At 67.4% G+C, this 113,863-nt stretch carries 99 protein-coding genes and 2 tRNA genes (1 of these 101 cut by a window edge); 68 read left to right on the top strand and 33 right to left on the bottom strand.

The genetic code is table 11. The features are described 5' to 3' along the window. From LIG30_RS15905 to LIG30_RS15825, 17 genes are all read left to right on the top strand, one after another. Nucleotides 1-54: the 3' portion of a hypothetical protein gene (locus tag LIG30_RS15905; protein ID WP_038713559.1), read on the top strand. The gene continues 927 nt to the left of window position 1, outside the view; 54 of the gene's 981 nt are visible here — the last part of the coding sequence; the start codon falls outside the window, past its left edge; the stop codon is at nucleotides 52-54. Nucleotides 55-204: 150 nt separating this feature from the next. Then, nucleotides 205-1,683 (top strand): cryptochrome/photolyase family protein, encoded by a 1,479-nt coding sequence (locus LIG30_RS15900; RefSeq protein WP_038713558.1) that lies wholly within the window; start codon nucleotides 205-207, stop codon nucleotides 1,681-1,683. A gap of 125 nt (nucleotides 1,684-1,808) precedes the next feature. Then, nucleotides 1,809-2,837 (top strand): alpha/beta hydrolase family protein, encoded by a 1,029-nt coding sequence (locus LIG30_RS15895; RefSeq protein ID WP_038713575.1) that lies wholly within the window; start codon nucleotides 1,809-1,811, stop codon nucleotides 2,835-2,837. A 165-nt stretch (nucleotides 2,838-3,002) separates the two neighbouring features. Next, nucleotides 3,003-3,758, top strand: a complete 756-nt coding sequence (locus tag LIG30_RS15890) for a 4'-phosphopantetheinyl transferase family protein (RefSeq protein WP_038713557.1) — start codon at nucleotides 3,003-3,005, stop codon at nucleotides 3,756-3,758. 304 nt (nucleotides 3,759-4,062) lie between these two features. Then, nucleotides 4,063-5,586, top strand: coding sequence for a histidine ammonia-lyase (gene hutH / locus LIG30_RS15885; RefSeq protein WP_038713556.1), 1,524 nt, complete (start codon nucleotides 4,063-4,065; stop codon nucleotides 5,584-5,586). Nucleotides 5,587-5,590: 4 nt separating this feature from the next. Next, nucleotides 5,591-6,286: a histidine utilization repressor gene (gene hutC, locus LIG30_RS15880; protein ID WP_038713555.1), complete on the top strand. Its 696-nt coding sequence runs from the start codon at nucleotides 5,591-5,593 to the stop codon at nucleotides 6,284-6,286. A gap of 39 nt (nucleotides 6,287-6,325) precedes the next feature. Continuing rightward, nucleotides 6,326-8,014 carry a urocanate hydratase gene (gene hutU / locus LIG30_RS15875; RefSeq protein WP_038713554.1) on the top strand — a complete coding sequence of 563 codons (1,689 nt, stop codon included), beginning with the start codon at nucleotides 6,326-6,328 and terminating at the stop codon, nucleotides 8,012-8,014. 3 nt (nucleotides 8,015-8,017) lie between these two features. Beyond that, complete coding sequence (locus LIG30_RS15870; RefSeq protein WP_038713553.1) at nucleotides 8,018-8,656, top strand: HutD/Ves family protein; 639 nt, start codon at nucleotides 8,018-8,020, stop codon at nucleotides 8,654-8,656. Between the two features lie 4 nt (nucleotides 8,657-8,660). After that, the gene (gene hutI, locus LIG30_RS15865; protein ID WP_038713552.1) at nucleotides 8,661-9,884 is read left to right on the top strand and encodes an imidazolonepropionase; all 1,224 of its coding nucleotides are present in this window, start codon (nucleotides 8,661-8,663) and stop codon (nucleotides 9,882-9,884) included. 11 nt (nucleotides 9,885-9,895) lie between these two features. Then, nucleotides 9,896-11,272 (top strand): formimidoylglutamate deiminase, encoded by a 1,377-nt coding sequence (locus tag LIG30_RS15860; RefSeq protein WP_038713551.1) that lies wholly within the window; start codon nucleotides 9,896-9,898, stop codon nucleotides 11,270-11,272. A 62-nt stretch (nucleotides 11,273-11,334) separates the two neighbouring features. Beyond that, the gene (gene hutG, locus LIG30_RS15855; RefSeq protein WP_038713550.1) at nucleotides 11,335-12,132 is read left to right on the top strand and encodes an N-formylglutamate deformylase; all 798 of its coding nucleotides are present in this window, start codon (nucleotides 11,335-11,337) and stop codon (nucleotides 12,130-12,132) included. Between the two features lie 847 nt (nucleotides 12,133-12,979). After that, the gene (locus LIG30_RS15845; RefSeq protein WP_051995049.1) at nucleotides 12,980-13,747 is read left to right on the top strand and encodes a gamma-glutamyl-gamma-aminobutyrate hydrolase family protein; all 768 of its coding nucleotides are present in this window, start codon (nucleotides 12,980-12,982) and stop codon (nucleotides 13,745-13,747) included. A 12-nt stretch (nucleotides 13,748-13,759) separates the two neighbouring features. After that, nucleotides 13,760-15,094 (top strand): glutamine synthetase family protein, encoded by a 1,335-nt coding sequence (locus tag LIG30_RS15840; protein WP_038713548.1) that lies wholly within the window; start codon nucleotides 13,760-13,762, stop codon nucleotides 15,092-15,094. Nucleotides 15,095-15,129: 35 nt separating this feature from the next. Beyond that, entirely contained in the window at nucleotides 15,130-16,641 is a 1,512-nt protein-coding gene (locus tag LIG30_RS15835; protein WP_235510315.1) for an aspartate aminotransferase family protein, read from the top strand. Between the two features lie 171 nt (nucleotides 16,642-16,812). Continuing rightward, on the top strand, nucleotides 16,813-17,295 hold the full coding sequence (tssD, locus tag LIG30_RS15830) for a type VI secretion system tube protein TssD (protein ID WP_038713547.1): 483 nt from the start codon (nucleotides 16,813-16,815) through the stop codon (nucleotides 17,293-17,295). Between the two features lie 10 nt (nucleotides 17,296-17,305). Then, a complete protein-coding gene (locus LIG30_RS25405; RefSeq protein WP_083494058.1) occupies nucleotides 17,306-17,791 on the top strand; it encodes a DUF2778 domain-containing protein in 486 nt (161 codons plus the stop codon). After that, nucleotides 17,788-18,405 carry a hypothetical protein gene (locus tag LIG30_RS15825; RefSeq protein WP_152986111.1) on the top strand — a complete coding sequence of 206 codons (618 nt, stop codon included), beginning with the start codon at nucleotides 17,788-17,790 and terminating at the stop codon, nucleotides 18,403-18,405. Before LIG30_RS25405 ends, LIG30_RS15825 begins: the two co-directional genes overlap by 4 nt. A 153-nt stretch (nucleotides 18,406-18,558) precedes the next feature. Here the strand turns inward: LIG30_RS15825 and LIG30_RS15820 are convergent. Together LIG30_RS15820 and LIG30_RS15815 are read right to left on the bottom strand one after the other, a co-directional pair. After that, nucleotides 18,559-18,633: transfer RNA gene (locus tag LIG30_RS15820), tRNA-Val, on the bottom strand. Nucleotides 18,634-18,823: 190 nt separating this feature from the next. After that, nucleotides 18,824-19,729 carry a LysR family transcriptional regulator gene (locus LIG30_RS15815; protein ID WP_038713545.1) on the bottom strand — a complete coding sequence of 302 codons (906 nt, stop codon included), beginning with the start codon at nucleotides 19,727-19,729 and terminating at the stop codon, nucleotides 18,824-18,826. A 111-nt stretch (nucleotides 19,730-19,840) separates the two neighbouring features. Here LIG30_RS15815 and LIG30_RS15810 point away from each other — a divergent pair, with 111 nt between their 5' ends. The 3 genes from LIG30_RS15810 (at nucleotide 19,841) to LIG30_RS15800 (ending at nucleotide 24,324) form a co-directional block, all read left to right on the top strand. Continuing rightward, the gene (locus LIG30_RS15810) at nucleotides 19,841-21,592 is read left to right on the top strand and encodes an acyl-CoA dehydrogenase family protein (RefSeq protein WP_038713544.1); all 1,752 of its coding nucleotides are present in this window, start codon (nucleotides 19,841-19,843) and stop codon (nucleotides 21,590-21,592) included. Beyond that, a complete protein-coding gene (locus LIG30_RS15805) occupies nucleotides 21,589-22,782 on the top strand; it encodes a CaiB/BaiF CoA transferase family protein (RefSeq protein WP_038713543.1) in 1,194 nt (397 codons plus the stop codon). The genes LIG30_RS15810 and LIG30_RS15805 overlap by 4 nt, the downstream gene beginning before the upstream one ends. A gap of 144 nt (nucleotides 22,783-22,926) precedes the next feature. Beyond that, nucleotides 22,927-24,324 (top strand): MFS transporter, encoded by a 1,398-nt coding sequence (locus tag LIG30_RS15800; protein WP_038713573.1) that lies wholly within the window; start codon nucleotides 22,927-22,929, stop codon nucleotides 24,322-24,324. Between the two features lie 74 nt (nucleotides 24,325-24,398). Here LIG30_RS15800 and LIG30_RS15795 read toward each other — a convergent pair whose 3' ends face one another. Both LIG30_RS15795 and argA read right to left on the bottom strand, forming a co-directional pair. Then, on the bottom strand, nucleotides 24,399-24,674 hold the full coding sequence (locus LIG30_RS15795; RefSeq protein WP_038713542.1) for an oxidative damage protection protein: 276 nt from the start codon (nucleotides 24,672-24,674) through the stop codon (nucleotides 24,399-24,401). Nucleotides 24,675-24,718: 44 nt separating this feature from the next. Beyond that, entirely contained in the window at nucleotides 24,719-26,095 is a 1,377-nt protein-coding gene (gene argA / locus LIG30_RS15790; RefSeq protein ID WP_038713541.1) for an amino-acid N-acetyltransferase, read from the bottom strand. 23 nt (nucleotides 26,096-26,118) lie between these two features. Here argA and hrpA point away from each other — a divergent pair, with 23 nt between their 5' ends. The 5 genes from hrpA (at nucleotide 26,119) to LIG30_RS15765 (ending at nucleotide 34,255) form a co-directional block, all read left to right on the top strand. Beyond that, nucleotides 26,119-30,414: an ATP-dependent RNA helicase HrpA gene (gene hrpA, locus LIG30_RS15785; protein ID WP_038713540.1), complete on the top strand. Its 4,296-nt coding sequence runs from the start codon at nucleotides 26,119-26,121 to the stop codon at nucleotides 30,412-30,414. A gap of 95 nt (nucleotides 30,415-30,509) precedes the next feature. Further along, entirely contained in the window at nucleotides 30,510-31,499 is a 990-nt protein-coding gene (locus LIG30_RS15780; protein WP_038713539.1) for a YVTN family beta-propeller repeat protein, read from the top strand. A gap of 19 nt (nucleotides 31,500-31,518) precedes the next feature. Continuing rightward, a complete protein-coding gene (locus LIG30_RS15775) occupies nucleotides 31,519-32,505 on the top strand; it encodes a sterol desaturase family protein (protein ID WP_038713572.1) in 987 nt (328 codons plus the stop codon). 110 nt (nucleotides 32,506-32,615) lie between these two features. After that, nucleotides 32,616-33,443: an EI24 domain-containing protein gene (locus LIG30_RS15770; protein WP_038713538.1), complete on the top strand. Its 828-nt coding sequence runs from the start codon at nucleotides 32,616-32,618 to the stop codon at nucleotides 33,441-33,443. Further along, on the top strand, nucleotides 33,440-34,255 hold the full coding sequence (locus LIG30_RS15765) for a competence/damage-inducible protein A (protein WP_038713537.1): 816 nt from the start codon (nucleotides 33,440-33,442) through the stop codon (nucleotides 34,253-34,255). Before LIG30_RS15770 ends, LIG30_RS15765 begins: the two co-directional genes overlap by 4 nt. A 103-nt stretch (nucleotides 34,256-34,358) precedes the next feature. On the opposite strand, the gene LIG30_RS15760 is transcribed toward LIG30_RS15765, so the two are convergent. Continuing rightward, entirely contained in the window at nucleotides 34,359-34,823 is a 465-nt protein-coding gene (locus LIG30_RS15760; protein ID WP_038713536.1) for a rhodanese-like domain-containing protein, read from the bottom strand. A gap of 403 nt (nucleotides 34,824-35,226) precedes the next feature. Between LIG30_RS15760 and glnA the strand changes: the two genes are divergently transcribed. From glnA to ntrC, 3 genes are all read left to right on the top strand, one after another. Next, nucleotides 35,227-36,642, top strand: a complete 1,416-nt coding sequence (glnA, locus tag LIG30_RS15755; RefSeq protein ID WP_038713535.1) for a type I glutamate--ammonia ligase — start codon at nucleotides 35,227-35,229, stop codon at nucleotides 36,640-36,642. Nucleotides 36,643-36,807: 165 nt separating this feature from the next. Further along, entirely contained in the window at nucleotides 36,808-37,950 is a 1,143-nt protein-coding gene (glnL, locus tag LIG30_RS15750; protein ID WP_038713534.1) for a nitrogen regulation protein NR(II), read from the top strand. A 39-nt stretch (nucleotides 37,951-37,989) separates the two neighbouring features. Then, nucleotides 37,990-39,525: a nitrogen regulation protein NR(I) gene (gene ntrC, locus LIG30_RS15745; protein WP_038713533.1), complete on the top strand. Its 1,536-nt coding sequence runs from the start codon at nucleotides 37,990-37,992 to the stop codon at nucleotides 39,523-39,525. A 74-nt stretch (nucleotides 39,526-39,599) separates the two neighbouring features. Here the strand turns inward: ntrC and xth are convergent, their stop codons facing one another. The 6 genes from xth to kdgD form a co-directional block, all read right to left on the bottom strand. Next, nucleotides 39,600-40,388 (bottom strand): exodeoxyribonuclease III, encoded by a 789-nt coding sequence (xth, locus tag LIG30_RS15740; protein WP_038713532.1) that lies wholly within the window; start codon nucleotides 40,386-40,388, stop codon nucleotides 39,600-39,602. 409 nt (nucleotides 40,389-40,797) lie between these two features. Then, entirely contained in the window at nucleotides 40,798-42,372 is a 1,575-nt protein-coding gene (gene garD, locus LIG30_RS15735; RefSeq protein WP_038713531.1) for a galactarate dehydratase, read from the bottom strand. A gap of 4 nt (nucleotides 42,373-42,376) precedes the next feature. Continuing rightward, nucleotides 42,377-43,711, bottom strand: a complete 1,335-nt coding sequence (gene gudD / locus LIG30_RS15730) for a glucarate dehydratase (RefSeq protein ID WP_038713530.1) — start codon at nucleotides 43,709-43,711, stop codon at nucleotides 42,377-42,379. A 15-nt stretch (nucleotides 43,712-43,726) separates the two neighbouring features. Continuing rightward, complete coding sequence (locus LIG30_RS15725) at nucleotides 43,727-45,076, bottom strand: MFS transporter (RefSeq protein ID WP_051995041.1); 1,350 nt, start codon at nucleotides 45,074-45,076, stop codon at nucleotides 43,727-43,729. 106 nt (nucleotides 45,077-45,182) lie between these two features. Beyond that, nucleotides 45,183-46,772: an aldehyde dehydrogenase (NADP(+)) gene (locus LIG30_RS15720; RefSeq protein WP_038713529.1), complete on the bottom strand. Its 1,590-nt coding sequence runs from the start codon at nucleotides 46,770-46,772 to the stop codon at nucleotides 45,183-45,185. A 9-nt stretch (nucleotides 46,773-46,781) separates the two neighbouring features. Then, a complete protein-coding gene (gene kdgD / locus LIG30_RS15715) occupies nucleotides 46,782-47,696 on the bottom strand; it encodes a 5-dehydro-4-deoxyglucarate dehydratase (RefSeq protein ID WP_038713528.1) in 915 nt (304 codons plus the stop codon). A gap of 102 nt (nucleotides 47,697-47,798) precedes the next feature. Between kdgD and LIG30_RS15710 the strand changes: the two genes are divergently transcribed. After that, on the top strand, nucleotides 47,799-48,683 hold the full coding sequence (locus LIG30_RS15710) for a LysR substrate-binding domain-containing protein (RefSeq protein WP_038713527.1): 885 nt from the start codon (nucleotides 47,799-47,801) through the stop codon (nucleotides 48,681-48,683). A 157-nt stretch (nucleotides 48,684-48,840) separates the two neighbouring features. Next, nucleotides 48,841-48,917 (top strand) — tRNA-Met (locus LIG30_RS15705). A gap of 94 nt (nucleotides 48,918-49,011) precedes the next feature. Here the strand turns inward: LIG30_RS15705 and LIG30_RS15700 are convergent. From LIG30_RS15700 to LIG30_RS26815, 5 genes are all read right to left on the bottom strand, one after another. Further along, nucleotides 49,012-49,704, bottom strand: coding sequence for an aspartate/glutamate racemase family protein (locus tag LIG30_RS15700; RefSeq protein WP_038713526.1), 693 nt, complete (start codon nucleotides 49,702-49,704; stop codon nucleotides 49,012-49,014). Nucleotides 49,705-49,958: 254 nt separating this feature from the next. Then, nucleotides 49,959-50,213, bottom strand: a complete 255-nt coding sequence (locus LIG30_RS26410; protein ID WP_152986109.1) for a hypothetical protein — start codon at nucleotides 50,211-50,213, stop codon at nucleotides 49,959-49,961. Beyond that, nucleotides 50,210-50,797 (bottom strand): type VI secretion system amidase effector protein Tae4, encoded by a 588-nt coding sequence (locus tag LIG30_RS25400; protein WP_083494057.1) that lies wholly within the window; start codon nucleotides 50,795-50,797, stop codon nucleotides 50,210-50,212. Before LIG30_RS25400 ends, LIG30_RS26410 begins: the two co-directional genes overlap by 4 nt. After that, the gene (locus LIG30_RS27280) at nucleotides 50,773-51,390 is read right to left on the bottom strand and encodes a hypothetical protein (RefSeq protein WP_235510314.1); all 618 of its coding nucleotides are present in this window, start codon (nucleotides 51,388-51,390) and stop codon (nucleotides 50,773-50,775) included. Before LIG30_RS27280 ends, LIG30_RS25400 begins: the two co-directional genes overlap by 25 nt. Next, complete coding sequence (locus tag LIG30_RS26815) at nucleotides 51,387-51,554, bottom strand: hypothetical protein (RefSeq protein ID WP_160326703.1); 168 nt, start codon at nucleotides 51,552-51,554, stop codon at nucleotides 51,387-51,389. Before LIG30_RS26815 ends, LIG30_RS27280 begins: the two co-directional genes overlap by 4 nt. A gap of 350 nt (nucleotides 51,555-51,904) precedes the next feature. On the opposite strand from LIG30_RS26815, the gene dinB reads away from it, so the two are divergent. Then, the gene (gene dinB / locus LIG30_RS15685) at nucleotides 51,905-53,068 is read left to right on the top strand and encodes a DNA polymerase IV (RefSeq protein ID WP_038713524.1); all 1,164 of its coding nucleotides are present in this window, start codon (nucleotides 51,905-51,907) and stop codon (nucleotides 53,066-53,068) included. A gap of 48 nt (nucleotides 53,069-53,116) precedes the next feature. Here the strand turns inward: dinB and LIG30_RS15680 are convergent, their stop codons facing one another. The 4 genes from LIG30_RS15680 to fixL all read right to left on the bottom strand — a co-directional run bounded on the left by LIG30_RS15680 (nucleotide 53,117) and on the right by fixL (nucleotide 59,643). Next, complete coding sequence (locus tag LIG30_RS15680; RefSeq protein WP_038713523.1) at nucleotides 53,117-55,207, bottom strand: M3 family metallopeptidase; 2,091 nt, start codon at nucleotides 55,205-55,207, stop codon at nucleotides 53,117-53,119. 196 nt (nucleotides 55,208-55,403) lie between these two features. Then, the gene (gene folD / locus LIG30_RS15675) at nucleotides 55,404-56,261 is read right to left on the bottom strand and encodes a bifunctional methylenetetrahydrofolate dehydrogenase/methenyltetrahydrofolate cyclohydrolase FolD (protein ID WP_038713522.1); all 858 of its coding nucleotides are present in this window, start codon (nucleotides 56,259-56,261) and stop codon (nucleotides 55,404-55,406) included. 233 nt (nucleotides 56,262-56,494) lie between these two features. Then, on the bottom strand, nucleotides 56,495-57,133 hold the full coding sequence (fixJ, locus tag LIG30_RS15670) for an oxygen response regulator transcription factor FixJ (protein ID WP_006493245.1): 639 nt from the start codon (nucleotides 57,131-57,133) through the stop codon (nucleotides 56,495-56,497). Beyond that, nucleotides 57,130-59,643 carry an oxygen sensor histidine kinase FixL gene (gene fixL, locus LIG30_RS15665; protein WP_038713521.1) on the bottom strand — a complete coding sequence of 838 codons (2,514 nt, stop codon included), beginning with the start codon at nucleotides 59,641-59,643 and terminating at the stop codon, nucleotides 57,130-57,132. Before fixL ends, fixJ begins: the two co-directional genes overlap by 4 nt. A gap of 273 nt (nucleotides 59,644-59,916) precedes the next feature. Between fixL and aceE the strand changes: the two genes are divergently transcribed. The 3 genes from aceE (at nucleotide 59,917) to lpdA (ending at nucleotide 66,357) form a co-directional block, all read left to right on the top strand. After that, entirely contained in the window at nucleotides 59,917-62,613 is a 2,697-nt protein-coding gene (aceE, locus tag LIG30_RS15660; RefSeq protein ID WP_038713520.1) for a pyruvate dehydrogenase (acetyl-transferring), homodimeric type, read from the top strand. Between the two features lie 70 nt (nucleotides 62,614-62,683). Then, nucleotides 62,684-64,321 carry a dihydrolipoyllysine-residue acetyltransferase gene (gene aceF, locus LIG30_RS15655; protein WP_038713519.1) on the top strand — a complete coding sequence of 546 codons (1,638 nt, stop codon included), beginning with the start codon at nucleotides 62,684-62,686 and terminating at the stop codon, nucleotides 64,319-64,321. Nucleotides 64,322-64,596: 275 nt separating this feature from the next. Next, nucleotides 64,597-66,357 carry a dihydrolipoyl dehydrogenase gene (gene lpdA / locus LIG30_RS15650; RefSeq protein WP_038713518.1) on the top strand — a complete coding sequence of 587 codons (1,761 nt, stop codon included), beginning with the start codon at nucleotides 64,597-64,599 and terminating at the stop codon, nucleotides 66,355-66,357. A gap of 180 nt (nucleotides 66,358-66,537) precedes the next feature. Here lpdA and LIG30_RS15645 read toward each other — a convergent pair whose 3' ends face one another. Then, complete coding sequence (locus LIG30_RS15645; RefSeq protein WP_038713517.1) at nucleotides 66,538-67,104, bottom strand: phasin family protein; 567 nt, start codon at nucleotides 67,102-67,104, stop codon at nucleotides 66,538-66,540. A gap of 661 nt (nucleotides 67,105-67,765) precedes the next feature. On the opposite strand from LIG30_RS15645, the gene pbpG reads away from it, so the two are divergent. Beyond that, the gene (gene pbpG, locus LIG30_RS15640) at nucleotides 67,766-68,908 is read left to right on the top strand and encodes a D-alanyl-D-alanine endopeptidase (protein WP_038713516.1); all 1,143 of its coding nucleotides are present in this window, start codon (nucleotides 67,766-67,768) and stop codon (nucleotides 68,906-68,908) included. Nucleotides 68,909-68,981: 73 nt separating this feature from the next. Here the strand turns inward: pbpG and LIG30_RS15635 are convergent, their stop codons facing one another. Continuing rightward, the gene (locus LIG30_RS15635) at nucleotides 68,982-69,794 is read right to left on the bottom strand and encodes an IclR family transcriptional regulator (protein WP_038713515.1); all 813 of its coding nucleotides are present in this window, start codon (nucleotides 69,792-69,794) and stop codon (nucleotides 68,982-68,984) included. Between the two features lie 180 nt (nucleotides 69,795-69,974). On the opposite strand from LIG30_RS15635, the gene LIG30_RS15630 reads away from it, so the two are divergent. From LIG30_RS15630 to iscX, 12 genes are all read left to right on the top strand, one after another. Continuing rightward, on the top strand, nucleotides 69,975-70,697 hold the full coding sequence (locus LIG30_RS15630; RefSeq protein WP_038713514.1) for a (Fe-S)-binding protein: 723 nt from the start codon (nucleotides 69,975-69,977) through the stop codon (nucleotides 70,695-70,697). A 40-nt stretch (nucleotides 70,698-70,737) separates the two neighbouring features. Beyond that, nucleotides 70,738-72,150: a lactate utilization protein B gene (locus LIG30_RS15625; RefSeq protein ID WP_038713513.1), complete on the top strand. Its 1,413-nt coding sequence runs from the start codon at nucleotides 70,738-70,740 to the stop codon at nucleotides 72,148-72,150. Nucleotides 72,151-72,285: 135 nt separating this feature from the next. Continuing rightward, the gene (locus LIG30_RS15620; protein WP_038713569.1) at nucleotides 72,286-72,513 is read left to right on the top strand and encodes a hypothetical protein; all 228 of its coding nucleotides are present in this window, start codon (nucleotides 72,286-72,288) and stop codon (nucleotides 72,511-72,513) included. A gap of 103 nt (nucleotides 72,514-72,616) precedes the next feature. Further along, complete coding sequence (locus LIG30_RS15615; protein ID WP_038713512.1) at nucleotides 72,617-73,099, top strand: low molecular weight protein-tyrosine-phosphatase; 483 nt, start codon at nucleotides 72,617-72,619, stop codon at nucleotides 73,097-73,099. A gap of 108 nt (nucleotides 73,100-73,207) precedes the next feature. Further along, complete coding sequence (gene iscR, locus LIG30_RS15610; protein ID WP_038713511.1) at nucleotides 73,208-73,747, top strand: Fe-S cluster assembly transcriptional regulator IscR; 540 nt, start codon at nucleotides 73,208-73,210, stop codon at nucleotides 73,745-73,747. 63 nt (nucleotides 73,748-73,810) lie between these two features. Next, nucleotides 73,811-75,034: an IscS subfamily cysteine desulfurase gene (locus LIG30_RS15605; RefSeq protein WP_038713510.1), complete on the top strand. Its 1,224-nt coding sequence runs from the start codon at nucleotides 73,811-73,813 to the stop codon at nucleotides 75,032-75,034. A gap of 55 nt (nucleotides 75,035-75,089) precedes the next feature. Continuing rightward, nucleotides 75,090-75,497 carry a Fe-S cluster assembly scaffold IscU gene (gene iscU / locus LIG30_RS15600; protein ID WP_038713509.1) on the top strand — a complete coding sequence of 136 codons (408 nt, stop codon included), beginning with the start codon at nucleotides 75,090-75,092 and terminating at the stop codon, nucleotides 75,495-75,497. A 62-nt stretch (nucleotides 75,498-75,559) separates the two neighbouring features. Then, nucleotides 75,560-75,883, top strand: coding sequence for an iron-sulfur cluster assembly protein IscA (iscA, locus tag LIG30_RS15595; protein WP_038713568.1), 324 nt, complete (start codon nucleotides 75,560-75,562; stop codon nucleotides 75,881-75,883). A gap of 96 nt (nucleotides 75,884-75,979) precedes the next feature. Next, complete coding sequence (hscB, locus tag LIG30_RS15590; RefSeq protein WP_038713508.1) at nucleotides 75,980-76,507, top strand: Fe-S protein assembly co-chaperone HscB; 528 nt, start codon at nucleotides 75,980-75,982, stop codon at nucleotides 76,505-76,507. 55 nt (nucleotides 76,508-76,562) lie between these two features. Next, nucleotides 76,563-78,431 (top strand): Fe-S protein assembly chaperone HscA, encoded by a 1,869-nt coding sequence (gene hscA, locus LIG30_RS15585; protein ID WP_038713507.1) that lies wholly within the window; start codon nucleotides 76,563-76,565, stop codon nucleotides 78,429-78,431. An 88-nt stretch (nucleotides 78,432-78,519) separates the two neighbouring features. Next, nucleotides 78,520-78,861 (top strand): ISC system 2Fe-2S type ferredoxin, encoded by a 342-nt coding sequence (fdx, locus tag LIG30_RS15580; protein WP_038713506.1) that lies wholly within the window; start codon nucleotides 78,520-78,522, stop codon nucleotides 78,859-78,861. A 14-nt stretch (nucleotides 78,862-78,875) separates the two neighbouring features. Then, the gene (gene iscX, locus LIG30_RS15575; protein ID WP_038713505.1) at nucleotides 78,876-79,085 is read left to right on the top strand and encodes a Fe-S cluster assembly protein IscX; all 210 of its coding nucleotides are present in this window, start codon (nucleotides 78,876-78,878) and stop codon (nucleotides 79,083-79,085) included. A gap of 118 nt (nucleotides 79,086-79,203) precedes the next feature. On the opposite strand, the gene LIG30_RS15570 is transcribed toward iscX, so the two are convergent. The 5 genes from LIG30_RS15570 to LIG30_RS15545 form a co-directional block, all read right to left on the bottom strand. Continuing rightward, nucleotides 79,204-79,992 carry a glycine zipper 2TM domain-containing protein gene (locus tag LIG30_RS15570; RefSeq protein ID WP_038713504.1) on the bottom strand — a complete coding sequence of 263 codons (789 nt, stop codon included), beginning with the start codon at nucleotides 79,990-79,992 and terminating at the stop codon, nucleotides 79,204-79,206. A gap of 272 nt (nucleotides 79,993-80,264) precedes the next feature. Beyond that, the gene (lysS, locus tag LIG30_RS15565; protein WP_038713503.1) at nucleotides 80,265-81,791 is read right to left on the bottom strand and encodes a lysine--tRNA ligase; all 1,527 of its coding nucleotides are present in this window, start codon (nucleotides 81,789-81,791) and stop codon (nucleotides 80,265-80,267) included. Nucleotides 81,792-81,864: 73 nt separating this feature from the next. Beyond that, nucleotides 81,865-82,969 (bottom strand): peptide chain release factor 2 gene (gene prfB / locus LIG30_RS26395; RefSeq protein ID WP_152986107.1). Its coding sequence is split into 2 segments (ribosomal slippage): nucleotides 81,865-82,887 and nucleotides 82,889-82,969, totalling 1,104 coding nucleotides; the frame shifts between segments, so codons are not numbered across the junction. 180 nt (nucleotides 82,970-83,149) lie between these two features. Next, nucleotides 83,150-84,847, bottom strand: coding sequence for a single-stranded-DNA-specific exonuclease RecJ (gene recJ / locus LIG30_RS15550; RefSeq protein ID WP_038713501.1), 1,698 nt, complete (start codon nucleotides 84,845-84,847; stop codon nucleotides 83,150-83,152). Between the two features lie 11 nt (nucleotides 84,848-84,858). Then, nucleotides 84,859-85,926: a regulator gene (locus tag LIG30_RS15545; RefSeq protein WP_152986106.1), complete on the bottom strand. Its 1,068-nt coding sequence runs from the start codon at nucleotides 85,924-85,926 to the stop codon at nucleotides 84,859-84,861. 149 nt (nucleotides 85,927-86,075) lie between these two features. On the opposite strand from LIG30_RS15545, the gene LIG30_RS15540 reads away from it, so the two are divergent. The 9 genes from LIG30_RS15540 (at nucleotide 86,076) to ftsB (ending at nucleotide 96,840) form a co-directional block, all read left to right on the top strand. Next, on the top strand, nucleotides 86,076-87,329 hold the full coding sequence (locus LIG30_RS15540; RefSeq protein WP_038713499.1) for a lipoprotein-releasing ABC transporter permease subunit: 1,254 nt from the start codon (nucleotides 86,076-86,078) through the stop codon (nucleotides 87,327-87,329). After that, entirely contained in the window at nucleotides 87,322-88,074 is a 753-nt protein-coding gene (lolD, locus tag LIG30_RS15535; RefSeq protein WP_051995040.1) for a lipoprotein-releasing ABC transporter ATP-binding protein LolD, read from the top strand. Before LIG30_RS15540 ends, lolD begins: the two co-directional genes overlap by 8 nt. A gap of 82 nt (nucleotides 88,075-88,156) precedes the next feature. Beyond that, the gene (locus LIG30_RS15530; RefSeq protein WP_038713497.1) at nucleotides 88,157-88,945 is read left to right on the top strand and encodes a TatD family hydrolase; all 789 of its coding nucleotides are present in this window, start codon (nucleotides 88,157-88,159) and stop codon (nucleotides 88,943-88,945) included. Between the two features lie 57 nt (nucleotides 88,946-89,002). Further along, nucleotides 89,003-91,468: a ComEC/Rec2 family competence protein gene (locus LIG30_RS15525; protein WP_038713496.1), complete on the top strand. Its 2,466-nt coding sequence runs from the start codon at nucleotides 89,003-89,005 to the stop codon at nucleotides 91,466-91,468. Nucleotides 91,469-91,504: 36 nt separating this feature from the next. Continuing rightward, nucleotides 91,505-92,335, top strand: a complete 831-nt coding sequence (locus tag LIG30_RS15520) for an alpha/beta fold hydrolase (RefSeq protein ID WP_038713495.1) — start codon at nucleotides 91,505-91,507, stop codon at nucleotides 92,333-92,335. Nucleotides 92,336-92,435: 100 nt separating this feature from the next. After that, the gene (locus LIG30_RS15515; protein ID WP_038713494.1) at nucleotides 92,436-94,097 is read left to right on the top strand and encodes a CTP synthase; all 1,662 of its coding nucleotides are present in this window, start codon (nucleotides 92,436-92,438) and stop codon (nucleotides 94,095-94,097) included. Next, entirely contained in the window at nucleotides 94,094-94,948 is an 855-nt protein-coding gene (kdsA, locus tag LIG30_RS15510) for a 3-deoxy-8-phosphooctulonate synthase (protein ID WP_038713493.1), read from the top strand. The genes LIG30_RS15515 and kdsA overlap by 4 nt, the downstream gene beginning before the upstream one ends. 100 nt (nucleotides 94,949-95,048) lie before the next feature. Further along, nucleotides 95,049-96,332, top strand: coding sequence for a phosphopyruvate hydratase (eno, locus tag LIG30_RS15505; protein WP_009689673.1), 1,284 nt, complete (start codon nucleotides 95,049-95,051; stop codon nucleotides 96,330-96,332). A 79-nt stretch (nucleotides 96,333-96,411) separates the two neighbouring features. Next, a complete protein-coding gene (ftsB, locus tag LIG30_RS15500; protein WP_038713492.1) occupies nucleotides 96,412-96,840 on the top strand; it encodes a cell division protein FtsB in 429 nt (142 codons plus the stop codon). Nucleotides 96,841-97,006: 166 nt separating this feature from the next. On the opposite strand, the gene LIG30_RS15495 is transcribed toward ftsB, so the two are convergent. The 3 genes from LIG30_RS15495 to LIG30_RS15485 form a co-directional block, all read right to left on the bottom strand. Then, nucleotides 97,007-97,363, bottom strand: coding sequence for a hypothetical protein (locus LIG30_RS15495; protein WP_038713491.1), 357 nt, complete (start codon nucleotides 97,361-97,363; stop codon nucleotides 97,007-97,009). Between the two features lie 83 nt (nucleotides 97,364-97,446). Next, complete coding sequence (gene hslO, locus LIG30_RS15490) at nucleotides 97,447-98,397, bottom strand: Hsp33 family molecular chaperone HslO (protein ID WP_038713490.1); 951 nt, start codon at nucleotides 98,395-98,397, stop codon at nucleotides 97,447-97,449. A gap of 27 nt (nucleotides 98,398-98,424) precedes the next feature. Next, nucleotides 98,425-98,949 carry a gamma carbonic anhydrase family protein gene (locus tag LIG30_RS15485; RefSeq protein WP_038713489.1) on the bottom strand — a complete coding sequence of 175 codons (525 nt, stop codon included), beginning with the start codon at nucleotides 98,947-98,949 and terminating at the stop codon, nucleotides 98,425-98,427. A gap of 138 nt (nucleotides 98,950-99,087) precedes the next feature. On the opposite strand from LIG30_RS15485, the gene LIG30_RS15480 reads away from it, so the two are divergent. The 11 genes from LIG30_RS15480 (at nucleotide 99,088) to LIG30_RS27465 (ending at nucleotide 108,276) form a co-directional block, all read left to right on the top strand. Then, nucleotides 99,088-99,945 (top strand): ferritin-like domain-containing protein, encoded by an 858-nt coding sequence (locus tag LIG30_RS15480; RefSeq protein ID WP_152986105.1) that lies wholly within the window; start codon nucleotides 99,088-99,090, stop codon nucleotides 99,943-99,945. Nucleotides 99,946-100,045: 100 nt separating this feature from the next. After that, nucleotides 100,046-100,936, top strand: coding sequence for an alpha/beta fold hydrolase (locus LIG30_RS15475; protein ID WP_038713565.1), 891 nt, complete (start codon nucleotides 100,046-100,048; stop codon nucleotides 100,934-100,936). Nucleotides 100,937-101,003: 67 nt separating this feature from the next. Further along, nucleotides 101,004-101,834, top strand: coding sequence for a 3',5'-nucleoside bisphosphate phosphatase (locus LIG30_RS15470; RefSeq protein WP_038713564.1), 831 nt, complete (start codon nucleotides 101,004-101,006; stop codon nucleotides 101,832-101,834). A 75-nt stretch (nucleotides 101,835-101,909) separates the two neighbouring features. Next, entirely contained in the window at nucleotides 101,910-102,542 is a 633-nt protein-coding gene (locus LIG30_RS15465; protein WP_038713488.1) for an L-threonylcarbamoyladenylate synthase, read from the top strand. A gap of 52 nt (nucleotides 102,543-102,594) precedes the next feature. Beyond that, the gene (locus LIG30_RS15460; protein WP_038713487.1) at nucleotides 102,595-103,257 is read left to right on the top strand and encodes a site-2 protease family protein; all 663 of its coding nucleotides are present in this window, start codon (nucleotides 102,595-102,597) and stop codon (nucleotides 103,255-103,257) included. 8 nt (nucleotides 103,258-103,265) lie between these two features. Beyond that, a complete protein-coding gene (locus LIG30_RS15455; protein ID WP_038713486.1) occupies nucleotides 103,266-104,468 on the top strand; it encodes a tryptophan--tRNA ligase in 1,203 nt (400 codons plus the stop codon). 5 nt (nucleotides 104,469-104,473) lie between these two features. Further along, nucleotides 104,474-105,076, top strand: a complete 603-nt coding sequence (locus LIG30_RS15450) for a class I SAM-dependent methyltransferase (protein ID WP_038713485.1) — start codon at nucleotides 104,474-104,476, stop codon at nucleotides 105,074-105,076. A gap of 43 nt (nucleotides 105,077-105,119) precedes the next feature. Further along, nucleotides 105,120-106,025: a 4-hydroxy-tetrahydrodipicolinate synthase gene (dapA, locus tag LIG30_RS15445; RefSeq protein WP_038713484.1), complete on the top strand. Its 906-nt coding sequence runs from the start codon at nucleotides 105,120-105,122 to the stop codon at nucleotides 106,023-106,025. Nucleotides 106,026-106,133: 108 nt separating this feature from the next. Next, nucleotides 106,134-107,276, top strand: coding sequence for an outer membrane protein assembly factor BamC (bamC, locus tag LIG30_RS15440; RefSeq protein ID WP_038713483.1), 1,143 nt, complete (start codon nucleotides 106,134-106,136; stop codon nucleotides 107,274-107,276). A 4-nt stretch (nucleotides 107,277-107,280) separates the two neighbouring features. Then, the gene (locus tag LIG30_RS15435; protein ID WP_038713482.1) at nucleotides 107,281-108,057 is read left to right on the top strand and encodes an MBL fold metallo-hydrolase; all 777 of its coding nucleotides are present in this window, start codon (nucleotides 107,281-107,283) and stop codon (nucleotides 108,055-108,057) included. Nucleotides 108,058-108,147: 90 nt separating this feature from the next. After that, a complete protein-coding gene (locus LIG30_RS27465; RefSeq protein ID WP_268760706.1) occupies nucleotides 108,148-108,276 on the top strand; it encodes a hypothetical protein in 129 nt (42 codons plus the stop codon). A 381-nt stretch (nucleotides 108,277-108,657) separates the two neighbouring features. Here LIG30_RS27465 and LIG30_RS15430 read toward each other — a convergent pair whose 3' ends face one another. Beyond that, nucleotides 108,658-109,881 carry a cupin domain-containing protein gene (locus LIG30_RS15430; protein ID WP_038713481.1) on the bottom strand — a complete coding sequence of 408 codons (1,224 nt, stop codon included), beginning with the start codon at nucleotides 109,879-109,881 and terminating at the stop codon, nucleotides 108,658-108,660. A 32-nt stretch (nucleotides 109,882-109,913) separates the two neighbouring features. On the opposite strand from LIG30_RS15430, the gene LIG30_RS15425 reads away from it, so the two are divergent. Next, complete coding sequence (locus LIG30_RS15425; RefSeq protein ID WP_038713480.1) at nucleotides 109,914-110,456, top strand: FKBP-type peptidyl-prolyl cis-trans isomerase; 543 nt, start codon at nucleotides 109,914-109,916, stop codon at nucleotides 110,454-110,456. Here LIG30_RS15425 and LIG30_RS15420 read toward each other — a convergent pair. Together LIG30_RS15420 and mutS are read right to left on the bottom strand one after the other, a co-directional pair. Next, a complete protein-coding gene (locus LIG30_RS15420) occupies nucleotides 110,436-111,734 on the bottom strand; it encodes a hypothetical protein (RefSeq protein WP_083494056.1) in 1,299 nt (432 codons plus the stop codon). The genes LIG30_RS15425 and LIG30_RS15420 overlap by 21 nt on opposite strands. After that, nucleotides 111,715-113,863, bottom strand: a 2,149-nt coding sequence (gene mutS, locus LIG30_RS15415; RefSeq protein WP_038713479.1) for a DNA mismatch repair protein MutS, incomplete at its 5' end; no start/stop codon positions are given. The genes LIG30_RS15420 and mutS, both read right to left, overlap by 20 nt.

Genomic DNA, 113,863 nt, shown 5'->3' with positions numbered 1-113,863 from the left:
CACGCGTTCGACGCGTTCGCCGCGCGTTTCGAAGCGGCGTTCCGGCTACGCTGACGCGGGCGCTCGCGCGGGCCGTCCGGCGACGCCATGCGCCGCCGCCTGCGCGGCCGTGGCACGCCATCGACAGCTCCGGGCCCGCTCGTCACAATACGCGTCGTTTCCCGTTTCCCGTTTCCCGTTTCCCGTCTCGCAGTCGAGGTGTGTGTGGCAGACCTGCCGTCCGTTTCTCCCGCGATCGTCTGGTTTCGCGACGATCTTCGCCTGACCGACCAGCCCGCACTGATGCGCGCGGTGGAGTCGGGACGGCCGCTGATCTGCGCGTACGTCGACGATGCCGGCGACGACGCAGGGCGTCCGCTGGGCGGCGCGGCTCGCTGGTGGCTGCATGCGTCGTTGCGTGAACTGGACGCGTCGCTCGCGCGGCACGGCGGCCGCTTGCTGCTGCTGCGCGGCGCCGCGCAGCGCGAGATCGAGCGTCTCGCCGTCGAGACGGGCGCGGCGGCGGTCTACTGGAATCGCCGCTACGCGCTGCCGCACCGCGATGCCGACCGGGCGCTCAAGGTGACGCTGAAGGCGCAGGGGCGCGTCGTCGAAAGCTGTAACGGCGGCCTGCTGAACGAGCCGTGGGAGGTGCTGACCGAAGCGGGCACGCCATTCAAGGTCTTTACCGCGTACTGGCGCGCGGCGCGCCGGCGCGGCATGGTCGCCGCGCCGCTGCCCGAGCCCGGGCGGATTGCGTTTTTCCCGTGGCCGAACGATGTGCGCGAGCGCGCGGTCGCGCTCGATGCACTGGCGCTCGAGCCGCGCGCGCCCGATTGGGCCGGCGGGCTGCGCGACGCGTGGCCCGAGCCCGGCGAAAGCGGCGCGCTGCGGCAGCTGACCCGTTTCGTCGGGGCTGGGCTGGCCGGCTACGCGGACGCGCGCGATCGGCCGGACCGGCCGGCGACGAGCCGTCTGTCGCCCTACCTGCGCTTCGGCAACCTGTCGCCGCGGCAGGTCTGGCATGCCGCCCAGGCCGAGGCGCGGGCGGACGGCGCGGCGGTCGCCGGCGACGCGGACAAGTTCCTGAGCGAGCTGGGCTGGCGCGAATTCAGCTACGCGATGCTGTATCACTTTCCCGCGCTGGCGACGCGCAACTTCCGCGCACAGTTCGACGCGATGCCGTGGCGCCGGGATCCCGCCGCGCTGCGCGCGTGGCAGCGCGGCCGCACCGGCTACCCGCTCGTCGACGCCGGGATGCGCGAATTGTGGGCGACCGGCTGGATGCACAACCGTGTGCGGATGGTCGTCGCATCGTTCCTCGTCAAGCACTTGCTGATCGACTGGCGCGCCGGCGAGGCGTGGTTCTGGGATACGCTCGTCGACGCCGACCCCGCGAACAACGCGGCGAGCTGGCAGTGGGTCGCCGGATGCGGCGCGGACGCCGCGCCGTATTTCCGCATCTTCAATCCGGTGCTGCAAGGGCGGACGTGCGATCCGCACGGCGCGTACGTCCGGCGCTGGGTGCCGGAGCTGGCCGCGCTCGACGACACGGCGATCCACGCGCCCTGGACCGCGTCGCCGCCGCAGCTGGCCGCCGCCGGCGTGCGGCTTGGCGTCGACTATCCCGAGCCGATCGTCGATCACGGCGCCGCGCGGCGTCGCGCGCTCGACGCGTTGGCGGGGCTGCCGAAGGGGCGCTGAGCGCGCGGCCGGCGGCGGATGCCGGGGCCGATGTCTTCGGCGTGCAAATCGAGTACCTTCTCGCATGCAGCCTTTCGACAACGACGAAGAAGGAGCCGGGCAGCCGGCTCGTGGCGGGAGACACGATGACGCTTTCGAACAACCCTGCAGGCGCGGCGCGCGACGGCCGCGCGGCGGACACACTGCCGCCGGAACCGGTGACGCTGCACGCGGCCGATGGCTACGCATTGCGCGGTTACGTCTGGCGGCACCGCGGCGGCGCGGCCGGACGGCCGCTCACGGTTGTCAACAGCGCGACCGCGGTGCGCTGCGACTACTATTTCCGGTTCGCCGCGTGGCTGTTCGCGCAGGGGCGCGATGTGCTCGTCTACGACTATCGCGGCATCGGCGGCTCGCGCCCCGCGCGGCTCGGGGCGCTGCGCGCGAACTGGCTCGACTGGGGGCGGCTCGATTGCGAGGCGGCATTGCAGTACGCGCGTGACGCGTTCGCCGGCCAGCCGGTCGACGTGGTCGCGCACAGCATCGGCGGCTTCGCGCTCGGGCTCGCGCCGTCGAACGTGCACGTGCGGCGTGTGCTGACGGTGGGCGCGCAGTACGCGTACTGGCGCGACTACCTGCCGGCCGAACGCCGGCGGATGTGGTGGAAGTGGCACGTCGCGATGCCGGCGCTCGCCGCGATGTGCGGCTATGTGCCCGCGAAGCGGTTCGGCTGGATGGAAGATACGCCGCGCGGCGTCGCGCTGTCGTGGGCGCGTTCGCAGCCGCGCTTCGAGGACAGCTACGCGCGGGCGCCGATCGGCGAGAGCGCGGCGAGCCGCGCCGCGTTGCCGGCACGCTTCGCGGCGCTGCGCGCGCCGATGCTCGCAATCGGCCTCGACGACGACGCGTTCGGCACCGTCGCGGCGATGGAGCGGCTGATCGGCTACTACACCGGCGCCGACGTCACGCATCTGCGCATTGCGCCGCGCCACATCGGCGCGGATGCGATCGGGCATTTCGCGTTCTTCCACAGCCGCTTTGCCGACACGCTCTGGACCGTCGCGCTGCACTGGCTGCAGCACGGCGCGCTGCCGGCCGACGCACCGGGCATCGTCCACGCGCGTCATGCTGCGGCCCGGCAGCCGGGCGCAGGCGGTCTCGCGGCCGCCGGCTGATTCGGCTGATTCGGCTGACACGGCTGACACGGCAGACACGGCAGACACGGCAGACACGGCAGACACGGCAGACACGGCAGACACGGCAGACACGGCGTCACGCCATGCGCGACGCCGGCGATCGATTACCATCGGGCGTTCGTCACATCGCGCGCGCATTCACCGATGCCATTCCTGTCCCTTGCCGATTCGTTCAACGACGCGGACCGCGCGTACCGCGCGCACGCGCTCGTCGTGCCCGATGCGGCTCGCGAGGCGGGCGTGCACGTCGTGCGTATCGACTTCGACGCGAACGTGCCGCTCGACGCCCCCGCATTCTCGGCGCTGAGCGACGCCGAGCGCGCGCGGGCGAGCCGCTTCCTGCGGGTTCAGGATGCGCGGCGCAGCGCAACGACGCGCGCCGCATTGCGCGATGCGCTCGGCGCGCAGCTCGGCATCGCGCCGCAGGCGCTGCGCCTTTGTATGGACGAGGCGGGGCGCCCGGCGCTCGCTCCCGCGCATCGCTCGACGCTCGATTTCAACGTGTCGCACGCGGGCGATCATGCGCTGATCGCATGGTCGGCCACATGCCGGGTCGGCGTCGACATCGAGCAGTGCGCCCGCGCGCTCGACTGGTGCGCGTTGAGCCGCGAAGTCTGCGCGGCTGACGAGGCCGCGTATCTCGGCGGGCTGCCCGGCGATCAGGGCGCGCGCGCATTCATGCAGGTCTGGACGGCCAAGGAAGCGCTGCTCAAGGCGCTCGGCACCGGCATCGCCGGTGGACTTGCCGCATTCGCCGTCGTGCCGGCGTGCGATCCCGGCACGCCGGCGGTGCGGGTCGTCGATCCGGCCGCGGCGTCGGCAGGTGTGGCCGCATTCGATGCGGCTTGGCTCGACGCGGTGTCCGGCTACGCCGCGTGTGTCGCGTGGGCGCGCGGCTGACGGAAATCCGCGAGCGCGGCGCGCACGAGGAGCCCTGACCGCACCGGCACGGCCGGGCACGCCTGCGTCAAGGGCGGCACCGCGATCCGCCCGCCGGTTGCTCAAACACGCAACCACGCACTAAACCACGTACGACGCCATGCACGACGCCATGCACGACGCCGGACGGCGTCGCATGTCGCCCGCCGGCCGATTCCGGGCATCAGGGAAACTCCCGAGCCGAAATCAGTGAAAACAAGTTGTCTATACAAGCCGGGGTGACTACACTTCATCCATTCCGAACTTGTATAGACAGGATGCCCACATGATTACGCTTACCCCCGGCCATTTGACCCTTCCGCAACTGCGCCAGATCGCACGCGAGTCCGTGCAGATCGCGCTCGACCCGGCGAGCTTCGCGAAGATCGACGCAGGCGCGAAGGCCGTCGCCGACATCGCCGCGAAGGGCGAGCCGGCCTACGGCATCAACACCGGCTTCGGCCGTCTCGCCAGCACCCACATTCCGCACGACCAGCTCGAGCTGCTGCAGAAGAACCTGGTGCTGTCGCACGCGGTCGGTGTCGGCGAGCCGATGGCGCGCTCGTCGGTGCGCCTGCTGATCGCGCTGAAGCTGTCGAGCCTCGGCCGCGGCCACTCGGGCATCCGCCGCGAAGTGATGGACGCGCTCGTCAAGCTGTTCAACGCCGACGTGCTGCCGCTGATCCCGGTGAAGGGCTCGGTCGGCGCATCGGGCGACCTCGCGCCGCTCGCGCACATGTCGGCCACGCTGCTCGGCGTCGGCGAAGTGTTCATCCGCGGCGAGCGCGCGAGCGCGGTCGACGGCCTGCGCGTCGCGGGCCTCGCGCCGATGACGCTGCAGGCGAAGGAAGGCCTCGCGCTGCTGAACGGCACGCAGGCGTCAACGGCGCTCGCGCTCGACAACATGTTCGCGATCGAGGATCTGTACCGCACCGCGCTCGTCGCGGGCGCGCTGTCGGTGGATGCGGCGGCCGGCTCGGTGAAGCCGTTCGACGCGCGCATCCACGAACTGCGCGGCCACCAGGGCCAGATGGATGCGGCGGAGGCGTACCGCGCGCTGCTCGAAGGCTCGGCGATCAACCTGTCGCACCGTGACTGCGGCAAGGTGCAGGACCCGTACAGCCTGCGCTGCCAGCCGCAGGTGATGGGCGCGTGCCTGGACCAGATGCGCCACGCGGCCGGCGTGCTGCTCGTCGAGGCGAATGCCGTGTCGGACAACCCGCTGATTTTCCCGGACACCGGCGAAGTGCTGTCGGGCGGCAACTTCCACGCGGAGCCGGTCGCGTTCGCGGCCGACAACCTCGCGCTCGCCGCAGCGGAAATCGGCGCACTGGCCGAACGCCGCATCGCACTCCTGATCGACGCGACGCTGTCGGGCCTGCCGCCGTTCCTCGTCAAGGATGGCGGCGTGAACTCGGGCTTCATGATCGCGCACGTGACGGCCGCCGCGCTCGCGTCGGAGAACAAGACGCTCGCGCACCCGGCATCGGTCGATTCGCTGCCGACCTCGGCGAACCAGGAAGACCACGTGTCGATGGCGACCTTCGCCGCGCGCAAGCTCGCCGACATCGCCGACAACACGAAGCACATCCTCGCAATCGAGCTGCTCGCCGCGGCCCAGGGCGTCGACCTGCGCGCGCCGCATCACACGAGCCCGAAGCTCGCGGAAGTGATGCAGACGGTCCGCGACAAGGTCGCGCACTACGCGCTCGACCACTACTTCGCGCCGGACATCGCGGTGATCGCGAAACTGGTCGGCGAGCGTGCGTTCGCGCAGCACAGCCCGTTCTCGTTCGTGTCGGAACAGTAAGCCGATGAGCGCACCGGTCTACCAGGAGATCAAGGATTTCATCCTGGCGCGCATTCATGCCGGCGAGTGGGCGGAGGGCGATCAGGTGCCGTCCGAGAACGAGCTGGCGCGCGAGTTCAAGGTCGCGCGCATGACCGTCAACCGCGCGCTGCGCGAGTTGACGGCCGAGCAGGTGCTCACGCGCGTGCAGGGCGCGGGCACCTTCGTCGCGCGGCCGAAATACGAGTCGACGCTGGTCGCGATCCGCAGCATTTCCGAGGAAGTGTCGGCACGCGGCCACCGGCATCAGGCGCGCGTGCTCGGCCTGTCGACGATCCGCGCCGACGAGGCGCTCGCCGACGAGATGCAGGTGGCTGTGCGCGCCCGGCTGTTCCACTCGCAGGTGCTGCATTTCGAGAACGACGAGCCGGTGCAGCTCGAGGAGCGGTGGGTGAATCCGGCGGTCGCGCCGGATTACGCCGAGCAGGATTTCACGAACACGACGCCGAACCAGTACCTGATGCGCGCGGCCCCGCTGCAGCGCGTCGAGTACCGGATCGAAGCGGCCGCGCCCGCGTCCGGCATGCGCGAGCAGCTGTGGATGGACGACGTCGAGCCGTGTCTGGTTTTACATCGGCGCACCTGGTCGCAGGGCGTCGTCGCCTCGGTGGCGAATCTGTGGCATCCCGGCAGCCGTTATCGCTTCACCGGGCATTTCTGAATCCGTATTGAACTTCACTTTCCTTCGGGAGCCGTCGTCATGAACCATCCGAAACACATCGATCCCCGTCTCGATCCGACGCGCACGATCCACGCGCCGCGCGGCAGCGAGAAGACCTGCAAGACCTGGCTCGCCGAGGCGGCGTACCGGATGATCCAGAACAACCTGGACCCGGAAGTCGCGGAGCATCCGCACGCGCTCGTCGTGTACGGCGGCATCGGCCGCGCGGCGCGCAACTGGGAATGCTACGACCAGATCCTCGCGTCGCTGAAGGACCTGAACGAGGACGAGACGCTGCTGGTGCAGTCGGGCAAGCCGGTCGGCGTGTTCCGCACGCACAAGGATGCGCCGCGCGTGCTGATCGCGAACTCGAACCTGGTGCCGCACTGGGCGACCTGGGACCACTTCCACGAGCTCGACCGCAAGGGCCTGATGATGTACGGCCAGATGACGGCCGGCAGCTGGATCTACATCGGCAGCCAGGGCATCGTGCAGGGCACCTACGAGACCTTCTTCTCGGTCGCGAACCAGCACTTCAACGGCGATCCGTCGGGCCGCTGGATCCTGACGGGCGGTCTCGGCGGCATGGGCGGCGCGCAGCCGCTGGCGGCGACGATGGCCGGCTTCTCGATGATCGCGGTCGAGTGCGACGAGTCGCGCATCGACTTCCGCCTGAAGACCCGCTACGTCGACAAGAAGGCGACGACGCTCGACGAAGCGCTCGCGATGATCGAAGACGCGAAGCGCGCCGGCCAGCCGGTGTCGGTCGGCCTGCTTGGCAACGCGGCCGACGTGTTCGCGGAAATCGTCGCGCGCGGCATCACGCCGGACTGCGTGACCGACCAGACGAGCGCACACGACCCGATCAACGGCTACCTGCCGCAGGGCTGGACCGTCGCGCAATGGCGCGAAGCGCAGAAGGTCGATCCGCAGAGCATCGTGAAGCCCGCGAAGCAGGCGATGGCGGTGCAGGTGCGCGCGATGCTGGCGCTGCAGGAGCGCGGCGCGGCGACGCTCGACTACGGCAACAACATCCGCCAGATGGCGCTCGAGATGGGTGTCGAGAACGCGTTCGACTTCCCGGGCTTCGTGCCGGCGTACATCCGTCCGCTGTTCTGCGAAGGCAAGGGGCCGTTCCGCTGGGTCGCGCTGTCCGGCGATCCGGAGGACATCTACAAGACCGACCAGAAGGTCAAGGAACTGATCCCGGACGATCCGCACCTGCACAACTGGCTCGACATGGCGCGCGAGCGCATCGCGTTCCAGGGCCTGCCGGCGCGCATCTGCTGGGTCGGCGTGAAGGATCGCTATCGCCTGGGCCAGGCGTTCAACGAGATGGTGAAGAACGGCGAGCTGAAGGCGCCGATCGTGATCGGTCGCGATCACCTCGACACCGGCTCGGTCGCGAGCCCGAACCGCGAGACCGAAGCGATGAAGGACGGCTCGGACGCGGTCAGCGACTGGCCGCTGCTCAACGCGCTGCTGAACACCGCGGGCGGCGCGTCGTGGGTGTCGCTGCACCACGGCGGCGGCGTCGGCATGGGCTTCTCGCAGCACTCGGGCGTCGTGATCGTCGCCGACGGCACCGCTGAAGCGCACGAGCGCCTTGGCCGCGTGCTGTTCAACGATCCGGCCACCGGCGTGATGCGTCACGCGGATGCCGGCTACGAACTCGCGCAGCAGACGGCCCGCGAAGCCGGCCTGAAGCTGCCGATGCTCGGTCGCTGAGCGATGGCCGCGCAGCTCACCGGCGGCGTGCGTGCGACGCTGATTCGCGCGGCCGAGCTCGTCGCGTCGCCGTGGAAGAACGGCGGCGGCGTGACGCGCGAGATCGCCGCATGCGTGCCGGCGGCGCACGCCGCGGGGCATCCGCCGGGCGCCGCGCTCGACGCGTTCGCGTGGCGGGTGAGCGTCGCCGACGTCGCGCAGCCCGGCCCGTTCTCGCGCTTCGACGGCATCGACCGCACGCTGGTGCTGCTGTCGGGCGCGGGCATGACGCTGGCCGATGCAGGCGGCGCGCGCCACGAGCTCGACACGCCGCTCGCGCGTGCGGATTTCGCCGGCGAAGCGGCGATCGACGCGACGCTGCATGACGGCCCGACGCGCGACTTCAACCTGATGACGCGCCGCGGCGCCGCGCGCGGCGCGCTGGCCGTGTGGCGCGCCGGCACGCATCGCGTCGCGCGTGCCGACACGGTGCTGCTGTTTTGCGCGGCGGGCGCCGTGCGGGTCTCGCTCGACGGCGAGCCGTTCGCGCTGGAATCCATGGACACGCTGCGGCTCGACGGGCCGCAGCGTGCGTTTGACGTCGCGGTGAGCGGCGACGGCGCGCTGCTCGCCGTGTCGCTCGACGCCGCCGATACGAATTGAGCGCATGAAACCGACTGTTTGGCATCACCTGAGGCTGTGTCCGCACGGCCATCCCGACGAGACGATCGACGATGCGGCGATCGCGGTCGACGAATCCGGCGTCATCGTCTGGCTCGGCGCGTTCAGCGCGCTGCCGAATGGCTATGCGCACTGGGCGCGGGAAGACCTGAACGGCGCGTGGGTGACGCCGGGGCTCGTCGATTGCCATACGCACCTCGTCTACGGCGGCACGCGCGCGGACGAATTCGCGCAGCGCCTCGCCGGCGTCAGCTACGAGGAGATCGCGCGGCAGGGCGGCGGCATCGTGTCGACGGTGCGTGCGACGCGCGACGCCGACGAGGCGACGCTGTTCGCGCAGGCCGCGGCGCGATTGCAGCCGCTGCTGGCCGAAGGCGTGTGCGCGATCGAGATCAAGTCGGGCTACGGCCTGGATCTCGCGAGCGAGCGCAAGATGCTGCGCGTCGCGCGGCAGCTCGGCGAGCGGTTTCCGGTGACGGTCTACACGACCTTCCTCGGCGCCCATGCGCTGCCGCCCGAATACGCGGGCCGCGCCGACGCCTACATCGACGACGTGTGCGAGCGGATGCTGCCCGCGCTGGCCGACGAGGGGCTCGTCGACGCGGTCGACGTGTTCTGCGAGCGGATCGGCTTCTCGCTCGCGCAGAGCGCGCGCGTGTTCGACGCGGCGGCGCGCCGTGGGCTGCCGGTCAAGATGCACGCGGAGCAGCTGTCGAACGCAGGCGGCACGGCGCTGGCCGCGCGCCATCGCGCGCTGTCCGCGGATCACCTCGAATTTCTCGACGAAGCCGGCGTGGAAGCGATGAAGGCGGCCGGCACGGTCGCCGTGCTGCTGCCCGGCGCCTATTACTTCATTCGCGAAACGCAGTTGCCGCCGCTCGACCTGTTGCGCCGGCACCAGGTGCCGGTCGCGCTCGCGACCGATCACAATCCGGGCACGTCGCCGCTGGCGTCGCTGCTGCTGACGATGAATCTCGGCTGCACGCTGTTCCGCATGACGGTGCCGGAAGTGCTGCAGGGCGTGACGCGCCACGCGGCGGCCGCGCTCGGGCGCGGCGACCGGCACGGCGCGCTCGCGGCGGGGCGGCGGGCCGATTTCGCCGTCTGGCCGGTCGCGTCGCTCGCGGAGCTGGCGTACTGGATCGGCCGGCCGCTGTGCGAGCGGGTCGTGCGCGGCGGCGAGACAGTGTTTCGCCGCGTTAACGGATGACAGGACTGACCATGACCGATTCGATGCTGTTCGCGGCGCACGCATATCTGCCTGACGGCTGGCGCCGCAATGTGCTGTTGCGCTGGAATGCGTCCGGCGCGCTCGACGAAGTGACGCCCGACACCGAGCCGCCCCCGGGCGTGGCGCGCGCGGCGGGCCCCGTGCTGCCCGGCATGCCGAACCTGCATTCGCACGCGTTCCAGCGCGCGATGGCGGGGCTCACCGAATACCGTGCGAATCCGTCCGACAGCTTCTGGAGCTGGCGCGACCTGATGTACCGCTTCGCGCTGAAGATCACGCCCGATGCGCTCGCGGCGATCGCGCGCTGGCTGTACGTCGAGATGCTGAAGTGCGGCTACACGTCGGTGTGCGAATTCCATTATGTGCATCACGCGCCGGACGGCTCGCGCTATCCGCAGATCGCCGAGCTCGCGGCGCGCGTGGTCGGCGCGGCGCGCGAGGCCGGCATCGGCATCACGATGCTGCCGGTGTCGTACCAGTTCGCGGGCTTCGGCAACAAGCCGCCGCGCGACGATCAGCGCCGCTTCATCAACACGCCCGACGGCCTGCTCGAACTGCTCGACGCGCTCCGTCGCACCGCGCCCGAGCATGGCGGCCTGCGCTACGGCGTCGCGCCGCATTCGTTGCGCGCGGTGTCGGCGTCCGGCTTGCGTGCGCTGCTCGACGGCGTGCCCGCCGACGCGCCCGTGCATATCCACATCGCCGAACAGACTGCCGAGGTCGACGACTGCGTGCGCGCCTACGGTGCGCGGCCGGTGCAGTGGCTGCTCGACGGCTTCGACGTCGATGCGCGCTGGTGCCTCGTGCATGCGACCCATCTCGACGCTGCCGAGACGGCGGCGCTCGCGAAGCGCGGCGCGGTGGCGGGGCTGTGCCCGACGACGGAAGCGAATCTTGGCGACGGCCTGTTTCCGGCCGTCGACTATCTCGCGCAGGGCGGCATGATCGGCATCGGCTCGGACAGCCATGCGACGGTCGACTGGCGCGCGGAACTGCGCCTGCTCGAATACGGGCAGCGGCTCGCGCATCGCGCACGCAACGTGCTGGCGAGCGGCACGCAGGCGTGCGTTGCGGACCGCCTGTTCGACGCGTCACTCGCGGGCGGCGCCGGCGCGTGCGGACGGCCGGTCGGTGCACTCGCCGCCGGCTGCCGCGCCGACTGGCTCGTGCTCGACCCGGACCATCCGGCGATCGCCGAGCACGACAGCGCGGCGTGGCTGTCGGGCGCGGTGTTCGCCGAGCATGGCGAGACGCCGGTGCTCGACGTCTACACGGGCGGCGAGTGCGTCGTGAGCGGGCGCCGCCATCGCGACGAGGCGGTCGCGTATGCCGGGTATCGCGCGGCGCTCGCCCAGCTGCTGCGCTGACGCGCACGGCAACCCGGCGCGCGCCGACGGGCGCGTGCCGTCTGACCGATACGGTGAACAACATGACTGACCAACCGGCTGTCTTCACGCTGCGGCAGGGCACGCTGCCGCTGCTGATTTCGATTCCCCACGCGGGCACGTTCATTCCCGACGACATCGCGGCGACGATGACGCCCGACGCGCGCTTCGTCGACGATTGCGACTGGCATCTCGAACGCCTGTACGCGTTTGCCGTCGCGCTGGGCGCGTCGGTGCTCGTGCCGTCGCATGCGCGCTACGTCGTCGACCTGAACCGGCCGCCCGACGACGAGAACCTGTATCCGGGGCAGGACACCACCGGCCTCGTGCCGCTCGACACGTTCGACAAGGCGGCGCTCTATCCGGCGGGTGGCGCGCCCGACGCCGCCGAGATCGCGCGGCGGCGCGAGCGCTACTGGCGGCCGTATCACGACGCGTTGCAACACGAGCTCGCGCGCCTGAAGCGCGAGCACGGCCGCGCGCTGCTGTGGGAGGCGCATTCGATCCGCTCGCACGTGCCGCGCTTTTTCGACGGACGGCTACCCGATTTCAACTTCGGCACGTCGAGCGGCGCGTCGGCGGCGCCGGGCCTCGCGGAAGCGCTCGCCGAACGCGTGCGCGCGGACGGGGTCTACACGGCGGTTGCGAACGGGCGCTTCAAGGGCGGCTACATCACGCGCCATTACGGCGTCCCCGACACGGGCGTGCAGGCGGTGCAGCTCGAACTTGCGCAGATCACCTACATGGACGAGACGCGTCCGTATGCGTACGACGACGCGAAGGCCGTACAGGTCGCGCGTCTGCTCGAAACGCTCGTCACGACCGCGCTCTCGCATCGTTGATCGCCAGCAAGCGCGCTGCCGGGCGCCGCGCACCCCCGCGGGAAACACCGGCGCCGGCAGCGGCTCGCGTCGCGCCTGGCGCGGGACGGCTCAGGAAGGCTCAGGTCGGCGGGCGCCGACGCTCATTGTTCCGATGGTTTCCGTTCCCGGCAGGTGCGGGGTAAGCACTGACTTCGATGCACAGGATTTGACGCAATTTTTAGGTGATATAAGCTGAATGTCAGCAAGTCGTCACGTGACGCGTGGCGGCGTTTGATTGCGCGCCTGCCCGGCATCCCACGCCGGACGCGGTCGCGGCGGCTTGCCGACGTGTCGTTTTGCGGCATGAGCCGCATCCTGCTTCACCGCGACACGTTCGATTCGTCAAACCCATCAGTCGAGTACGATCGTGAAAGCCGCAAGCCCTTCGATACGCCGGACGCGAAGTCCGTCGGCGGGCGCGCCGCGTCGTGCCGGTTCCGTCCGGCACGATGGCCGAGATGCGCGGTCCGTCCGCCCAAGCCAGCCTCGTCTCGTCGTCATGTCCCGTCGCGGCCTGCGCCGCTTCAACCTCGTGGCCGCACGCGCGTTCAGCGCGCTCCAGTGCGACGGCAGCGCGTCGTTGTTGCCCTAGCTCCATTCGTTCCGTCGATTCCTGGCCGCACGATCTCCCGCAGCGTGATGCATGCGGCGGGCCGTCGCGCGTTCACGCGATGCGCGCGCGGCGCCGCCGGTCGCATGTGTGGCCGCGCGCCCGCATGTGTGCGGTGACGACGCCACCGGGCACGACGCCCCCGCGCGGCCCCTTTGCCGCCGAGGCACGACCGTGATTCCGCATCCTGTCGTTGCCGTGACCGCCGACTGCGCGATGCACGGCGGGCATCCGGCTCACGTGGCCGGCGAGAAGTATCTCGCCGCGCTCGTCGACGGCGCGGGCGTGCTCGCGTTCGTGTTGCCCGCGCTCGGTGCGCGCCAGCGCGTCGATGCGATTCTGTCCACGGTCGACGGGCTGCTGTTCACCGGCAGCCATTCGAACATCGAGCCGCATCGCTACGGCGGGCCGGCGAGCGTGCCCGGCACGCTGCACGATCCGGCGCGCGACGCGACCGCGCTGCCGCTGATGCGCGCGGCGATCGACGCCGGCGTGCCGGTGCTGGCGATCTGCCGCGGCATGCAGGAGATGAACGTCGTGTACGGCGGCACGCTGCACCAGCGGCTGCATGCGACCGCGGGCTTCGGGGGCCACCGCGAAGCGCCGTCCGATCCGCTCGAGCGGCAATACGGGCCCGCGCACGTCGTGCGTTTCACGCCGGGCGGCCTGCTGCAGCGAATTGCGCGCGGCGCGCGCGAGGCCACCGTCAATTCGCTGCACGACCAGGGGATCGCCCGGCTCGGCGCGGGACTCGCCGTCGAGGCGACTGCGCCCGACGGGCTCATTGAAGCGGTCAGCGTGCCGGGCGCGCGGGCCTTCGCGCTCGCGGTGCAGTGGCATCCCGAATGGCGGTTCGCCGACGCGCCGCTGTCGCGCGACATCTTTGCGGCATTCGGCGCGGCGTGCCGCGCGCGGATGACCGAACGGGCGCATGCGGCGCGCTCGGGCGCAACGGCGCCGCCGGCCGCGCACGACGTCGATTGAACGAGGCACATCATGCAAGCGATAGACGATTTCCTCAGGCAGCATCACATCACCGAAGTCGAGGCGATCATTCCCGACATGGCCGGGATCGCGCGCGGCAAGATCATTCCGCGCAACAAGTTCGAGTCTGGCGAATCGATGCGGCTGCCGCAGGCGGTGATGGTGCAGACCGTGACCGGCGACTATCCGGAGGACGGCACGCTGACCGGCGTGACCGATCCCGACATGGTGTGCGTGCCCGATCCGGAGACGATCTGCCTGATTCCGTGGGCCGTCGATCCGACCGCGCAGGTGATCCACGATTGCGTGCACTTCGACGGCTCGCCGGTCGAGATCTCGCCGCGCTACGTGCTGCGCCGCGTGCTCGACCTGTACAAGGCGAAGGGCTGGAAGCCGGTGGTCGCGCCGGAGCTGGAGTTCTACCTGGTCGACATGAACAAGGACCCCGACCTGCCGCTGCGTCCGCCCGTCGGCCGTACGGGGCGCGCGGAGACTGGCCGCCAGTCGTACTCGATCGAGGCGGTCAACGAGTTCGATTCGCTGTTCGAGGATATCTACGAATACTGCGAAATGCAGGGGCTCGACATCGAGACGCTGATTCACGAAGTCGGCGCCGCGCAGATGGAGATCAATTTCCTGCACGGCGACCCGCTGTCGCTGGCGGATCAGGTGTTCCTGTTCAAGCGCACGGTGCGCGAGGCGGCGCTGCGCCACAACATGTACGCGACCTTCATGGCCAAGCCGATGGAGGGCGAGCCCGGCTCCGCGATGCACATCCACCAGAGCCTCGCGGACCCGGACACCGGGCGCAACCTGTTCATCGACGCGAGCGGCGAGGTGTCGCCGCTGTTTCGCAGCTATCTCGCGGGCCTGCAGAAATACACGCCCGCACTGATGCCGATCTTCGCGCCGTACATCAATTCGTATCGCCGGCTGTCGCGCTTCATGGCCGCGCCGATCAACGTGCAGTGGGGCTACGACAACCGCACGGTGGGCTTTCGCATTCCGCAGTCGAGCCCTGTTGCGCGGCGCATCGAGAACCGGATTCCGGGCGTCGACTGCAATCCGTACCTCGTGCTGGCGGGCACGCTCGCGGCCGGCTATCTCGGCATCACGCAGCGGCTCGAGCCGACCGAGCCGCTCGCGTCGGACGGCTACGACCTGCCATATCAACTGCCGCGCAACCTCGAGGAGGGGCTCACGCTGATGGCGGCCTGCACGCCGCTTGCCGAGATTCTCGGCGACAAGTTCGTGAAGGCGTATCTCGCGCTGAAGGAAACCGAATATGAGGCGTTCTTCCGCGTGATCAGTTCGTGGGAGCGGCGGCATCTGCTGCTGCACGTGTGACGCGCGATGCCGGCCGCGGCCGCGAGGAGGGCAACATGATCGATCGATTGGCAGCGATGCCGGATGCGGGCGCGAGCGGCGCCGGGGCATCGTCGTCCGGTGCTTCGTCATCCGGTGCGGCATCATCCGGCACAGTGTCATCTAGCGTGGCGTCATCCGGCGCGGCGTCGCCGACCGCGCCACGCACGACCGCGCAGTATCGCGCGCTCGATGCCGCACATCACATCCACCCGTTCTCCGACATGGGCGCGCTCAACCGCGCGGGCAGCCGCGTGATCGTCAGGGCGCACGGCGTCTACCTGTGGGACTCGGATGGCAACCGCATCATCGACGGGATGGCGGGGCTCTGGTGCGTGAACGTCGGCTACGGCCGAAAGGAACTCGCCGACGCCGCATACCGGCAGATGCTGGAACTGCCGTACTACAACACATTCTTCAAGACGACCCACCCGCCGGTGATCGAGCTGTCGGCGCTGCTCGCGGAACTGACGCCGGCCGGCTTCAGCCACTTTTTCTATTGCAACAGCGGCTCGGAAGGTAACGACACGGCGCTGCGCGTCGTCCATCAATACTGGCGCACGCAAGGCAAGCCGTCGAAGAAGTATGTGATCTCGCGCACGAACGGCTATCACGGCTCGACGATCGCGGGCGCGACGCTCGGCGGCATGGGCTACATGCACGAGCAGATGCCGTCGAAGGTCGAGCACATCGTGCACATCGACCAGCCGTATTTCTTCGGCGAAGCCGAACCGGGGATGACGCCCGAGGCGTTCGGCCTCGCGCGCGCGCGGCAGCTCGAAGCGAAGATCCTCGAACTTGGCGCGGAGAACGTCGCCGCGTTCTTCGGCGAGCCGTTCCAGGGCGCGGGCGGCGTGATCTTCCCGCCGTCGACCTACTGGCCTGAGATCCAGCGCATCTGCCGCAAGTACGACATCCTGCTCGTGGCCGACGAGGTGATCGGCGGCTTCGGGCGCACCGGCGAATGGTTTGCGCACCAGCAGTTCGGCTTCGAGCCGGATCTGCTGACACTCGCCAAGGGGCTGACCTCCGGCTACGTGCCGATGGGCGCGGTGGCGCTGCACGACCGGATCGCGCACGCGCTGATCGATCACGGCGAATTCAATCACGGGATGACGTATTCGGGGCATCCGGTGGCCGCGGCCGTGGCCATCGCGAACCTGAGGGTGCTGCGCGACGGCGGCGTGGTCGCGCGCGTGAAGCGCGACATCGGGCCGTATTTCCAGCGGCGGCTGCGCGAAGCGCTGGACGGGCATCCGATCGTCGGCGAGATCGGCGGCGTGGGGTTGGTGGCCGGGATTCAGCTGGCGCGCGATCCGGCGCGGCGCGTGCGCTTCGACAACGGCGGCGAGGTCGGGACGATCTGCCGCGACTTCTGCTTCGACGGTCATCTGATCATGCGCGCGACCGGTGACCGGATGCTGCTGTCGCCGCCGCTCGTGATCACCGAGGAGGAGGTCGACGAGTTGGTCGGGAAGGCGAAGCGGGCGATCGATGCGACGGCGGGGCGGGTGTTGGTCGGCATCTGATTGCGTTCGACCGGAGGTCGTGCGATTGCCGCGTTGCAATGTGCGTTCCGGTGAGAGGACACAATTCGAAACAGTTTTTTATTGAGATAAAACCAATGCGGAGAATATGGAGAGAGTGTCTGTTAATGTGCCGGAGATGTGTGAGAGTTTTATTTTTGAGATGGAGGTGCCATGGCGATTCCATTACATCTTTGGTTGAAGGACGACGGCGGCGCGGACATGCGGGGTTCAAGCGAAGTAGCTGGTCGAGAGGGTAGTATCGAGGTGCTGAGTCTTTCGCATGGAATTCATACACAGGCTGACGGTAATACCGGAAAGTTGATGTGCGGACGATCGCATCGACCGTTAACGATTGAGAAGGAGATCGATCGGTCTTCGCCTTTGTTATACATGGCCGTAGCGCGTGGAATGACGTTGAAATCGGCAGAAGTTAAGTGGTATCGAACTACCGAAGCGGGGAAAGAGGAGGAGTATTTCAATATGCTGATGAACAACGTCAAGGTAATTTCCGTGTCACCTCGCGTGCCAAATATCAAAGAACAGTCGAGCCAGCATCGGACGCATTTTGAAGTAGTGGAACTCATGTATGAGCAGATCCAATGGTCGTATCTCGATGGGAACATGATTTTCAGGGATGCCTGGAACATGTCCTGAGAGGCATTGGATGCGTGACATCAAATGCAGTTTCCATTTGGACCATCAGCAAACTTCGTGGCTTCGCTGCGACGGAATCGGGCCGATAGCTGCGTTTTCTGGGCAGAAGCATGGCCGTGGCAATCCAGCAGCCGTGAATCAAAAGGATATCGGTCCAATTCCGAAAGGTACATATTACTTGGTCGATCGCCAGTCGGGCGGACGACTTGGCTTTATTTACGACCTTTGGGGAGAGTATGGATGGGGGGCAACGGATCAAAAAAAATGGTTTGCGCTTTGGAACCCGTCATCTGGTGACACTACGATGATCAACGGCGTAAGGCGAGGCAATTTCCGCTTGCACCCCATGGGACCTGCACGACTGAGCATGGGGTGCATTACGATCGTTCACCCCTCGGACTTCAATCGTCTTGAACGTCACCTCCGTTCGCGCAAACCGGATCTGCCGGTTCCGGGGACAACCCTTAAGGCATACGGGACCGTCGAGGTGCGATGACACAATTGCTTTCCGTAATATTCCGGTTGTCGGCGAGTGCGACCATTGCCATCGTTGGTGGATGGTGTCTTGCACATGCGATTGCCGACTGTTTCTGCAATATGCCGTTCTTTCTCGAAATGTCGTTGCGCGCCGCGTTGCGGTTCACCGGAAACGGGGAGCTCGACAATCCGAACGACCTGGAAACGCTTGCGTTGCTCTGGCTACTGGTCACATGCGTGATGCTGGTCGCTGGGGTGCTTGCATATGGCCATATCGCGTGGCGATACTGGCGGTCTCGTCATGATCGCGTCGAGACGAGCCGCTATGAGGGCGCGCGCTTCAAAACACCGTCGCGCGCCGTAGTGTCACTGCTCATCGGCGTTGCATTAGCCGTCGTATTGGGCTGGTATCTGACATTTCTGCTGGAGCTTGTCGTGGTCGATTTCCTCTCCGTGGACATGCTTTCCCCGCTGGGTAGAGGCGTGCAGTTCGTTCTGCGGCAACAGGGGCGTGCAGACCTCGGAGACCCAGCCTTCACTGAGGGCCTTGCATTGCAATTCTATTGGGGATTGAGTGTGCTGCTGGTAGGCGGAGCACTATCTTGGCGCGCGCTCCGGCGCCGGAGTGTGTGATTTCGAGGCCCCGGCATTAGATGCTGATCCGCCACTTCTCAGTCCGATGGCTCATGCACGGAGGCGTTTCCTGGGACAGCAAGAAAAGAAAAAGGCCCTCGGCTTTCGCCAGAGGGCCTTTATTCTTCGGGCTTCCAACACACCCACGAATTCTGGTGGGCGGTACTGGGATCGAACCAGTGACCCCTGCCGTGTGAAGGCAGTGCTCTACCGCTGAGCTAACCGCCCGAAGAAGATGAAATTATGTCAGAGCTTTTGGGGTTCGTAAAGCACTTTCTGCAAATTTTTTTAGAGAGATGCGCAGCACGTGCCTCCGCGGACATTTTCGCTCGTTGACTGCCTGGCCGAATCGACGCGCGGGCCGCCTCCGACGCCCGTCGCTGCATCCGGCGCAACATGCCTGTTCCGCCGCACGCGCTCAATCCTCTCCACGCGCGGGCAGCGCCTCGATCGCCTTGCGCAGATACTCGGCGAAGCGCAGCGCGACCGGCTCGGCGTCGCCGCTGCGTTTCAGTTCGAGCGTGCGCGATTCGAGCGGCGCGTCCGTGAACGCCCGGAACGCGAGCCGCGTGCTGCGCGCCTGTTGCAGCACGCGCGGCACGAGCGCGACGCCCATCCCGAACTCGACCATCGACAGCACGGTCTGCCAGAGGCGCGCCTCGTGGCGGATCAGCGGGCTGAAGCCGGCGTTCACGCACTGCGCGATGATCAGGTCGTGATAGTGGGGCGCGGCGTCGCGCGGAAACAGGATGAACGGCTCGTCCGCGAGCGCGGCCAGCTCGACCTCACTGCGTCGCGCGAGCGCGTGCGCGGCGGGCAGGCAGCATACGAACGGCTCGGAAAAAATCGGCGTGGAGACGATCTCCGCCGGGAAGTGGCCCCAGTGCGCGTAGCCGAGATCGATCTGGCCGCGCTGGATCGCCTGCACCTGCGCCTGCGTGTTCATTTCGCTCAACACGATCTCGACGCTCGGATAGTCCGCCTCGAAGCGCTGCACCGCGCCGGGCAGCCCGCGATACAGCATCGAATGGACGAAACCGATCCGCAGCCGGCCCGCCAGCCCCGACGCCGAGCGCACCGTCAGGCGCTCGGCCTCCGCCGCCTGCAGCAGCAGCCGGCGGGCCTCGCGCAGCAGCACCTCGCCCGCGTTCGTCAGCGCGACCGACTTGCTGGTGCGCGCGAACAGCTGCACGCCGAGCGCCTCCTCGAACTTGCGGATGTCGAAGCTCAACGCGGGCTGCGAAATGAACAGCCGCTTGGCCGCCCGGCCGAAGTGCAGCTCCTCCGCGACCGCCACGAAATAGCGCAACTGCCTCAGTTCCATCGCGTTTCCCGTCGGGCGTTATCGATAAGCTAAGTCTATCGTGCCGGATGAATCGTGTATTGGACGCTTATCGTCTGCCCGCCTACGCTGAGCGAACCAGGAGGCAGACACATGAACGAGACCGCTTTCGCGCCGCGCGCCGGCGCCGACAACATCCCCGACAGCCGGGGCGTCAATTTCTTTACCGCCGATCCCGATCTGGCCGCGTTGCTGAGGCTGCATCTCGGCGACGCGCGCTACGCGGCGCTCGCGCCGCAACTGCACGCGCTCGGCGCGCGCGTCACCGGCGAGCTGGACGAGTGGGCGGCATGCGCGGACCGGCATCCGCCGGCGCTCGTGCACCGCACCCGCCGCGGCGAGCCGCTGCAGCGCATCGACAAGCATCCGGCCTACGTCGCGCTGGAGCGCGCGGCCTACGCGGAGCTGGGGCTTGCATCGCTGAGCCACCAGCGCGAGCCGGCGCCGCCGCTCGTCAAATATGCGCTGACCTTCCTGTTCGTGCAGGCGGAGTTCGGCCTGTGCTGCCCGGTCAGCATGACCGACTCGCTGACCCGCACGCTGCGCCGCTTCGGCGATCCGGCGCTGGTCGAGCGCTATCTGCCGATGCTCGCGTCGCGCGACTTCGACACGCTGTACCAGGGCGCGATGTTCATGACCGAGCAGGCGGCCGGCTCCGACGTTGGCCGGATCGCCACGCGCGCGGTGCGCGAGACCGACGCGCAAGGCAACGCGGTGTGGCGGCTGTATGGCGACAAGTGGTTCTGCTCGAACGCGGACGCCGATCTCGCGATGGTGCTCGCGCGGCCCGACGGCGCGCCGGACGGCATCAAGGGGCTGGCGCTGTTCCTGCTGCCGAAGACGCTGCCGGACGGCTCGCGCAACCGCTACCGGATCGTGCGCCTGAAGGACAAGCTCGGCAGCCGCTCGATGGCGAGCGGCGAGATCGCGCTGGACGGTGCCGACGCCCACCTGATCGGCGAGATCGGCCGCGGCTTCCATCAGATGGCGGACATGATCAACATGTCGCGGTTGTCGAACGGCGTGCGCGCGGCGGGGCTGATGCGGCGCGCGATGAACGAGGCGCTCCACGTCGCCGCGCATCGCGAGGCGTTCGGCCGCACGCTGATCGACATGCCGCTGATGCAGCGCCAGCTGGTGAAGATGCTGCTGCCGACCGAGGCGGCGCGCACGATGTTCATGCAGATCGCGCTGTTGCTGCCGCAGGCGGACGCGGGCGACGCGGCGGCCGCGCGCTGCGTGCGCATCCTGACGCCGCTGATCAAGTTTCGCGCGTGCCGAGATGCGCGGCGCGTAACGGGCGACGCGATGGAGGTACGCGGCGGCACCGGCTACATCGAGGAGTGGAGCGACGCGCGGCTGGTGCGCGACGCGCATCTCGGCTCGATCTGGGAAGGCACGAGCAACATCGTCGCGCTCGACATCGCGCGCGCCGCGCAGCGCGAAGCGGCGCTCGATGCGCTGCGCGCGTTCCTCGCCGAACAGCTCGGCGAGGCACCGCTGCCGGGCGCGAGCCGCGCGTGGCTGCGGCGCGTGCTCGCGCGCGCGTGCGACGCGCTCGCGCAGGTCGCGGCGAGCGGCGACGACGCGAGCGTGCGCCAGGCCGGCTCGGCGCTGTATTACGCGAGCGCGGCGATCCTGATGGCATGCGAGGGCGTGCGGCTTGCGCCGGACTGCCGCCGCCTCGCGCTCGCGCACCTGATCCTGCGCCACACGCTGCTGCCCGCCGATCCGCTCGCGGTGCCGGCGCAGGCGGGCGACGCGCCCGTCATCGACGCGCTGCTGCGCGGCAAGCCGGTCTCGCTCGACGCGGCGCTCGGCCTGCTGCCGAAGGAGGCGCCATGAACGCATCCCGTGGCGCGCTGGACGGCCTGAAGGTGGTCGACCTGAGCCGCGTGCTCGGCGGCCCGTACTGCACGCAGGCGCTCGCCGATCACGGCGCGCAGGTCGTCAAGATCGAGCCGCCGGCAGGCGACGAGACGCGCGGCTGGGGGCCGCCGTTTCTCGACGACACCGCGTGGTATTTCATGGGCGTGAACCGCAACAAGGAGGGTCTCGCCGTCGACCTGTCGCGCGACGAAGGCCGCGTGATCCTCTGGCGCCTGCTCGAAGACGCCGACGTGCTGGTCGAGAACTTCAAGCCGGGCACGCTGGCGCGCTGGGGGATGGATTACGCGCGCGACCTGAGCCCGCGCTTCCCGCGCCTGATCCATTGCGCGGTGACGGGCTTCGGCGCCGACGGCCCGCTCGGCGGGCTGCCCGGCTACGACGCGGTGATCCAGGCGATGGCGGGGCTGATGAGCGTCAACGGCGAGCGCGACGGCGACGCGATGCGTATCGGCCTGCCGATCGTCGACATGGTGACGGGCCTCAACGCGCTCGCGGGCATCCTGCTTGCGCTCGCCGAGCGCGACAGGAGCGGCCGCGGCCAGTCGATCGACATCGCGCTCTACGACTGCGGCGTGTCGCTGCTGCATCCGCATCTGCCGAATTTCTTCGGTTCGGCGCGCGTGCCCGCGCGCAGCGGCAACGCGCATCCGAACATCGCGCCGTACGACAGCTATCGCACGGCGACGGTGCCGATTTTTCTCGCGGTCGGCAACGACCGGCAATTCGCGAAGCTGTGCGCGCACCTGGGTGAGCCTGCGCTGGCGCGCGATCCGCGCTTCGTCGACAACCGCAGCCGCTGCGCACATCGTCCGGCGCTGAAGGCCGCGCTCGAGGCGCGGCTTGCGGAACACGCGTGCGACACGCTCGCGCAGCAGCTGATGGCGGCCGGCGTGCCGTGCGGGCCGGTGCAGACGGTCGGCGACGTCGCGAACCACCCGCATACGCTGCACCGGAACCTGCTCGTCGAGCTGGGCCGGTATCGCGGCACCGCATCGCCGATCAAGCTGTCGCGCACGCCCGCGACGTACCGCCGCCCGCCGCCGGCGCTCGGCCGCGACACACGCGCGGTGCTCGATCGCCTCGGCGTCGATCCGGCGCTGCAACAGCGGCTGATCGACGCGGGCGTGCTGAAGTCGTCGGCGTGAACCGGGCGTGAGCCGCAGGCCGGCGGCGAAACCGGCCACCACAGGGTCTGCTTGCACATGGAGCGCGTGCACGTTCCATCTGGAAGCAGACCCGGGGCAAGGCGCGCGGCAGTCGCGCCGCCCACAACAAGCATGGAGACATCGATGAACCGTCAGCAAGCCCCTCACGAAGCAGGCCGCCGGCCTGCACGCGCCGCCTGGGCGGCATTCGTCGGCACTACGATCGAGTGGTACGACTTCTACATCTACGGCACCGCCGCCGCGCTGGTGTTCGGCAAGGTGTTCTTTTCCGGCGAGATGAATCCGGGCGTCGCGACGCTGCTCGCGTTCGTCACGTTCTGGGCGGGGTTCGCCGCGCGCCCGCTCGGCGGCATCGTGTTCGGGCATCTGGGCGACCGGGTCGGGCGCAAGAAGGCGCTCGTCGTGACGCTCGTGATGATGGGCCTCGCGACGACCGGCATCGGCCTGTTGCCGGGCTACGCGCAGATCGGCGCGTGGGCGCCCGTCGGGCTCGTCGCGCTGCGGCTCCTGCAAGGCGTCGCGGTCGGCGGCGAATGGGGCGGCGCGGTGCTGATCGCGAGCGAGAGCGCACCGAAGCACAAGAGCATCCTGTACGCGGCGTTCGCGCAGCAGGGCGCGCCGGCGGGGAACCTGCTCGCGACCGGCGCGTTCTTCGCGCTGAGCGCGCTGCCGACGCCCGATTTCCTGCTGTGGGGCTGGCGCATTCCGTTCGTGCTGTCGGCGGTGCTCGTGATCGTCGGCATGGTGATCCGCCTCAAGCTCGAGGAGTCCGACGACATGCGGCGCGTGCTGCAGCGCAAGCGCACGGTGAAGCTGCCGCTCGCCGAGGTGCTGCGCGACCACTGGCCGGTCGTGCTGCTCGCCGCGGGCGCGCTGCCGGTGATCCACGTCACGTACTTCCGCAGCACGTTCGCGCTGTCGTGGGCGACCAAGACGCTCGGCTACGCGCCCGGCACGTTTCTCGGCATGCTCGCGCTGTCGCTCGTCGTGCAGTTCGTCGCGCAGCCGCTCGGCGCGTGGCTCGTGTCGCGGATCGACATGCGCCGCGCGATGTGCGCGATCCTGATTCCGGAGTTCGTGCTGATGCCCGCGATGTTCCATGCGATCGAAACCCGCTCGTACTGGATCGCGGTCGCCGGGATGTGCCTGTCGACGATTCCGTCGGCGATGTTCTACGGCGCGGTCGGCGGCGTGCTCGCGCGCGTGTTTCCGGCCCACGTGCGCTATACCGGGCTGTCGCTTGCCTATCAGCTCTGTTCGCTCGTCGTCGGCGGCGGCACGCCGGTGCTCGCGCAGGCGATCCTGAATGCGACGGGCAGCATCACCGGGGTCGCGATCGCGTCCGCTCTCTACGCGTGCGTGTCGCTCGCCTGCATGCTCGCGCTGCTGCAGCGAACCGGCTATCGCGCAAGCGAGCTGTCGACGGCGGAACGGGCGGATCTGGCGGAATCGGACGACGGTGAAGGCGGGGTGCAGACGAACCCGGAGGCGGGCGCGTCGCGGGGCTGGCGGCCGGTGTGAGCGGCGCGGGGGGATGGAAGGGGCGGCAAGGCGGTTGCCCGGAGGCCGGGCGCCGCCTTGCCGCGGCAGGCGTGTCAGGCCTGTTCCGGCGGCACGTAGCCGACTGCCTGATCCGCGCCTTCGCCGAAGAAATACTTCTCGGTCTGCTTCATCAGGTACTGACGCGCGCGCGGGTCGGCCATGTTCAGGCGGTTCTCGTTGATCAGCATCGTCTGCTGCTTGAGCCAGCCTTGCCACGCCTCTTTCGAGATGCTGTCGTAGATGCGTTTGCCGAGTTCGCCCGGCAGCGGCGGGAAATCGAGACCTTCGGCTTCCTTGCCGAGCTTCGCGCATTGAACCATTCGAGCCATCGTGTACTTCTCCTGTAAGCGGTCTGGGGGAGGGCGGCGGGCGCTCAGAGCTGCTTCATCAGCACGAGCGACTTGCGCTGCCAGTTATAGAGTTTGCGGCGGTCTTCGGGCAGGTCGTCCACGTTCGCCTTGACGAAGCCGCGCTTGAGGAACCAGTGCTCGGTGCGCGTCGTCAGCACGAAGATGTGCGTGAGGCCGCGTGCCCGCGCGCGCTGCTCGACGCGCTTGAGCAGCCGTTCGCCGTCGCCCGAGCCTTGCGCCTCGGGCGCGACCGTCAGGCACGCCATCTCGCCGATCTTCTCGAGCGGATACGGATACAGCGCCGCGCAGCCGAACAGCACGCCATCGTGCTCGATCACCGAGAAGTGGTCGATGTCGCGTTCGATCTGGTGGCGGCCGCGCCGCACCAGCGTGCCGTCCGTCTCGAGCGGTTCGATCAGCGACAGGATGCCGCCGACGTCGTCCGGGGTCGCCTCGCGCAGGCTCTCGAGGTTCTCGTACGAGATCATCGTGCCGACGCCGTCGTGCAGGAACAGTTCGAGCAGTACGCTGCCGTCGAGCGATTGCGGGATCAGGTGGGCCCGGGTCACGCCGCCGCGGCATGCGCGGATCGCATGCTTCAGGAAGAACGCGTCGTCGCCCTGCAGGTCGCCGGAGTCGAGCAGGTCGGCGGCCACGTCGAGCGACATTTCCCGTACCAGCTCGCCCGTCTCGTCGACGATGCCCGGCCCGTCGGTCAGGAAGATGATCTTGTCGGCGCGCAACGCGATGGCCGCCGCCGACGCGACGTCCTCCATCGACAGGTTGAATGCCTCGCCGGTCGGCGAGAAGCCGAGCGGCGACAGCAGCACGAGCTTGCGGCTCGCGAGCGAATGGCGGATCGATTCGGCGTCGATCTTGCGCACGACGCCCGTATGGGCGAAATCGACGCCGTCGAGGATGCCGACCGGGCGGGCGGTCACGAAGTTGCCCGACACGACGCTGATGTGCGCATGCGCCATCGGCGAGTTCGGCAAGCCCTGGCTGATCGCCGCCTCGATGTCGAGTCGCACCTCACCTGCGGCTTCCTTCGCCGATTCGAGCGCGCGCGCGTCGGTGATGCGCAGCCCGTGCGAAAATTCGGATTCGACGCCGTGCAGGTTCAGCTGCTCCTCGACCTGCGGCCGCGAGCCGTGCACCAGCACGATCTGGATGCCCATCGCCTGCAGCAGCGCGATGTCGGACACCAGTGCGTTGAGGAGTCCCTGCTGCACCACCTCGCCGCCGAAACCGACGACGAACGTGCTGTTGCGGAACTTGTGAATGTAGGGCGCGACCGCACGCATCCAGTCGACGAACTGGGCGTGATTCGCGGCATCGTCGGGCGTCGCGGGGTTCGCGGCGCCGGACTGGACGGTGGGGAGGTCGGTTTGGGAATTCATGGCCGGGATTATAATGCGCCCCCATGTCGAATGTACCTAAAAGTCCCGCGGCAGCGCGGGCCGGCGCGCCGTCGGGCCAGCACCCGGATGGTGCGCGCGACACGCGCAAGCCGCAGGGCCAGCCCGCCGCACAAGACGCGCGTCCGGCGCACCCCGAGCGAGCGCCGCGCGCGAGCGTGATGCCCGGCGCGGCCGCATCCAAGTCAGCCGCGCCCGGCTCGACCGCGCCCAAGTCGACCGCACCTAAGCCGGCCGCACCTAAGCCGGCCGCACCTAAGCCGGCCGCGTCAAAGTCAGCCGCCCCCAGCCCGGCCGCGGCTAAACCGGTCGCGCCCAGGCCGGCTGCACCGAAGCCGGCCACCGCCAATCCCGTTCCGCCGATCACGTTCCCCGAAAGCCTGCCGGTTTCCGGGCGGCGCGACGAGATCGCGCGCGCGATCGCCGATCATCAGGTCGTGATCGTCTGCGGCGAGACGGGCTCGGGCAAGACCACGCAGCTGCCGAAGATCTGCCTCGCGCTCGGCCGTGGGCGCGGCGCGGGCGGCGCCGGCCTCATCGGCCACACGCAGCCGCGCCGGCTCGCCGCATCGTCGACCGGTCGGCGCATCGCCGAGGAGCTCGGCACGCCGTTCGGCGAGGTGGTCGGCTACAAGGTGCGGTTTACCGACAATCTCGCGCCGGGCGCGTCCGTCAAGCTGATGACGGACGGCATCCTGCTCGCCGAGACGCAGACCGATCCGCTCCTCAAGGCGTACGACACGCTGATCATCGACGAGGCGCACGAGCGCAGCCTGAACATCGACTTCCTGCTCGGCTACCTGAAAGAGATCCTGCCGAGGCGTCCCGACCTGAAGCTGATCGTCACGTCGGCGACGATCGATGCGGACCGCTTCGCGCGCCATTTCGGCAGCGACGAGCGCCCCGCGCCGGTGATCGAGGTGAGCGGCCGCCTGTATCCGGTCGAGCTGCGCTATCGCCCGGTCGCCGAGGACCGGCCCGCCGTGAAACATGCGGAAGGCACCGCGAGCCGCGACCGCGTGAAAACCGCGCGCGAGGCCGAGCGCGACCTGATGGACGCGATCGTCGACGCGGTCGACGAGCTGTGCCGCGAAGGCCCGGGCGACGTGCTGGTGTTCCTGCCGGGCGAGCGGGAGATCCGCGACGCCGCCGAGGCGCTGCGCAAGCATCACCCGCCGCATACCGAGATCCTGCCGCTGTTCGCGCGGCTGTCGGCGGCCGAGCAGGACAAGGTGTTCAAGGCGTCGAACGCGCGCCGCATCGTGCTCGCGACCAACGTCGCCGAGACCTCGCTGACGGTGCCGGGCATTCGCTACGTCGTCGATACCGGACTCGCGCGCGTGAAGCGCTATTCGTACCGGAACAAGGTCGAGCAGCTGCAGATCGAGTCCGTGTCGCAGGCCGCCGCGAACCAGCGCGCGGGCCGTTGCGGCCGGGTCGCCGACGGCATCTGCATCCGGCTGTACGAGGAGACCGACTACCAGGCGCGGCAGCGCTTTACCGATCCCGAAATCCTGCGCTCGTCGCTCGCGTCGGTGATCCTGCGGATGAAGTCGCTGCACCTGACGGAGATCGAGTCGTTTCCGTTCCTCGAGCCGCCGCCGGGCCGCGCGATCGCGGACGGCTATCAGTTGCTCAACGAGCTCGGCGCGGTCGATGACGACAACGTGCTCACGCCGCTCGGGCGCGAGCTCGCGCGCCTGCCGCTCGATCCGCGGGTCGGCCGGATGATCCTCGCCGCGCGCGACCAGCAGGCGCTGCGCGAAGTGCTCGTGATCGCGAGCGCGCTGTCGGTGCAGGACCCGCGCGACCGGCCGCTCGAAGCGCAGGAGCAGGCCGACCAGGCGCACCGCCGGTTCGCCGACGAGCGCTCGGAATTCCTGCAGTGGCTGAAGATCTGGACGTGGTTCGAGGAGGCGGTCGCGCACAAGAAGTCGAACCGCCAGCTGATCGACGCGTGCCGCGCGAACTTCCTGTCGCATCTGCGGCTGCGCGAGTGGCGCGACGTCCATTCGCAACTGCTGACCGTCGTGCGCGAGCACGGCTGGCGCCTGAACGACGCGGACGCGACCGTCGAGCAGATCCATCTGGCGCTGTTGACGGGCCTGCTCGGCAACCTCGGCCTGAAAGCCGACGACGATCCGCATTACCTCGGCGCGCGCGGCATCAAGTTCTTCCTGTGGCCCGGCTCGGCGCTCGTGAAGAAGGCGGGGCGCTGGGTGATGGCGGCCGAGCTGGTCGAGACGAGCCGGCTGTACGCGCGCTGCATCGCGAAGATCGAGCCCGAGTGGATCGAGAAGGTCGGCGCGCACCTGCTGAAGACGTCGCTGTCCGAGCCGCACTGGGAAAAGCGTCCCGCGCAGGTGACGGCGTTCGAGCGCGCGACGCTGTACGGCCTGACGATCTACCAGCGGCGGCGCGTCGCGTTCGGCCGGCAGGACCCGGCGCGCGCGCGCGAACTGTTCATCCGCGGCGCGCTCGTCGATGGCGAGTTCGACACGAAGCTCGCGTTCTTCGCGCATAACCGCAAGCTGCTCGCCGACATCGAGCAGCTCGAGCACAAGTCGCGCCGGCAGGACGTGCTGGTCGACGACGAGCTGATCTTCGCGTTCTACGACCAGGCGCTGCCGGCCGGCATCCACACAGGCGCCGCGTTCGAACGCTGGTATCGCGACGAGGTGAAGAAGAGCGGCCAGCCGGATGACAAGCTGCGCCTGCTGTACCTGTCGCGCGACGACCTGATGCGCCACGAGGCGGCGGGCGTGACGACCGACCTGTTCCCGAAGCGCGCGACGATGGCGGGCGTCGAGATGGCGCTCAGCTACCACTTCGAGCCGCGCGCGCCGCGCGACGGCGTGACGCTCGCGGTGCCGCTGTTCGCGCTGAACCAGGTCGATGCGCGTCGCGCCGAGTGGCTCGTGCCGGGGATGCTGAAGGAAAAGGTGCAGTTGCTGCTCAAGTCGCTGCCGCAGAAGCTGCGCCGCCACTGCGTGCCGCTGCCGGAATACGCGGCCGGCTTCGTCGAGCGGACGGGGCGTGCGCGGGCTGGCGTGGCCGGCTCGGGTGCAGCTGGCGCGGGCACGGCCGGCCCGGTCGCGGGCGGGCTCGTCGAGGCGCTGATCGCCGACGTGCGGGAGCAGACGCAGGTCGCGATGAAGACGGCCGACTTCAAGCTGGAGACGCTGCCCGCGCACCTGTTCATGAACTTCAAGGTGATCGACGAGCACGGCCGCCAGCTCGCGATGGGGCGCAATCTCGCGCAGCTTCGCGCCGAGCTGGGCGCGCAGGCGCAGCAGCAGTTCCAGAAGATCGCCGCATCGTCGACGATGACGGCGGCCGGCGAGCCGGAGGCGGCCGCCGTGGCCGCGCCGTCCGCCGGCGGCGGCGCGAAGGGCGCGCGTGGTCCGGCCCCGCAAACCGTCGCGCCGGCCGAGGCGGGCGCGACCGCGCTGTACGAGAACCTGACGACGTGGAGCTTCGGCAAGCTGCCCGAACTGCTGGAGATCCGCCGGCGCGGCCAGACGCTGTTCGGCTACCCGGCGCTTGTCGATCGCGGCGCGCATTGCGACGTGGAGGTGTTCGATTCGCCGGAAGAGGCCGCGCGCATCCACCGCGCCGGGCTGCGGCGGCTGTTCGCGCTGCAGCTCAAGGAACCGATCAAGTACCTCGAGAAGAACCTGCCGGGCCTGCGCGAGATGGCGATGCAGTACATGTCGCTCGGCACGCAGGACGAACTGCGCGACCAGCTGATCGACACGGCGCTCGACCGCGCGTGCCTGCAGGAGCCGCTGCCCGACGACGACGCGAGCTTCCACGCGCGCCGCGACGAGGGCCGCAGCCGGCTGAACCTGCTCGCGCAGGAGATCGCGCGGCTCGTCGGGCAGATCCTCGCGGAATACGCGGGCCTCGCGAAGAAGCTCGCGCAGGCGAAGCCGTTCGCGTCCGCGCACGCGGACATCCAGCAGCAGATCGGCGCGCTGATCGGCAAACGCTTCGTGATCGACACGCCTTACGTCCAGCTTGCGCATTTCCCGCGCTACCTGAAGGGCATCGCGCTGCGGATCGACAAGCTGAAGGCCGATCCGGCCCGCGACGCGAAGCAGCTCGCCGAGCTGCAGCCGCTCGCGCAGCAATACCAGCGCGCCGTGTCGCAGCGCGGCGGCGTCGCCGACCCGCGCCTCGCGGAATTCCGCTGGCTGCTGGAGGAATTGCGAATCTCGCTGTTCGCGCAGGAGTTGCGCACGCCGATGCCGGTGTCGGTCAAGCGGCTTCACAAGGTCTGGGAATCGATGCAGCGCTGACCGCCTGCGTCACTGTGGCGCAACACCCGCTTCCGTCAACCGGCGGGGCGGGTGGCGCGTTCTACAATGACAGTTGTTCCACGACGTGAGCCTTCATGCGTACTCTTCTTTCTCTTGGCCGCGCGTTTGCCGTGGCCGCCGCCGTGCTGGCGCCCGCCGCGCACGCGAATAACGTCATTGTCCTCAATTCCGCCGAAGCGACTCTGTCCCTCATCGATCCGCAGACCCGCGAGGTCATCGGCACGATGCCGACCGGCAAGGAGCCGCACCACCTGATGGCGACGCCCGACAATTCGTCGCTGATCGTCGCAAATTCGGTCTCGAACAGCCTGATGTTCCTCGATCCGAAGACGGGCAAGCTGCAACGCACCGTCGAGGGGATCGAAGATCCTTACCAGCTCGGCTTCTCGCCGGACCGCAAGTGGTTCGTGTCGACGGGCCTGCGGCTCGACCGCGTCGACGTCTACGGCTACGACGGCCGCGACCTCAAGCTCGCGAAGCGCATCCCGCTGCAGACGATGCCGAGCCACCTCGCGTTCACGAAGGACAGCAAGACGGTGCTCGTGTCGTTGCAGGTGTCCGGCGAGATCGCCGCGATCGACCTCGCGACGCAGACGGTCAAGTGGAAGATGCCGGTCGGCAAGGTGCCGGCGGGCCTCTGGCTCACCCCGGACGACAAGTACCTGCTGGTCGGCATGACGGGCGCCGATTACGTCGCGGTGGTCGACTGGCGCAACCAGAAGGTCGTGAAGACGATCCCGACCGGCAAGGGCGCGCACAACTTCCGCTCGCTCGCCGACGGCACGCACGTCGCCGTGTCGAACCGCGTCGCAAGCACGATCAGCATCATCGACGAGAACACGCTCACCAACGTCGGCGACATCACGGGCCTGCTGCCGGGGCCGGACGACATGGAGCTGTCGGGCGACCGGAAGACGCTGTGGGTGACGTTCCGCTTCGCGAAGAAGGTCGGCGTGATCGATCTCGCGTCGCGCAAGCTGGTGCAGACGATCTCCGTCGGCCGCTCGCCGCACGGCCTCTATTTCTTCGACCGCGCGCCGTGGAGAGCGGCGAATGGCGCGTGACGCGCGAGGGGAGCGGGCCATGTTCCACATGATCGCCGCCGCGCTCGACGGCCTGGTCACGAGCGTGCAGACCTGGCTGTATATCGACGTCGTGCAGCCGTTCCTGTTCAGGTTCGACCTGATGGACTACGACGAGAACACCTACGACGCCCTTTACTGGGTGATCGTCGGCGCGCTGCAGGTGGTCGCGATGTACGTGCTGCTGCGCCCGCTCGAAGTGCTCTGGCCGGTCGAGAAGTGGGAGAACCGCAAGTCGGTGCGGGTCGACGTCATCTATACCCTGATCACGAAGCTCGGCATCTTCGCGCTGTTCTTCTTCTTCGCGTTGCAGCCGGTGTTCGACAAATTCCAGGGATGGCTGCGCCTGCACGGCTTCGCCAATTTCAATCTCGACTACCTGTGGCCGGGCGTGACGTCGAAGCCGGCCGTGACGTTCGCGATCTACATCGTCGTGCTGGACTTCGCCGGCTACTGGTATCACCGCTGGCAACACAAGTTCGGCGTCTGGTGGGAACTGCACGCGGTGCACCACAGTCAGCGGCAGATGACGCTCTGGTGCGACGACCGCAACCACCTGCTCGACGACCTGATCCAGGCGTGCTTCTTCGCGGCGATCGCGCTCGTGATCGGCGTGCCGCCGTCGCAGTTCGTGGTGGCGACCGCGCTGACGAACTTCGTGCAGAGCATTCAGCACATCAACGCGCGGCTGCCGTTCGGCCGGCTCGGCGAGCGCCTGATCGTCAGCCCGGCCTTCCACCGCCGCCACCATGCGGTCGGCTACGGCCACGAGGGCACCAGGTACGGCTGCAACTTCGGCGTGCTGTTCCCGTGGTGGGACATGATGTTCGGCACCGCGTCGTGGAACCGCACGGTCGAGCCGACCGGCATCCGCGAGCAGATCGAGGGCGAGTCGTACGGCGAAGGGTTCTGGGCGCAGCACGTGCTCGCCTTCGTGCGGATCGCCCGCCGCCTGTTCGCCACCCGGGGCGGCGCGGCATCGGCCTGAGCGCCGGCCGGCGGGTTTCGTTCGTGACGGCCCCTGCGCGCTTTGGCGCGCGGGGGCCGTGTAGTTTATCCTTTCCTGTCCATCGAACTTCTCCGTCGAGACCGGCCTGCATGAACGACCTGCTGCGCTCCTTCGTCCGGGCGTTCGCGAGTGCGCTGCACCCGCGCATGCTCTGGCTCACCTTCATGCCGTTCGTCGTCGCCGCGCTCGTCTGGGGCGTCGTGCTGTGGTTCAGCTGGCAGCCGCTCGTCGACACCGCCCGCGCCGCGCTCGACAGCTTCGCGCTGGCGGCGGCGCTTTACCGGGCCTTCGACGCGGTCGGCATGCCGCAACTGCATGCGGTCGTCGCGCCGTTCGTCGTCGTGTCGCTCGCGATCCCGCTCATCGTGCTGACCGTGCTGACGCTGATCGCGACGCTGTCGATGCCGGTCGTCGTCACGCATCTGTCGAACCGCCAGTTCGCGTCGCTCGAGATGAAGCGGGGCGGCACCTGGCTCGGCAGCGTGTTCAATTCGCTGTGGACGGCGCTCGCCGGCATCGTGCTGCTTGTCGTCACGCTGCCGCTGTGGCTGATTCCGCCGTTCTTCGCGCTGTTGCCGCCGCTGATCTGGGGCTGGCTGACCTATCGCGTGATGACCTACGACGCACTCGCGCAGCACGCGAGCCGCGACGAGCGCCGCGCGCTCGTGCGCCGGCACCGCTGGCCGCTGCTGGGCATCGGCATCGCGACCGGGCTGCTCGGCACGGTGCCGACCTTCATCTGGGTGTCGTCGATCTGGATGATGGTGCTGTTTCCGTTCGTCGCGGCGGCGATGATCTGGGTTTACACGTTCATTCTGGTGTTTTCGGCGTTGTGGTTCGGCTTCTACTGCTTGCGCGCGCTCGAGGACTTGCGCGCGACGCCGGACAGCACCGTCATCGACATGGGGCAGGCATGAGTATCGGCATCATCATCATCGGCGACGAAATCCTTTCCGGTCGCCGGCAGGACAAGCATCTGGCCAAGGTCATCGCGCTGCTCGGCGCACGCGGGCTCGCGCTCGACTGGGCCGAGTACGTCGGCGACGATCCGGCGCGCATCACCGCGACGCTCGCGCGCACGTTCGCGTCGGGCGACATCGTGTTCTCGACGGGCGGCATCGGTGCGACGCCGGACGACCATACGCGGCAGTGCGCGGCCGCGGCGCTCGGCGTGCCGCTCGAGCTGCATCCGGACGCGAAGCTGCTGATCGAGGCGCGCATCCGCGAGACGCACACCGATCCGAACGTGCCGCTCGACTTCGACTCGCCGGAAAACCTGCATCGCCTGAACATGGGCGTGTTTCCGCGCGGCGCGACGATCATCCCGAACGGCTACAACCGGATTCCGGGCTTCTCGGTCGGCCATCACCATTTCGTGCCGGGCTTTCCGGTGATGGCGTGGCCGATGATCGAATGGGTGCTCGACACCCGCTACGCGCACCTGCACCACGCGACGCCGCACGCGGAGCGTTCGCTCTACGTGTTCGAGCTGCCCGAGTCGACGCTCACGCCGCTGATGGAGCAGATCGAGCGCGATTTCCAGGGCGTGCGGGTGTTCAGCCTGCCGAGCGTCGGCGACGCGGAGCGCGGCGGCATCTATGCGCGCCGCCACATCGATCTTGGCGTGAAGGGGGAGCCGGAAGCGGTCGCAGCCGCGTTCGTGAAGCTGCGCGAGGGCGTGCATCTGCTCGGCGGCGACATCGTCGAGCCCGACACGCCGCGCGCGTGACGGGGCGCCAGAACGACACGGGCCGCGCGAGGCGGCCCGTCATCGACATGTCATCGCCCGGCTCGACGATGACGAAGGATGGGGTGGCGGCGCAGGCGTGTCGTTACGCGCCGACCCACGGCAAGTGCCGATAGCACCAGCCGTCGACCGTCTTCCGATGGCCTTCGCCGTCCTTGCCGCCTTCGAAGCCTTCGAGCAGGTCGAACGCCTTCGTGAAGCCGGCCTGCGCGGCGGCGACCGCGGCGAGCTTCGAGCGGGCGGCGCTGCGGCACAGGAACAGGATCGGCGTGCCCGACTGCACGGCGGCCTTGAGTTGCTCGACGAATTCGGCATTCGGCACGCCGCCGGGGTAGCGGGTCCATTCGACATGCACGTACTGGCCGTCGCCGACGAGCGGGCGGCCGACCCAGTCCAGCTCCGCGCGGGTGCGCACGTCCACGAGACGCGCCGACGGATCGAGCTGCAGCAGTTCGAGCGCTTCGCCGGGCAGCAGCGCGCCGGCATAATTCAGCGCGCCTTGCACGCGGCGTTCGTCGGCCTTAGCGTAAAGCTGTTCTAGCGTACTCATGGCAGGAGGTCTCCGTATCGGTGAAACGGTTATTCTATCGCGACGTTTCTGCGCGACGTCCGAACGCACCGCGGCGTGCAGATCGTGTGTGTCACCGAAAAGGTGCAAAATAACGCGCATGCCCCAACGCAAGGCATATCATCCGTTTCATGCGTTAAATTGCACCATGTGTGTGCGTGTTTCCGTCCGCTTGCTGCGCGGCAAGCCCCGAAATCGCGCGTCGAAGCCCCGTCCCGGCGAGGCTGCGCGCGATTCGCGCCGATCTGGCGCATGAGTGGCACGGAAGCTGCTTTATAGATGTCGGTCGTTTCGGCGCGCGCTGCCTGTGTGCGGCGCCCCCGAGCAGCTCGATAAACGAGGCGGGTCCCAGTCCGCCGGTATTGTTCAATCAGGAGAAGAGGTTATGAGTAAAACCGTCGCTGACGTCATGCAGCTCGTGAAGGACGAGGACGTCAAGTTTGTCGATTTCCGCTTCACCGATACGCGCGGCAAGGAGCAGCACGTGTCGGTGCCGGTGTCGGCGTTTGACGAAGACAAGTTCGAGAACGGCCATGCGTTCGACGGCTCGTCGATCGCGGGCTGGAAGGGCATCGAAGCGTCGGACATGCTGCTCGTTCCGGATCCGAACGCCGCGTTCATCGACCCGTTCTACGAAGAGTCGACGCTGGTGCTGACCTGCGACGTGGTCGAGCCGGCCGACGGCAAGGGCTATGAGCGCGATCCGCGCTCGCTCGCGAAGCGCGCCGAAGCGTACCTGAAGAGCACGGGCCTGGGCGACACCGCCTACTTCGGTCCGGAGCCGGAATTCTTCATTTTCGACTCGGTGCAGTGGAATACCGACATGTCGGGCTGCTTCGTGAAGATCAACTCGGAAGAAGCGCCGTGGTCGTCGGGCAAGGAATTCGAAGGCGGCAACACGGGCCACCGTCCGGGCACGAAGGGCGGCTACTTCCCGGTCGCGCCGGTCGACACGTTCCAGGACATGCGTTCGGAAATGTGCCTGCTGCTCGAACAGCTCGGCATTCCGGTCGAAGTGCACCACCACGAAGTGGCGGGCCAGGGCCAGAACGAAATCGGCACGAAGTTCTCGACGCTCGTCGAGCGCGCCGACTGGACGCAATGGTCGAAGTACATCATCCACAACGTCGCGCACTCGTACGGCAAGACGGCAACGTTCATGCCGAAGCCGGTCGTCGGCGACAACGGTTCGGGCATGCACGTTCACCAGTCGATCTGGAAGGACGGCCAGAACCTGTTCGCGGGTAACGGCTACGCCGGCCTGTCGGAATTCGCGCTGTTCTACATCGGCGGCATCATCAAGCATGCTCGCGCGCTGAACGCGATCACGAACCCGACGACGAACTCGTACAAGCGTCTCGTCCCGCACTTCGAGGCACCGGTCAAGCTGGCCTACTCGGCACGCAACCGCTCGGCATCGATCCGTATTCCGCACGTGTCGAACCCGAAGGGCCGCCGTATCGAAACGCGCTTCCCGGACCCGATGGCGAACCCGTACCTGTGCTTCTCGGCGCTGATGATGGCCGGCCTCGACGGCGTGCAGAACAAGATCCACCCGGGCGAAGCCGCCGACAAGAACCTGTACGACCTGCCGCCGGAAGAGGATGCAAAGATCCCGACCGTCTGCGCAGGCCTCGACCAGGCTCTCGAAGCGCTGGACAAGGATCGCGAGTTCCTGACCCGTGGCGGCGTGTTCACGGACGGCATGCTCGATGCGTACCTGGCGCTGAAGGAGCAGGAACTGGCGAAGTTCCGCGTGACCACGCATCCGATCGAGTTCGAGATGTACTACTCGCTGTAAGTGGCAATGGCGCTTCGACGCATCAGCGGACGAAGCGCCGCCACGCCGGCCAGCTTCCGCCGCGCAGGCCTTGGCGGAAGCAGCGGAGTCTGAAAAGGGGACGGTGCCCAGCCGTCCCTTTTTTGTTCCGTCGACTTGACAATTTTCGGGCGACACGCACGCAAGATGGTTCTGAAGAATCTGATCAAGGCGAGAACCGGGCAACCTGAACGTCCGGCGGAGGACGAAAGGCTGGCGCGATCAGGCCTGCTGTCGGGGCTGGAGGCCCTGCCGACGGTCGTGCTCGTGCTCGACCGCAAGACCCTCAAGATCGCGTTCGCGAATCCGTCTGCGGAGGCGATGCTCGACATTTCGCGGCGGCAGCTCGCGCAGCGGCCGTGGGGCGAGATCTTTCCGAACGCGAACGAGCTGGCGTCGACGATCACCGCGATCGGCGAGGAGCGCTTTCACGCGACGCATCTCGACACGGTGCTCGACCGGCCGGGCCGCGAGCCGCTGCACGTGCATGCGATCGTCGGCTTCCTCGAAAGCGCGCCGGACTTCGTGCTCGTCGAGCTGTTCGAGAACGAGCGGCAATCGCGCACCGATCGCGAGGAACGCATCCACGACCTCACCGCGGTCAACAAGCAACTGATCCGCAATCTCGCGCACGAGATCAAGAATCCGCTCGGCGGCATCCGCGGCGCCGCGCAGTTGCTCGAATTCGAGCTCGGCGAGCGCGAACGCGGCGAGCTGCGCGAATACACCCAGGTCATCATCAAGGAATCCGACCGGCTGCAGACGCTCGTCGATCGTTTGCTCGAGCCGCATCGCCACCCGCACATCGTCGGCGACGTGAACATCCACGAAGTCTGCGAGCGCGTGCGCGCGGTGATGCTCGCCGAATTCCCGCGCGGGCTGTCGATCGAGCGCGACTACGACGTCAGCGTGCCCGACCTGCGCGGCGACAAGGAGCAATTGATCCAGGCGCTGCTCAACATCGTGCGCAATGCGGCGCAGGCGCTGCGCGAGCGGATCGCGCAGGGCGACGCGAGGATCGAGCTGCGCACGCGGATCGCGCGCAAGGTCACGATCGCGAAGCGCCTGTACAAGCTGGCACTGGATTTGCATGTGATCGACAACGGCCCCGGCATTCCCGAGGACATCCGAGACCGGATCTTCTATCCGCTCGTGTCCGGCCGGGAGGACGGCAGCGGCCTTGGCCTGACGCTCGCGCAGACCTTCGTGCAGCAGCACGACGGGATGATCGAGGTCGAAAGCCGGCCCGGACACACCGAATTTCAGATTTTGCTGCCGCTCGATCATTGAGCGGCGACACCGCGACCCACCGATACCTCTGACCGACCTATGAAGCCGATCTGGATTGTAGACGACGACCAATCGATCCGCTGGGTGCTCGAAAAGGCCCTCGCCCGCGAGAGCTTCGCGACGAAGAGTTTCGCGAACGTGCGCGACGCGCTCGGCGCGCTCGACCACGACACGCCGCAAGTGCTGGTGTCCGACATCCGGATGCCGGGCGGCTCGGGCCTCGAATTGCTGCAGGCGGTGCATGAGCGGATCCCGGCGCTGCCGGTGATCATCATGACCGCGTTCTCGGATCTGGACAGCGCCGTCGCGGCGTTCCAGGGCGGCGCGTTCGAGTATCTGGCGAAGCCGTTCGACGTCGACAAGGCGGTGGAGCTGATCCGCCGCGCGGTCGATGAGAGCCTGCGCAGCGGCGTGCCCGAGGACGATCGCGTCGCCGAGGCCCCCGAGATGCTCGGGCAGGCGCCGGCGATGCAGGACATGTTCCGCGCGATCGGCCGCCTGTCGCATTCGGCCGCGACGGTGCTGATCACCGGCGAGTCGGGCACCGGCAAGGAACTGGTCGCGCGCGCGCTGCACCGCCACAGCCCGCGTGCGAACGGCCCGTTCATCGCGCTCAACACCGCGGCGATCCCGAAGGATCTGCTGGAGTCCGAACTGTTCGGCCACGAGCGCGGCGCGTTCACCGGCGCGCAGACGACGCGCCAGGGCCGCTTCGAGCAGGCCGAGAACGGCACGCTGTTCCTCGACGAAATCGGCGACATGCCGTTCGACCTGCAGACCCGCCTGTTGCGCGTGCTGTCCGACGGCCAGTTCTATCGTGTGGGCGGCCACAATCCGCTGCGCGCGAACGTGCGCGTGATCGCGGCGACGCACCAGAACCTCGAGTCGCGCGTGCGGCAGGGGCTGTTCCGCGAGGACTTGTATCACCGCCTGAACGTGATCCGCCTGCGGCTGCCGGCGCTGCGCGAGCGCTCGGAAGACATTCCGCTGCTTACGCGCCACTTCCTGCAGAAAAGCGCGCGCGATCTCGGCGTGGAGCCGAAGCGGGTGTCCGACGAGACGCTGGCGTACCTGACCTCGCTGCCGTTTCCGGGCAACGTGCGGCAACTGGAGAACCTCGCGAACTGGCTGACCGTGATGGCGCCCGCACAGACAGTCGAGATCAAGGATCTGCCGCCCGACCTGCTGCCGTCCGGCGCGACGGCGACTGTCGTCGCGGGCGACGGGGCGGATCCGCAGGCGGTGGCGGGCATCGACGGAACGTCCGCCCAGCCTGCGGCAGGCGTGCCGGGCGGTGTGGCGGGCCTGTCCGCCAGCGTGCCGATCGCGGCCGCGCCGAACGGTGGCGCGGGAGGCTTCCCGCTGTGGGAGCACGGGCTGCGCACCGAGGTTGCACGACTGTTGCGCGAGAACTCGGCCGACGTGATGGACGGACTGGCGCGCCGCTTCGAGGCGGCGGTGATCCGCGAGGCGCTGGATTTCACGCGCGGCCGCAAGGTCGAGGCGGCCGAGCGGCTCGGCATCGGCCGTAATACGATCACGCGCAAGATCCAGGAACTGCATCTGGAGTCGTGAGCGGCGGGATCGGCCGGCGCGAGCCGGGAGACCGGAGACGAACGGGGCGCTTTGGCGCCCCGTTTTTCATCGCGTCAGGCGAGCGGGAGATCGAGCTGCGCGACGACCGGCGTGTGGTCGGACGGCTGCTCCCAGGTGCGCGGCGTGCGATCGACTTCGCACGACGTGCACGCGTTCGCGAGCGGCGCGGACAGCAGGATGTGGTCGATCCGCAGCCCGGCGTTGCGGCGGAACGCGAGCATCCGGTAGTCCCACCAGGTGAAGGTCTTCTCCGGCTGCTCGAAACGGCGGAACGCGTCGACGAGGCCCAGTTCGACCAGTTGCGCGAAATGCGCGCGCTCCTGCGGCGACACGAGGTTCTGGCCTTCCCATTTGGCGGGATCGTGCACGTCGCGGTCTTCGGGCGCGATGTTGTAGTCGCCGAGCAGCGCGAGCTTCGGGTAGCGCTGCATCTCCGTGCGCAGCCACGCGTTGAGCGCATCGAGCCACTGCATCTTGTAGACGAACTTGTCGGAATCGGGCGCCTGGCCGTTCGGGAAGTACGCGGAGATGATGCGCGCGCCGGCGATCGTGACGGCGATCACGCGTTGCTGCGAATCCTCGAAGCCGGGGATGTTGCGCACGACGTCGGATTCCTCGACCGGCAGCGTGTCGCGCGCGAGAATCGCGACGCCGTTGTAGGTCTTCTGGCCTGCGAACCAGCAGCGATAGCCTGCTGCTTCGAGATCGGCGCGCGGAAATTTCTCGTCGGGGAGCTTCAGCTCCTGCAGGCACAGCACGTCGGTCTGGCTTTGCGCGAGCCAGTCGAGCACATGCTGCTTGCGGACGTTGAGCGAGTTGACGTTCCAGGTGGCAATTTTCATGAAATTCTCTCATCCTTGCTGTGCAAGGGTTTGCGGCCGATTGAACCGTCTTTTTGGGGGCTGGCTACCAGCCTGGCTACCAGCTTGGGCGTCGGCAGGAAACCGGGCGACTTGCAGGCGAGCGTCATCATATCGCGCGCGGCGACAGGGTGGAGAGACAGGGGAATGAAGTGAGGACGGCGGGGTGGCGCTCGGGAGCTGAGCGCCGAGGGGAGGCTCAGGCTGCGCTCGCGCCAGTCAGGATGGCTTGGACGCTCTCGGCGGTAAGGGGGGCGCCGACGTGGATACGCGACGCGAAGAACCGGGATGAATTCCTGATCCAGTCACGACGAACGCCCCAAAATGCGGGGCGTTCTTGTGTCAGGCTCGAGCGCCCGCCATCTCCTGCGAATCGGTTCGACAGTGTCCGTCACGTCACCGGTGCTGGATTGAAAAGCGCCAGCGCATTGTGTAGCCCAAGCTTCTCCGCACAGCTTTGCTTGCGTCCACTGGCGATGTCGAGCATCAGGCGGAAGAGCGCCCAGCCTACGTCTTCGATGGTCGCGGCGCCCGTTGCGATCGTGCCGGCGTCGAGGTCCATCAGGTCGTGCCAGCGGCGCGCCAGATCGGAGCGCGTGGCCACCTTGATGACCGGCACTTCTGCGAGGCTGTACGGCGTGCCGCGGCCCGTCGTGAACACGTGCAGATTCATCCCGGCCGCGACCTGCAAAGTGCCGCAGATGAAATCACTGGCGGGCGTGGCCGCGTAGATCAGACCTTTTTGCGTCACTTTCTCTCCTGGCGAGAGCACGCCAGAGATCGGTGCGCTGCCCGATTTGACGATCGATCCCATCGCCTTTTCGACGATGTTCGACAGGCCTCCCTTCTTGTTGCCCGGCGTGGTGTTGGCGCTACGATCCGCGCCGCCGCGTTTCAGATAGGCGTCGTACCACGCCATCTCGCGAATGATTGCCTCGGCAACGTCCGCATTGGCGGCCCGCCCGGTCAGTTGCGCGACGCCGTCGCGCACCTCGGTGACTTCGGAAAACATCACCGTCGCGCCGGCGCGCACCAGCAGATCGGCCGCGAAGCCCACTGCGGGATTCGCGGTCAGGCCGGAGAACGCGTCGCTGCCGCCACATTGAACACCGACGACGAGCGCCGATGCCGCGCACGTTTCGCGTCGGCGCGCGTTGAGCCGTTCCAGATGCCGTTCGGCCATCTGCATGATCGATGCGATCATCGACTGAAAACCGACATGGGATTCGTCCTGCAGCACGACGACGTTGCCATTCGAGCCTGCCGCGCCGTCGCCGTCGATGGCGTTCGCTGCCGCGACCGGAATCGTGCCACGCGGCATCAGGCGCTCGGGCTGCAGTTTCTCGCAACCGAGGCTCACCATCATCACCTCGCCGCCGAAGTTCGGGTTCAGCGCGATGTTGCGGACGGTGCGGATCGGCACGATCGCGTCCGGCGCATCGATCGCCACGCCGCATCCGTACGTATGCCCGAGGCTCACGACATCATCGACGTGCGGAAACTTCGGCAGCAATTCGGACTTGATGCGCGTCACCGCGTGCCGGACCACGTCGGCCACGCATTGCACGGTCGTCGTGATCGCGAGGATGTTGCGCGTGCCGACCGAGCCGTCCGCATTGCGATAGCCGTCGAACGTGTAGCCTTCGAGCGGCGGCATCGCCGGCGGCCGGATCGTCGCGATCGGCAATTCGCCGAGGTCCGGCGGGGCAGGCATGCGCATCACATGCTCGTTCACCCAGCTGCCCGCGGGCAGCCCTTCCAGCGCGTGGCCGATGACGACGCCATAGCGCACGACCGCGTCACCCTCGGCGAGATCGCGCAGCGCGACCTTGTGCCCCTGTGGCACGCGCTCGCGCAGCACGAGTCCGTCCGGAAAGGTCGCACCTTCCCCCAGACCTCCGTCGTTGACGACGATGGCCACGTTGTCGTCCGGGTGGACGCGAATGTAAAGCGGGGGCTGTTCCATGGGGTCACCGTACCAGGCACGGACGTTTGTTATCGAACCGCCAGCCGGGGATCAAATACTGCATCGCCTGCGCGTCGTCGCGGCTGCCCAGTCCGTGCTTCAGATACAGCTGGTGCGCCGCCTCCAGCGCCGCTTGATCGATCTCGATGCCGAGACCGGGCCGCTGCGGCACGGAGACCTTGCCGCCGACGATCTTCAGCGGATCGTGCGTCAACGCCTGGCCGTCCTGCCAGATCCAGTGCGTGTCGATTGCGGTGATGCGCCCGGGCGCGGCTGCCGCCACGTGCGTGAACATCGCCAGAGAGATGTCGAAATGATTGTTCGAGTGCGAACCCCACGTCAATCCCCAGTCCGCGCACATCTGCGCGACGCGCACCGAACCGCGCATGGTCCAGAAATGCGGGTCCGCCAGCGGAATGTCGACCGCGCCCAACTGGATCGCATGGCCCATCTGCCGCCAGTCGGTAGCAATCATGTTGGTCGCCGTCGGCAAGCCGGTCGCACGGCGGAATTCGGCCATCACTTCGCGCCCCGAATAGCCGTCTTCCGCGCCGCACGGATCTTCCGCATAGGCGAGTACGTCGCCCTTGCCCTTGCACAGGCGGATCGCCTCGTCGAGCTTCCACGCGCCGTTCGGATCGAGCGTGATGCGTGCGTCCGGAAAGCGCCTGGCCAGTGCCGTCACCGCGGTGATTTCGTCTTCGCCGCTCAGCACGCCACCTTTTAGCTTGAAATCCCGGAAGCCGTAGCGTTCGTATGCGGCTTCGGCCAGGCGCACGACCGCGTCAGGCGTCAACGCCGCTTCATTGCGGACACGGAACCACCCATCCGCCGCATCACACTCGCTGCGGTAGGGCAGGTCGGTCTTCGTGCGATCGCCGATGTAGAACAGGTAGCCGAGCATCTCGACCGCGTCGCGCTGCTGCCCCTCGCCGAGCAGTGCGGCGACCGGCACGTCGAGAAATTGCCCGAGCAGGTCGAGTAGCGCGGCCTCGAGCGCGGTCACTGCGTGAACCGTGATGCGGAGGTCGAACGTCTGCAGTCCGCGCCCGCCCGCATCGCGCGACTCGAATGTCGTGCGCACGCGGTTCAGCACGTCCTGCCAGTGTCCGATCGGCTGGCCGACCACGAGCGCGCCCGCGTCCTCGATCGTCTTGCGGATTCCCTCGCCGCCGGGCACTTCGCCGAGCCCGGTGTGCCCGGCGCTGTCCTCCATCAGCACGATGTTGCGCGTGAAGAACGGGGCGTGCGCGCCGCTCAGGTTGAGCAGCATGCTGTCCTGCCCGGCGACGGGCACGACGCGCACGGAAGTGACGACAGGGGTTTGATATCGAGTCATGAAAATGCTCCAGAATTACCTGAGTTCGACGCGTTTGATTTCGCCGACAACACATGCATAGCAAAGAATCGCGCCGATCGCGTTCGCGCCGATGAACAGCAGCGCCCCGGCGAACGAGCCGGTTCCCTGCACGATGTAACCGATGATGATCGGCGTCGTGATGCCTGCCGCGTTGCCGAACGTGTTGAACAGGCCACCGCTCAGGCCGGCGATCTGCTTCGGCGACGTATCCGACACCACGGCCCAGCCGAGCGCACCAATCCCCTTGCCAAAGAACGCGAGCGCCATGATGCCGATCACCAGCATCGGCGAATCCACGTAGTTGCACGCAATCATCGCGGTGGACAGCAGCATGCCGGCGATGATCGGCGTCTTGCGCGCGACGGTCAGCGAATAGCCGCGCCGGATCATCGCGTCCGACCACATGCCGCCCAGAATGCCGCCGAGAAAGCCGGCGATCGCGGGCATCGACACCATGAAGCCGGCCTTCAGGATCGTCATGCCGCGCTCCTGCACGAGGTACACGGGGAACCAGCTGAGAAAGAAATACGTGAGCGTGGTGATGCAGTACTGCCCGATATAGATGCCGAGCAGCATCCGGTTGCGCAGCAACTGCGGCAGATAGCGCATCGTGCCGGTCCGTTCGGCCTGGGCATCGGCGCTCGGTGCGGTGCGGTCGATCAGCGCGCCGCCGCGCTCCAGATGGTCGAATTCAGCGGCGTTCACGCGCGGATGGTTGCGCGGGTCGCGCACGATCTTCAGCCATGCAAATGAAAGTGCGATGCCACCGGCACCCATGACGTAGAACACCCAGTGCCAGCCGAAATCGTGCGCGATCCATCCCATCAGCGGAGCGAACAGCACGGTTGCGAAATACTGTGCGGAGTTGAACACGGCGGAAGCCATGCCGCGCTCGGCGGTAGGAAACCACGTCGCGACGATGCGGCTGTTGCCCGGAAACGAAGGCGATTCGGCGAGGCCCACCGCGAGCCGAAGTGCGAAGAGCACGGCGACGGCCGTGCCGCCCGCGAAAAAGCCGACCGAGCCCTGCAGCAACGTGAAGAACGACCATAGTCCGATACTGAACCCATAGACGATGCGCGCTCGGAAACGGTCGAGCAGCCAGCCGCCCGGGATCTGTGCGGCGACGTACGACCATGCGAACGCCGAGAACATGTAGCCGAGCGATACCGCGTTGATATGCAGTTCCTTCTGGATCGCGGAGCCCGTGATCGACAGCGTCGCGCGGTCCGCATAGTTCAGCGTGGTGACGAGGAACAGCATCGCCAGAATCGAGTAACGGACCCGGCTGCGCCGCTGCGTTTCGATTGCGGCGCCTCCAGTCGCGCTAGGTGCAGCTCTCATGATCTTGTCTCCTGTGAGATTGCTTTGGTGGGGCCGGTCGATGTGCCGGCCTCCACGTCAGGCGGCGGGAGTTGTCCGCGCCGCCTCGTGCGCGTTGCCGCGCGTATTACGTCGTCTGCCAGGTACCATCGATCAGCCTGCGCAGGCCGAGCGGATTGGCGCGCTGAAGTTCGGCGGGTAACAGCGCATCCGGCAGATCCTGATAGCAGACCGGCCGCTGGAAGCGCTCGATCGCCGCCGTGCCGACCGAGGTCATGCGAGTATCCGTCGTTGCCGGCCATGGGCCGCCGTGCACCATCGCATCCGCTACCTCGACGCCGGTCGGCCAGCCGTTCGCGAGAATGCGGCCGGCCTTGCGTTCCAGCACCGGCAGCATGCGGCGCGCGAGCGGCAGGTCGGCGTCGGCGTATTGCAGCGTCGCGGTCAGCTGGCCGTCCAGCGCTTCTGCCACCTGCAGCAGCTCGTGCTGATCGCGGCAGCGCACGAGCAGCGCCGTGGCGCCGAACACTTCGTCGTGCAGGGCCGGATCATCCAGAAACGCGCTGGCGGAGGTCGAAAAAAATGCGGCGGAGCTTGCATTCGGGCGCGACGCATCGACTGCGCCCCGAGCGAGCGTCGTGACGTGCGTGTGCTTCGCGAACCGCTCGACGCCTTGTTCGTACGCGCGGCGAATCCCCCCGGTCAGCATCGTCTGCGGCTGCGTTGCAGCGAGCGCATGCTGCGCAGCCTCGACGAACGCGTCGAGCCCGTCGGAGTCGACCGCCAGCAGCATTCCCGGGTTCGTGCAGAACTGCCCGGCACCGAGTGTCAACGACGCGGCGAACTGCTTTCCGAGGGTGTCCGCGCGTTCAGCCAGCGCACCGGGCAACAGAAACACGGGATTGATCGCGCTGAGCTCGCCATAGACGGGAATCGGTTGCGGACGAGCCTGCGCGATACGCAGCAGCGCGAGCCCGCCTGCGCGCGAACCGGTGAAGCCTACCGCCTGGATCAGCGGATTCGCGACCAGCGCCGCGCCGATCTCGTTGCCGGTGCCCGTGAGCATCGAGAATATGCCTTCGTGCAGGCCGCATTCGGCGACCGCGCGCCGGATCGCACGTCCGACCAGCTCGGATGTGCCCGGATGCGCGGGATGCGCTTTCACGACGATCGGGCAGCCTGCCGCGAGCGCGGCAGCGGTATCGCCGCCCGCGACCGAAAACGCGAGCGGGAAATTGCTTGCGCCGAAGACCGCGACCGGCCCGAGACCGATGCGACGCATCCGCAGATCCGGGCGCGGCAGAGGCGCGCGCGCCGGCAACGCCGGATCGATGCGTGCGCCCTGCACGTCACCGCGCAGCAGGAGCGTCGCGAACAGGCGCAGCTGATTGCAGGTGCGCGCGCGTTCGCCGGTCAGGCGCGGCCGGGGCAGGCCGGTTTCCGTCATGGCGCGTTCGATCAGCACGTCGCCGATCGCTTCGATCTGCGTGGCAATCGTGTCGAGGAAGCGCGCGCGGACTTCCGGCGTGGTGTCGCGATACGCGTCGAATGCGGCCGCTGCCAGTGCGCACGCGCGTGCAACGTCGGCCGCTTCGGCCTGCACGAAAGGCGGCTCGATCGTATTGCCGGTCGCCGGATCAACGGCCCGCCACTCGCGGTTCGCGCCGTTGTTCGCTTGCTCGCCGGCGCCGATCAGCAGATCTCCTGTCACGTACATTTTTCCTCCTTACGCGATCCGGGCGACGAGGGCGGCCAGCTCGGCCAGCTCGCTTTCTGTCAGGTCGACGAGCGGCGTGCGCACCGGACCTGCGTCGCGGCCAGTGACCTTCATGCCGGCCTTCACGATCGATACGGCGTAGCCGCGCTTGCGGTTGCGCAGCTCGATGTACGGCAGCACGAAGCGGTTGAGTGCTTCATAGACTTTCGCGTGATCGCGCGCCCGTACGGCCGCGTAGAAATCCAGCGCGAACCTGGGTACGAAGTTGAAGATGGCGGACGAATACGTGGTCACGCCCATTTCGAGATACGGAAGTGCGAACGTCTCGGCGGTCGGCAGGCCGCCGATGTACGTGAAACGATTCCCGAGGCGCGAATAGATGCGCGTCATCAGTTCGATATCGCCGACGCCGTCCTTGAAGCCGACCAGGTTCGGGCAGCGGTCCGCGAGACGGGACAATTCGACGTCGTCGAGCTGCTGGTTCGCGCGGTTGTAGAGGATGACGCCCAGCTTGGTCGAGCGGCACACCGCTTCGACGTGCGCGGCGATGCCGTCGCGCGGCGCTTCGGTCAGGTAGGGCGGTAGCAGCAGGATGCCGTCGGCGTTCGCCGCTTCGGCGGCGCGGCAGTACTCGATCGCGGTGGCGGTGCCGTAGCCGGCTGGCGCGATCACCGGAATGCGGCCGCCGGTTTCCTCGACGGCGGCGCGCACCACGCGATCGACCTCGGTGGGCGTCAGCGAGAAGAACTCGCCGGTGCCCCCGGCGGCGAACAGGCCGGCTGCGTCATGGCTGAACAGCCAATTCAGGTTCGCGCGGTAGGCGTGCTCGTCGAACGAAAAATCGGATTTGAAATGGGTGACAGGAAAGGACAGCAGGCCGTTGCCGACTTGGCGGGCGAAATCGGCCGGGGTGTAGTGGGACATGGTTGGGCTCGCTCGTGATGGATCGTGATGTGAGGATTCTTGCACCCCGATCAATGCTGGTACAGAATAAAGAATGACTTCATTGATACCAATTTTGAATCGATGTTTGAGCTCAGCCAACTCCGTTGCTTTGTCGCCGTCGCCGAAGAACGCCACTTCGGACGCGCCGCGCTGCGCCTGAACATGACGCAGCCGCCGCTCAGCCGGCAGATCCGCCTGCTCGAACACCAGGTCGGTACTGAACTACTGCATCGCACCAGTCGGTCAGTCAGCTTGACGGCGGCCGGGCGCAGTTTTCTGCCCGACGCCGCGCGCCTGCTGCGCCTGGCCGAAGAGGCGAGCGCCAGCGCGCGGCGCGTGGCAGGCGGAATGGCCGGCACACTTGGCGTTGGCTATACCGCGACGGTCGGCTACGGGCTTCTGCCGTCGCTGGTGCGCGCGATTCGCGCACGCGTGCCCGGCGTGAGCCTGACGCTCAAGGAGATGGTGAGCGGCGCGCAACTGGAAGCGCTTGAGGCCGGACAGATCGATCTTGGTCTCGTGCGCCCGCCGGTCGAGCACGGCGAACTCGAAACGCGCCACTGCACTGACGAGCCGCTTGTGCTCGCGCTGCCCGAGGCGATGGTGGCAGACTGGCCGGACCAGCCCACGCTGAAGGACTGTGACGGGCAGCCGCTGCTGATGTACTCACCGTACGAGGCGCGCTATTTCCACAATCTGGTCAACAGCCTGTTCGAGGCGGCCGGCGTCGTGCCGACGGTGGTCGAATACGTGAGCCAGATCCACACGATGCTGGCGCTTGTGCGCGCGGGGCTCGGTGTTGCGCTGGTGCCTGAATCGGCGGCGAACCTGCATTTCGACGACGTCGTTTTCCGCGCCGTGGCAACGATGCCGGCGCGGCCGGTGACGCAGCTATTCGTATTCCGTCGGGACAATGACAATCCGGTACTGCAGGCGATCAAGCCATTGCTGTCAGCAGATCGCTGAAATCAAATCGCGTAACGTCTGCCATCAGGCGGTCGCCGAGCGTCGGCATCAGGTGCTTGTTGGATGGCCGTGCGCCCCGCGTATCGCGGCTGCAAGAAAGAATCGTGACAAAAGTATTGACGTGAGTGTTTAATAACCCTATACTTTCTTTCTCTGACGCGGGGTGGAGCAGTCTGGCAGCTCGTCGGGCTCATAACCCGAAGGTCGTAGGTTCAAATCCTACCCCCGCAACCAAGCACATCAGGCGGTGTGCAGCGCAAGTGACCGATGCGCGCTTCGCCAAAAAGAACCCGGCTCCATGCCGGGTTTTTTGTTTTCTGCGTGCGCTTCAACGCGCCGCCCATTCGACTGCAGCCTGCGCATGGAGCGCCGTCGTGTCGAACACCGGCAGCGGCGAGTCCTGCGTACCGATCAGCAGCGTAATCTCGGTGCAGCCGAGTATCACCGCCTGCGCGCCGCGATGCGCGAGCCCTTCGATGATCCGTACATACGCCGCACGCGACGCCGGTTCGATCACGCCGTGGCACAGCTCGTCGTAGATGATCCGGTGCACCTCGCCGCGTTCGTGCTCATCCGGCACCAGCACGTCGAGCCCGAATTTCTCGCGCAGCCGTTCCGCGTAGAACGGCAGTTCCATCGTGTAGCGCGTGCCGAGCAGGGCGACGCGCGCGACGCCCGCTGTCCGCAACGCTTCGCCGGTCGGATCGGCGATATGCAGGAAGGGCAGTGCGACCGCGTGCTCGATCGCGTCGTGCACGCGGTGCATCGTGTTGGTCGTGAGGACGATCAGGTCCGCGCCGGCCGCTTCGAGCTGGCGGGCGGCGGTGGCCATGTGCGCACCGAGCGCCGGCCAATCGTGCGCGCGCTGCAGCGCTTCGATTTCCGCGAAATCCACCGTCACCATCACGCTCTTCGCGTTGTGATGTCCGCCGTGCAGCGCTTTCGAGTGCCGGTTCAGCATCCGATAGTATTCCGCCGACGACTCCCAGCTCATCCCGCCGATCAGTCCGATCGTCTTCATTTGCGTGGCTCCCGTTGCATTCATTGCGGCGAGTATAGGGGCCGGTGCGCACGCGCGGCGGTACGGTCTGTGCGCAACGGGCCAGTACGGCACGGCCACGCAGGGCGGCACGGCGCAGTTGGGCGGATGCAAGCCGTGCCCCGAGTCGCGCTACGGCAGTTTTACCGACCTCCGATTCGATATTTTCAGATTCGACAAGAATTAACCGCGGATCAAGTCAGGGGGGGCGCGAAGAAGGTCTGAAACGGGATGCGTTAGCCATGCTGCCCGTTTTTTTCTACCCGGTTTCGGGCCGATACGTAACCACGCCAGCCGCCGACTGTCGATGCGGTAACCATAGCGATGAACCAACCGGCAAAAAACAGATTGGCTGCTTGTGGATTTGTGTCAAACAGGCTTCCTTTCCCGTGAAGAATGAAGACGCCGAAAAGATACAGGCCGAACCAGAAAAAAAACGTAATTATGATGGCGCCAGCGATGGCGCCAACGGCAGCTCGTAAAAATTTCATTTTATTTGGAAAAATAAAACGGTTTTTGAATTTCTAAAATCCGACCAAAAACCCGGGATAACGATATTCCAGCGTGTTCGGAGTCCGCTGCCGAACCCGGTGAGTTTTTCGCCATTCCATAAGTCAATGTGTCCGCCGCTGGCATTCCCTTCTGCTTCCCCTTCGCGGGCCCAGTAGCCATCAAACATAATGATGCCAGTTCGACCTTTAACTTTATCTCGCCAATCTTGCCCTGTAATGTTTTCGGCTCTTCCCAAACCCGCGAGCGGTTGTAGCTTCAGCCATTCCCCAAGTTCGTTGGCACGTGTAGCGGTTGCCTTTCCGTTCATCAGGATTCGCCCGATGCTCGGCTGACCGCCGAGCGGCTTGACCACCTTCGACGAAAACGACTTCATTTCAATGCCGGCGCGATGGAAGGCGACGCTCATGCGAATTGCACACTGATTGGTATACGCCGGATCGTCATGGGGATCGCCCGACGGGTAAGCCTCCCATAACTCCTTGAACGTCACCGCCCGTAGTTGCACTACCTTGATGGAATTCGGCGTCGTATTCGTTCTTACCGTTGTCGGTCTGTTTGGCATGACATCCAGTCCTTATGTGCAAGGGCGTCCTCGCCCCAATAGATGATGTAGCTGTCGGCAGCCTCAGTGCGGACGCGCGGTAACTGACCATTACTGTCGACACGCCCGGCAAACGTGCGCCCGTCGCTCATTTCGACCAGATACGGGTAGTCCTGCGGTGCCGTGGTGCGGATACCGGCGCGCACCTGCTCGTCATAGGTGGTGGATGCATCGGCCTGCGCTTCCGACGCCGCCTCGGTCCTCGTGGTATCCGCGACCGAGATGGCTCTTTCTCCGGCCAGCGCCGCCACCTCTTGCGACGTGAAGGTCATCGTCATGCCGCGCTCGGCATAAAAGACGGGAGGCGGATTGCAGCCACAGACGTTGATGTCGCCGCTTAACGCCCACGGCTGGCCGTTTGGCCCCGTGCCGGAGCGGCGCGGCCCTTTCGGCGCGATAAACCCCTCCTGCTTGCAGGCAGTGCAATAGGTCTTCATATAGAGCGTGGCGATGTGCACCCTCGGCGGTGGATTCGAACAGGTCACGTGTTCGAGACCTTGGGTAATCACCGCGCTTCCGGCGCGGTCGCCCTTGGCGAGAAAATAGCGGATCATGCGGCCTCGCTGTCATCCTTGCAGGTGACGATATCGCCGACGCGGGCAATGACAAGTTCGATGCCGGTCAGGCGGTTGTTGGCCGTTGTCACCTGGCCGTCGCGCTTTGTGAGTGCGTCGATGGTGGAAAAAAGATCGGTCGGCGCCCTCTGCTCGTTACTCATCCGGATCTCCTCCGTTGGTAAATTGGTGAGAATTCCCACCTACCAAACTAGCGGAAACGACAAAGAAGAATCAATCGTAAAAATTCGAGATTCGCATTGCTAATGGTTGTTTTTTTCTGGATGACGGGTGGGTGAGTACCTTCGGTGTCATCGGTTTGGCATCCGGTAACACCAGGCCGAGATTTTCGGCCCCCTTGGCCAATCAATCCGATTGCCTTTATTGGCGGCGCCGCGATTACACACGACGCTGAGAGCATTGAGCACCAACGCTCGCCGGGACACTCGGCTCGCGCAACGGCCCGGAACGGCACAGCAACGCAGGGCGGCACGGCGCAGTTGAAACAGTCACTGTGTTTTTGTACAGTATCGACACCGTGAATGCGCTTACCGTCCCGTCCGCCGATCCGCCAGCGCCGCCGTCGAGCGACGCGCCGCCGCTCGTGCGCAAGATCATCCACTGCGACTGCGATTGCTTCTACGCATCGGTCGAAATGCGCGACGACCCGTCGCTGCGCGGGCGTCCGCTCGCGGTCGGCGGTCGTCCGGACCAGCGCGGCGTGATCGCGACCTGCAATTACGAGGCACGCCGCTTCGGCGTGCATTCCGCGATGTCGTCGGCGCTCGCGATGCGCAAGTGCCCGGGCCTGCTGATCCTTCCGCCGTCGATGGACAAGTACCGCACCGCGTCGCGCCAGATCATGGCGATCTATCGCGATTACACGCCGGACGTCGAGCCGCTGTCGCTCGACGAGGCGTATCTCGACGTCAGCCGGTCGGAGCGGTGCCAGGGCAGCGCGACGCTGATCGCGCGCGAAATCCGCGAACGCGTGCGCGACACGGTCGGCGTGACCGTGTCGGCGGGCGTCGCGCCAAACAAGTTCGTCGCGAAGATCGCGTCGGACTGGCACAAGCCGGATGGCCTGTTCGTCGTGCGCCCGCATGAAGTCGACGCGTTCGTCGCGGCGCTGCCGGTTCGCAAGCTGTTCGGAGTGGGGAAGGTGACGGCCGCGCGCCTCGACCGGCTCGGCATCCAGACCTGCGCGCAATTGCGCGAATGGCCGCTGATCGACCTGCACCGCGAATTCGGCGCGTTCGGGCGGCGCCTGCACGAGCTGTCGCGCGGTATCGACGAGCGGCGCGTGGTGGCCGACCAGGAGCGCAAGTCGGTCAGCGTCGAGACGACCTACGTGACCGATCTGACGACGCTCGACCAGTGCGCGGCCGAAATTCGCCGGCTGGTCGACTCGCTCGACGCGCGCATCGCGCGCGCGGGCGCGGCGAGGTCGATCCGCAAGCTGTACGTGAAGATCCGCTTCGCGGACTTCCAGCGCACCACGGTCGAATGCATCGCCGACGCGACCAGCGCGCAGACGGCCGTCGCGCTGCTCGCGAAGGGGCTGGCGCGGCGTGCGCAGCCGGTGCGGCTGCTCGGCGTCGGCGTGCGCATCGACGAGGACACGGCCGAACGGCACGGCCAGATCGCGCTGTTCGAGCACGAATGGCCGGCACCATGAAAAAACGGCACCGCAACGCGGTGCCGTCTTCACACGCTTCGCGCGCGCTTATTGCGCGGGCGCGGCCATCCCGTTGTGGCGCAGCAGCGCGTCGATCTTCGGCTCGCGGCCGCGGAACGCCTTGAACGAATCCATCGCCGGCCGGCTGCCGCCGACCTCGAGAATCTCACGGCGATAGCGTGTGCCGGTGGCGACGTCGAGCACGCTGCCGCCCGCCGACTGCGCGGCTTCCTCGAACGCCGCGTAGGCGTCCGCCGACAGCACTTCCGCCCACTTGTAGCTGTAATAGCCGGCTGCGTAGCCGCCCGCGAAGATGTGGCTGAACGTGTTCGGCCAGCGCGAGAACGGCGCCTGCGGGATCACGTGGAAGCGCTCGTTGATCGCGCGCGCGAAGTCGTTGACGCTCACCGCGCCGGCCGGATCGAAGTCGACGTGCAGCAGCATGTCGAACATCGAGAACACGATCTGCCGAAGCGTGCCGAGCCCGCTCTGGAAGTTCTTCGCGGCGAGCATCTTGTCGAACAGCGCGCGCGGCAGCGGCGCGCCCGTGTCGACGTGCGACGACATCGACGTCAGCACATCCCATTCCCAGCAGAAGTTCTCCATGAACTGGGACGGCAGCTCGACCGCATCCCATTCGACGCCGTTGATGCCCGACACGCCCAGTTCGTCGACACGCGTGAGCATGTGGTGCAGGCCGTGGCCGAACTCATGGAACAGCGTGATCACTTCGTCGTGCGTGAAGCACGCGGGCTTGCCGCCGACCGGCGCCGAGAAGTTGCAGGTGAGATACGCGACAGGCGTCTGCACGGCGTCGCCGCGCTTCGCGCGCGAACGCGCGTCGTCCATCCATGCGCCGCCGCGCTTGCCTTCGCGCGCGTACAGGTCGAGGTAGAACTGCGCAACGAGCGAGCCGTCGCGGTTCTCGACGCGGAAGAAGCGCACGTCCTTGTGCCACACGGGCGCTTCGTCGGGCTTGATGCTCACGCCGAACAGCGTTTCCGTGACGGTGAACAGCCCCTTGAGCACGGCCGGCTCGGGGAAGTACTGCTTGACCTCGTTTTCCGAGAACGCATAGCGCTGCTCGCGCAGCTTCTCCGCCGCGTAGGCGACGTCCCACGGCGCGAGTTCCGTCAGGCCGAGTTCCGCCGCCGCGAACGCGCGCAGTTCGTCCCAGTCTTTTTCGGCGTGCGGGCGGGCGCGCACCGCGAGATCCTCGAGGAACGCGATGACCTGCTGCGGCGATTCGGCCATCTTCGGCGCGAGCGACACTTCCGCGAAGTTGCGGTAGCCGAGCATCTGTGACTCCTCGCGGCGCAGCTTGAGTTCGTCGGCGACGATCGACGTGTTGTCCCATCCGGCCTTGCCGTCGCCGTACTGCGGCCCCAGCTCCGACGCGCGCGTCGCGTACGCGCGATACAGCGTCTCGCGCATCGCGCGGTTGTCCGCGTATTGCAGCACCGGGAAGTAGGACGGGAAATGCAGCGTGAACTTCCAGCCTTCGTGGCCGTCCTTTTGTGCCGCTTCGCGCGCGGCCTCGATCGCGTCGTCGGGCAGCCCGGCGAGTTCGGCTTCGGTTTGCGCGACATACGCATACGCGTTGGTCGCGTCGAGCACGTGATCGGAGAACGCCTTCGACAGCGCCGCCTGCTGCTCCTGCAGCTCGGCGAAGCGCGGCTTCTGTTCCTCGGGCAGCTCGGCGCCCGACAGGCGGAAGTCGCGCAGCGCGTTGTCGAGGATCTTCTTGCGCTCGGCGGACAGCGCCGGATATTCACCGCTCGCGGCGATCGCCTTGTACTTCTCGTACAGCGCGAGGTTCTGGCCGACGCTCGACCAGAATTCGGTCACGCGCGGCAGGTTCTCGCCGTACGTGGCACGCAGTTCCGGCGTATCGGCCACCGCATTCAGGTGGCCGACGATGCCCCATGCGCGACCGAGCGGCTCCGTCACATGCTCGACCTTCTCGACGATCTCCGCCCAGGTCGCCGCCGTGCCGGGCGCGCTGGCGTCGTCGACGGCGCGATTGGCGGTCTCGAGCAGCGTGTCGAGCGCGGGCGTGACGTGTTCCGGACGAATCTCGCCGAAGCGGGGCAGGCCCGAGAAATCGAGGAGCGGATTGGTGTTGGCGCTTGCGGACATAAGACTCCCTGTCTGTTGCGGGGTGAACCGGGGGATGAGGCTGGCGCGCGCGGGCGCCTGCTATCGACATTATTGGGGCGCATCGTGCGCTTTCCAATCGATAGTTTCCAATGACGCGATCGAGCGGGGACGGATGCGCGCCCGGCGGGCGGCGCGGTGCCGGCGCGCCAGACGACGCGCCGGACGGGGAGGGGGATCAGGCGGCCGACGCGGCGCGCTCGGCGGCTTCGATCGTGTTGATCAGCAGCATCGTGATGGTCATCGGGCCGACGCCGCCCGGCACCGGCGTGATGTGGCCGGCGACTTCCCTGACCCCCGCGAAGTCGACGTCGCCGCACAGCTTGCCGGCTTCGTCGCGGTTCATGCCGACGTCGATCACCGTCGCGCCGGGCTTCACCATGTCGGCGGTCAGCACGTTGCGCTTGCCGACCGCGGCGACGACGATGTCCGCCTGCCGCGTATGCGCGGCGAGGTCGCGCGTCTTGCTATGGCAGATCGTGACGGTCGCGCCCGCTTCGAGCAGCAGCATCGCCATCGGCTTGCCGACGATGTTCGAACGGCCGATCACGACCGCGTTCGCGCCTTGCAGCGGGATGTCGTGCGCCTCGAACATCTTCATCACGCCGTACGGCGTGCACGGGCGGAACAGCGGCTTGCCGGTCATCAGCGCGCCGGCGTTCGCGACGTGGAAGCCGTCGACGTCCTTTTCCGGCGCGATCGCCTCGATCACCTTGTGGCTGTCGATATGCGCGGGCAGCGGCAGCTGGACGAGAATGCCGTGGATCCGCGGATCGCGGTTCAGCTCGTCGATGCGCGCGAGCAGGTCGGCCTCGGACAGCGACGCCGCGTAGCGATCCTTCAGCGAGGAGAAGCCATTGTCCTCGCACGCCTTGATCTTGTTGCGCACGTAGACTTCGCTGGCCGGGTTGTCGCCGACGAGAATCACCGCGAGGCCCGGCTGGTGGCCGCGCGCCGTCAACGCGGCGGCGCGTTCGGCGGCCTGGGCGCGCAGGGTCTTCGAGAGGGCGTTGCCGTCGATGAGGATGGCTGTCATGGTGGGATCTAGCTTGGGAGTTGGAATGCGGGCGTGCGGCGACCGGGTCGGCGCCGCAGCAAAGCATGGAATTATACCGCCCGCATGCCGCCGCCCGACAGGAAATGCCCGGGAAGCGCCATCGGCGCGCCGAACGGCGGGGGCTGCCGGCACCGCGAAGACGGACGGCGCGGCGCGTGCGGGGAACGGCGCGCGCCGGCCGGCGTGCGCGGCGGCGCGTCAGGCCGGGTGCGTCAGGCCTGCTTCTTCGACAGCGCGAGGCGCAGCAGGTCGGCCACCGTGTTGACGTTGAGCTTTTCCATGATGTTCGCGCGGTGCGCCTCGACCGTCTTGATGCTGATGCCGAGATCGTCGGCGATCTGCTTGTTCAGGCGGCCGGCGATGATCCGCTCGAGCACCTGCTGCTCGCGGGCGGTCAGCTTCGACAGGCGCTCGCTCGCGGCGCGCTGCTCCTGCACGCTCTTGCTCTCGCTGCGGGCCTTGTCGAGCATCCGCTCGACGAGCTTGCGCAGTTCCGCCTCGTCGAACGGCTTCTCGATAAAGTCCATCGCGCCCTTTTTCATCGTCGACACGGCCATCGGCACGTCGCCGTGACCCGTGACGAAGATGATCGGCAGCGCGGCGTTGTCGGCGATCAGGCGCTCCTGCAGTTCGAGGCCGCTCATGCCCGACATCCGCACGTCCAGGATCAGGCACGCGATCTGGCCTGCCTGCTGCGCCGGCTGATAGGCATCGAGGAACTGCTCGGCGCTCGAGAAGCATTGCACGCGATAGCCGTTCGCCTCCAGCAGCCAGCGCAGCGAGTCGCGCACGGCCTCGTCGTCGTCGACGACAAAGACGGTTTCCTGAGTGGTGGTGACAGGGCTATTCATAGTTCTCCCGTAACAGTATGTGATGCCGATGCCTCGGACCCCCCTCGGCCGAGATCCTCGGGTTCCCCAATGGGCAGGCTGCAGTGGAACGTCGCGCCGGAGATGCTGCCATCCGCCTCGACATTATTCACCACCCACAGACGCCCGCGATGCGATTCGATGATCGAACGGCAGATGTTCAGCCCCATGCCCATGCCGTCGGACTTGGTGCTGTAGAAAGGCTCGAACAGGCGCTCGGCGGTCGCTTCGTCGACGCCCGGGCCCTGGTCGATCACGCGGATGTCGACGAAGCCCGCCTCCAGGTCGGCGACGACGCGAATCACGCCGTCCGCCGCCGGCGGCTTCACGTCGGCCATCGCCTCGGCCGCGTTCTTCATCAGGTTGACGAGCACCTGCTCGATCAGCACCGGGTCGACATAAATGATAGGCATTCTTGCGAGGATTTCGGTGACGATCCGGATCCTGCGCTTCCTGGCCTCGATTTCCGCGAGCCCGACCGCGTCGGCGACGATGTCCGCGACGCGCGCCGGCTGGCGTTTCGGCTCGCTGCGCTTCACGAACTCGCGGATGCGCTTGACGATCATCCCGGCGCGCAGCGCCTGCTGCGCGGTCTTCTCGAGCGCGGGCTGCAGCGTTTCGGGCGTCGCGCGCCCGCTCTTGACGAGCGCGAGCGTGCCCGAGCAATAGTTGTTGATCGCCGCGAGCGGCTGGTTCAGCTCGTGCGCGATCGACGACGCCATTTCGCCCATCGTCATCAGGCGGCTCGTGAACTGCAGCTTCTCTTCCTGCTGGTGCGCGAGCTCCTGCGCCTTCTTGCGGGTCGTGATGTCGGTCGCGATCTGCATCTGCGCGAGGTGGCCGTCGACCCACTGGATGTACTGGCGGCGCACCTCGAACCACTTCTGGATGCTCTCGACGTAGATCTCCTGCGCGTCCGCGGTGCTGTTGGTCAGCGCAGCGGCCGGCAGGCCGGCGAACGCGTCGATCATGTCGATCGAATCCGACGACGCCTGCGCGTGGTCGAAGCCATCGCCGGACAGCTCGAGATGGCCGTCCGGGCGGATGCCGAACAGATGCCGGTAGTAGCGGTTCGCGAACAGCAGCTCCGCTTCGTCGGCTGCGAGCACCGACACGGCCGCGTCGAGGCTTTCGAGCACGGTCGTGAAGCGCTCGTGCGCGGCGGCCAGCTCCTCGCGCGCGCGCTTCGGCTCGGTGATGTCGGTCATCGACGACATCCAGCCGGTCTGGCGGCCCGAGCTGTCGATCAGCGGCGACACGTAGAGGCGCGCGTGGAACAGCGTGCCGTTCTTGCGCCGCACGCGCAGCTCGAAGCCGGAGCTGGGCGCCTTGCCGCGCAGCGTCATGTCGAGCTGGCGCTGCATCTCCGGATACGCGTCGCGCGGCCAGTAGGGGAACGGCGCGACCTTGCCGATGAGGTCGCTCTCGTCCCAGCCGGTCATCCGGCAGAACGCCGGGTTCACGTGCGTGATGCGGCCGTGCATGTCGAGCACACGCATGCCGATCAGCACCGAGTTCTCCATCGCGCGGCGGAAGAAGGCCTCCGCATACAGCGCCTGCTGCGCCTCGAAGCGCTGCCGGGTGTGCTTCCACAGGCTCCAGAGGCTCCACAGCACGAAGCACGACAGCCCGGCGACGAGCCAGACGAGCGTGTTGTTGGTCAGGTTGGTGAGCTGCGGGAACGCGTAGACGCGCACGGTCAGCCCCTGGCCGGGCGGGTCGAGCGGCAGGTCGTAGTGCGAGTCGCGCGGCAGGCGCGGGCGCGACGACGTCGACGACAGCTCGCGGTTGTTCGCGTCGGTGATCGAGATCTTGTACTTGGACGACAGCTCGGACGGGATGTCGTGCCGCAGGATGCCTTCGACCGAGAACACGGCCGCGATCGCGCCGAGGTATTCGCGCTCGCGAATCACCGGCGTCTGCAGCGTGATGTAGCCGTTGCCGAAGTCGTCGTAGATCAGCGGCGAATACGCCTGGCGGCGCGAGCTGCGCGCTTCCGCGTATGCGCCGCGCACGGCGTCTTCCATCTGCGCGTCGTTCGGCTTCGCGAGCCGCTGGCCGTGCTCGGGCGGCCGGACGGTCGCCCAGCGCTGCGTGCCGGGCGCCGTGTACCAGTTCAGGTAGAGGATCTCGGGATGCGTCTGCATCACGTCCGCGACCGCCATCTGGAACGCGTTCTGATCGAGGCGGCCGGCCGCGAGGTCGCGCGACAGCGCCTGCAGTTGCTCCTGAGCGCCCGTCATCGACAGGCGGATCTGCTGCTGCGCCCACGCGACGTTACGGAACAGGGTGTCTTCCTGCTGCTGCTGCTCCCGGCGGTTGAGGCTCCAGAGGATGAGACTCATCACCACCAGGAACACGAGGATCGACAGCAGCGGCGTCAGCAAATAGGAATTGGACCACCACGGTCCGTGGTGCCAGCGGGACGGCTGCGAATCCGCCGGCGGGCCGGACGGTCGCGCCGAGCGTGCGAAAAGCCGGTCGGTCAACATGGCAGGATTGTAGCGCAGCGCAAATCATGGAAAACCGATACCAGATATGTTGAACGGAAACGGATTTGTCACGCCGCGTCGCGTTCGGATGCCAGAAATACGCGGTGCGCCGCAGCAATATTCCGCATTACGAGAAAAGATCTCATAATTCGAAAATTTTGTTGCGCCGGGTCGCGAGCGCTCATTACAATCCGCTGGAGCTTGCCGCAGCCGGTCGCGACGCGTCGTCTGCACGAAGCGCGATCCTCACATTTCAGGACCCAGGAGACGAGAATGTCCGCCGTACCCAATGAAGTGATGAAATATGTCGCCGCCGAGCGTGACGACGATCCGCAGGAAACCGTCGAATGGCTCGAGGCGCTCGACGGCGTGATTTCCTCCGTCGGCACCGGGCGCGCGCACTACCTGATCGAGAAGCAGATCGAATTCGCGCGTGTGCACGGCGAACATCTGCCGTTCTCCGCGAACACCCCTTACATCAACACGATTCCGGTCGAAGCCCAGGCGAAGATCCCCGGCGACCAGGAAATCGAACACCGCATCCGCTCGTACACCCGCTGGAACGCGATCGCGATGGTCGTGCGCGCCGGCAAGGAAACCAACGTCGGCGGCCACATCGCGTCGTTCGCGTCGGCCGCGACGCTGTATGACGTCGGCTACAACCACTTCTGGCACGCGCCGTCCGACCAGCACGGCGGCGACCTCGTGTTCGTGCAGGGCCACTCGTCGCCGGGCGTGTACTCGCGCGCGTTCCTGCTCGGCCGCCTGTCCGAAGACCAGCTCGACAGTTTCCGCCAGGAAGTCGGCGGCAACGGCATCTCGTCGTATCCGCACCCGTGGCTGATGCCGGACTTCTGGCAGTTCCCGACCGTGTCGATGGGCCTCGGCCCGATCATGGCGATCTACCAGGCGCGCTTCATGAAGTACATCGAAGCGCGCGGCATCGCGAAGACGCAGGGCCGCAAGGTCTGGGCGTTCCTCGGCGACGGCGAGACCGACGAGCCGGAATCGCTCGGCGCGATCGGCATGGCGAGCCGCGAGAAGCTCGACAACCTCGTGTTCGTGATCAACTGCAACCTGCAGCGTCTCGACGGCCCGGTACGCGGCAACGGCAAGATCATCCAGGAACTCGAATCGGAATTCCGCGGCGCCGGCTGGAACGTGATCAAGGTGATCTGGGGCGGCCGCTGGGATGCGCTGTTCGCGCGCGACAAGTCGGGCGCGCTGATGCGCCGCATGATGGAAGTCGTCGACGGCGAATACCAGACCTACAAGTCGGAATCGGGCGCGTACGTCCGTGAGCACTTCTTCAACTCGCCGGAACTGAAGGCCCTCGTCGCCGACTGGTCGGACGACGACATCTGGGCGCTGAACCGCGGCGGCCACGATCCGCACAAGATCTACGCGGCGTTCCACGAGGCCAGCAACACGAAGGGCGCGCCGACCGTCATCCTCGCGAAGACCATCAAGGGCTACGGGATGGGCGAGTCCGGCCAGGCGATGAACATCACGCACCAGCAGAAGAAGCTGCCGGTCGAGCAACTGAAGAAGCTCCGCGACCAGTTCCGCCTGCCGATCTCGGACGAGCAGATCGCCGACGTGCCGTACCTCACGTTCGAAGAAGGCTCGAAGGAGCTCGAATACATGCGCAAGCAGCGCATGGACCTCGGCGGCTACCTGCCGCAGCGCCGCCAGAAGGCGACGTCGCTGCCGGTGCCGGCGCTCGACGCGTTCGAGCCGCTGCTGAAGGGCACGGGCGAGGGCCGCGAGATCTCGACGACGATGGCGTTCGTGCGGATCCTGAACATCCTGCTGAAGGACAAGGCGCTCGGCAAGCGCGTCGTGCCGATCGTCCCGGACGAGTCGCGCACGTTCGGCATGGAAGGCCTGTTCCGCCAGATCGGCATCTGGAACCAGGAAGGCCAGAAGTACGTGCCGGAAGATTCCGACCAGCTGATGTTCTACAAGGAATCGGAAACCGGCCAGATCCTGCAGGAAGGCATCAACGAAGCGGGCGGCATGTGCGACTGGATCGCGGCGGCGACGTCGTACTCGACGCACGGCGAGATCATGGTGCCGTTCTACATCTTCTACTCGATGTTCGGCTTCCAGCGGATCGGCGACCTCGCATGGGCGGCGGGTGACATGCGCTCGCGCGGCTTCCTGCTGGGCGGCACCGCGGGCCGCACGACGCTGAACGGCGAAGGCCTGCAGCACGAAGACGGCCACTCCCTGATGTGGGCGGCATCGGTGCCGAACTGCGTGAGCTACGACCCGACCTTCGGCTACGAGCTTGCCGTCATCATCCAGGATGGCCTGCGCCGCATGGTGCAGGACCAGGAAGACGTGTACTACTACGTCACGGTGATGAACGAGAACTACGAGCACCCGGCGATTCCGCAGGGCGAGCACGTGGCGGCCGACATCATCAAGGGCATGTATGCGTTCCGGAAGGCCGACGCCGAGGCGAAGGCGCCGCGCGTGCAACTGCTCGGCGCCGGCACGATCTTCAACGAAGTGATTGCCGCGGCAGACCTGCTGAAGAACGACTGGGGCGTCGCCGCCGACCTGTGGAGCGTGCCGAGCTTCACCGAGCTCGCGCGTGAAGGCCACGACGTCGAGCGCTGGAACCTGCTGAACCCGACCGCCGAGCGCCGTCTGTCGCATGTGCAGAAGTGCCTGAAGGACACGCAGGGTCCCGTCGTCGCATCGAGCGACTACGTGCGCGCGCTCGCCGACCAGATCCGCGGCCAGATCGACCGCAAGTACGTGGTGCTGGGCACCGACGGCTATGGCCGTTCGGATACCCGCGCGAAACTGCGTCACTTCTTCGAGGTCGACCGCTACTGGGTCACGGTCGCGGCGCTCAACGCACTCGCCGACGAAGGCACGATCGACCGCAAGGTCGTCGCCGATGCGATCGCGAAGTACAACCTCGATCCGTCGAAGCCCAACCCGATGACGGTTTAACGCACACGCGCCGTGTGATACCGCGGTCCGCTCCAGGGAGGGGCGGGCGCGGTTCAGGAGACACAAACAGATGAGTCAAGCGATCGAAGTGAAGGTGCCGGATATCGGCGATTACAAGGACGTGCCCGTCATCGAAGTGCTCGTGAAGGCGGGCGACACGGTCGAGCCCGAGCAGTCGCTCGTGACGCTCGAGTCGGACAAGGCGACGATGGACGTCCCGAGCCCGGCGGCCGGCACGGTCAAGGAAGTGAAGGTGAAGGTGGGTGACGCGGTGTCGGAAGGCTCGCTGATCATCCTGCTCGAAGGCGGCGTCGCGGCGCAGCCGAACGGCGCAGCCGCGCCGGCGGCTCTGCCTGTCGCCGCGCCTGCGTCCGCAGCGCCGGCACCGGCTGCCGCACCGGCCGCGGCCGGCGGCACGCTCGAGGTGAAGGTGCCGGACATCGGCGACTACAAGGACGTGCCGGTGATCGAGATCGGCGTGAAGATCGGCGACACGGTCGAGAAGGAACAGTCGCTCGTCACGCTCGAATCGGACAAGGCGACGATGGACGTGCCGAGCCCGTCCGCGGGCGTCGTCAAGGACATCAAGGTGAAGATCGGCGATACGGTGTCCGAAGGGACGCTGATCGTGCTGCTCGAGGCCGCCGGCGCGCCGGCCGCCGCGCCGCAGGCTCCGGCCGCCGCGCAGGTGGCAGCGACGACGCCGGCTCCCGCGCCGCAGGCTGCCGCCGCACCCGCGCCGGTCGCGGCGCCTGCGCCGGCTGCCGCTGCGCCCGCGGGCGAATACCGCGCGAGCCACGCGTCGCCGTCGGTGCGCAAGTTCGCGCGCGAGCTCGGCGTCGAGGTGGGCCGGGTCGCGGGCAGCGGCCCGAAGGGCCGTATCACCAAGGAAGACATCACGAACTTCGTGAAGGGCGTGATGACCGGCCAGCGCGCGGCGCCGGCTGCCGCGGCCGCACCGGCCGGCGGCGGCGAGCTGAACCTGCTGCCGTGGCCGAAGGTCGACTTCTCGAAGTTCGGTCCGTTCGAAGCGAAGCCGCTGTCGCGGATCAAGAAGATCTCGGGCGCGAACCTGCATCGCAACTGGGTGATGATCCCGCACGTCACGAACAACGACGAAGCGGACATCACCGAGCTGGAAGCGCTGCGCGTGCAACTGAACAAGGAGCACGAGAAGGCGGGCGTGAAGTTCACGATGCTCGCATTCGTGATCAAGGCGGTCGTGTCGGCGCTGAAGAAATTCCCGACGTTCAACGCGAGCCTCGACGGCGACAACCTGGTGTTCAAGCAGTACTACCACGTCGGTTTTGCCGCCGACACGCCGAACGGCCTCGTCGTGCCGGTGATCCGCGATGCGGACAAGAAGGGCCTCGTCGACATCGCGAAGGAAATGACCGAGCTGTCGAAGGCCGCGCGCGACGGCAAGCTGAAGCCGGACCAGATGCAGGGCGGCTGCTTCTCGATCTCGTCGCTCGGCGGGATTGGCGGCACGAACTTCACGCCGATCATCAACGCGCCGGAAGTCGCGATCCTCGGGTTGTCGCGCAGCGCGATGAAGCCGGTGTGGGACGGCAAGCAGTTCGTGCCGCGCCTCACGCTGCCGATGTCGCTGTCGTATGACCATCGCGTGATCGATGGCGCGGAAGCCGCACGGTTCAATGCGTATCTCGGCGCGCTCTTGGGCGACTTCCGTCGAGTGATTCTTTGATGAGCGTGAGGGGCGCTCGCGGGGGCGCGGATTTTCTGTCGGTGATCCGCGTCTCGTCGTTGAACTTGCTTTCTTAACGGCCTGCATGCGTCGCCCCTGCGCGGGGCGGCGGTCACTTTTCTTTGTCTTCCAAAGAAAAGTAACCAAAAGAAAGGCGCGTCCTTGGGCGGACGGCAAAGGTGGTCCTGCCCAAGTCCCCGTTCTCCAGTCAGGCCGTAGTTCACTCGCGAGTTTCTCCCTCCCTCTGTCTGCAGTTAATCAAGAAGGGGACAGTAATGAGTCTCATCGAAGTCAAAGTTCCGGATATCGGCGATTTCAGCGGCGTCGATGTCATCGAAGTCAACATTCAGCCGGGCGACGTGATCGAAAAGGAGCAGACGCTCCTCACGCTCGAATCGGACAAGGCCTCCATGGAAGTGCCGAGCGACGTCGCCGGCATCGTCAAGGAAATCAAGGTCAAGGCCGGCGACAAGGTCTCGCAAGGCACTGTGATCGCACTGGTCGAGGCCGCCGCAGGTGCTGCCGCGCCCGCCGCCAAGCCCGCCGAAGCACCGAAGGCCGCCGCACCGGCGCCCGGCGCCGCTCCGGCTCCCGCGCCGCAAGCCGGCAGCTATGCCGGCCCCGTCGACGTCGAGTGCGACATGCTTGTGCTCGGCGCCGGCCCCGGCGGCTACTCGGCCGCGTTCCGCGCCGCCGACCTCGGCATGAAGACCGTGCTCGTCGAGCGCTATTCGACGCTCGGCGGCGTGTGCCTGAACGTCGGCTGCATCCCGTCGAAGGCGCTGCTGCACACCGCGCTCGTCGTCGAGGAAGCGGCCGCGCTCGCGGATCACGGCATCTCGTTCGGCAAGCCCGAAGTCAACCTCGACAAGCTGCGCGACTTCAAGTCCGGCGTCGTGAAGAAGCTGACGACGGGCCTCGCCGGCATGGCGAAGGCGCGCAAGGTCGAAGTCGTGACCGGCGTCGGCGCGTTCGTCGATCCGTATCACATGGAAGTGCAGGGCGACGGCGGCAAGAAGGTCGTCCGGTTCAAGCAGGCGATCATCGCGGCCGGCTCGCAGTCGGTGAAGCTGCCGTTCCTGCCGGACGACCCGCGCATCGTCGATTCGACCGGCGCGCTCGAACTGCGCCAGCTCCCGAAGCGGATGCTCGTGATCGGCGGCGGCATCATCGGCCTCGAAATGGCCACCGTCTATTCGACGCTCGGCGCCGAAATCGACGTCGTCGAAATGCTCGACAACCTGATGAACGGCGCGGACCGTGACCTCGTCAAGGTCTGGGAAAAGTACAACGCGAAGCGCTTCGGCAACGTGATGCTGAAAACCAAAACGGTCGGCGCGGAGGCGAAGGAAGACGGCATCTACGTGAAGTTCGAGGGCGAAAAGGCCCCGGCGGAAGCGCAGCGCTACGACCTCGTGCTGGTCGCGGTCGGCCGCAGCCCGAACGGCAAGAGGATTGGTGCCGACAAGGCCGGCGTCGCAGTGACGGATCGCGGCTTCATCGACGTCGACAGGCAGATGCGCACGAACGTCCCGCACATCTTCGCGATCGGCGACGTCGTCGGCCAGCCGATGCTCGCGCACAAGGCTGTCCACGAGGGCCACGTCGCGGCGGAAGCGGCGCACGGCGAGAAGGCGTATTTCGACGCGCTGCAGATTCCGTCCGTCGCCTATACCGATCCGGAAGTCGCGTGGGCGGGCAAGACGGAAGAGCAGTGCAGGGCCGAAGGCATCAAGTACGGCAAGGCCGTGTTCCCGTGGGCCGCATCGGGCCGCGCGATCGCGAACGGCCGTGACGAGGGCTTCACGAAGCTGATCTTCGACGAGGAAACGCACCGCGTGATCGGCGGCGGGATCGTCGGCCTGAACGCGGGCGACCTGATCAGCGAAGTGTGCCTGGCCGTCGAGATGGGCGCGGACGCGGAAGACATCGGCAAGACGATCCATCCGCACCCGACCCTCGGCGAGTCGATCGGCATGGCGGCCGAGCTGTACGAAGGCGTCTGCACGGATCTGCCCCCGCAACGCAAGAAGTAAACACTGCCGGCGCGACGCGCCGGTCGTGAAGGAAAAACGGCGCTTCCCGCAACGGAAGCGCCGTTTTCGTTTGTTGGGGCGCGGCGGGGCACTCCCGGAAAATCCCGCGCGTCCGGCGCCCGGGCGCACCAAAAGAAAAAGCCGCGCTCGGCGCGGCTTTTTCTGGCACATCCGGATCGCTTAGGCGGTCGGCTTGCTGGTGCGGCGCGCGGCTGCGGCGCTGGCGGCCTTCGTCGCGACAGCAGCAGCGGCGTTGAAGTTCGTCTCGGCGATTTCGACCGCTTGCTTCGCAGCCTTCTGCACCGTTTCGTACGTCGTGTTCGCGGCGTTCAGTGCCGACTTCAGCGCGGCAACAGCCGTTTCCGAACCGGCCGGTGCGTTCTTCGCGACGTTGTCGACGAGTGCCTGCACCTTCTTGTTCTGCTCTTCGTATTGCGCTTCGGCAACCTTCGCGAACTCGGCTTGCGTCGCCGTCGCGATTTCATACAGGTGGCGGCCGTACGACAGCACCTTTTCCGCGACCGGCTGCGACAGGCTGGCCTGCAGCGCGATGAACTCCTGCGCGTCCTTCACCGACAGCAGACGCTGCGCATTTTCCTGGCCTTCGGAGAGCGTCGACTTCACGACTTGCAGGTTGAGTTCGATCAGCTTTTCGACGCCTTCGAATGCCTTGGTCGTCAGGCCGAACAGGCTCTCGAGGTTGGCTTTCTGGGCGGCAGCGATTTGCTCGGGGGTCAGCAAAGACATGTCATCCTCCTGAAAAGCGATCGAAACGATCGCAAGGGTAAGGGGCACTACTCTGGGGAACTACGGATCTGCGCGCTTTGTGCAACGCAGCATTGGAAGCTATTGTAGGGCAGCGGCTGTGCATGTCAAGCGTTTTTTGTGCGCCGCACAATCATGACAAATTATCGACAAAACAACGAGTTATATGTCGGGGTTGGGAACGGTTTCAGTTGATGCTTCTCCGTCGTGCGCGCAACTGGCCGGCGGGCAGCGCGCACCATCGCCGGGCACAGGTAAACCTAACAGGCCGATGGAACGTTGTGTAGGGAATCGTGTCGAAACGCGCGCAGTTGCCGGGGTTGCCTCGATGTGTGGTCGCCGCAGCCCGGGCCGCGCGCCGTTTTGCTTGCCGATTGCCGAATACGTAGCCGGATACGTAGTTTTCCCGCTTTAAATTGTCCTCAAAGTGACGTTATCTCAATTATCCGGGTGGTAATCGGGAGACGGCGCTATGAGGCGAGACCATCATGAGATTGGGCGATGGAGGCGGGGAGTCGATCGATTTCATTCGGGTCGACTCTTACAGTCCGGTTTAAAGACAATCGGTAAGTGTCTAATATTGCTTATTTTTTCAGCCTTAACTACACTTGCGGAAACCTCCCGCCGCTTTGTCCAGACCCCAATGAAAGCCGAATTGTTTTCACCGCGCAGAATGTTGCAGAGCATGGCGCTCAGCACCGCGGTCTCGGTTGCCGTCGCCGTGCTGTCGGCCACCGCCGCCATCGTGCCCGCCGATGCGTTTGCCGCGACTGCGAAATCGTCCCACCCGGCCGCCAAGAAGAAGGTGGCGGCTTCGTCCGCGAAAAAATCGGTGAAGACGGCCGACGCCGCCGCCGACGCGCCGCGCGCGAAGGCGACGCGCAAGCGCGTCACGCTCGCCGCGAACGCGCGCGGCCATCATGCCGCGGTGCGCAAGGTCGCGTTCCAGCCGCGCCAGCCGTCGGCCGGCCAGGCCTTCGGCCTGCATGACACGCCCGACGCGCTCGCGCTGCGCTCGAGCGTCGCCTACGTCGTCGACCAGAACTCGAACGAGCCGCTGTTCGACAAGAATTCGCATGCGGTCGTGCCGATCGCGTCGATCACGAAGCTGATGACGTCGATGGTCGCGCTCGATTCGAAGCTGCCGCTTGGCGACCAGATCGAAGTGACCGATGAAGACCGCGACTACGAGAAGGGCACCGGTTCGCGCCTGTCGGTCGGTTCGGTGCTGTCGCGCGAGGACATGCTGCACATCGCGCTGATGGCGTCGGAAAACCGCGCGGCGGCGGCGCTGTCGCGCTACTACCCGGGCGGCCGGCCGGCGTTCATCGCGGCGATGAACGCGAAGGCGAAGGCGCTCGGCATGAACGACACGCACTTCGAGAATTCGACCGGCCTGTCGAGCCAGAACGTGTCGAGCGCGCGCGATCTCGTGAAGATGGTTGACGCGGCGTACCAGTACCCGCTGATCCGGAAGTTCTCGACCGACCGCAGCTACGAGGTGAACACCGGCAAGCGCACGCTCGCGTACAACAGCACGAATGCGCTCGTGCGCAATTCGAATTCGACGTGGGACATCGGTCTGCAGAAGACCGGCTTCATCAACGAGGCGGGCGAGTGCCTCGTGATGCAGGCGACGATCCACGGCCGTGCGATGGTGATGGTGCTGCTGGATTCGTATGGCAAGTATTCGCGCTTCGCCGATGCGGTGCGGCTGCGCAACTGGCTGGACAACGGCGGCGGCGACCGACTGACGGCCGCCAATTCGCCGAACGGCGGCACCTGAGCCGGCGCGCCGGCGTCCCCGCCAACGAAAAGCCCCGCAGTCGCGGGGCTTTTTCATGCTGCGCGCGGCGGGCTCACGCCTGCCGTTGCACGCCGCCCACCGCTTCCTTCGCGGGCTCGGGGCGATAGCCGAGCGATTCGGAAATGGTCAGTGCGGTGCGGCTCAACTGGCCGAGCCACGCGTCCTGCAGACGGTCGGCCGGCGCCGACAGCGACAGCCCCGCGACCAGCTTGCCCGAGTCGTCGTAGATGCCCGCGGCGATACAGCGCACGCCCAGTTCCAGTTCCTCGTTGTCGCGCGCGCACGATTGCTGGCGCACGAGCGTCAGCTCGCGCTCGAGCTTCGTGAGGTCGGTGATGCTGTTCTGCGTATGGCCGGCGAGGCCCGTGCGCGTCGCGTATGCGCGCACCCGTGCGGTTTCGTCCGCGGCGAGGAACAGCTTGCCGACCGACGTGAGGTGCAGCGGCGCGCGGCCGCCGATCGCCCGCACCACCTGCATGCCCGAGCGCTCCGAATACGCGCGCTCGATATAGACGATCTCGTCGCCCTGGCGCACCGACAGGTTCACGGTCTGGCCGGTGAGGCGGTGCAGCTCGCGCATCGGCATCAGCGCGGCGTCGCGCACCGACAGGCGCGCCTTCACCAGGTTGCCGAGCTCCAGCAGGCGCATGCCGAGGCGGTAGGTGCCCGGGTCGGAGCGATCGACCAGGCGGCAGGTCACCATGTCGTTCAGGATGCGGTGCGCGGTCGACGGGTGCAGCTCGGTGCGCTGCGCCAGTTCTTTCAGGCTGACCGGGTCGCTGTGCGAGGCAAGCGCGTCCAGCAGTCGCATCATGCGTTCGATCACCTGGATCGACGTCTTGGAATCCGGAGTCGGGTTGCTCATCTTCGGGGGGGCGGTTGGCGCGTCAAGCGGTATTGGGGGTGATTGTATCTCGTATGGTGAAAAAAGCGAACGGCGTTCGAGGAATTCCTCGCCCGCGCCTGATTCACATCCTTCCGGAATGGCGTTGGTCTTGCCGGGGAAACGGCGGATAATGAGCGCGGTTTACTCGAAGGAGCGTCTATGCGAGTCGGTTTGTTCGTGACCTGTCTGGTCGATCTGATGCGTCCCGAAATCGGTTTTTCGGCGCTCAAGCTGATTCGGGAGGCCGGATTCGAAGTGATCGTGCCGCCCGCGCAGACCTGCTGCGGGCAGCCGGCCTACAACTCCGGCGACCGCGCGCTCGCGCGCGACCTCGCGGAAAAGACGCTGCGCGAATTCGAGCAGTTCGACTATGTCGTCGCGCCGTCGGGCTCGTGCGGCGGCATGATCCGCACGCACTACGGCGACCTGTTTCGCGACGATCCGGAGCTGATGGGGCGCTACGAACGGTTGCAGCAGAAGGTCTACGAGCTGACCGACTTCCTCGCCAGCGTTGCGAAGGTCGCGCTCGAGCCCGGCGAATTCACGGGGCCCGTCACCTATCACGACGCCTGCTCCGGGCTGCGCGAGCTGGGCGTGAAGGCGCAGCCGCGCGCGCTGCTCGCGCAGCGCGGGGTGGCCATCACCGAGATGAAGGACTGCGAGCACTGCTGCGGCTTCGGCGGCACGTTCGCGGTCAAGTACGGCGGCATCTCGACGGCGATCGCCGACGAGAAATGCGCGAATATCCACGCGTCGGGCGCGGGCGCCGTGGTGGCTGGCGATCTGGGCTGCATGCTGAACATCGAAGGGCGGTTGCGCCGCACCGGCGACCGCGACACGCGCGTGCTGCACATCGCGCAGGTGCTGGCGGGCGACGTCTGAGCGCCGCCGGGTCCCGTATCCTTTTCTTCCCGAATCCGCGATGCAAGTCCAATCGATGCATTTCAAGGCGCGTGCCGGCCAGAAGCTCGCCGACCAGCGCCTGCAGGAAAACCTGAAGAAGCTGTCGACGAAGTTCGTGTCCGCGCGCGCCGACGCGATGACGCAGATCGACTTCCCGGCCACGCGCGCGGCGCTCAAGGCGCGCCGCAACCGCGCGCTCGAGAACCTCGACGTCTGGCTCGAGACGTTCGAGCGCGAGGCGGCGCGGCGCGGCACGACGGTGCTGTTCGCCGAGACGACGGCCGACGCCGCGCGGCTCGTCGCCGACATCGCGCGCCGTCACGACGTGAAGAAGGTCATCAAGACCAAGTCGATGGTGTCCGAGGAAATGCGCCTGAACGCGGTGCTCGCCGAGATGGGCGTGCAGTCGATCGAGACGGATCTCGGCGAGTACATCCTGCAGATCAACGACAGCGAGCCGCCGAGCCACATCATCGCGCCGGTGGTGCACAAGGACAAGGACGAAATCGCCGACCTGTTCGCGCGCACGCACCACCGCGCGCGCCTCACCGAGATTCCGGACATGACGCGCGAGGCGCGCGAGGTGCTGCGTCCGCACTTCCTGTCGGCCGACATGGGCGTGACGGGCGGCAACTTCGTGATCGCCGAGACGGGCTCGGTCGCGCTCGTGACGAACGAGGGCAACGAGGGGATGTGCACGGTGATGCCGCGCGTGCATGTCGCCGTGACCGGCATCGAGAAGGTGCTGCCGACGCTCGAGGACCTGGCGACCGCGATGCGCCTCCTGCCGCGCTCGGCGACCGGCCAGAAGACGTCGAACTACTTCTCGCTGCTGACGGGGCCGCGCCAGCCGGGCGACGAGGACGGCCCGGAGCACAACTATGTGGTGCTCGTCGACGGTGGCCGCACGGGCCTCATCGGCGGTGCGTTCCAGGAGATGCTGCGCTGCATTCGCTGCGGCGCGTGCATGAATCACTGCCCGGTGTACCAGAAGGTCGGCGGCCATACGTACGGCTGGGTCTATCCGGGGCCGATGGGCTCCGTGCTGACGCCGAGCTACGTCGGGCTCGACCGTGCGCTCGACCTGCCGCAGGCGGCGACGCTGTGCGGCGAGTGCGACAGTGTCTGCCCGGTCGGCATCCCGTTGTCGCATCTGTTGCGCACGCTGCGCGAGAAGCAGGTCGAGCGGCATCTGCGGCCGTGGCGCGAGCGCGCCGGGCTTGCCGCCTGGGGGTTCCTGGCCCGCCATCCGACGCTCTATGCGCTGACGACGAAGCTCGCGGTGCGGATCCTCGAGCGGCTGGGCGGCGACAGCGGCATGCTGCGGCGTCTGCCGCTGATGGGCGGCTGGATGGACACCCGCGACCTGCCGGTGCCGACCGGGCGGACTTTCCGCGAGCTGTACGCCGCGTCGCGCAGCCATCTCGGCTGACGGCTGCGACTGTTTATCGCAGGGCAACACTCAGTTCGCTATTCAGGCATTTATCGTGATAGATGCGATCTATAGAATTTGATCTGCAGGCTCCGGACGAAGATCCGGGGCATCAGTCAAAGAGGTCGCATCATGATGAAAAAGACAATATCGATGTACTGGCCGTTGGCGATCATCGTACCGCTGGCGGCAGCCGCCTATCTCCATGCCGCGGGCGACATGCCGTCGCGCGGCCCGATCGCGGTTCACCAGGCGTCCGCCGAACTGGCGCGCGCGGTGTCGTTCGGGCTGGTCGGTGAAGCTGCGAAGCCGCTGCCTGCCGCAACCGGCGACGTGCCGCTCGCCACGTCGAAGTCGCTTTGACGCAGGTCGCCGCCGCCGTGCGACGCGCAGCGCGTTCGGGCGCCTGTTTGTATAATGGCGCGTTCCCCTTCGTCGCGGCGCGCCGCGGATTTCCGTGAGTGCGATGACCCGCGTTGCGATCTGTTTCGTCTGCCTCGGCAACATCTGCCGCTCGCCTACGGCCGAGGGCGTGATGCGCCATCAGGTGGAGGCCGCCGGGCTGGGCGAGTGGATCGAGATCGACTCCGCCGGCACCGGCGACTGGCATGTCGGCGAGCCGCCGGACGCGCGGGCACAGGCGGCGGCGCTCGCGCGCGGCTATGACCTGTCGGCGCTGCGCGCGCGGCAGGTGGGCGCGGCCGATTTCGAACGTTTCGACTTCATCCTCGCGATGGACGCGGCGAACCTCGCGGAATTGCACCGTCGCTGCCCGCCCGCGCATCGCGGCAAGGTGCGGCTCCTGATGGAGTTCGCAAGCGGCGTGCCGGAGCAGGAAGTCGCCGACCCGTATTTCGGCGGCGCGCAGGGTTTCGAACAGGTGCTGGATCAGTGCGAGGCCGCCTGCGAAGGGCTGCTCGGCACGCTGCGGCAACGCGCGGCACGCTGATTTCGTTAACCGCTTCGCGAATACCCTGTCCTCAATAGGGATACTTGACTAAATTCGTCAAATATTTATACTTGACCAAAATCGTCAAGATTGCAGTCCCCTAACACCATGAGACTCACCACCAAAGGCCGTTTCGCCGTCACGGCGATGATCGACTTGGCACTGCGCCAGGAGCAGGGTCCGGTGACGCTTGCAGGCATCAGCCAGCGCCAGCGGATTTCGCTCTCGTACCTCGAACAGCTGTTCGGCAAGCTGCGCAGGCATGAAATCGTCGAATCCGTGCGTGGCCCGGGCGGCGGTTACAACCTCGCGCGCCGCGCGCAGGACGTGACGGTCGCCGACATCATCATTGCAGTCGATGAGCCGCTCGACGCGACGCAGTGCGGCGGCAAGGGCGCGTGCGACGGCTCGAAGCAGCCCGACGGCCATTGCATGACGCACGAGCTGTGGGCGACGCTCAACCAGAAAATGGTCGAATACCTCGATTCGGTGTCGCTGCAGGATCTCGTCGATCAGCAGCGCGCGCGTGAAGGCGTGCCCACGGTGCTGCGCGACAGGCGCGCGCCGGAGTCCGTCGCCGCGCCCGCCGAGCCGGTGCGCACGATCCCGCTCGGCCCGAATTCGGTGTTCAACATCGCGAGCTCGTGAGCGCGAAGACAGCCCGCCGAACCCACATAGCATAGTCCCCGCACAGAATACCCGGAGCGATAGATGAACCAACAGACTCTCCACCTGCCCATCTACATGGATTACAGCGCGACGACGCCGGTCGACCCGCGCGTGGTCGACAAGATGGTGCCGTATCTGCGCGAGCAGTTCGGCAACCCGGCATCGCGCAGCCACGCATACGGCTGGGATGCGGAGCGCGCTGTCGAAGAGGCCCGCGAGCAGGTGGCCGCGCTCGTCAACGCCGACCCGCGCGAAATCATCTGGACCTCCGGCGCGACCGAGTCGGACAACCTCGCGATCAAGGGCGCCGCGCACTTCTATCAGGGCAAGGGCAAGCACATCGTGACGGTGAAGACCGAGCACAAGGCCGTGCTCGACACCTGCCGCGAACTCGAGCGCGAAGGCTTCGAGGTGACCTACCTGGACGTGAAGGAAGACGGCCTGCTCGACCTCGACGCGTTCAAGGCCGCGCTGCGCCCGGACACGATCCTCGTGTCGGTGATGCACGTCAACAACGAGATCGGCGTGATCCAGGACATCGAGACGATCGGCGAGATCTGCCGCGAGAAGGGCATCGTCTTCCACGTCGACGCCGCGCAGTCGACGGGCAAGGTCGAGATCGACCTCGCGAAGCTGAAGGTCGACCTGATGTCGTTCTCCGCGCACAAGACCTACGGCCCGAAGGGCATCGGCGCGCTGTACGTGCGCCGCAAGCCGCGCGTGCGTATCGAGGCGCAGATGCACGGCGGCGGCCACGAGCGCGGCATGCGCTCGGGCACGCTGGCGACGCACCAGATCGCCGGCATGGGCGAGGCGTTCCGCATCGCCAGGGAAGAAATGGCGACCGAGAACGAGCGCATCCGTGCGCTGCGCGACAAGCTGCTGCGCGGGCTCTCGGAGATCGAGGAAACCTACGTGAACGGCGACCTCGAGCGCCGTATCCCGCACAACCTGAACATCAGCTTCAACTTCGTCGAAGGCGAGTCGCTGATCATGGCGATCAAGGACGTCGCGGTGTCGTCGGGCTCCGCGTGCACGTCGGCGTCGCTGGAACCGTCGTACGTGCTGCGTGCGCTCGGCCGCAACGACGAGCTGGCGCACAGCTCGATCCGCTTCACGGTCGGCCGCTTTACGACGGAACAGGAAGTGGACTACGTGATCAATCTGCTGAAGAGCAAGATCGCGAAGCTGCGCGAACTGTCGCCGCTCTGGGAAATGCACCAGGAAGGCATCGATCTGTCGACGATCGAGTGGGCGGCGCACTGAATATTTCGCGGGCGGATTGACGCACGCAGATGTAACGAGTCAAGGAGTCTGAGTCATGTCTTACAGCAACAAGGTTCTGGATCACTACGAAAACCCGCGCAACGTCGGCTCGTTCGCGAAGGACGACGACGCGGTCGGCACCGGCATGGTCGGTGCGCCGGCGTGCGGCGACGTGATGAAGCTGCAAATCCGCGTGGGTGCGGACGGCGTGATCGAGGACGCGAAGTTCAAGACCTACGGTTGCGGCTCGGCGATCGCGTCGAGCTCGCTCGTGACCGAATGGGTGAAGGGCAAGACGCTCGACGAGGCGCTCTCGATCAAGAACACGCAGATCGCCGAGGAACTGGCGCTGCCGCCCGTGAAGATCCATTGTTCGATCCTCGCGGAAGACGCGATCAAGGCAGCCGTGGCGGACTACAAGAAGCGCCACGACGGCACGGAAGGCGATCAGGCAGCAGCCTGAGCGGCATCGAGCGACTGAGCTAGAACGTGCGCGCCGCGATCGGCGCGTGCGGCAAGGACATCATGGCAATTACACTGACCGAAAAAGCAGCGCAACACGTCCAGAAGTATCTGGTCCGGCGCGGCAAGGGGCTGGGCCTGCGGCTCGGCGTGCGTACGACAGGCTGTTCCGGCCTCGCGTACAAGCTCGAATATGTGGACGAGCTGGCGCCCGAGGATCAGGTGTTCGAGAGCCATGGCGTGAAGGTCATCGTCGATCCGAAGAGCCTCGCGTACATCGACGGCACCGAGCTGGATTTCGCGCGCGAAGGCCTGAACGAAGGGTTCAAGTTCAACAACCCGAACGTGAAGGACGAGTGCGGTTGCGGCGAATCGTTCCGAGTGTGACGGTGCGATCCGCGCGATGCGGGCAAGAGGCGGCACATGCCGCCTTTTTAATGCGCGGCGTTTGCCGCGCGACGAACCAGGATTGAACGACACGCGATGGTCTCGCTGAACGACAGCCACTTCGACCTGTTCCACCTGCCGGCGCAGTTCGCGCTCGACGATGCGGCGCTCGACACCGCTTACCGGACGGTGCAGACGCAGGTGCATCCGGACCGCTTCGCCGCGGCGGGCGACGCGCAGAAGCGCATCGCGATGCAATGGGCGACGCGCGCGAACGAGGCGTATCAGACGCTGCGCGATCCGCTCAAGCGCGCGACCTACCTGCTGTCGCTGCGCGGCGTGGATATCGGCGCGGAGAACAACACGGCGATGGAGCCGGCGTTCCTGATGCAGCAGATGGAGTGGCGCGAGGGCATCGAGGATGCCGCCGCCGCGCGCAACGTCGCCGCGCTCGATGCGCTGCTCGCCGAGCTGCGCGACGAGAAGCGCGCGCGCTTCGCGCGCCTCGGCACGCTGCTCGACAGCGGCGCGGATCAGGCGGCCGCCGAGGCGGTGCGCCAATTGATGTTCATCGAGCGCGTCGGGTCGGAAGTGGGCGCGCAGATCGAGCGTCTCGAACATTAACCGCGTGCCTCGCGGCACGCAGCCAAGCGGAGCGCGAGCTCCCGAACGAACCAAGATGGCTTTACTGCAAATCTCCGAACCGGGCATGGCGCCGGCGCCGCACCAGCGGCGGCTCGCCGTCGGGATCGATCTCGGCACGACGAATTCGCTCGTCGCTGCCGTGCGCAACAGCGTGCCGGAAGTGCTGCCGGACGACGAGGGCCGCGTGCTGCTGCCGTCGGTGGTGCGTTACCTGGAGAAGGGCGGCCGCCGGATCGGCCATACGGCCAAGGAAGAGGCCGCGCGCGATCCGCGCAACACGATCGTGTCGGTCAAGCGCTTCATGGGCCGCGGCAAGGCGGAAGTCGAAGGCGCGGTGAATGCGCCGTACGAATTCGTCGATGCGCCGGGCATGGTGCAGATCCGCACCGTCGACGGCGTGAAGAGCCCGGTCGAGGTATCCGCCGAGATTCTCGCGACGCTGCGCCAGCGCGCCGAAGACACGCTTGGCGACGAGCTGGTCGGCGCGGTGATCACGGTGCCCGCGTATTTCGACGACGCGCAGCGCCAGGCGACCAAGGACGCCGCGCGGCTCGCCGGCCTGAACGTGCTGCGCCTGTTGAACGAGCCGACCGCGGCGGCGATCGCCTACGGTCTCGACAATGCGGCGGAAGGCTTGTACGCGGTGTACGACCTTGGCGGCGGCACGTTCGACCTGTCGATCCTGAAACTGACGAAGGGCGTGTTCGAAGTGCTGGCTGCGGGGGGCGATTCCGCGCTCGGCGGCGACGATTTCGACCACGCGCTGTTCGAACACGTGCTCGCGCAGGCCGGCATCGATGCGAAGACGCTCGCGCCCGAGGACGTGCGCCTGCTGCTCGATCGCGTGCGGCAACTGAAGGAAGCGCTGTCGAGCGCGCCGCAAGCGCCGCTCGACGTCGTGCTGTCGACGGGCGCGCATCTCGCGCAGACGGTCACGCACGACACGTTCGCGGCGCTCGTCGAACCGCTCGTGCGTCGCACGCTGACGCCGACCCGCAAGGCGTTGCGCGACGCGCAGGTCGCGCCCGCCGACATCAAGGGCGTGGTGCTGGTCGGCGGCGCGACGCGCATGCCGGTGATTCGCGAGGCGGTTGCGACGTATTTCGGCCAGCCGCCGCTCGTCAATCTCGACCCGGACCAGGTCGTCGCGCTCGGCGCGGCGATCCAGGCCGACATGCTCGCCGGCAACCGCGGCAGCGGCGACGACTGGCTGCTGCTCGACGTGATTCCGCTGTCGCTCGGCGTCGAGACGATGGGGGGACTCGTCGAGAAGATCATTCCGCGCAATTCGACGATTCCGATCGCACGCGCGCAGGAATTCACGACCTTCAAGGACGGCCAGACCGCGATGGCGATCCACGTCGTGCAGGGCGAGCGCGAGCTCGTCGCCGACTGCCGGTCGCTCGCACGCTTCGAGCTGCGCGGCATCCCGCCGATGACGGCCGGCGCGGCCCGCATTCGCGTGACCTACCAGGTCGACGCGGACGGCCTGCTGTCCGTGTTCGCGCGCGAGCAGCACTCCGGCGTCGAGGCGTCGGTCGTCGTGAAGCCGTCGTACGGCCTCGCCGACGACGATATCGCGAAGATGCTCGAGGAGAGCTTCAAGACGGCCGAAATCGACATGCGCGCCCGTGCGCTGCGCGAGGCGCAGGTCGAGGCCGAGCGGATGATCGAGGCGACCGAAGCGGCGCTGGCCGCCGACGGCGAACTGCTCGATGCGGCGGAACGCGCGGAAGTCGATGCATGCGTCGCGGCGCTGCGCACGGTCGCGCAGGGCGACGACGCCGGTGCGATCGAAGCGGCGACCAAGACGCTTGCCGAAGGCACCGACGAATTCGCCGCGCGCCGGATGGACAAGAGCATCAAGCGCGCGCTCGCCGGCCGCCGGCTCGACGAGATCTGAACGAACGACATGCGTGCCGGCCGATGGCGGCCGGCGCTATGATGAATGGTGCGGCGCATCGCGCCGCACGTAGACTGACGGAACGGACATGCCTCAACTGGTGGTGCTGCCTCACGTCGAACTGTGCCCGGAAGGCGCGGTGATCGACGCGACGCCCGGCAAGAGTATTTGCGACAACCTGCTCGACAACGGCATCGAGATCGAGCATGCGTGCGAGAAGTCGTGCGCGTGCACGACGTGCCACGTGGTGATCCGCGAGGGCTTCAACGATCTCGATCCGTCCGAGGAGGACGAGGACGACCTGCTCGACAAGGCGTGGGGGCTGGAGCCGACGTCGCGGCTGTCGTGCCAGGCGATGGTGAAGGACAACGTGGATCTGGTGGTCGAGATTCCGAAGTATTCGATCAACCACGCGAAGGAAAATCACTGACAGGAGAAGCGGCGATGAAATGGACCGATTCGCGCGAGATCGCGATCGCGCTGGCCGACACGCATCCGGACGTCGATCCGAAGGCGGTCAACTTCGTCGACCTGCGCACCTGGGTGCTCGAACTGGACGGTTTCGACGACGATCCGAAGCATTCCGGCGAGAAGATCCTCGAGGCGATTCAGGCGCACTGGATCGACGAATCGGACTTCGACGACGAAGACTGAGATTCGGGATCCGCGCCGGCGCGCATCGCCCGGCAGGAAAGACAACGGCTCGCGAGCGATCGCGAGCCGTTTTTGCGTGTGCGCCCCAGCCCGCGCATCGCGCGCGGGCAGCGGGGCGTTATGCGCCGACCAGCGTGCCGTTCTCGATCCGCACGCGCTGACCCTGGCCGAACGGCGGCGGGTTGTGGTACGTGAAGGTGCGGGTCGCGCCGTTTTCCATCTGGACCTGCACCTGGTATTCGGTATCGCTGCGCACCTGCTTTTCGACCTGGTTGCCCGCGAGGCCGCCACCGAGCGCGCCGAGCAGCGTCATCGCGGTGCGGCCGTTGCCGCGACCGAACTGGTTGCCGACCAGGCCGCCCGCCGCCGCGCCGCCGACCGCGCCGATGCCGGTGCTCTGGCCCGGCGTGCGGACCGACGTGATCGCGACGACCGTGCCGCAGCTCTGGCAGTAGGACGGCTGCTGCGAATAACCGCCGCCCGACTGCTGTTGTGCGTATTCGGGCGGCTGCGGCACCGTCGATGAATGGTGGCGGCGGTGCGTCGTGGCCGGGCGCGGGGCCGGCTGCGGCTGCGCTTGAGCCTGCGGCTGCGGCTGCGCTTGAGCCTGCGGCTGCGGCTGCGCGGCCGCCGGTTGCTGGATGCCCTGTCGGGCCGCCTGCTGCTGCGTCTGGGCGGCGAGCGCCGCGCTGGCAGGCGCTGCCGTGTCGATGGCCGGCTGCGACGCGATCAGCGCGGCCTGGGTCTGGCCGTTCTGCGCGTCGCCGCTGGTGGCCTTCGGAAACAGGCCGGTCACGGCCGCGGTCGCGGCGAGGCTCGCGATGATGACGGCGCCCGCCGCGGTCGCGACGAGCGGGTGAAGACGTTGCCGTTGCGTGTTGCTCTGGTTTTGGTTCTGGTTGTCCATTTTTCTCGCTCCTGGCGCACACGGACGTGCGCGATCTGGCACGAACCAGTGTGGTCCACGCGCGGGCAGGGCGGGGTATCAAGTTGTAACGATTCGCTGCCGGAGATCGCAGGCATTGGCGCCCGAAACCCGGCCGGGGCCGTCGGGAAGCGGAAATGAAAAGGGGGAGAGGATCGTTTGCCGGCGGACGCCGGCAGGCGGGATTTACGCGCGGTTACAAAGCCGCCGGCCGCACGCCGCCGCGTGGCGGGGCGTGCAGTCGGCGCAGCCGGTCAGTCCTCGCGGCGCAGGTGCGGGAACAGCAGCACGTCGCGGATCGTCGGGCTGTCGGTCAGCAGCATGACCAGGCGGTCGATGCCGATCCCGCAGCCGCCCGTCGGAGGCATGCCGTACTCGAGCGCGCGGATGTAGTCCGCGTCGAAGAACATCGCTTCCTCGTCGCCGGCATCCTTTTGCTCGACCTGCTTCTTGAAGCGTGCCGCCTGGTCTTCCGGATCGTTCAGCTCCGAGAAGCCGTTCGCGATCTCGCGGCCGGTCATGAACAGCTCGAAGCGCTCGGTGATGCCCGGCACCGTGTCCGATGCGCGCGCGAGCGGCGACACCTCGATCGGGTAATCGATGATGAAGGTCGGCTCCCACAGCTGCGCTTCGGCCGTTTCCTCGAACAGCGCGAGCTGAAGCGCGCCGATGCCTGCGTTCAGGAACGCCGGCTGCGTCACGTCGACACCGAGGCGCTTCAGTTCGCTGCGCACGTAGGCGTCGTCCGACAGCTGGCCGTCGGTGTACTGCGGCGCGAATTTCTGGATCGCCTGCGTGATCGTCAGGCGATGGAACGGCTTCGCGAGGTCGAGCTCGCGGCCCTGGTACTGGATCGTCGCGGTGCCGAGCGCGTCGATCGCCGCCTGGCGGATCAGCTGCTCGGTGAAGTCCATCAGCCAGCGGTAGTCGGTGTACGCGGCGTAGAACTCCATCATCGTGAATTCCGGATTGTGACGCGGCGACACGCCCTCGTTCCGGAAATTGCGGTTGATCTCGAACACGCGCTCGAAGCCGCCGACGACCAGCCGCTTCAGGTACAGCTCCGGCGCGATGCGCAGGAACATCTGCATGTCGAGCGCGTTGTGGTGCGTGACGAACGGCTTCGCGGTCGCGCCGCCCGGAATCGGGTGCAGCATCGGCGTTTCGACTTCCATGAAGTCGGCGTCGCCCATGAACTTGCGGATCGACGCGATCGTCTTCGTGCGCGCACGGAACGTGTTGCGCGTCTCCGGCGTGACGATCAGGTCGACGTAACGCTGGCGGTAGCGCATTTCCTGGTCGGCGAGGCCGTGGAACTTGTCCGGCATCGGGCGCAGCGCCTTCGACAGCAGGCGCAGCTCCGTGCACTTGACCGACAGCTCGCCCTTGTTGGTGCGGAACAGCTCGCCGCGCGCGGCGACGATGTCGCCGAGATCCCATTTCTTGAACGCGTCGTAGGTTTCCGCGCCGACATCGTTCGGCGTCACGAAGAACTGGATCTGGCCCGACCCGTCCTGCACCGTCGCGAAGCTGGCCTTGCCCATCACGCGCTTGAGCATCATGCGGCCGGCGATCGCGACGTGTTGCGGGCTCGCCTCGAGCGCTTCCTTGTCCGTGTCCGCATAGGTGGCCTGCAGGTCGGCCGCGTGATGGGTCGGGCGGAAGTCGTTCGGGTAGGCGATGCCTTGCTCGCGCAATGCGTGCAGCTTCTCGCGGCGTTCGGCAATGATCTGGTTTTCGTCCGCCGCGACGGCGGGCTGCGTTTGGGTCGGTTCGGTCATGATGGTCGGGATTCGGTGTGGGTGCGGCAACGCAAGCGGGAGAGGGCGGCGCGGCAGGGCCGCGCCGCGGCGCTTACACGCCCTGTTTCAGGCTCGCGCCGATGAAGTCGTCGAGATCGCCGTCGAGCACCGCTCTCGTGTTGCTCATTTCGACGTTCGTGCGCAGGTCCTTCACACGGCTCTGGTCGAGCACGTACGAGCGGATCTGGTGGCCCCAGCCCACGTCGGTCTTGCTCGATTCGAGCTTGTCCTGCTCGGCCTGGCGCTTGCGCAGCTCGGCCTCGTACAGCCGCGACTTCAGCATCGCCATCGCTTCGGCGCGGTTGCGGTGCTGCGAGCGGTCGTTCTGGCACTGAACGACGATGCCGGTCGGCATGTGCGTGATCCGCACCGCGGAGTCGGTCTTGTTGATGTGCTGGCCGCCCGCGCCCGATGCGCGGTACGTGTCGATGCGCAGATCGGCCGGGTTGACCTCGACTTCGATCGAGTCGTCGATTTCCGGATAGACGAACACCGACGAGAACGACGTGTGGCGCCCGCCCGACGAATCGAACGGCGACTTCCGCACGAGGCGGTGAATGCCCGTTTCGGTGCGCAGGTAGCCGTACGCGTATTCGCCCGAGACCTTGATCGTCGCGTTCTTGATGCCGGCGACGTCGCCGTCGGATTCTTCGAGCACTTCGGCCTTGAAGCCCTTGCGCTCGCAGTAGCGCAGGTACTGGCGCAGCAGCATCGATGCCCAGTCGCACGCCTCGGTGCCGCCAGCGCCGGCCTGGATGTCGATGAAGCAGTTGTTCGGGTCGGCCGGGTTCGAGAACATCCGGCGGAACTCGATGTCGGCGACGCGCAGTTCCAGCGCGGCGGCCTCGCCTTCGCTCGCGACGAGGGTGTCCTCGTCGTTTTCCTCGTGCGCGAGGTCGAACAGGTCCTGCGCGTCGCGCAGGTCGTTGTCCAGCGCGCTCAGCGTCGTCACGACGCCTTCCAGCAACTTCTTCTCACGACCGAGCGCCTGCGCGTTCTTCGAGTCGTTCCAGACGTTGGGATCTTCGAGTTCCTTGTTGACTTCGGCTAGACGCGCAGACTTGGCGTCGTAGTCAAAGATACCCCCGAAGCTCGCCCGCGCGGCGGCGCAGGTCGAGCAGAGAGCTTTCGATCGCGTTGAGACGTTCCGCTTCCATGATCGTTTCGCTTTTCGTGCTTCGTAAAAAAGCGGAATTATAGCCGATCGGGGCATCCGCCCGGCGACGACGGCGCGCCGCAGGCAGGCGGCCGCGCCCCGGCGGGCAAGGCGCGTTCCTCAGTCCTCGAGAAATTCCGTCCGGCGGCCGGCGCAAGCCGGTTATCGGCGCGAACGGGCCCTAATGCGCCGCGTGCTCGACGATCAGCTGCACGCGCGTCACGCCGTTCCAGGTGTCGCTGACGAGGCGGTAGGCGAGCAGCGCGCGCGGCGGCAGCGGCTCGGTGTGGTTGAACCAGATCGCGTTGAAGCGCTGGCGGCCGCGCACCAGCTGCAGCTTCAGGTGCTTGTCCTTCACGAGCGCCTGCGACGCGACGTCGAATTCGCCGGAGAAAAGCGGCGCCGGAAAGCCCTGGCCCCACACCGCGGCGTCGAGCAGCTCGACGAACTGCGGCGTGAAGTACGCGTCTTCGAGCTCGCCGTCGGTTTCGATCACGCGGGCGAGCGCGTCGTCCGACAGCCACTCGCGCGCAACCTTCTCGAACGCGGCGGCGAAGCGCGGCACGTTCCGCGCGTCGAGCGTGACGCCCGCCGCCATCGCGTGGCCGCCGAACGCGACGAGCAGGTCCGGCTCGCGCTTCGACACGAGATCGAGCGCGTCGCGCAGATGGAAGCCGGGGATCGACCGTCCGGAGCCCTTGACCCGTTCGCCGTGCTCGTCCGCGTGCGCGAACGTAAACGACGGGCGGTGGAATTTCTCCTTCAGCCGCCCGGCGACGATGCCGATCACGCCCTGGTGCCATTCGGGGTTGAACAGCGTGATCGAGCACGCGTCGGCCGGATCGACGGCGGCGAGGTCGGCGAGCGCCTGCTGCTGCATGCCGGCCTCGATTTCGCGGCGTTCGCGGTTCATCGCGTCGAGCTGCTGCGCGAGTTCCCACGCGCGGCCGATGTCGTCGGTGATCAGGCACTCGATGCCGAGCGACATGTCCGACAGGCGGCCGGCGGCGTTCAGCCGCGGGCCGAGGCCGAAGCCGAGATCGAAGCCCGACGCGGTGCGCGCGTCGCGGCCCGCCGCGCGGAACAGCGCGGCGATCCCCGGCTGCATGCGGCCGTTGCGGATGCGGTGCAGCCCCTGCGCGACGAGCACCCGGTTGTTGCCATCGAGCCGCACGACGTCGGCGACGGTGCCGAGCGCGACGAGATCGAGCAGGCCGTCGAGGCGCGGCTCGGCGTCCTTGCTGGCGAACGCGCCGCGCCGGCGCAGCTCCGCGCGCAGCGCGAGCAGCACGTAGAACATCACGCCGACGCCGGCGACGTGCTTGCTCGGGAACGTGCAGCCGGGCTGGTTCGGGTTGACGATCGCGCGCGCGGCGGGCAGCGCGTCGCCGGGCAGATGGTGATCGGTCACCAGCACGTCGATGCCGCGCGCGTTCGCGGCCTCGACGCCCGCGACGCTCGCGATGCCGTTGTCGACCGTGATCAGCAGGTCGGGCCGGCGCGTCGCGGCCAGCTCGACGATCTCGGGCGTGAGGCCGTAGCCGTACTCGAAGCGGTTCGGCACCAGGTAGTCGATCTGTGCGCCGAACATCCGCAGGCCGCGCACCGCGACTGCGCAGGCGGTCGCGCCGTCGCAGTCGTAGTCGGCGACGACCAGCAGGCGGCGCTGTTCGGCGATCGCGTCGGCAAGCAGCGCGGCGGCGTCGGCGCAGCCTTTCAGTTCGGTGGGCGGGACAAGCCGCGCGAGCGCGGTCTCGATGTCGGCGGGCGACGTGACGCCGCGCGACGCGAACAGGCGCGCGAGCACCGGATGCACGCCGTGGCGCGCGAGCGCCTCGGCATCGGCGGGCGCGACGGAACGTTGAACGATACGGGTCATGCTCGGGCGGGTTATTCGAACAGGGAGGCGAGCGCGCGGCGGCGCCAGAACTTGCGCAGGTCGCCGCGCGTCGTGCGCAGCGTCACCGAGCTGGTGTCGCCGCACAGGGTGAGGTCGAGGCTCGTTAGCTCGCCGCGTGAAAGCGCCGCGAGCGCGGGCGCGAACCAGTCGCGTTCCAGCGCGTCGAGCGCCGCGTGCCAGCGCGCCCAGTCCTGCTCGATGAACGGGGCGGTGAGCGTCGACAGCTCGACGAGCGTCGCGCCATCGGCGGGCGCGCCGAGCGCGTCGAACCGGGCCGGCGGCGCGCCGGTGTCGGCCTGGCCGGCGCGCGCGAGGCCGAGCGCCGCGGGCGAATCCGACAGCACGCGGGCGAACGGCCGGCCGACCGGTTTCAGCACGCCCTGCGCGTGGAACCAGATCGAGTTGACGGCGGGTAGCCCGCGCGCCTCGCGGGCCTCGTTGACGGGATGCTGGAACCACGCCATCTGCACTTCGTTCTGCAGCTTCATCCAGACGCGCGAGCGTTCGCCCGTGTGCGCCTCGTGCGGCAGCCAGATCTCGATGTTGCGCCCGCTCGCGCGCAGCGGCGCGGCGCCCGCGAGAGGGCGGAACTGTTCGCTCGACAGATACCAGCGGGTCGGGCAGGGCGCTTCGAGCCGCACCCCCAGCTCCTCGATCAGCGGCCGGGCGACGGCGAGCAGCGCGGCGGCCTCGTCGTCGCCGAGCGCAAGCGCGGCCGGGTCGACGAGCACCAGATGGTCGTGCGCGATCTGCACGTGCACGGGCTCGACGCACGCCCACGCGTGCTCGCCGGGGTCGCCGCCGTCGGCGAGCAGCATGTAGGGCGCGAGCGGCGCCTCGTCGGCGGCGTTGCCCGGCGCCGCGCCGAACCGGTGGGCGAGCCAGCGCTCGTGCGGCAGCGTGCGCTGGAAGTCCTCGCCGGCCACCCGCTCGACGAGGCTGGCGCGCGACAGCAACTTTTCGAGCGCGGGGCTGTCCAGGGTGTGCAGGGACGAGGCGGCATCGGCCGCGGCCGGCAGCGCGAAGGGGACGAGAAAATGGAGGCGTCGGTCGTGCATGATGGTGCGCATTGTATGGCAAACTGCGCGCGTGATCGGGCCGGTCGACGGCCCGCCTGCGCACGGCGGCCGTTTTCCGTCCCGCGCGGGCCGAACGCGAGCCGGGTGATGGACCGCCCGATTCGCCGCAACCAGCAGAAAGGATTCGCTTGAAAGTTCCATACGAATGGCAGATCGGCTGGCGCTATACGCGCGCCGGCAAACGCACGACCGGCAACGGTTTCATTTCCTTCATCGCGCTCGTCTCGATGCTCGGCATCGCGCTTGGCGTCGCAGCGCTGATCGTCGTGCTGTCGGTGATGAACGGCTTCCAGAAGGAGGTGCGCGACCGCATGCTGTCGGTGCTCGCGCACGTCGAGGTGTTCTCGCCGACGGGCGCGATGCCCGACTGGCAAATGACTGCGAAGGAAGCGCGCCTGAATCCGTCGGTGATCGGCGCGGCGCCGTATGTCGACGCGCAGGCGCTGCTCACCCGCCAGGACGCGGTCAACGGCGTGATGCTGCGCGGCGTCGAGCCGTCGCTCGAGCCGCAGGTGTCGGAGGTCGGCAAGGACATGAAGGCCGGCGCGCTCGCGGCGCTCGTGCCGGGGCAGTTCGGCATCGTGCTCGGCGATGCACTCGCCGGCAATCTCGGCGTCACGGTCGGCGACAAGGTCACGCTCGTCGCGCCGGAAGGCACGATCACGCCGGCCGGGATGCTGCCGCGCCTGAAGCAGTTCACGGTGGTCGGCATCTTCGAGTCCGGGCATTACGAATACGACAGCAGCCTCGCGATGGTCAACATCCAGGATGCCGAGGCGCTGTTCCGCCTGCCCGCGCCGACCGGCGTGCGGCTGCGCCTGAAGGACATGCAGAAGGCGCCCGAGGTCGCGGTCGAGCTGTCGCGTTCGCTGTCGGGCAGCCTGTACATCCGCGACTGGACGCAGCAGAACAAGACGTGGTTCTCGGCGGTGCAGATCGAGAAGCGGATGATGTTCATCATCCTCACGCTGATCATCGCGGTGGCCGCGTTCAACCTCGTGTCGTCGCTCGTGATGACGGTGACCAACAAGCAGGCGGACATCGCGATCCTGCGCACGCTCGGCGCGCAGCCAGGCTCGATCATGAAGATTTTCGTCGTGCAGGGCGTGACGATCGGCTTCGTCGGCACGGCCGCAGGCGTCGCGCTCGGCTGCCTGATCGCGTGGAGCATCCCGTGGCTGATTCCGATGATCGAGCATGCGTTCGGCGTGCAGTTCCTGCCGCCGTCGGTGTACTTCATCAGCGAGTTGCCGTCCGAGCTGGTCGCGAGCGACGTGATCCGGATCGGCCTGATCGCGTTCGCGCTGTCGGCGGTCGCGACGCTGTATCCGAGCTGGCGCGGCGCGAAGGTGCGGCCGGCGGAGGCGCTGCGCTATGAATGACCGTGCCGTCGCTTTCTCTCATCAACAGGACAATCAAGGTTCGGCGGGTATGCAGGAATACGTGCTTCAGGCGCGCGGGATCACGAAGGCGTTCGTGCAGGGCGGCTTCAACGTGCAAGTGCTCAACAACACCGAGCTGTCGGTGCGGCGTGGCGAGAAGCTCGCGATCGTCGGCGCGTCCGGCTCCGGCAAAAGCACGCTCCTGCACGTGCTGGGCGGGCTCGACGAGCCGAGCGCGGGCCAGGTGTCGCTGCTCGGCAAGCCGTTTACGCAGCTCGCCGAGCGCGAGCGCAACGACCTGCGCAACCGCGCGCTCGGTTTCGTCTATCAGTTCCACCATCTGCTGCCGGAATTCTCCGCGCTCGACAACGTCGCGATGCCGCTGCGGATTCGCCGGATGACGACCGAGGATGCACGCCGCGAAGCGCAGGCGATGCTCGATCGGGTCGGGCTCGGCGGGCGCGCGAAGCATCGTCCGGGCGAGCTGTCCGGCGGCGAGCGGCAGCGCGTCGCGATCGCGCGCGCGCTCGTGACGAAGCCCGCGTGCGTGCTCGCCGACGAGCCGACCGGCAACCTCGACGGCGGCACGGCGGATACGGTGTTCAACCTGATGCTCGAATTGTCCGCGACGCTCGACACGAGCTTCGTGATCGTCACGCACGATACCGATCTCGCCGCGCGTTGCGACCGCATCATGCGGCTGCGTGACGGCGTGCTGTACGAGGAGCCGGCGGTGCCGGTCTGACGGGAAACGGCGGCTTGCGCGCGCGCCGCCCGCCGGGCGGGCGCCGGCGCGCCCGGGGCCGCGTCGCGAATTTTGACCTGACATGTGGATCGACACGCACTGCCATCTCGATGCTGCCGAGTTCGACGCCGACCGCGACGCGGTCGCGCAGGCGGCGCGCGATGCGGGCGTGTCGCGCATCGTGATCCCGAGCGTCGGGCGCGACAACTTCACGGCGGTGCGCGAGCTGGCGCACCGCACGCCGGGCGCCGTCTACATGCTCGGCATCCATCCGATGTATACGCCTCGCGCACGCGACGAGGATCTCGACCTGTTGCGGATGGAAATCGACGCGAGCCTCGACGATCCGTGTTTCGTCGGTATCGGCGAGATCGGTCTGGATGGTTTCGTGCCGGGGCTCGACGACGCGCGTCAGCAATTTTTTTACGACGCGCAACTGAAGCTCGCGCGCGACTTCGACCTGCCGGTGGTGTGCCATGTCCGCAAGTCGCAGGATCGCGTGCTGGCCGGGCTGCGCCGCTTCGGCGTGCGGCGCGGCATCGCGCATGCGTTCAACGGCAGCTTTCAGCAGGCGCACGCCTATCTCGCGCAGGGCGTCCATCTCGGCTTCGGCGGCAACATCACGTTCGAGCGCGCGCTGCAGATCCGCCGGCTGGCGGCGCAACTGCCGGTCGACGCGCTCGTGGTCGAGACCGATGCGCCCGACATCGCGCCCGAATGGCGCTACAACTCCCGCAATACGCCCGATCAGGTGCCGCGCATCGGCGACGTGCTCGCCGCGTTGCGCGGGATCGACGCGCACGCGCTCGCAGTATCCACTTCGGCCAACGCGCACGCCGCATTGCCGCGCCTCGCGCTTTTGTCCGCATAATCGCTTCGAACGGGCGCCGCTTCCGGAACGGCGGCGCGATGCCGGCGAGGAGGCGGGATGCGCGTAGGGTGGATGGCGTTCGCGCTCGGCGTCGTCGCGCTGCAGTGGCAGCCGGCGTTGCCGGGCGTCGCGGGCTGGCTGGGCGGCACGCTTGCGTGCGGTGGGCTGGCAGCAGGCGTGTGGTGCGCGCGCCGCACTGCGCGCACCCGCGCGACAGCGATGCTCGGCTGGCTCGCGTGCGCGGCGGCGGCGGGCCTGGCCGGGTTCGGGTATGCGGCGGCGCGCGCCGAATGGCGGTTGCGCGACGCGTTGCCGGTCGAGTGGGAAGGGCGCGACATCGTCGTCACCGGTGCAATCAGGGGGCTGCCGGCCGTCGACGACGCCGGCGCGCGGTTTCTGTTCGACGTCGAGTCGAACGATGCCGGCATCGCGCATTTTCCGCCGTCGATCCGTTTGAGCTGGCGCCACTACGGCGCGCGCGACGCGGCCGCGATCCCGGACCTGCGCGCCGCGCAACGCTGGCGCCTGACGGTGCGCCTGAAGCGGCCGCACGCAGAGGCCAACCCCCGTGTGCGCGACGGCGAAGCGGCGTGGCTGGCGGCCGGCGTGCGCGCGCTCGGTTACGTGACGCAGCCGCAGCGCGCCGAGCGGCTCGATGTGGATGCGCGCGGCGTCCGGGCGTCGGTCGACCGGTGGCGCACCGCCCTGCGCGAGCGCATCGCCGTGGCACTCGGGCCGGACGCGCGGCATCGCGGGATCGTCACGGCATTGGCGATCGGCGATCAGGCCGGCATCGGCGCCGACGACTGGCGCGTGCTGCGCGACACCGGCACCAGCCATCTGGTCGCGATCTCGGGGCTGCACATCGGTCTAGTCGGCGGGCTGGCCGGCTGGCTCGCGTCGGCGGGCTGGCCTCGTGTGCGCTGGCGCGGCTGGAGCGCGGCGCTCGTTGTCCCGGCGCCCTGCGCGGGCGCGCTCGCCGCGATGGCGGCGGCCGGCTGCTACGCGGCGCTCGCCGGTTTCAACGTGCCCGCGCAACGCGCGTGGTGGATGATCGCGGCGGCGAGCATCGCGTATCTCGCGGGGCGCAGCGCACCGGCATCGTCGCTGCTGTGCATCGCGCTCGGCGGCGTGCTGCTGGCCGATCCGTGGGCCGTCCTGTCCGCCGGGTTCTGGCTGTCGTTCGGCGCGGTCGGCGTGATCCTGCTCGCCGCGTCGGGCGTGCGTGCGCCCGACGGGCACGACGAGCCGGACGACGCAGGGTTCGGCGAGCGGCTGCGCGCGTGCTGCGCCCGAGCGGGCCGGCGCGTGGCCGGCGCCGCGCGCATCCAGTACGCGGTCACGATCGGCCTTGCGCCGCTGACCGCCGCATGGTTCGCGCAGATCTCCGTCGTCGGCCCGCTTGCCAACGCGTTCGCGATTCCGTGGGTCAGTTTCCTGGTGACGCCCGTGGTGCTCGCCGGCATCGTGCTGCCCGCGCCGCTCGACGTGCACGCGTTCCGGCTCGCGCACGCGCTGCTCGGGCCGATGGGTTCGGCCCTGGTCCGGCTCGCGGAGTGGCCGGGCAGCGTGCGGTGGCTGCCGATGCCGGGCGGGGCGGCGCTGGCGCTCGCGTGCGGCGGCGCGGTCTGGGCGCTGATGCCGCGCGGCTGGCCGCTGCGCTGGGCGGCGCCGATCACGTGGCTGCCGCTGCTCGCGCCGGCGTCCGACGCGCCGCGCGAAGGCGGCTTTCGCCTGACGGCGCTGGACGTCGGGCAGGGTTCGGCGGTGCTGGTCGAGACGGCGCGCCATGCGCTGCTGTTCGACGCGGGGCCGGGGCCGGAATCGTCCCATGCGGGCGAGCGGATCGTCACGCCGTTCCTGCGCGCGCACGGCATCCGCACGCTCGATGCGCTCGTGCTCAGCCATGCGGATGCGGATCATGCGGGCGGCGCGTCGGCCGTCTATGGCGCGGCCGACGTGCGTCTGCTGCTCGCCGGTCTGCCGCCGGCAAGCGGGCTCTGGCGAGCCGCGCAAGCGGCGGGCGTCGCCGCGCGCTTGCCGTGCGTGGCCGGGCAGCGCTGGACGTGGGACGGCGTGACGTTCTCGGTGCTGTGGCCGCACGGCGGTCCCGGCGGCGGGCCGTCGAACGCGCAGTCCTGCGTGCTGCGCGTGGACGCGGGCGGCACGTCGGCGCTGCTGACGGGCGACATCGACGCGCGCTCGGAGCGGCGGCTCGTTGACGCGGACCGCGACGCGCTCGCCGCGCAAATCCTCGTCGTCCCGCACCACGGCAGCCGCACGTCGTCGACCGAGCCTTTCCTCGACTCCGTCGGGCCGCGCGTCGCGGTATTTCAGGTAGGCTATCGGAATCGCTTCGGGCATCCGCACCCGACCGTCCGGGCGCGTTACGAAGGGCGCGGCATTCCGTTGCCACGCACCGATCGCGACGGCGCCGTGCGCATCGACGTCGCACCGGCGGGCGGCGGGTTCGCGCTCGAACGCTTCCGCGACACGCATCGCCGCTACTGGATGGGCCGCTGATGCGCGCCGCGGCACGACGACAGGAGACATCGGCGCTTGAAGGACATCCTCCATTTTTCGCATGCGAACGGCTTTCCGGCCTCCACGTACCGGACGATCTTCGCCGAGCTGGCCGACGAGTACGAGCTGCGCTACATCGAACGGATCGGGCACGACCGGCGTTATCCGGTCACGCGCGACTGGACGCATCTCGTCGAGCAGCTGCTCGACGACATCGGCAGCCGCTACGAGCGGCCGGTATGGCTGGTCGGCCACTCGCTCGGCGGCTACCTGTCGCTGATGGCCGCACTGAAGAAGCCGCAGTGGGTGCGCGGCGTGGTGATGCTCGATTCGCCGATCATCGCGGGCTGGCGCAGCGGCGCGCTGCGCGCGAGCCAGTGGGCGGGGCTCGACGAGCGTCTGTCGCCCGCCGCGGCGACGCGCAACCGGCGCACCCGGTGGCCGAGCCGCGACGACGCGTGGCGGCATTTCCATGGCAAGCCGGCGTTCGCGCGCTGGGACGAGCGCATGCTCGCCGACTACATCGACTACGGCATTCCGCAGGCGGCCGCCGACGGCGAGCGCGCGCTCGCGTTCGACCGGCAGGTCGAGTACCTGATCTACCGGACGCTGCCGCACACGCTCGGCGCGCGGCTCGCGCACGGCACGCCGGTGCCGCTCGGCTTTCTGGCGGGCACGCACTCGCGCGAGGTCCGTCAGGTCGGCCTCGATGCGACGCGGCGTGCGGCACGCGGGCGCATCGAGTGGCTCGAAGGCAGTCATCTGTTCCCGATGGAGCAGCCGCTCGAGACGGCCCGCGCGTTGCAGCGCATGCTGAACGTGCTGCGCGCGGAGGAGGCCGCGGCGCCGCACGCGCGATCTGCGTGATCGTCCGGGACGCCGCCGCAAAGGGCACGATCATCGCGCCAATTGCTGAGAGAAGGGCGGGCTTTACGGTATAATCCGTTTTTCCCGCGAGCATCCAGCGATGACCAAATATGTTTTCGTCACCGGCGGCGTAGTTTCTTCCCTCGGCAAGGGGATTGCCGCCGCCTCTCTCGCCGCGATCCTCGAATCGCGCGGTCTCAAAGTCACCCTCCTCAAACTCGATCCGTACATCAACGTCGATCCCGGCACGATGAGCCCGTTTCAGCACGGCGAAGTGTTCGTGACCGAAGACGGAGCGGAGACGGACCTCGACCTCGGCCACTATGAGCGCTTCATCAGCACGAAGATGCGCAAGGCCAACAACTTCACGACGGGCCAGATCTACGAATCGGTGATCCGCAAGGAGCGCCGTGGCGACTATCTGGGCAAGACCGTCCAGGTGATTCCGCACATCACGAACGAGATTCAGGCGTTCATCGAGCGCGGGGCGGCATCGGCCACCTGCGGCGATCCGGACGTCGCGATCGTCGAGATCGGCGGCACGGTCGGCGACATCGAGTCGCTGCCGTTCCTCGAGGCCGCGCGCCAGATGAGCCTGCGCCTCGGCCGCAACAGCGCGTGCTTCGTGCACCTGACGCTCGTGCCGTACGTCGCGACGGCGGGCGAGCTGAAGACGAAGCCGACCCAGCACAGCGTGCAGAAGCTGCGCGAGATCGGCATCCTGCCGCACGTGCTGCTGTGCCGCGCGGACCGTCGCATTCCGGACGACGAATCGAAGAAGATCTCGATGTTCTCGAACGTCCCCGAAGACGCCGTGATCTCGGTGTGGGACGCCGACAGCATCTACAAGATTCCGCAGATGCTGCACGACCAGGGCCTCGACCGGATCATCTGCGACGAGCTGAAGCTGTCGCCGAAGGACGCCGACCTCAGCATGTGGTCGGAGCTGGTCGAGAAGCTGCAGAATCCGAAGCACGAAGTGACGATCGGCATGGTCGGCAAGTACGTCGACCTGACGGAATCGTACAAGTCGCTGATCGAGGCGCTGCGCCATGCGTCGATCCACACGTCGACGAAGGTCAACATCGAGTACATCGACTCGGAAGAGATCGAGACGAATGGCGTCGACAGCCTGAAGCATCTCGACGCGGTGCTGGTGCCGGGCGGTTTCGGCCGTCGCGGCACGGAAGGCAAGATCGCCGCGATCCGCTATGCGCGCGAGGCGAAGGTGCCGTATCTCGGCATCTGCCTCGGCATGCAGCTCGCCGTGATCGAGTTCGCGCGCGACGTCGTCGGCCTCAAGCGGGCGAACAGCACGGAATTCGATCAGGATACGCCGGACCGCGTCGTCGCGCTGATCACCGAGTGGCACGACCGCGAAGGCCGCGTCGAGAAGCGCACGGAAGATTCCGATCTCGGCGGCACGATGCGTCTCGGCTCGCAGCGCTGCCCGATCAAGCCGGGCACGCTGGCGTCGGAAATCTACGGCAAGGACGTCAACGAGCGTCACCGCCACCGCTATGAGGTCAACAACCTGATGGTGCCGCAGCTCGAAGCGAGCGGCCTCGTGATCAGCGCGCGCACCCCGAGCGAGGATCTGCCGGAAATGATGGAACTGCCGCGTTCGATGCACCCGTGGTTCGTCGGCGTCCAGTTCCACCCGGAATTCACGTCGACGCCGCGTGACGGGCATCCGCTGTTCAAGTCGTTCGTTCAGGCAGCGCTCGCCAACCAGCAGGCGCGCGCCGGAGTGAAAGCATGAAGCTGTGCGATTTCGAGGTCGGTCTCGACAGGCCGTTCTTCCTGATCGCGGGCACCTGTGTCGTCGAGTCGGAGCAGATGACGATCGACACGGCCGGCCGCCTGAAGGAAATCTGCGCCAAGCTGAACGTACCGTTCATCTACAAGTCGTCCTACGACAAGGCGAACCGCAGTTCCGGCAAGTCGTTCCGCGGCCTCGGAATGGACGAGGGTCTGCGCATCCTGTCCGAAGTGAAGCGCCAGCTCGGCCTGCCCGTGCTGACCGACGTGCACGCGGTCGAGGAGATCGAGGCGGTCGCGTCGGTCGTCGACGTGCTGCAGACGCCGGCGTTCCTGTGCCGGCAGACGGATTTCATCCACGCATGCGCGCGCTCGGGCAAGCCCGTCAACATCAAGAAGGGCCAGTTCCTCGCGCCGCACGACATGAAGAACGTGATCGACAAGGCGCGCGACGCGGCACGCGAGGCGGGCCTGTCGGAAGACCGCTTCATGGCGTGCGAGCGCGGCGTGTCGTTCGGCTACAACAACCTCGTGTCCGACATGCGCTCGCTCGCGATCATGCGCGAGACCGGCGCACCCGTCGTGTTCGATGCGACCCACTCGGTGCAGCTGCCCGGCGGGCAGGGCACGAGTTCGGGCGGTCAGCGCGAATTCGTGCCGGTGCTGGCGCGCGCGGCGGTCGCCGTGGGCGTCTCGGGTCTCTTCATGGAGACCCACCCGAATCCGGCCGAGGCCAGGTCGGACGGCCCGAACGCCGTGCCGCTCGACCGGATGAGCGCGCTGCTCGAGACGCTCGTCACGCTCGACCAGGCGGTGAAGCGTGCGCCGTTCCTGGAAAACGATTTCAACTAACGAATGAACCCGGCGGCGGCGCCGCGCATCCGCAGCGAATGCGGCACCTGCGCGCCCGCCGTTCGGCTCGAAGAATCCAACGTCATTCCCAGAGGAAACCATGAGTGCAATCGTAGATATCATCGGCCGCGAGATTCTGGATTCGCGCGGCAACCCTACCGTCGAATGCGACGTGCTGCTCGAATCGGGCACGATGGGCCGCGCGGCGGTGCCGTCGGGCGCGTCCACCGGCTCGCGTGAAGCGATCGAGCTGCGCGACGGCGAAGCCGGCCGCTACAACGGCAAGGGCGTGCTGAAGGCGGTCGAGCACATCAACACCGAGATTTCCGAGGCGATCATGGGCCTCGACGCGTCGGAGCAGGCGTTCCTCGACAAGACGCTGCTCGAGCTCGACGGCACCGACAACAAGTCGCGCCTTGGCGCGAACGCGATGCTGGCCGTGTCGATGGCCGTCGCGAAGGCCGCCGCCGAAGAGGCCGGCCTGCCGCTGTACCGCTATTTCGGCGGCTCGGGCGCGATGCAGCTGCCGGTGCCGATGATGAACATCGTCAACGGCGGCGCGCACGCGAACAACAGCCTCGACATCCAGGAATTCATGATCGTGCCGGTGAGCCAGCCGACGTTCCGTGAAGCCCTGCGTTGCGGCGCGGAAGTGTTCCACGCGCTGAAGAAGATCCTGTCGGACCGCGGCATGAGCACGGCGGTGGGCGACGAAGGCGGCTTCGCGCCGAACTTCGGCAGCAACGACGAATGCCTGTCGACGATCCTGCAGGCGATCGAGAAGGCTGGCTACCGTGCCGGCGAAGACGTGCTGCTCGCGCTCGACTGCGCGGCTTCGGAGTTCTACCACGACGGCAAGTACCAGCTCGCGGGCGAAGGCCTGCAGCTGTCGTCGGCCGAGTTCACCGATTACCTGGCGACGCTCGCCGACAAGTTCCCGATCGTGTCGATCGAGGACGGCATGCACGAAGGCGACTGGGAAGGCTGGAAGCTGCTGACCGAGCGCCTCGGCAAGAAGGTGCAGCTCGTCGGCGACGACCTGTTCGTGACCAACACGCGCATCCTGAAGGAAGGCATCGAGAAGGGCATCGCGAACTCGATCCTCATCAAGATCAACCAGATCGGTACGCTGACCGAGACGTTCGCGGCAATCGAGATGGCGAAGCGCGCGGGCTACACGGCCGTGATTTCGCACCGCTCGGGCGAAACCGAAGACTCGACGATCGCCGATATCGCAGTCGGCCTGAACGCCGGCCAGATCAAGACCGGCTCGCTGTCGCGCAGCGACCGCATCTCGAAGTACAACCAGCTGCTGCGCATCGAGGAAGATCTCGGCGATATCGCGAGCTACCCGGGCAAGTCGGCGTTCTACAACCTGCGCTAACGCGCTACTATCCGGTTAGTCCTTCGACGCCGCTCTGCGTAATGCGTGGAGCGGCGCTTCTTATATCTGCGGCTCGTTCATGCGGCTTGTCACTGTCGTTCTGATTGCCTTGCTGGCGCTCATCCAGATTCCCCTTTGGTGGGGGCATGGCGGCTGGTTGCGGGTTCACGAGTTGCGTCAGCAACTGGACGCCCAATTGCAGAAGAACGCCGACGAGAAGCTGCGCAACGAGCGTATCGCGGGCGAGGTGCAGGATCTGCAGGGCGGGACGGCGGCCATCGAGGAGCGCGCGCGCTACGAGATGGGCATGGTGAAGGACGGCGAGGTGTTCGTGCAGTTCGTGTCGCCGAACACGCCGGCCGCGCCGGTGGCCAACACGCCGTCGAACACGTCGACGCGCGGCGAAGTCTCGGCGGCGCCGGTCAGTGTCGTGCCGAACCCTGTCTCGCGTGCGAAGCCGGAGAAGCACCACGGCGGCAGGGCCGCGCAGAAGCCGGCGCATCCGTGAGGCCGGCCGCGTGCGCCACGCATCGCCTATCGACATGGCGCGGTACATGCCGCGCTTTTTTATTTCCTGAAGATGGCCAGGCCGCACGCGTGCGGCGCATGCTCATGAAAGCGCGCGGCAGCGCGTTTTTTTTCATCCTCGCGCGATCGCGTCGCCGCGACGCCTGTCACCAGCCGGGATAGCCGTAGCCGAACCCGGTACCCCAGCGCGGCCCCCAGCCACCGTTCGAGTAGCCGCCGTAGAAGGTCACAGGCGCCGGCGCGTAGTACGGCGCGTAGTACGACCACGCGCGCATCGCGGCGTCCGCGGCGATCGCGTCGTTCTGCTCGCGCAGCACCTGTCGATCGATCTCGTCATAGCGCTTGCGTTCCGCAGGCGTCAGCGCGCGCGCGTCGCCGGTCGCGGTGGCCGGCTCGGGCAGGCGGCTCAGAATGGTGGACGTGGGCTGCACCGCGCAGCCGGCGAGCGCAAGCGCGCCGACCGCGGCGCTTGCCGATGCGATCGTGCGATAGAGGCGGGTCATGTCCTTCTCCAGCGGCGGTGCGCGGTGGGGCGGCCGCGCCGCGTTCGTGGTGATGCGTCGGCGACAGGCGCGGCGCGCCCTGTTCAGTGCCGCTGATCGGCGGCGGGCGTCACGCTCGCGCCGATCTCGGGTGTCGCGAACAGTTGCACGACGTCGACCGGATCGAATTCATAACGCTGGTTGCAGAAGTCGCAATGGACCTCGACGTGACCGCGCTCGACGATCACGCCATCGACTTCCTCGCGGCCGAGCATGCGCAGCATCGCGCCCACTTTCTCGCGCGAGCATGTGCACAGGAAGCGCGTGGTGGCCGGATCGAAGTGCTGCACGTTTTCCTGCCAGAAGAGCCGGCGGAATACCGTTTCCGGATCCACCTCCAGCAATTCCTGCGCGGACATCGTCCCGCCGAGCGTGCACACGCGCTCCCAGGTGTCGGCATCCGTCTCGGCCGCACGCGGCACGATGCCGCCGTCGCCGGGCAGTTTCTGCAGCAGCATGCCGACTGCGCGTTCGCGATCGGCGGCGAGCCACAGGCGGGTGTCGAGCTGCTCCGAGTGGTGCATGTACTGCTCGAGCACCTGCGCGACCGATTCGAGCGGGCCGTCAACGCCATTCAGCGGGACGATGCCCTGATACGGCTGCTGCCCCGGCTGCTTGTCGGCCGGGTCGAGCGTGATCACGCAGCGGCCGTGGCCGCTTGCGTTGACGAGCTCGGCGAAGCGCGTGTCGTCGCCGATCGTCTGCGCGGCCTCGCCGGAGAACTTCGCGGTCGCGCGCATCGACAGGTCGGAGCTGCACTGCACGACCAGCATCTTCACCGGGCCGTCGCCGAAGATCTGCATGACGAGGGTGCCGTGAAACTTCAGGTTCGCGGACAGCAGCGCGCACGCAGCCATCATTTCGCCGAGCACCGTGCGAACGGGCGCGGGGTAGTCGCGGCGGGTGAGAACCTCCTGCCACGTATTGCGCAGCGAAACGATTTCGCCGCGCACGGGCGCCGCGCTGAACATGAATTTCTGTAACTGGTCGCTCACTCTTCTTCCTTGAAAATCGCGTGCGGATCAGCCGATCCGCACGAGTTGCTCCTTGAAGTGCGCACGCCGGTCGACGTACGTCTTCGCATTGGCGCGCAGGCGCGCGACGTCCTCGGCCGACAGCTCGCGCACCACCTTTGCCGGGGCGCCGAGAATCAGCGAATTGTCCGGAAACGTCTTGCCCTCCGTCACGACCGCGCCGGCGCCGACCAGACAGTTGCGGCCGATCACCGCGCCATTCAAGATCACCGCCTGGATGCCGACCAGCGAGCCTTCGCCGATCGTGCAGCCGTGCAGCATCGCCTGATGGCCGATCGTCACGTTCCCGGCGATCGTCAGCGGATAGCCGGGGTCGGTGTGCAGCACCGCGCCTTCCTGAACGTTGCTGCCGGCGCCGACCGTGATCGGCTCGTTGTCGCCGCGAATCGTCGCGCCGAACCACACGCTTGCGTTTTCTTCGAGCACGACTTTGCCGATGATCGCCGCGGTATCGGCGACAAACACGCTTTCGTGGATCGTCGGGGCGGTGTCGCCAAGCTTGTAGATCGTCACGGGGTCTCCTGGGGTTTCGTTCGAAGGGTGCCGGTACAATGGCGCGTTCTGCCCGGCGCGCATCGCCGTGGCACAAGAGGCTATTCTAAACCGTTGCGCGCGCGGGCTCCCGATGCGCGATCGATGGTGTTCCTGTTCATGAGCATGATTTCCCCTCCGTCAGGCGCTGCGCCGTGCGTGCGCCGTTCGGCGCTCGCGGCGCTTCGCGAGCCCGCGCCCGTTCCGAAAGCCGCGCAGGTGCGTGCGCTTCACGATGCGTTGCGCGCCGGGCAGGCGACGATCGACCCGTCGCTCGCGCTGGCCGAGCCACCCGGCCTGCCGGGGCGGCCGGACCGTCCCGCGCTCGTCGAGCCGCGCCAGCTCGAGCGCCGCAGCATGCGCTCGCCGGAAGGGCGGGCCGTGCTGCTGCATGCGCTCGCGCACATCGAATTCAACGCAATCAACCTGGCCCTCGACGCGGTGTGGCGCTTCCCGGGCATGCCGGCCGCGTTCTACGCGGACTGGCTGACGGTCGCCGCCGAAGAGGCGTATCACTTCTCGCTGATCGCCGGCCGGCTGGCCGAGTTCGGTCATGCATACGGCGATTTTCCCGCGCATAACGGCCTTTGGGACATGTGCGAGCGGACCGCGGGCGATGTGCTCGCGCGCATGGCGCTCGTGCCGCGCACGCTCGAGGCGCGCGGGCTCGATGCGTCCCCGCCGATTCGCGCGCGGCTCGCGCAGGCGGGCGATCACGCGTCGGCGGCGCTGCTCGACATCATCCTGCGCGACGAAATCGGCCACGTCGCGATCGGCAACCGCTGGTTCCGTCATCTGTGCGAGCGCGCGGACGTGGACCCGGTGCCGACCTACCGCCAACTGGCGCAGCAGTACCACGCGCCGCGCCTGCGCGGCCCGTTCAACTTCGACGCGCGCCGCAGCGCCGGATTCGACGCGGCCGAACTGGACGAGCTGGCCGCGCAGGACGGCACCGCATCCACCTCCGCGAACACCTGACGCGTAGAGGCGTGCCTCGACACGCGGGCGGGCCGGCACGCGTGACGACACCCCGGTCGCCGCTATAATCGAACGATCATTCTTTTTCATGGCCGATGCGATGACTGCCACCCGTTCTGTCTCCGATTTCGTCACGGTTCGCGGCGTGAAGCTGCATGTGCGGCGCTGGGGCCGCCCGGATGCGCCGACGCTGTTCATGCTGCATGGCTGGATGGACGTCGCGGCGTCGTTCCAGTTCGTCGTCGACGCGCTCGCGGGCGACTGGCAGGTGATCGCGCCGGATGCGCGCGGGTTCGGCCTGTCCGACTGGCCGGTGGCGCGGCAGGGCGGCGGCCACTACTGGTTTCACGACTACGTGGCCGACCTGGACGCGCTGGTCGACCACTATGCGCCGGCCGGCGAAGTCAACCTGGTCGGGCACAGCATGGGCGCGAACGTCGTTTGCCTGTATGCGGGCGTGCGGCCGGAGCGGGTGCGGCGGGTGGTCGACCTGGAGGGTTTCGGCCTGCCGGCCGCCCGGGCGGAGCAGGCGCCGCGCCGGCTGAGCGGCTGGCTCGACGAGCTGCGCGAGCCGCCGGCGCTCAAGTCCTACGCGTCGCTCGACGAGGTGGCGGCCCGGCTGATCAAGACCAATCCGCGGCTCGCCGCACACCGCGCGGCGTTTCTCGCCGCGCACTGGTCGCGGCAGGACGACGACGGACGCTACTGCCTGCTTGCCGATCCCGCGCACAAGATGCGGGGGCCGCTCCTGTACCGGCTCGACGAGGTGATGGCGATCTGGGCCCGGGTGCGCGCGAAGGTGCTGCACGTCGAGGCGGTCAATTCGCCGACGCTCGCGTATCTCGCGGGCGACGTGCCGCTGGCGGCGTTCAAGGCGCGCTTCGACGCGTTCCCCGATTGGCGCGAGAAGCGGGTCGACGATGCCGGCCACATGGTGCACCATGACCAGCCGGAGCAGATCGCTGCGCTGATCGAGGCGTTCTGCGCGTAGTCCGCGGGGGCATGGACGGCATTTTGTCGCATTGCAGTAGAATGAAGCTTCACCTCCGATGCCGACGATGAACGCTGATCTCCATTGCCATTCGAATGTTTCCGACGGGCTGCTGTCGCCTGCCGACGTCGCGCGCCGCGCGCATGCCGGCGGCGTGACCCTATGGTCGCTGACCGATCACGACGAGATCGGCGGCCAGCAGGCGGCGCGCAGCGAGGCGGAGGCGCTCGGCATGCGCTACCTGAACGGCGTCGAGATCTCCGTGACCTGGGCGTCGCGAACGGTTCACATCGTCGGCCTGAACATCGATCCGGCTGATCCGGCACTCGTCGAAGGCCTGTTTCGCACGCGTCATGGCCGCGCGGCGCGCGCGCAGGCGATCGGCGCGCAGCTCGCGTCGCTCGGCATCCCGGGCGCGTACGAGGGGGCGCTGAAGTACGTGTCGAATCCCGATCTGGTCTCGCGCACCCATTTCGCGCGCTTTCTGGTCGAGAGCGGCCGTGCGGCATCGATCTCCGACGTGTTCGACCGCTACCTCGGCGACGGCAAGCCGGGCTTCGTGCCGCACCGGTGGGCGTCGCTGCCGGACGCCGTGCGGTGGATCCGCGGCGCGGGCGGCGAAGCCGTCATCGCGCATCCGGGCCGCTATGGGTATTCGCCGCTGGAGTTCGACGCGTTCTTCGGCGAATTCATCGACCTCGGCGGCCGTGCGATCGAGGTGGTGACGGGCAGCCATTCGCCCGATCAATACCGGGAGTATGCGGACGTCGCGCGCCGCTTCGGCTTCGAGGCATCCCGCGGTTCGGATTTCCATGCGCCGGGCGAGGGGCGGGTCGAGCTCGGCAGCCTGCCGCCATTGCCTTCCGATCTCAAGCCGGTCTGGGAACGCTGGCTGTGACGCCGCCCAGGCCTTGCGCGGCGCACCCGGCGGCTGCGCCGCGCGACGCATGATCTCCCCACTCATCGTGTCCTCATGTCCCAATTCTTCAGGATTCACCCGGAAAATCCGCAGCCGCGCCTGATCAAGCAGGCGGTCGAGATCGTCAATCAGGGCGGCGTGATCGCGCTGCCGACCGACTCCAGCTACGCGCTCGCGTGCCATCTCGACGACAAGGACGCGGTCGAGCGGGTGCGCCGCATCCGCGGTCTCGACGACAAGCAGCACCTGTCGCTGCTGGTGCGCGACCTGTCGGAACTGGCGAACTTCGCGATGGTGGACAACCGTCAGTACCGGCTGATCAAGTCGGTCACGCCGGGGCCTTACGTGTTCATCCTGCAGGCGACGAAGGAGGTGCCGCGGCGCCTGTCGCATCCGTCGCGCAAGACGATCGGGCTGCGGGTGCCGGATCACGCGATCACGCTCGCGCTGCTCGAGGCGCTCGGCCAGCCGCTGCTCGGCACGACGCTGATCCTGCCGTCCGACACCGATCCGCTCAACGATCCCGAGGAGATTCGCGCGCAGCTCGAGAAGCAGGTCGACCTCGTGATCGACGGCGGCGCATGCCCGCGCGAGCCATCGACCGTGATCGACCTGACGGGCGATGCGCCGCAGCTCGTGCGCGCCGGGCGCGGGCCGCTCGAGCCGTTCGGGCTCGACGCGGCGTGAGCGCCGGCGCCGTTCGACTTGCGCGCGGTCGCGCTTGTTACAATAGCGTGCTATGGATGCTTCCCTGATACAGACCATCGCCGTCTACGCGCTGCCCGTGATCTTCGCGATCACGCTGCATGAGGCCGCGCACGGCTACGCCGCGCGCCTCTTGGGCGACAACACCGCCTACATGATGGGCCGCGTGTCGTTCAACCCGATGCGCCACATCGATCCGGTCGGCACGATCGCGATTCCGCTCGTCATGTACTTCCTGACGGGCGGTGCGTTCCTGTTCGGTTATGCGAAGCCCGTGCCGGTCGCGTTCAGCAACCTGCGCAATCCGCGCTGGGGCAGCCTGTGGGTGTCGCTCGCCGGCCCCGCGTGCAACTTCGTGCAGGCGCTCGTGTGGGGTATCGCGAGCGTGGCGCTCGCCGCCGCCGCCGTCGACGAGCCGTTCTTCACGCGCATGGCCGCGGCCGGCGTCAGCGTGAACCTGGTGCTCGGCGTGCTGAACCTGTTCCCGCTGCCGCCGCTCGACGGCGGCCGCATCCTGGCGGCGCTGCTGCCGCCGAAGGAATCCATCGCGCTGTCCCGCATCGAGCCGTACGGTTTCATCATCGTCCTGCTGCTCGTCTCGACGGGCGTGCTGACCAAGTTCTGGCTGCGTCCGCTCGTCAATGTGGGCTATGACGTCCTGATGGCCATCCTGACTCCTTTCGCCTCGCTTTTCTAACGACAATCATGTTCCCAGATCGTATTTTCTCCGGCATGCGGCCCACCGGGTCGCTGCACCTCGGCCACTACCACGGCGTGCTGAAAAACTGGGTGAAGCTGCAGTCCGAGTACCCGTGCTTCTTCTGCGTCGTCGACTGGCATGCGCTGACGACGCACTACGAGACGCCCGAGGTCATCGAGAAGAACGTGTGGGACGTGCTGATCGACTGGCTCGCCGCCGGCATCGACCCGGCGCAGGCGACGCTGTTCATCCAGAGCAAGGTGCCCGAGCACGCGGAACTCGCGCTGCTGCTCGGCATGAGCACGCCGCTCGGCTGGCTCGAGCGCGTGCCGACCTACAAGGAACAGATGGAGAAGCTGAAGGACAAGGATCTGTCGACCTACGGCTTCCTCGGCTATCCGGTGCTGATGGCAGCGGACATCCTGCTGTATCGCGGCTCGCTGGTGCCGGTCGGCGAGGATCAGGTGCCGCACGTCGAGATGACCCGCGAGATCGCGCGCCGCTTCAACTATCTGTATGGCCGCGAGCCGGGCTTCGAGGAGAAGGCGCTCGAAGCCGCGAAGAAGCTGGGCGGCAAACGCGCGAAGCTGTATCACGAGCTGCGCAACGCGTATCAGCAGGAAGGCGACGACGAGGCGCTCGAGCAGGCGCGCGCGATGCTGCACGAGTCGCAGAGCCTGTCGATGAGCGATCGCGAGCGCCTGTTCGGCTATCTCGAAGGCGCACGCAAGATCATCCTCGTCGAGCCGCAGGCGCTGTTGACCGAAGCGTCGCGGATGCCGGGCCTCGACGGCCAGAAGATGTCGAAGTCGTACGGCAACACGATCGGCCTGCGCGAAGACGCCGAGACCATCACGAAGAAGGTTCGCACGATGCCGACCGATCCGGCGCGCGTGCGCCGCACCGATGCCGGCGATCCGGACAAGTGCCCGGTCTGGCAGCTGCACCAGGTCTACACCGACGACGCGACCCACGACTGGGTCCAGAAGGGGTGCCGCTCGGCGGGCATCGGCTGTCTCGACTGCAAGCAGCCGGTGATCGAGGGCATCCTGCGCGAACAGCAGCCGATGCTCGAACGCGCGCAGAAGTACATGGACGATCCGTCGCTGCTGCGCGCAATTGTCGCGGACGGCTGCGACAAGGCGCGCAAGTACGCGACGGAGACGATGCGCGACGTGCGCGAGGCGATGGGCCTCTCATACAGCTGAGCGGCATGCGCGAACCGGTCATCCTCGCCGCGGGCGGTCACGGCGCACTCGCCGAGCCGTCGCGCTGGGTTGTCCGCTGGTCGCGCCTGATCCCATCGGGTGGCGCGGTGCTGGACGTCGCCGCGGGCGGCGGGCGGCATGCGCGCTGGCTCGCGGCGCGCGGCCATCCGGTCGTCGCGCTCGAGCGCGATCCCGCGGCGCTCGACGCGCTGCGCGCGATTGCCGGCGTCGACGCCCGCGAAGCGGATCTCGAGGGCGCGCCGTGGCCGTTGCCGGCCGACGCGCAGTTCGCGGCGGTGGTCGTCACGCGTTACCTGCACCGTCCGCTCTGGCCCCATCTGATCGATGCGCTCGCGCCCGGCGGCGTGCTGATCTACGAGACCTTCGCGCAAGGCAACGAAACCGTCGGCAAACCGTCCAACCCGGCATTCCTGCTGGCGCCGGGCGAGTTGCTGGAGGCGGTGCGGGGGCGGCTGAAGGTGGTCGCGTTCGAGGACGGCTTCGTCGCGGCGCCGCGCGAAGCCTTCATTCAAAGAATCTGCGCGGTGCGCGATGGCGCGGCCGCAGGAAAAGGGGCGGGAATTCCGCGTTACGAACTGACCGGCTAATCCGCTACAATCGACATTTACTGGTTCAAATCAATCGCGTTTCATGGCTAACGGCACTCAAGACGGCATTCAAATCCGCGGCAGCATCCCCGCGATCGTCACCCCGATGCTCGAAGACGGCAGTCTCGATCTGCCGGCGTTTCGGAAACTGATCGACTGGCACATCGAAGAAGGCACCGATGCGCTCGTCGTGGTGGGCACGAGCGGCGAATCCGCGACGCTCAACGTCGAAGAACACATCCTGATGATCCGCACCGCGGTCGAGCATGCGGCGAAGCGCATCCCGATCATCGCCGGCGCGGGCGGCAACTCGACGGCCGAGGCGATCGAGCTGACCCGGCACGCGAAGGCGGTCGGCGCGGACGCGACGCTGCAGGTCGTGCCGTACTACAACAAGCCGACGCAGGAAGGCATGTACCGCCACTTCAAGGCAATCGCCGAGGCGGTCGACCTGCCGGTGATCCTGTACAACGTGCCGGGCCGCACGGTCGCGGACATGACGAACGAGACGATCCTGCGCCTCGCGCAGGTGCCGGGCATCATCGGCGTGAAGGAAGCGACGGGCAACATCGATCGCGCCGCGCACCTGATCAAGGGCGCGCCGGCGCATTTCGCGATCTACAGCGGCGACGATCCGACGGCGATCGCGCTGATGCTGCTGGGCGGCCACGGCAACATCTCGGTGACGGCAAACGTCGCGCCGCGCGCGATGAGCGCGCTGTGCCGCGCGGCGCTCGCAGACGACGTGAAGACGGCGCGCGAGATCCACATGAAGCTGCTGTCGCTGCACAAGAACCTGTTCATCGAGGCGAACCCGATCCCGGTGAAGTGGGCGCTGCAGGCGATGGGCAAGATCCAGGGCGGCATCCGCCTGCCGCTCACGCCGCTCGACGAGCGTTGCCACGAGGCGGTTCGCTCGGCCCTTGTCGAGGCCGGCGTCCTCAACTGATGCCAGGCGGCCGCGTATCGCGGCCGCAGGCTCCTGTCGATCAACCCGCACCGGCCGGCCGTGTCCGGCACCGCTCCTGACGAGCGCTCTAGCAAGACGAAGGATTTCATGAAACGTTTCGCCTTTTCCTCTCGCGCCATGCAGATTTCGGTGATGGCGCTGGCGCTGGGCACGCTTGCCGGCTGCGACACGCTGAACGATTATCTGGCGCCGGACCGCGTCAACTACAAGAACACCGGCTCCGCGCCGCCGCTCGCTGTGCCGAGCGACCTGACGACTGTGCCGATGAGCCAGCAGTACATCGCGCCGCCGAGCAATGCGGGTCTCGGCACGCTGCCGCAGCGCGCGGTGACGGCGGCGGGCAATGCGACGGACGGCGTGCCGAGCGCGCAGGATCCGCTCGGGATGCACATCGAGCGCGACGGCGACCACCGCTGGCTGGTGGTCGACGGCCGCACGCCCGAGCAGCTCTGGCCGCAGCTGAAGGATTTCTGGCAGGACAGCGGCTTCTCGCTGAAGACGGATGCGCCGTCGACCGGCATCATGATCACCGACTGGGCCGAGAACCGCGCGAACATCCCCGACGACTGGTTCCGCCGCACGGTCGGCCGCGTCATCGACTTCGCGTATTCGTCCGGCACGCGCGATCGCTTCCGCACGCTGGTGAGCCGCACGGCGAACGGCGATACCGACATCTCGATCACGCACAGCGCGATGGAGGAGATGATGGTCGGGCCGCAGGGCGGCACGTCGTCGCGTTGGGAGGAGCGTCCGCGCAACCCGGTGCTGGAAGCGGTGTTCCTGGCGAAGCTGATGGAGAAATTCGGCCTGACCGAGTCGCAGGCCAAGCAATTGCTGACCGATGCGCGGCCCGCGACGGGGCCGGCCCGGGTTGCCGACACGAACGCCGGCGCGGCGACGCTGCAGCTGGCTGAATCGTTCGATCGCGCGTGGCTGCGCGTCGGCCTCGCGCTCGACCGCACCAACTTCACCGTCGACAACCGCGACCGCGAGAAGGGCCTCTACTACGTCCGCTTTGCGAATTCGATGGAAGAGCTCAAGCGCGACGGCCTGTTCGGCAAGCTGTTCTACGGCGGCCCGGCGGCGGCGAAGCCCGGCAAGGAGTTCCTCGTCAACGTGCGCGCGCAGGGCGGCGGCACGCAGGTTGCCGTGATCGACGCGAACGGCCAGGTCGACAACTCGTCGGAAGCGAAGCAGATCATTTCGCTGCTCCACGCGCAGCTCAACTAAGCGCGTGCGATTCGCCAGTCTGGGCAGCGGCAGCGAGGGCAATTCCCTCGTCGTCGAGGCCGCGAGCGGCACGACCACGACCCGCGTGCTGCTCGATTGCGGTTTTTCGGCCAAGGAGGTCGAGCGTCGGCTCGGCCGCCTGAACCTGTGCGTCGACGATCTCGACGCGATTCTCATCACGCACGAACATAGTGACCACGTCGGCAGCGCGTTGACGCTCGCCCGGCGCGCGTCGCTGCCGCTCTACATGAGCTGGGGCACGGCGCGCGCCGTCGGCGCGGACGACGCCGACGTCGAGCTGAACGTCCTGTGGGGCGACGAGACGGCCCGGATCGGCGATCTGGCCGTGTTGCCCTATACCGTCCCGCATGACGCCCGCGAACCGCTTCAGTTCGTCTTCATGGATGGGCGTCACCGCCTCGGTGTGCTGACCGACGTGGGCACGTCCACGCCGCACATCAATGCCGTGCTGAGCGGCTGCGACGCGCTGGTGCTGGAATCCAACCACGACACCGAAATGCTGGCTGCGAGCCGCTATCCGCGGTCGCTGAAGGCACGCATCGGCGGCAGTCACGGGCATCTGAGCAACGACGCGTCGGCCGGCATCCTGGCGTCGCTCGAGCGCAGCCGCCTGCAGCATCTGGTCGCGGCCCATCTGAGCCAGCAGAACAACACGCCGGAACTGGCGCGGCAAGCGCTCGCGAGCGTGCTCGGCACCGATGGCAGCGACGTGATCGTGGCGTCGCAGGACGCTGGATTCGACTGGCTGGGGCTAGGATAGGGGGAAGTGGCGGGAGCCGCTCTGCGCGCCCGTATCGGGCTCGCACAGGCATAAAAAAACCGGCCCGAGGGCCGGTTTTTCTTTCAGCTGATGCTGAGGCTTACTGGCTTGCGCCCGAAGCCGGAGCAGCCGTCGCTGCCGAAGCAGCCGACGCCACAGCAGCAGCTGCATCGCTCGCAGCGCCAGCAACCGACGAAGCAGCTGCCGTTGCATCGCTAGCAGCAGCGGCAACCGACGAAGCAGCCGACGAAGCGGCAGCAGCGGCGTCGCTAGCAGCCGACGAAGCAGCTTGGTCAGCGCTCTTGTTGCATGCAGCCAGTGCAACAGCAGCCAACAGGGAAGCTACGAGGAGGGATTTCTTCATGATCACGTCCTTTTATGGATAAAGGTAGTAAGCAACAGCGCGAAACAAAATACCGGTAATGTGCTCCAACACCGACCTGGGCCGCCGGTGGAGATGCACTGCTAGAGCGTGAATCTTCCCTACGGCTTGGGCGGAAATTATATGCACTTTCCTATCGACCGTCGACAAATCCGGGGTCAATACGTTGTCTTTCCCATACAAATTTTGATTCGCATGGGCATAGAGGCCAAGTCACACTAATCCCGGACTCCGACCCGTAGCCAGCCCGCACAATACCACTCGTGCAACAAGGCTGTCATGGACGCATCCCGGGAGAGTGTTACAAAGCGTTTCGCCTCCATCCGGCGCTGATCGGCCAGCTCGGGCAGCCATTTGGCCGCCTGATCGAGCGGACTTTCCTCGCCGTTGATGAAGTACGAGCGCGCGTTATACATCAATGCGGCGCGTCTGTCGAGATGCAGGCCGCGCCGGGCCGCCTGCGCAACGAACGAAGTTTCGGAAAGCAGCCGCGTGGGCGGCTCGAAAACGACGTTCGATTTGGGTTCGCTCAGGTAGCAACCCAGGAACTCGGCAATATCGCGCTCGCGCCATTGTATGCCATTGACGATTTCCGCGACGCGTTCGACCATCGCCGGCGGCAGCTGCGCCGGCGTCGCGACCGCGGGCTGCTTCGGGTCGCGGTAGAGCGCATCGCCGCGCCCGGCGTCCAGCAGACCGCCGCGCTCCGCGAGATGATAGAGGAACTGCGTGCGCAATTCCCCGGCCGATGGTGCCCGAAAGCCGATCGAGCAGGTCATGCATTCGCCTTCGGCCACGCCGTCGTGTGCGATGTGCGGGGGCAGGTAAAGCATGTCGCCCGGCTCGAGCACCCACTCGTCGCTCGGCTCGAAGTGAGCGAGAACCTTGAGCGGCACGCCGGGCTCGAGCGACAGGTCCTTCTGCGCGCCGATGCGCCAGCGCCGCTTGCCGTGCACCTGGAGCAGGAAAACGTCGTACGAGTCGAAATGCGGGCCCACGCCGCCGCCGTCCGTCGCGTACGAGATCATCAGGTCGTCGAGACGCGCGTCGGGCACGAAGCGGAACCGCTCGAGCAGCGCGCGCGCCGCGTCGTTGTGCAGGTCCAGGCCTTGCACGAGCAGGGTCCATGCGCGGCGCGTCACGCTCGGCAGCGCGTCCGCTTCGAACGGGCCGTGGGCGAGTTGCCACTTGTTACGAAAGTGCGTGATCAGCCGCGATTCGGTGTCATAGTCGCCCGCCAGCTCGAAGAGGTCGTCGCGCGAGACGGGCGCGGCGATGCCGGGGATCGCCTGGCGGATCAGCAGCGGCTTCTTCTGCCAGTAGCGGCGCATGAACTGCGCCGGGGTGAGGCCGCCGAGCAGCGGGGTAGGCGTGTCGGGAGGCGGCGCGCCGAACGGGGCGCTCGCGCTGCCCGACGGTTCGGCTTGAGACCGTTTGCGCATCGTATAATGAGATTTGTATTTGGGAGAATTGGATGAAAATCGCAAAAAACACCGTCGTATCGGTCGCTTACAAGCTGTCGGATGCGCAAGGCAATCTGATCGAGGAAAGCGACGAGCCGATGGTCTATCTGCACGGCGGCTATGATGGCACGTTCCCCAAGATCGAGGAACAGCTCGATGGCCAGGAGCCGGGATATCAGGCGCAGATTCAGCTGGAGCCGCAAGACGCGTTCGGCGACTACGATCCGGAGCTCGTGAAGATCGAGCCGCGCGATCGTTTCCCCGAGCCGCTGGAAGTGGGGATGCAGTTCGAAGGCACGCCCGAGGACGCCGACGAAGACGTCGACACGCTGATCTACACGGTCACCGACGTCGCCGAGGACAAGGTCGTGCTCGATGGCAACCATCCGCTCGCCGGCATGGCGCTGCGTTTCTCGCTGACCGTGAAGGACGTCCGCGAGGCCACCGCCGACGAAATCGAACATGAGCACGCGCACGGCGCGGAAGGGCTCGAGATCGTCGACGAGGACGAAGACGACGAGGACGGCGAACAGTCAGGGCGCACGCTGCACTGAGCTGGCCGGCAGGCCGGGCGCGGGTGACGGCACCGGCACCGGCACCGGCTGGGATGCGCCGTTCGGCAGACCGTTCGGCGCGCCGCTGTCGCCCGGCAGCGGTGGCGCGACCGACGACGCGTCGGGCAGCTCCGGCAGCGCCGGGATTTCCGGCATCTGGGGCAGCGGCGTTTCGTCGCGGGGCATGGCCGGAAGGGGCGGCGGCACCGGCAGGTTCTTCGGCACGTCACGCAGGCTGACGCTGAAGAGCGTCTGCCGCGCAGGATTGGCGCTCACGCGCACCCACTGATTCGCGGGCTGGTGCGGGCCGATCGCGATGCGCGTCACGTTGCCCACAAGTTCGCCGCTGTCCTCGTGCAGCGGACGGTCGATGGCGAAACCGCCCGGCACCGTCTCGCCGCTCGCATGCACCACCAGTATCGGGCCGCGGAAAATCGTCGCGGCTTTCACCAGGCTTCGCTTCAGTTCGCGAAAGCCGTCGCGCGGGCGCGGACGATTGAAGCGCAGCCACGCGAAGCGTTCCGCACGCTCGTAACGGTCGAACTGCGGATTCCCCTCGAAAAACATCACCAGCGCACGCGCGCCGCGCCGTTTCGCGTATTCGGCCGCATGGTCGATCCAGAAACCATTCGCAATGCTGCGATCCTCGAATTCCCCGTTGCGGCCGCCGGCGATCAGGTAATGATTGTTCGGCGCCGGGGCGTTGAGCGCGACGAACACCGTGTCGTCACGGACCCAGCGCGTGTTTTCGCGGTACGGACGAAAGCGCGCGACTTCGCTCTCGCGGGCGATCTGCAACGGGCTGGGGCCGGGCGATGCGCTGTCCGCCAGCAGCGTCTGCCGCACGAAATCGAGCCGTTCCACCGGGTCGTATCCGCCGCCCGCCGCCGTGTTGCACGCGGCCCAGTCGTTGCGGCCTGGCACGAGCACGAGCGGCACGCGCGACGCGCCGAGGATCGCGCCGCGCTGCGTGTAGACCTGGTCGCGACAGGCTTCCTTCGCGCCCTTCAGGTTGCCTTCGTAGACGACGAACGCGACATCCCGCTCGCGGGCGATGGCCTCGAGCATGCGTTGTGCGGCCGGCTCGTCCGCGGGCGACGCGATGACGCCGGAGACGACCGCGAACGCATACGGTGCAGCGGCGTCGCGCGGCGATGCGGCAAGCGCGGCGGCCTGCGCGAGCGCGAACGCGGCGGCGGCCGCAAGCGCGATCCGTGGCGCGGCGTCGCGCTGCGCGCGGGGGCTGGCCGCCGGGCGCTCAGGCGCGCTCGTCGGCATCGTGCGACCGGACGATGGCGCGCAGCTCGTACAGCAGGTCGAGCGCGTCGCGCGGCTTCAGATCGTCCGGATCGATGCCGCGCAGTTTCTCCAGCGCCGGATGCGGTGCAGCGGGTTGCGGCGCGTCGTCCGCGCATTCGAAACCGTCCGCAGCGGGCTGCATGCTGAACAGATCGAGCTGCGGCGTGTGCTGCGCGGCCGATTGCTGCTCGAGATAGGCGAGATGCTTGCGTGCCGCGCGGATCACGGGCGTCGGCACGCCGGCGCGCTGCGCGACCTGCAGGCCGTAGCTCTGGTTCGCCGGGCCTTCGCTGACCGCATGCAGGAACACGATGCCGTGACCGTGCTCGACCGCGGACAGGTGGACGTTCGCGGCCTGTGGAAACTCGGCCGGCAGTTGCGTCAATTCGAAGTAGTGCGTCGCGAACAGCGTGTAGCAGCCGTTGTGCGCGAGCAGGTGACGCGCGATCGCCCACGCGAGCGCGAGCCCGTCGAACGTCGACGTGCCGCGCCCGATCTCGTCCATCAGCACGAGGCTTTGCGGCGTCGCGTCGTTGAGGATCGCCGCGGCCTCGGTCATCTCGACCATGAACGTCGAGCGGCCGCCGGCGAGATCGTCCGCCGCGCCGATGCGCGTGAAGATCCGGTCGATCGGGCCGAAGCGCGCGGCCTTCGCGGGCACGTAGCTGCCGACATAGGCCATCAGCGCGATCAGCGCGGTCTGGCGCATGAACGTCGACTTACCGCCCATGTTCGGGCCGGTGATCAGCAGCAGCTTGCGCTCGGCGGTGAGCCGGCAGTCGTTCGCGATGAACTGTTCGACCTGCGCCTCGACGACCGGATGGCGGCCTTGCTCGATTTCGATGCCGATCTCGTCGGCAAACGCGGGTGCGACCCAGTCGAGCGCACGCGCGCGTTCGGCGAACGCGGCGAGCACGTCCAGCTCCGCCAGCGCGGAGGCGACGCGCTGGCATTCGGCGATGAACGGCAGCAGCGCCTGCAGCACTGTGTCGTACAGCGCGCGTTCGCGCGCGAGCGCACGCTCCTGCGCGGACAGCGCCTTGTCCTCGAAGGTCTTGAGCTCCGGCGTGATGTAGCGCTCGGCGTTCTTGAGCGTCTGGCGGCGCCGGTAGTCGTCGGGCACCTTGTCGGTCTGGCCGCGCGTGACTTCGATGTAGAAGCCGTGCACCTTGTTGTACTCGACGCGCAGGTTCGCGATGCCCGTGCGTGCGCGCTCGCGCGCTTCGAGGTCGATCAGGAACTGCCCGCAGTTTTCCGAGATGTCGCGCAGTTCGTCGAGTTCGGCGTCGTAGCCGCGTGCGATCACGCCGCCGTCACGCACCATCGCGGCCGGCTCGGGAGCGATCGCGCTCGTCAGCAGGTCCAGGCACTCGGCGGGCGGCACGAGCGACGCGTCGAGGCGGGCGAGCGCATCCGCGTCGCCGACGATCGGGCTGATGCGCTCGCGCAGTGCCGGCAGCGCGGCGAACGTGTCGCGCAGGCTCGACAGGTCGCGCGGCCGCGCCGAGAGCAGCGCGAGGCGGCCGGTGATCCGTTCGACGTCGGCGATCTGCCGCAGCGCGCTGCGCAACGTATCGAGGCTCGCGTGCGCCGGCGCGTCGAGGAGCGCGCCGATCGCCTGCTGGCGCGCCTGCGCGGCGACGGACGCGCGCGGCGGATGATGCAGCCAGTGGCGCAGCAGGCGGCTGCCCATCGTCGTGCAGCAGGTGTCGAGCAGCGAATAGAGGGTCGGCGACTCGGTGCCGCGCAGCGTTTCGGTCAGCTCGAGATTGCGGCGTGTCGCCGGATCGAGCCCGATGTACTCGGTTTCGGTCTCGACCTTCAGGCTGCGCACGTGCCGCAGCTGCTGCCCCTGGGTGGCTGCCGCGTAAAGCAGCAGCGCGCCCGCGGCGCCGCAGGCGCTCGTCAGCGAGTGCGCGCCGAAGCCTTCGAGGCTCGCGACGTCGAGCTGGTCGCACAGGCGCTGCGTGCCCGACGCGATGTCGAAGTGCCATTCCGGGACGCGCCTGATCGCGCCGGCGCCGGCCGGCATCGCGTCGTCGGCCGGAACGTCGGCGGTGAGGACCTCGGCGGGACGGATGCGCTCGAGCGCGGCGCCGAGCTGGTCG

It is taken from the genome of Burkholderia sp. lig30 (assembly GCF_000687455.2).
In the GTDB taxonomy this organism is placed as follows: Bacteria; Pseudomonadota; Gammaproteobacteria; order Burkholderiales; family Burkholderiaceae; genus Burkholderia.
The sequence above is the reverse complement of the archived record's forward strand: the minus strand, read 5'-3'. Positions and strand labels throughout refer to the sequence as shown.

What these genes read in the sequence shown, in the direction of transcription:
- bamC (WP_038713483.1), top strand. Translation starts at nt 106,134, where the DNA reads ATGAAACGTTTCGCCTTTTCCTCTCGCGCCATGCAGATTTCGGTGATG.
- lysS (WP_038713503.1), bottom strand. Translation starts at nt 81,791, where the DNA reads ATGACCGAACCGACCCAAACGCAGCCCGCCGTCGCGGCGGACGAAAAC.
- dapA (WP_038713484.1), top strand. Translation starts at nt 105,120, where the DNA reads ATGGCTAACGGCACTCAAGACGGCATTCAAATCCGCGGCAGCATCCCC.
- LIG30_RS15680 (WP_038713523.1), bottom strand. Translation starts at nt 55,207, where the DNA reads ATGTCCGCAAGCGCCAACACCAATCCGCTCCTCGATTTCTCGGGCCTG.
- iscA (WP_038713568.1), top strand. Translation starts at nt 75,560, where the DNA reads ATGGCAATTACACTGACCGAAAAAGCAGCGCAACACGTCCAGAAGTAT.
- LIG30_RS15515 (WP_038713494.1), top strand. Translation starts at nt 92,436, where the DNA reads ATGACCAAATATGTTTTCGTCACCGGCGGCGTAGTTTCTTCCCTCGGC.
- LIG30_RS15765 (WP_038713537.1), top strand. Translation starts at nt 33,440, where the DNA reads ATGAGTATCGGCATCATCATCATCGGCGACGAAATCCTTTCCGGTCGC.
- glnL (WP_038713534.1), top strand. Translation starts at nt 36,808, where the DNA reads ATGGTTCTGAAGAATCTGATCAAGGCGAGAACCGGGCAACCTGAACGT.
- glnA (WP_038713535.1), top strand. Translation starts at nt 35,227, where the DNA reads ATGAGTAAAACCGTCGCTGACGTCATGCAGCTCGTGAAGGACGAGGAC.
- hutI (WP_038713552.1), top strand. Translation starts at nt 8,661, where the DNA reads ATGAAACCGACTGTTTGGCATCACCTGAGGCTGTGTCCGCACGGCCAT.
- kdsA (WP_038713493.1), top strand. Translation starts at nt 94,094, where the DNA reads ATGAAGCTGTGCGATTTCGAGGTCGGTCTCGACAGGCCGTTCTTCCTG.
- LIG30_RS15525 (WP_038713496.1), top strand. Translation starts at nt 89,003, where the DNA reads ATGCGCGTAGGGTGGATGGCGTTCGCGCTCGGCGTCGTCGCGCTGCAG.
- fixL (WP_038713521.1), bottom strand. Translation starts at nt 59,643, where the DNA reads ATGTTGACCGACCGGCTTTTCGCACGCTCGGCGCGACCGTCCGGCCCG.
- LIG30_RS15795 (WP_038713542.1), bottom strand. Translation starts at nt 24,674, where the DNA reads ATGGCTCGAATGGTTCAATGCGCGAAGCTCGGCAAGGAAGCCGAAGGT.
- LIG30_RS15860 (WP_038713551.1), top strand. Translation starts at nt 9,896, where the DNA reads ATGACCGATTCGATGCTGTTCGCGGCGCACGCATATCTGCCTGACGGC.
- LIG30_RS26815 (WP_160326703.1), bottom strand. Translation starts at nt 51,554, where the DNA reads ATGAGTAACGAGCAGAGGGCGCCGACCGATCTTTTTTCCACCATCGAC.
- ftsB (WP_038713492.1), top strand. Translation starts at nt 96,412, where the DNA reads ATGCGGCTTGTCACTGTCGTTCTGATTGCCTTGCTGGCGCTCATCCAG.
- LIG30_RS15625 (WP_038713513.1), top strand. Translation starts at nt 70,738, where the DNA reads ATGCAAGTCCAATCGATGCATTTCAAGGCGCGTGCCGGCCAGAAGCTC.
- LIG30_RS15495 (WP_038713491.1), bottom strand. Translation starts at nt 97,363, where the DNA reads ATGACCCGCCTCTATCGCACGATCGCATCGGCAAGCGCCGCGGTCGGC.
- LIG30_RS15475 (WP_038713565.1), top strand. Translation starts at nt 100,046, where the DNA reads ATGACTGCCACCCGTTCTGTCTCCGATTTCGTCACGGTTCGCGGCGTG.
- LIG30_RS15635 (WP_038713515.1), bottom strand. Translation starts at nt 69,794, where the DNA reads ATGAGCAACCCGACTCCGGATTCCAAGACGTCGATCCAGGTGATCGAA.
- xth (WP_038713532.1), bottom strand. Translation starts at nt 40,388, where the DNA reads ATGAAAATTGCCACCTGGAACGTCAACTCGCTCAACGTCCGCAAGCAG.
- aceE (WP_038713520.1), top strand. Translation starts at nt 59,917, where the DNA reads ATGTCCGCCGTACCCAATGAAGTGATGAAATATGTCGCCGCCGAGCGT.
- LIG30_RS15800 (WP_038713573.1), top strand. Translation starts at nt 22,927, where the DNA reads ATGAACCGTCAGCAAGCCCCTCACGAAGCAGGCCGCCGGCCTGCACGC.
- LIG30_RS27465 (WP_268760706.1), top strand. Translation starts at nt 108,148, where the DNA reads ATGCTGAGGCTTACTGGCTTGCGCCCGAAGCCGGAGCAGCCGTCGCTG.
- LIG30_RS15890 (WP_038713557.1), top strand. Translation starts at nt 3,003, where the DNA reads ATGCCATTCCTGTCCCTTGCCGATTCGTTCAACGACGCGGACCGCGCG.
- hutG (WP_038713550.1), top strand. Translation starts at nt 11,335, where the DNA reads ATGACTGACCAACCGGCTGTCTTCACGCTGCGGCAGGGCACGCTGCCG.
- LIG30_RS15450 (WP_038713485.1), top strand. Translation starts at nt 104,474, where the DNA reads ATGCGCGAACCGGTCATCCTCGCCGCGGGCGGTCACGGCGCACTCGCC.
- LIG30_RS15645 (WP_038713517.1), bottom strand. Translation starts at nt 67,104, where the DNA reads ATGTCTTTGCTGACCCCCGAGCAAATCGCTGCCGCCCAGAAAGCCAAC.
- LIG30_RS15620 (WP_038713569.1), top strand. Translation starts at nt 72,286, where the DNA reads ATGAAAAAGACAATATCGATGTACTGGCCGTTGGCGATCATCGTACCG.
- LIG30_RS15470 (WP_038713564.1), top strand. Translation starts at nt 101,004, where the DNA reads ATGAACGCTGATCTCCATTGCCATTCGAATGTTTCCGACGGGCTGCTG.
- LIG30_RS15630 (WP_038713514.1), top strand. Translation starts at nt 69,975, where the DNA reads ATGCGAGTCGGTTTGTTCGTGACCTGTCTGGTCGATCTGATGCGTCCC.
- LIG30_RS15845 (WP_051995049.1), top strand. Translation starts at nt 12,980, where the DNA reads ATGCACGGCGGGCATCCGGCTCACGTGGCCGGCGAGAAGTATCTCGCC.
- hrpA (WP_038713540.1), top strand. Translation starts at nt 26,119, where the DNA reads ATGTCGAATGTACCTAAAAGTCCCGCGGCAGCGCGGGCCGGCGCGCCG.
- LIG30_RS15725 (WP_051995041.1), bottom strand. Translation starts at nt 45,076, where the DNA reads ATGAGAGCTGCACCTAGCGCGACTGGAGGCGCCGCAATCGAAACGCAG.
- hutC (WP_038713555.1), top strand. Translation starts at nt 5,591, where the DNA reads ATGAGCGCACCGGTCTACCAGGAGATCAAGGATTTCATCCTGGCGCGC.
- fixJ (WP_006493245.1), bottom strand. Translation starts at nt 57,133, where the DNA reads ATGAATAGCCCTGTCACCACCACTCAGGAAACCGTCTTTGTCGTCGAC.
- eno (WP_009689673.1), top strand. Translation starts at nt 95,049, where the DNA reads ATGAGTGCAATCGTAGATATCATCGGCCGCGAGATTCTGGATTCGCGC.
- LIG30_RS15430 (WP_038713481.1), bottom strand. Translation starts at nt 109,881, where the DNA reads ATGCGCAAACGGTCTCAAGCCGAACCGTCGGGCAGCGCGAGCGCCCCG.
- LIG30_RS15805 (WP_038713543.1), top strand. Translation starts at nt 21,589, where the DNA reads ATGAACGCATCCCGTGGCGCGCTGGACGGCCTGAAGGTGGTCGACCTG.
- LIG30_RS15480 (WP_152986105.1), top strand. Translation starts at nt 99,088, where the DNA reads ATGAGCATGATTTCCCCTCCGTCAGGCGCTGCGCCGTGCGTGCGCCGT.
- LIG30_RS15895 (WP_038713575.1), top strand. Translation starts at nt 1,809, where the DNA reads ATGACGCTTTCGAACAACCCTGCAGGCGCGGCGCGCGACGGCCGCGCG.
- iscU (WP_038713509.1), top strand. Translation starts at nt 75,090, where the DNA reads ATGTCTTACAGCAACAAGGTTCTGGATCACTACGAAAACCCGCGCAAC.
- LIG30_RS15545 (WP_152986106.1), bottom strand. Translation starts at nt 85,926, where the DNA reads ATGCACGACCGACGCCTCCATTTTCTCGTCCCCTTCGCGCTGCCGGCC.
- hscB (WP_038713508.1), top strand. Translation starts at nt 75,980, where the DNA reads ATGGTCTCGCTGAACGACAGCCACTTCGACCTGTTCCACCTGCCGGCG.
- gudD (WP_038713530.1), bottom strand. Translation starts at nt 43,711, where the DNA reads ATGACTCGATATCAAACCCCTGTCGTCACTTCCGTGCGCGTCGTGCCC.
- LIG30_RS15780 (WP_038713539.1), top strand. Translation starts at nt 30,510, where the DNA reads ATGCGTACTCTTCTTTCTCTTGGCCGCGCGTTTGCCGTGGCCGCCGCC.
- hutH (WP_038713556.1), top strand. Translation starts at nt 4,063, where the DNA reads ATGATTACGCTTACCCCCGGCCATTTGACCCTTCCGCAACTGCGCCAG.
- LIG30_RS15870 (WP_038713553.1), top strand. Translation starts at nt 8,018, where the DNA reads ATGGCCGCGCAGCTCACCGGCGGCGTGCGTGCGACGCTGATTCGCGCG.
- LIG30_RS15420 (WP_083494056.1), bottom strand. Translation starts at nt 111,734, where the DNA reads ATGCCGACGAGCGCGCCTGAGCGCCCGGCGGCCAGCCCCCGCGCGCAG.
- LIG30_RS15605 (WP_038713510.1), top strand. Translation starts at nt 73,811, where the DNA reads ATGAACCAACAGACTCTCCACCTGCCCATCTACATGGATTACAGCGCG.
- LIG30_RS15760 (WP_038713536.1), bottom strand. Translation starts at nt 34,823, where the DNA reads ATGAGTACGCTAGAACAGCTTTACGCTAAGGCCGACGAACGCCGCGTG.
- LIG30_RS15465 (WP_038713488.1), top strand. Translation starts at nt 101,910, where the DNA reads ATGTCCCAATTCTTCAGGATTCACCCGGAAAATCCGCAGCCGCGCCTG.
- LIG30_RS15770 (WP_038713538.1), top strand. Translation starts at nt 32,616, where the DNA reads ATGAACGACCTGCTGCGCTCCTTCGTCCGGGCGTTCGCGAGTGCGCTG.
- LIG30_RS26410 (WP_152986109.1), bottom strand. Translation starts at nt 50,213, where the DNA reads ATGAAATTTTTACGAGCTGCCGTTGGCGCCATCGCTGGCGCCATCATA.
- pbpG (WP_038713516.1), top strand. Translation starts at nt 67,766, where the DNA reads ATGAAAGCCGAATTGTTTTCACCGCGCAGAATGTTGCAGAGCATGGCG.
- LIG30_RS25405 (WP_083494058.1), top strand. Translation starts at nt 17,306, where the DNA reads ATGCGTGACATCAAATGCAGTTTCCATTTGGACCATCAGCAAACTTCG.
- iscX (WP_038713505.1), top strand. Translation starts at nt 78,876, where the DNA reads ATGAAATGGACCGATTCGCGCGAGATCGCGATCGCGCTGGCCGACACG.
- LIG30_RS15530 (WP_038713497.1), top strand. Translation starts at nt 88,157, where the DNA reads ATGTGGATCGACACGCACTGCCATCTCGATGCTGCCGAGTTCGACGCC.
- LIG30_RS15700 (WP_038713526.1), bottom strand. Translation starts at nt 49,704, where the DNA reads ATGAAGACGATCGGACTGATCGGCGGGATGAGCTGGGAGTCGTCGGCG.
- lpdA (WP_038713518.1), top strand. Translation starts at nt 64,597, where the DNA reads ATGAGTCTCATCGAAGTCAAAGTTCCGGATATCGGCGATTTCAGCGGC.
- hutU (WP_038713554.1), top strand. Translation starts at nt 6,326, where the DNA reads ATGAACCATCCGAAACACATCGATCCCCGTCTCGATCCGACGCGCACG.
- LIG30_RS27280 (WP_235510314.1), bottom strand. Translation starts at nt 51,390, where the DNA reads ATGATCCGCTATTTTCTCGCCAAGGGCGACCGCGCCGGAAGCGCGGTG.
- tssD (WP_038713547.1), top strand. Translation starts at nt 16,813, where the DNA reads ATGGCGATTCCATTACATCTTTGGTTGAAGGACGACGGCGGCGCGGAC.
- LIG30_RS15810 (WP_038713544.1), top strand. Translation starts at nt 19,841, where the DNA reads ATGAACGAGACCGCTTTCGCGCCGCGCGCCGGCGCCGACAACATCCCC.
- LIG30_RS15825 (WP_152986111.1), top strand. Translation starts at nt 17,788, where the DNA reads ATGACACAATTGCTTTCCGTAATATTCCGGTTGTCGGCGAGTGCGACC.
- LIG30_RS15840 (WP_038713548.1), top strand. Translation starts at nt 13,760, where the DNA reads ATGCAAGCGATAGACGATTTCCTCAGGCAGCATCACATCACCGAAGTC.
- aceF (WP_038713519.1), top strand. Translation starts at nt 62,684, where the DNA reads ATGAGTCAAGCGATCGAAGTGAAGGTGCCGGATATCGGCGATTACAAG.
- LIG30_RS25400 (WP_083494057.1), bottom strand. Translation starts at nt 50,797, where the DNA reads ATGCCAAACAGACCGACAACGGTAAGAACGAATACGACGCCGAATTCC.
- LIG30_RS15710 (WP_038713527.1), top strand. Translation starts at nt 47,799, where the DNA reads ATGTTTGAGCTCAGCCAACTCCGTTGCTTTGTCGCCGTCGCCGAAGAA.
- recJ (WP_038713501.1), bottom strand. Translation starts at nt 84,847, where the DNA reads ATGACCCGTATCGTTCAACGTTCCGTCGCGCCCGCCGATGCCGAGGCG.
- iscR (WP_038713511.1), top strand. Translation starts at nt 73,208, where the DNA reads ATGAGACTCACCACCAAAGGCCGTTTCGCCGTCACGGCGATGATCGAC.
- folD (WP_038713522.1), bottom strand. Translation starts at nt 56,261, where the DNA reads ATGACAGCCATCCTCATCGACGGCAACGCCCTCTCGAAGACCCTGCGC.
- LIG30_RS15455 (WP_038713486.1), top strand. Translation starts at nt 103,266, where the DNA reads ATGTTCCCAGATCGTATTTTCTCCGGCATGCGGCCCACCGGGTCGCTG.
- ntrC (WP_038713533.1), top strand. Translation starts at nt 37,990, where the DNA reads ATGAAGCCGATCTGGATTGTAGACGACGACCAATCGATCCGCTGGGTG.
- argA (WP_038713541.1), bottom strand. Translation starts at nt 26,095, where the DNA reads ATGAATTCCCAAACCGACCTCCCCACCGTCCAGTCCGGCGCCGCGAAC.
- LIG30_RS15615 (WP_038713512.1), top strand. Translation starts at nt 72,617, where the DNA reads ATGACCCGCGTTGCGATCTGTTTCGTCTGCCTCGGCAACATCTGCCGC.
- LIG30_RS15460 (WP_038713487.1), top strand. Translation starts at nt 102,595, where the DNA reads ATGGATGCTTCCCTGATACAGACCATCGCCGTCTACGCGCTGCCCGTG.
- lolD (WP_051995040.1), top strand. Translation starts at nt 87,322, where the DNA reads ATGAATGACCGTGCCGTCGCTTTCTCTCATCAACAGGACAATCAAGGT.
- LIG30_RS15835 (WP_235510315.1), top strand. Translation starts at nt 15,130, where the DNA reads ATGATCGATCGATTGGCAGCGATGCCGGATGCGGGCGCGAGCGGCGCC.
- LIG30_RS15570 (WP_038713504.1), bottom strand. Translation starts at nt 79,992, where the DNA reads ATGGACAACCAGAACCAAAACCAGAGCAACACGCAACGGCAACGTCTT.
- fdx (WP_038713506.1), top strand. Translation starts at nt 78,520, where the DNA reads ATGCCTCAACTGGTGGTGCTGCCTCACGTCGAACTGTGCCCGGAAGGC.
- LIG30_RS15425 (WP_038713480.1), top strand. Translation starts at nt 109,914, where the DNA reads ATGAAAATCGCAAAAAACACCGTCGTATCGGTCGCTTACAAGCTGTCG.
- LIG30_RS15775 (WP_038713572.1), top strand. Translation starts at nt 31,519, where the DNA reads ATGTTCCACATGATCGCCGCCGCGCTCGACGGCCTGGTCACGAGCGTG.
- LIG30_RS15720 (WP_038713529.1), bottom strand. Translation starts at nt 46,772, where the DNA reads ATGTACGTGACAGGAGATCTGCTGATCGGCGCCGGCGAGCAAGCGAAC.
- hscA (WP_038713507.1), top strand. Translation starts at nt 76,563, where the DNA reads ATGGCTTTACTGCAAATCTCCGAACCGGGCATGGCGCCGGCGCCGCAC.
- LIG30_RS15815 (WP_038713545.1), bottom strand. Translation starts at nt 19,729, where the DNA reads ATGGAACTGAGGCAGTTGCGCTATTTCGTGGCGGTCGCGGAGGAGCTG.
- kdgD (WP_038713528.1), bottom strand. Translation starts at nt 47,696, where the DNA reads ATGTCCCACTACACCCCGGCCGATTTCGCCCGCCAAGTCGGCAACGGC.
- garD (WP_038713531.1), bottom strand. Translation starts at nt 42,372, where the DNA reads ATGGAACAGCCCCCGCTTTACATTCGCGTCCACCCGGACGACAACGTG.